109 protein-coding genes (2 of these 109 only partly in view) are annotated in these 111,990 nt (G+C 67.0%); 50 read left to right on the plus strand and 59 right to left on the minus strand.

Going from position 1 to position 111,990, the window contains the following annotated elements; translation table 11 throughout:
• The 4 genes from ACW170_RS14945 to ACW170_RS14960 all read left to right on the plus strand — a co-directional run.
• A protein-coding gene (locus ACW170_RS14945) for a helix-turn-helix domain-containing protein (RefSeq protein ID WP_492087415.1) crosses the window boundary here: on the plus strand, positions 1-410 show its 3' portion. Its footprint begins 250 nt before the window's first position; 410 of the gene's 660 nt are visible here — the last part of the coding sequence; the start codon falls outside the window, past its left edge; its stop codon occupies positions 408-410.
• 182 nt (positions 411-592) lie between these two features.
• Positions 593-2,035, plus strand: coding sequence for a PAS domain S-box protein (locus ACW170_RS14950; RefSeq protein WP_492087416.1), 1,443 nt, complete (start codon positions 593-595; stop codon positions 2,033-2,035).
• The gene (gene fixJ / locus ACW170_RS14955) at positions 2,025-2,627 is read left to right on the plus strand and encodes a response regulator FixJ (protein ID WP_492087417.1); all 603 of its coding nucleotides are present in this window, start codon (positions 2,025-2,027) and stop codon (positions 2,625-2,627) included. Before ACW170_RS14950 ends, fixJ begins: the two co-directional genes overlap by 11 nt.
• A gap of 74 nt (positions 2,628-2,701) precedes the next feature.
• A complete protein-coding gene (locus ACW170_RS14960; protein WP_492087418.1) occupies positions 2,702-3,106 on the plus strand; it encodes a response regulator in 405 nt (134 codons plus the stop codon).
• Between the two features lie 26 nt (positions 3,107-3,132).
• Here the strand turns inward: ACW170_RS14960 and ACW170_RS14965 are convergent, their stop codons facing one another.
• Together ACW170_RS14965 and ACW170_RS14970 are read right to left on the minus strand one after the other, a co-directional pair.
• Positions 3,133-3,762 carry an NAD(P)H-dependent oxidoreductase gene (locus tag ACW170_RS14965; protein WP_492087419.1) on the minus strand — a complete coding sequence of 210 codons (630 nt, stop codon included), beginning with the start codon at positions 3,760-3,762 and terminating at the stop codon, positions 3,133-3,135.
• A gap of 43 nt (positions 3,763-3,805) precedes the next feature.
• Positions 3,806-4,444: a hypothetical protein gene (locus tag ACW170_RS14970; protein WP_492087420.1), complete on the minus strand. Its 639-nt coding sequence runs from the start codon at positions 4,442-4,444 to the stop codon at positions 3,806-3,808.
• A 126-nt stretch (positions 4,445-4,570) separates the two neighbouring features.
• Here ACW170_RS14970 and ACW170_RS14975 point away from each other — a divergent pair, with 126 nt between their 5' ends.
• Together ACW170_RS14975 and ACW170_RS14980 are read left to right on the plus strand one after the other, a co-directional pair.
• On the plus strand, positions 4,571-4,987 hold the full coding sequence (locus ACW170_RS14975; RefSeq protein WP_492087421.1) for a c-type cytochrome: 417 nt from the start codon (positions 4,571-4,573) through the stop codon (positions 4,985-4,987).
• On the plus strand, positions 4,984-5,499 hold the full coding sequence (locus tag ACW170_RS14980; protein WP_492087422.1) for a pyridoxamine 5'-phosphate oxidase family protein: 516 nt from the start codon (positions 4,984-4,986) through the stop codon (positions 5,497-5,499). Before ACW170_RS14975 ends, ACW170_RS14980 begins: the two co-directional genes overlap by 4 nt.
• A 58-nt stretch (positions 5,500-5,557) precedes the next feature.
• Here ACW170_RS14980 and ACW170_RS14985 read toward each other — a convergent pair whose 3' ends face one another.
• The gene (locus ACW170_RS14985; RefSeq protein ID WP_492087423.1) at positions 5,558-5,848 is read right to left on the minus strand and encodes a hypothetical protein; all 291 of its coding nucleotides are present in this window, start codon (positions 5,846-5,848) and stop codon (positions 5,558-5,560) included.
• A gap of 142 nt (positions 5,849-5,990) precedes the next feature.
• On the opposite strand from ACW170_RS14985, the gene ACW170_RS14990 reads away from it, so the two are divergent.
• Both ACW170_RS14990 and ACW170_RS14995 read left to right on the plus strand, forming a co-directional pair.
• A complete protein-coding gene (locus tag ACW170_RS14990; RefSeq protein ID WP_492087424.1) occupies positions 5,991-6,641 on the plus strand; it encodes a BON domain-containing protein in 651 nt (216 codons plus the stop codon).
• Positions 6,642-6,815: 174 nt separating this feature from the next.
• A complete protein-coding gene (locus tag ACW170_RS14995) occupies positions 6,816-7,877 on the plus strand; it encodes a sensor histidine kinase (RefSeq protein WP_492087426.1) in 1,062 nt (353 codons plus the stop codon).
• 13 nt (positions 7,878-7,890) lie between these two features.
• Here the strand turns inward: ACW170_RS14995 and trhA are convergent, their stop codons facing one another.
• Positions 7,891-8,565 carry a PAQR family membrane homeostasis protein TrhA gene (trhA, locus tag ACW170_RS15000; RefSeq protein WP_492087427.1) on the minus strand — a complete coding sequence of 225 codons (675 nt, stop codon included), beginning with the start codon at positions 8,563-8,565 and terminating at the stop codon, positions 7,891-7,893.
• Between the two features lie 32 nt (positions 8,566-8,597).
• On the minus strand, positions 8,598-8,933 hold the full coding sequence (locus tag ACW170_RS15005) for a DUF1275 family protein (RefSeq protein ID WP_492087428.1): 336 nt from the start codon (positions 8,931-8,933) through the stop codon (positions 8,598-8,600).
• 232 nt (positions 8,934-9,165) lie between these two features.
• Between ACW170_RS15005 and ACW170_RS15010 the strand changes: the two genes are divergently transcribed.
• The 3 genes from ACW170_RS15010 to ACW170_RS15020 are packed head-to-tail and all read left to right on the plus strand — an operon-like array spanning position 9,166 to position 11,393.
• Entirely contained in the window at positions 9,166-9,954 is a 789-nt protein-coding gene (locus tag ACW170_RS15010; RefSeq protein WP_492087429.1) for an alcohol dehydrogenase catalytic domain-containing protein, read from the plus strand.
• Positions 9,951-10,328, plus strand: a complete 378-nt coding sequence (locus ACW170_RS15015; protein ID WP_492087430.1) for an NAD(P) transhydrogenase subunit alpha part 2 — start codon at positions 9,951-9,953, stop codon at positions 10,326-10,328. Before ACW170_RS15010 ends, ACW170_RS15015 begins: the two co-directional genes overlap by 4 nt.
• A 6-nt stretch (positions 10,329-10,334) precedes the next feature.
• Positions 10,335-11,393, plus strand: a complete 1,059-nt coding sequence (locus tag ACW170_RS15020; protein ID WP_492087431.1) for an NAD(P)(+) transhydrogenase (Re/Si-specific) subunit beta — start codon at positions 10,335-10,337, stop codon at positions 11,391-11,393.
• On the opposite strand, the gene ACW170_RS15025 is transcribed toward ACW170_RS15020, so the two are convergent.
• The 8 genes from ACW170_RS15025 to guaB form a co-directional block, all read right to left on the minus strand.
• Positions 11,377-12,387, minus strand: coding sequence for a nucleotidyl transferase AbiEii/AbiGii toxin family protein (locus ACW170_RS15025; RefSeq protein WP_492087432.1), 1,011 nt, complete (start codon positions 12,385-12,387; stop codon positions 11,377-11,379). The two genes, ACW170_RS15020 and ACW170_RS15025, sit on opposite strands and share 17 nt — an antisense overlap.
• Positions 12,380-12,973, minus strand: coding sequence for a DUF6088 family protein (locus ACW170_RS15030; protein WP_492087433.1), 594 nt, complete (start codon positions 12,971-12,973; stop codon positions 12,380-12,382). The genes ACW170_RS15025 and ACW170_RS15030 overlap by 8 nt, the downstream gene beginning before the upstream one ends.
• 42 nt (positions 12,974-13,015) lie before the next feature.
• Positions 13,016-14,281, minus strand: coding sequence for a tyrosine-type recombinase/integrase (locus ACW170_RS15035; protein WP_492087434.1), 1,266 nt, complete (start codon positions 14,279-14,281; stop codon positions 13,016-13,018).
• 290 nt (positions 14,282-14,571) lie between these two features.
• Entirely contained in the window at positions 14,572-16,134 is a 1,563-nt protein-coding gene (gene guaA / locus ACW170_RS15040; RefSeq protein WP_492087435.1) for a glutamine-hydrolyzing GMP synthase, read from the minus strand.
• On the minus strand, positions 16,131-16,835 hold the full coding sequence (locus ACW170_RS15045; protein ID WP_492087436.1) for a 5'-methylthioadenosine/S-adenosylhomocysteine nucleosidase: 705 nt from the start codon (positions 16,833-16,835) through the stop codon (positions 16,131-16,133). Before ACW170_RS15045 ends, guaA begins: the two co-directional genes overlap by 4 nt.
• Entirely contained in the window at positions 16,835-18,136 is a 1,302-nt protein-coding gene (locus ACW170_RS15050; RefSeq protein ID WP_492087437.1) for an RsmB/NOP family class I SAM-dependent RNA methyltransferase, read from the minus strand. Before ACW170_RS15050 ends, ACW170_RS15045 begins: the two co-directional genes overlap by 1 nt.
• Positions 18,137-18,152: 16 nt before the next feature.
• Positions 18,153-18,545 (minus strand): MAPEG family protein, encoded by a 393-nt coding sequence (locus ACW170_RS15055; protein ID WP_492087438.1) that lies wholly within the window; start codon positions 18,543-18,545, stop codon positions 18,153-18,155.
• Between the two features lie 4 nt (positions 18,546-18,549).
• Entirely contained in the window at positions 18,550-20,007 is a 1,458-nt protein-coding gene (gene guaB / locus ACW170_RS15060; protein ID WP_492087439.1) for an IMP dehydrogenase, read from the minus strand.
• A gap of 127 nt (positions 20,008-20,134) precedes the next feature.
• On the opposite strand from guaB, the gene ACW170_RS15065 reads away from it, so the two are divergent.
• Positions 20,135-20,683, plus strand: a complete 549-nt coding sequence (locus ACW170_RS15065; protein ID WP_492087440.1) for a DUF2061 domain-containing protein — start codon at positions 20,135-20,137, stop codon at positions 20,681-20,683.
• Positions 20,684-20,708: 25 nt separating this feature from the next.
• Here ACW170_RS15065 and ACW170_RS15070 read toward each other — a convergent pair whose 3' ends face one another.
• A complete protein-coding gene (locus ACW170_RS15070) occupies positions 20,709-21,419 on the minus strand; it encodes an RlmE family RNA methyltransferase (protein WP_492087441.1) in 711 nt (236 codons plus the stop codon).
• 73 nt (positions 21,420-21,492) lie between these two features.
• Here ACW170_RS15070 and ACW170_RS15075 point away from each other — a divergent pair, with 73 nt between their 5' ends.
• From ACW170_RS15075 to ACW170_RS15085, 3 genes are all read left to right on the plus strand, one after another.
• Positions 21,493-21,954 (plus strand): peptidylprolyl isomerase, encoded by a 462-nt coding sequence (locus tag ACW170_RS15075; protein ID WP_135193159.1) that lies wholly within the window; start codon positions 21,493-21,495, stop codon positions 21,952-21,954.
• Between the two features lie 69 nt (positions 21,955-22,023).
• Entirely contained in the window at positions 22,024-23,133 is a 1,110-nt protein-coding gene (locus ACW170_RS15080) for a glycosyltransferase family 4 protein (protein WP_492087442.1), read from the plus strand.
• Entirely contained in the window at positions 23,105-24,214 is a 1,110-nt protein-coding gene (locus ACW170_RS15085) for a glycosyltransferase family 4 protein (RefSeq protein WP_492087443.1), read from the plus strand. The genes ACW170_RS15080 and ACW170_RS15085 overlap by 29 nt, the downstream gene beginning before the upstream one ends.
• Here the strand turns inward: ACW170_RS15085 and ACW170_RS15090 are convergent.
• From ACW170_RS15090 to ACW170_RS15140, 11 genes are all read right to left on the minus strand, one after another.
• Positions 24,139-25,359, minus strand: a complete 1,221-nt coding sequence (locus ACW170_RS15090) for a glycosyltransferase (RefSeq protein ID WP_492087444.1) — start codon at positions 25,357-25,359, stop codon at positions 24,139-24,141. The two genes, ACW170_RS15085 and ACW170_RS15090, sit on opposite strands and share 76 nt — an antisense overlap.
• Entirely contained in the window at positions 25,356-26,588 is a 1,233-nt protein-coding gene (locus ACW170_RS15095; RefSeq protein ID WP_492089195.1) for an O-antigen ligase family protein, read from the minus strand. Before ACW170_RS15095 ends, ACW170_RS15090 begins: the two co-directional genes overlap by 4 nt.
• Positions 26,585-27,502, minus strand: coding sequence for a glycosyltransferase family 2 protein (locus ACW170_RS15100; RefSeq protein WP_492087445.1), 918 nt, complete (start codon positions 27,500-27,502; stop codon positions 26,585-26,587). Before ACW170_RS15100 ends, ACW170_RS15095 begins: the two co-directional genes overlap by 4 nt.
• Positions 27,499-28,647 (minus strand): UDP-galactopyranose mutase, encoded by a 1,149-nt coding sequence (glf, locus tag ACW170_RS15105; protein WP_492087446.1) that lies wholly within the window; start codon positions 28,645-28,647, stop codon positions 27,499-27,501. Before glf ends, ACW170_RS15100 begins: the two co-directional genes overlap by 4 nt.
• Entirely contained in the window at positions 28,631-29,866 is a 1,236-nt protein-coding gene (locus ACW170_RS15110) for a lipopolysaccharide biosynthesis protein (RefSeq protein WP_492087447.1), read from the minus strand. Before ACW170_RS15110 ends, glf begins: the two co-directional genes overlap by 17 nt.
• A 111-nt stretch (positions 29,867-29,977) precedes the next feature.
• Positions 29,978-30,436: a hypothetical protein gene (locus ACW170_RS15115; RefSeq protein ID WP_492087448.1), complete on the minus strand. Its 459-nt coding sequence runs from the start codon at positions 30,434-30,436 to the stop codon at positions 29,978-29,980.
• Positions 30,437-30,451: 15 nt separating this feature from the next.
• Positions 30,452-31,855 (minus strand): MBOAT family O-acyltransferase, encoded by a 1,404-nt coding sequence (locus ACW170_RS15120; RefSeq protein WP_492087449.1) that lies wholly within the window; start codon positions 31,853-31,855, stop codon positions 30,452-30,454.
• Complete coding sequence (locus tag ACW170_RS15125) at positions 31,855-33,114, minus strand: GDSL-type esterase/lipase family protein (RefSeq protein WP_492087450.1); 1,260 nt, start codon at positions 33,112-33,114, stop codon at positions 31,855-31,857. The genes ACW170_RS15120 and ACW170_RS15125 overlap by 1 nt, the downstream gene beginning before the upstream one ends.
• A 2-nt stretch (positions 33,115-33,116) precedes the next feature.
• Positions 33,117-34,001 (minus strand): SGNH/GDSL hydrolase family protein, encoded by an 885-nt coding sequence (locus ACW170_RS15130; RefSeq protein ID WP_492087451.1) that lies wholly within the window; start codon positions 33,999-34,001, stop codon positions 33,117-33,119.
• 100 nt (positions 34,002-34,101) lie between these two features.
• The gene (locus tag ACW170_RS15135) at positions 34,102-34,515 is read right to left on the minus strand and encodes a DUF2177 family protein (RefSeq protein WP_492087452.1); all 414 of its coding nucleotides are present in this window, start codon (positions 34,513-34,515) and stop codon (positions 34,102-34,104) included.
• A gap of 10 nt (positions 34,516-34,525) precedes the next feature.
• Positions 34,526-35,551: an SAM-dependent methyltransferase gene (locus ACW170_RS15140; protein ID WP_492087453.1), complete on the minus strand. Its 1,026-nt coding sequence runs from the start codon at positions 35,549-35,551 to the stop codon at positions 34,526-34,528.
• A gap of 236 nt (positions 35,552-35,787) precedes the next feature.
• Between ACW170_RS15140 and ACW170_RS15145 the strand changes: the two genes are divergently transcribed.
• The 3 genes from ACW170_RS15145 (at position 35,788) to ACW170_RS15155 (ending at position 38,266) form a co-directional block, all read left to right on the plus strand.
• Positions 35,788-36,492 (plus strand): CoA transferase subunit A, encoded by a 705-nt coding sequence (locus ACW170_RS15145; protein ID WP_492087454.1) that lies wholly within the window; start codon positions 35,788-35,790, stop codon positions 36,490-36,492.
• Complete coding sequence (locus tag ACW170_RS15150; RefSeq protein ID WP_492087455.1) at positions 36,492-37,148, plus strand: 3-oxoacid CoA-transferase subunit B; 657 nt, start codon at positions 36,492-36,494, stop codon at positions 37,146-37,148. Before ACW170_RS15145 ends, ACW170_RS15150 begins: the two co-directional genes overlap by 1 nt.
• A 161-nt stretch (positions 37,149-37,309) precedes the next feature.
• Positions 37,310-38,266 (plus strand): hypothetical protein, encoded by a 957-nt coding sequence (locus ACW170_RS15155; RefSeq protein ID WP_492087456.1) that lies wholly within the window; start codon positions 37,310-37,312, stop codon positions 38,264-38,266.
• Between the two features lie 4 nt (positions 38,267-38,270).
• Here the strand turns inward: ACW170_RS15155 and ACW170_RS15160 are convergent, their stop codons facing one another.
• From ACW170_RS15160 to flgK, 8 genes are all read right to left on the minus strand, one after another.
• Positions 38,271-38,921, minus strand: a complete 651-nt coding sequence (locus ACW170_RS15160) for an ABC-type transport auxiliary lipoprotein family protein (protein WP_492087457.1) — start codon at positions 38,919-38,921, stop codon at positions 38,271-38,273.
• Entirely contained in the window at positions 38,918-39,856 is a 939-nt protein-coding gene (locus ACW170_RS15165; RefSeq protein WP_492087458.1) for an MlaD family protein, read from the minus strand. Before ACW170_RS15165 ends, ACW170_RS15160 begins: the two co-directional genes overlap by 4 nt.
• A 12-nt stretch (positions 39,857-39,868) precedes the next feature.
• The gene (locus tag ACW170_RS15170; protein ID WP_492087459.1) at positions 39,869-40,672 is read right to left on the minus strand and encodes an ABC transporter ATP-binding protein; all 804 of its coding nucleotides are present in this window, start codon (positions 40,670-40,672) and stop codon (positions 39,869-39,871) included.
• A complete protein-coding gene (locus ACW170_RS15175) occupies positions 40,669-41,787 on the minus strand; it encodes an MlaE family ABC transporter permease (RefSeq protein ID WP_492087460.1) in 1,119 nt (372 codons plus the stop codon). Before ACW170_RS15175 ends, ACW170_RS15170 begins: the two co-directional genes overlap by 4 nt.
• Before the next feature lie 228 nt (positions 41,788-42,015).
• Positions 42,016-43,602 carry a UdgX family uracil-DNA binding protein gene (locus tag ACW170_RS15180; RefSeq protein ID WP_492087461.1) on the minus strand — a complete coding sequence of 529 codons (1,587 nt, stop codon included), beginning with the start codon at positions 43,600-43,602 and terminating at the stop codon, positions 42,016-42,018.
• Positions 43,602-44,840, minus strand: coding sequence for a putative DNA modification/repair radical SAM protein (locus ACW170_RS15185; RefSeq protein ID WP_492087462.1), 1,239 nt, complete (start codon positions 44,838-44,840; stop codon positions 43,602-43,604). Before ACW170_RS15185 ends, ACW170_RS15180 begins: the two co-directional genes overlap by 1 nt.
• A gap of 68 nt (positions 44,841-44,908) precedes the next feature.
• Positions 44,909-45,874: a flagellin gene (locus ACW170_RS15190; protein ID WP_492087463.1), complete on the minus strand. Its 966-nt coding sequence runs from the start codon at positions 45,872-45,874 to the stop codon at positions 44,909-44,911.
• Entirely contained in the window at positions 45,874-47,988 is a 2,115-nt protein-coding gene (flgK, locus tag ACW170_RS15195) for a flagellar hook-associated protein FlgK (protein WP_492087464.1), read from the minus strand. Before flgK ends, ACW170_RS15190 begins: the two co-directional genes overlap by 1 nt.
• A 405-nt stretch (positions 47,989-48,393) precedes the next feature.
• Here flgK and ACW170_RS15200 point away from each other — a divergent pair, with 405 nt between their 5' ends.
• The 5 genes from ACW170_RS15200 to mnmA all read left to right on the plus strand — a co-directional run bounded on the left by ACW170_RS15200 (position 48,394) and on the right by mnmA (position 54,635).
• Positions 48,394-50,325 (plus strand): flagellar hook-length control protein FliK, encoded by a 1,932-nt coding sequence (locus ACW170_RS15200; protein WP_492087465.1) that lies wholly within the window; start codon positions 48,394-48,396, stop codon positions 50,323-50,325.
• Positions 50,326-50,329: 4 nt separating this feature from the next.
• Positions 50,330-51,052, plus strand: a complete 723-nt coding sequence (locus tag ACW170_RS15205) for a flagellar hook assembly protein FlgD (RefSeq protein WP_492087466.1) — start codon at positions 50,330-50,332, stop codon at positions 51,050-51,052.
• Positions 51,053-51,098: 46 nt separating this feature from the next.
• Complete coding sequence (flgE, locus tag ACW170_RS15210; RefSeq protein ID WP_492087467.1) at positions 51,099-52,874, plus strand: flagellar hook protein FlgE; 1,776 nt, start codon at positions 51,099-51,101, stop codon at positions 52,872-52,874.
• Between the two features lie 172 nt (positions 52,875-53,046).
• Positions 53,047-53,331 (plus strand): CtrA inhibitor SciP, encoded by a 285-nt coding sequence (gene sciP, locus ACW170_RS15215; protein ID WP_026108337.1) that lies wholly within the window; start codon positions 53,047-53,049, stop codon positions 53,329-53,331.
• A 101-nt stretch (positions 53,332-53,432) separates the two neighbouring features.
• Positions 53,433-54,635, plus strand: coding sequence for a tRNA 2-thiouridine(34) synthase MnmA (gene mnmA / locus ACW170_RS15220; RefSeq protein ID WP_492087468.1), 1,203 nt, complete (start codon positions 53,433-53,435; stop codon positions 54,633-54,635).
• Here mnmA and ACW170_RS15225 read toward each other — a convergent pair.
• From ACW170_RS15225 to ACW170_RS15235, 3 genes are read right to left on the minus strand one after another with little or no spacing between them, the layout of a single operon-like run.
• Entirely contained in the window at positions 54,632-54,982 is a 351-nt protein-coding gene (locus ACW170_RS15225; RefSeq protein WP_492087469.1) for a VOC family protein, read from the minus strand. The genes mnmA and ACW170_RS15225 overlap by 4 nt on opposite strands.
• 56 nt (positions 54,983-55,038) lie before the next feature.
• Complete coding sequence (locus ACW170_RS15230; RefSeq protein ID WP_492087470.1) at positions 55,039-55,740, minus strand: helix-turn-helix transcriptional regulator; 702 nt, start codon at positions 55,738-55,740, stop codon at positions 55,039-55,041.
• A gap of 41 nt (positions 55,741-55,781) precedes the next feature.
• Entirely contained in the window at positions 55,782-56,273 is a 492-nt protein-coding gene (locus ACW170_RS15235; protein WP_492026040.1) for a winged helix-turn-helix transcriptional regulator, read from the minus strand.
• 179 nt (positions 56,274-56,452) lie between these two features.
• On the opposite strand from ACW170_RS15235, the gene ACW170_RS15240 reads away from it, so the two are divergent.
• The 5 genes from ACW170_RS15240 (at position 56,453) to ACW170_RS15260 (ending at position 60,782) form a co-directional block, all read left to right on the plus strand.
• Positions 56,453-57,310 carry an acyl-CoA thioesterase gene (locus ACW170_RS15240; RefSeq protein WP_492087471.1) on the plus strand — a complete coding sequence of 286 codons (858 nt, stop codon included), beginning with the start codon at positions 56,453-56,455 and terminating at the stop codon, positions 57,308-57,310.
• 67 nt (positions 57,311-57,377) lie between these two features.
• Entirely contained in the window at positions 57,378-57,653 is a 276-nt protein-coding gene (locus ACW170_RS15245; protein WP_492087472.1) for a hypothetical protein, read from the plus strand.
• A gap of 67 nt (positions 57,654-57,720) precedes the next feature.
• Positions 57,721-58,413 (plus strand): alpha/beta fold hydrolase, encoded by a 693-nt coding sequence (locus tag ACW170_RS15250; protein WP_492087474.1) that lies wholly within the window; start codon positions 57,721-57,723, stop codon positions 58,411-58,413.
• A 112-nt stretch (positions 58,414-58,525) separates the two neighbouring features.
• Complete coding sequence (locus ACW170_RS15255) at positions 58,526-59,692, plus strand: YjgN family protein (protein ID WP_492087475.1); 1,167 nt, start codon at positions 58,526-58,528, stop codon at positions 59,690-59,692.
• A 1-nt stretch (position 59,693) separates the two neighbouring features.
• On the plus strand, positions 59,694-60,782 hold the full coding sequence (locus ACW170_RS15260; RefSeq protein ID WP_492087476.1) for a M48 family metallopeptidase: 1,089 nt from the start codon (positions 59,694-59,696) through the stop codon (positions 60,780-60,782).
• Here ACW170_RS15260 and ACW170_RS15265 read toward each other — a convergent pair.
• From ACW170_RS15265 to queC, 3 genes are read right to left on the minus strand one after another with little or no spacing between them, the layout of a single operon-like run.
• Positions 60,777-61,145 carry a 6-pyruvoyl trahydropterin synthase family protein gene (locus tag ACW170_RS15265; protein WP_492087477.1) on the minus strand — a complete coding sequence of 123 codons (369 nt, stop codon included), beginning with the start codon at positions 61,143-61,145 and terminating at the stop codon, positions 60,777-60,779. The genes ACW170_RS15260 and ACW170_RS15265 overlap by 6 nt on opposite strands.
• On the minus strand, positions 61,145-61,780 hold the full coding sequence (gene queE / locus ACW170_RS15270) for a 7-carboxy-7-deazaguanine synthase (RefSeq protein WP_492087478.1): 636 nt from the start codon (positions 61,778-61,780) through the stop codon (positions 61,145-61,147). Before queE ends, ACW170_RS15265 begins: the two co-directional genes overlap by 1 nt.
• A complete protein-coding gene (gene queC / locus ACW170_RS15275) occupies positions 61,777-62,508 on the minus strand; it encodes a 7-cyano-7-deazaguanine synthase QueC (protein WP_492087479.1) in 732 nt (243 codons plus the stop codon). The genes queE and queC overlap by 4 nt, the downstream gene beginning before the upstream one ends.
• Before the next feature lie 210 nt (positions 62,509-62,718).
• On the opposite strand from queC, the gene ACW170_RS15280 reads away from it, so the two are divergent.
• Complete coding sequence (locus ACW170_RS15280; RefSeq protein WP_492087480.1) at positions 62,719-64,341, plus strand: response regulator; 1,623 nt, start codon at positions 62,719-62,721, stop codon at positions 64,339-64,341.
• Between the two features lie 7 nt (positions 64,342-64,348).
• Here ACW170_RS15280 and ACW170_RS15285 read toward each other — a convergent pair whose 3' ends face one another.
• Positions 64,349-65,380: a ligase-associated DNA damage response exonuclease gene (locus ACW170_RS15285; protein WP_492087481.1), complete on the minus strand. Its 1,032-nt coding sequence runs from the start codon at positions 65,378-65,380 to the stop codon at positions 64,349-64,351.
• A gap of 79 nt (positions 65,381-65,459) precedes the next feature.
• Here ACW170_RS15285 and ACW170_RS15290 point away from each other — a divergent pair, with 79 nt between their 5' ends.
• The 5 genes from ACW170_RS15290 (at position 65,460) to ACW170_RS15310 (ending at position 68,044) form a co-directional block, all read left to right on the plus strand.
• Complete coding sequence (locus ACW170_RS15290; RefSeq protein WP_492087482.1) at positions 65,460-65,912, plus strand: PaaI family thioesterase; 453 nt, start codon at positions 65,460-65,462, stop codon at positions 65,910-65,912.
• A complete protein-coding gene (locus ACW170_RS15295; RefSeq protein WP_271164131.1) occupies positions 65,909-66,301 on the plus strand; it encodes a PaaI family thioesterase in 393 nt (130 codons plus the stop codon). The genes ACW170_RS15290 and ACW170_RS15295 overlap by 4 nt, the downstream gene beginning before the upstream one ends.
• 167 nt (positions 66,302-66,468) lie before the next feature.
• On the plus strand, positions 66,469-66,819 hold the full coding sequence (locus ACW170_RS15300; protein WP_492087483.1) for a hypothetical protein: 351 nt from the start codon (positions 66,469-66,471) through the stop codon (positions 66,817-66,819).
• A gap of 89 nt (positions 66,820-66,908) precedes the next feature.
• Complete coding sequence (locus ACW170_RS15305) at positions 66,909-67,355, plus strand: hypothetical protein (protein ID WP_492087484.1); 447 nt, start codon at positions 66,909-66,911, stop codon at positions 67,353-67,355.
• Between the two features lie 53 nt (positions 67,356-67,408).
• Positions 67,409-68,044, plus strand: a complete 636-nt coding sequence (locus ACW170_RS15310) for a S24 family peptidase (RefSeq protein ID WP_492087485.1) — start codon at positions 67,409-67,411, stop codon at positions 68,042-68,044.
• A gap of 134 nt (positions 68,045-68,178) precedes the next feature.
• Here the strand turns inward: ACW170_RS15310 and ACW170_RS15315 are convergent, their stop codons facing one another.
• The 5 genes from ACW170_RS15315 to ACW170_RS15335 all read right to left on the minus strand — a co-directional run bounded on the left by ACW170_RS15315 (position 68,179) and on the right by ACW170_RS15335 (position 71,769).
• Positions 68,179-68,649: an SH3 domain-containing protein gene (locus ACW170_RS15315; RefSeq protein WP_271164135.1), complete on the minus strand. Its 471-nt coding sequence runs from the start codon at positions 68,647-68,649 to the stop codon at positions 68,179-68,181.
• 89 nt (positions 68,650-68,738) lie between these two features.
• A complete protein-coding gene (locus ACW170_RS15320) occupies positions 68,739-69,116 on the minus strand; it encodes a hypothetical protein (RefSeq protein WP_492087486.1) in 378 nt (125 codons plus the stop codon).
• Positions 69,117-69,176: 60 nt separating this feature from the next.
• The gene (locus ACW170_RS15325; RefSeq protein ID WP_492087487.1) at positions 69,177-70,850 is read right to left on the minus strand and encodes a lysine--tRNA ligase; all 1,674 of its coding nucleotides are present in this window, start codon (positions 70,848-70,850) and stop codon (positions 69,177-69,179) included.
• A 55-nt stretch (positions 70,851-70,905) separates the two neighbouring features.
• Positions 70,906-71,250 (minus strand): RidA family protein, encoded by a 345-nt coding sequence (locus ACW170_RS15330; RefSeq protein ID WP_267514057.1) that lies wholly within the window; start codon positions 71,248-71,250, stop codon positions 70,906-70,908.
• A 39-nt stretch (positions 71,251-71,289) separates the two neighbouring features.
• Positions 71,290-71,769 carry a hypothetical protein gene (locus ACW170_RS15335; RefSeq protein ID WP_492087488.1) on the minus strand — a complete coding sequence of 160 codons (480 nt, stop codon included), beginning with the start codon at positions 71,767-71,769 and terminating at the stop codon, positions 71,290-71,292.
• 81 nt (positions 71,770-71,850) lie between these two features.
• Here ACW170_RS15335 and queA point away from each other — a divergent pair, with 81 nt between their 5' ends.
• The 3 genes from queA (at position 71,851) to ACW170_RS15350 (ending at position 76,637) form a co-directional block, all read left to right on the plus strand.
• The gene (gene queA, locus ACW170_RS15340) at positions 71,851-72,918 is read left to right on the plus strand and encodes a tRNA preQ1(34) S-adenosylmethionine ribosyltransferase-isomerase QueA (RefSeq protein ID WP_492087489.1); all 1,068 of its coding nucleotides are present in this window, start codon (positions 71,851-71,853) and stop codon (positions 72,916-72,918) included.
• Positions 72,919-73,093: 175 nt separating this feature from the next.
• Positions 73,094-75,772 carry a pyruvate, phosphate dikinase gene (gene ppdK, locus ACW170_RS15345; RefSeq protein ID WP_492087490.1) on the plus strand — a complete coding sequence of 893 codons (2,679 nt, stop codon included), beginning with the start codon at positions 73,094-73,096 and terminating at the stop codon, positions 75,770-75,772.
• Positions 75,773-76,109: 337 nt separating this feature from the next.
• Positions 76,110-76,637 (plus strand): porin family protein, encoded by a 528-nt coding sequence (locus ACW170_RS15350; protein ID WP_035305382.1) that lies wholly within the window; start codon positions 76,110-76,112, stop codon positions 76,635-76,637.
• A gap of 64 nt (positions 76,638-76,701) precedes the next feature.
• Here ACW170_RS15350 and ACW170_RS15355 read toward each other — a convergent pair whose 3' ends face one another.
• On the minus strand, positions 76,702-76,962 hold the full coding sequence (locus ACW170_RS15355; RefSeq protein ID WP_492087491.1) for a hypothetical protein: 261 nt from the start codon (positions 76,960-76,962) through the stop codon (positions 76,702-76,704).
• A 290-nt stretch (positions 76,963-77,252) separates the two neighbouring features.
• Here ACW170_RS15355 and ACW170_RS15360 point away from each other — a divergent pair, with 290 nt between their 5' ends.
• A complete protein-coding gene (locus tag ACW170_RS15360; RefSeq protein WP_492087492.1) occupies positions 77,253-78,065 on the plus strand; it encodes a hypothetical protein in 813 nt (270 codons plus the stop codon).
• 15 nt (positions 78,066-78,080) lie between these two features.
• Here ACW170_RS15360 and ACW170_RS15365 read toward each other — a convergent pair whose 3' ends face one another.
• The 8 genes from ACW170_RS15365 to ACW170_RS15400 form a co-directional block, all read right to left on the minus strand.
• Positions 78,081-79,232, minus strand: a complete 1,152-nt coding sequence (locus tag ACW170_RS15365; protein WP_492087493.1) for a beta-ketoacyl-ACP synthase III — start codon at positions 79,230-79,232, stop codon at positions 78,081-78,083.
• 102 nt (positions 79,233-79,334) lie between these two features.
• The gene (locus ACW170_RS15370) at positions 79,335-81,389 is read right to left on the minus strand and encodes a capsule polysaccharide biogenesis protein (protein WP_492087494.1); all 2,055 of its coding nucleotides are present in this window, start codon (positions 81,387-81,389) and stop codon (positions 79,335-79,337) included.
• A gap of 225 nt (positions 81,390-81,614) precedes the next feature.
• On the minus strand, positions 81,615-83,690 hold the full coding sequence (glyS, locus tag ACW170_RS15375) for a glycine--tRNA ligase subunit beta (protein WP_492087495.1): 2,076 nt from the start codon (positions 83,688-83,690) through the stop codon (positions 81,615-81,617).
• Complete coding sequence (locus ACW170_RS15380) at positions 83,690-84,070, minus strand: hypothetical protein (protein ID WP_492087496.1); 381 nt, start codon at positions 84,068-84,070, stop codon at positions 83,690-83,692. Before ACW170_RS15380 ends, glyS begins: the two co-directional genes overlap by 1 nt.
• Positions 84,067-84,960 carry a glycine--tRNA ligase subunit alpha gene (locus ACW170_RS15385; protein WP_492087497.1) on the minus strand — a complete coding sequence of 298 codons (894 nt, stop codon included), beginning with the start codon at positions 84,958-84,960 and terminating at the stop codon, positions 84,067-84,069. Before ACW170_RS15385 ends, ACW170_RS15380 begins: the two co-directional genes overlap by 4 nt.
• Positions 84,961-85,045: 85 nt before the next feature.
• On the minus strand, positions 85,046-85,918 hold the full coding sequence (locus tag ACW170_RS15390; protein ID WP_492087498.1) for a 4-(cytidine 5'-diphospho)-2-C-methyl-D-erythritol kinase: 873 nt from the start codon (positions 85,916-85,918) through the stop codon (positions 85,046-85,048).
• Positions 85,919-85,933: 15 nt separating this feature from the next.
• The gene (locus tag ACW170_RS15395; RefSeq protein WP_492087499.1) at positions 85,934-87,841 is read right to left on the minus strand and encodes a tetratricopeptide repeat protein; all 1,908 of its coding nucleotides are present in this window, start codon (positions 87,839-87,841) and stop codon (positions 85,934-85,936) included.
• Positions 87,842-88,043: 202 nt separating this feature from the next.
• The gene (locus ACW170_RS15400; protein ID WP_492089196.1) at positions 88,044-89,699 is read right to left on the minus strand and encodes an electron transfer flavoprotein-ubiquinone oxidoreductase; all 1,656 of its coding nucleotides are present in this window, start codon (positions 89,697-89,699) and stop codon (positions 88,044-88,046) included.
• 195 nt (positions 89,700-89,894) lie between these two features.
• Here ACW170_RS15400 and ACW170_RS15405 point away from each other — a divergent pair, with 195 nt between their 5' ends.
• Together ACW170_RS15405 and ACW170_RS15410 are read left to right on the plus strand one after the other, a co-directional pair.
• Entirely contained in the window at positions 89,895-90,692 is a 798-nt protein-coding gene (locus ACW170_RS15405) for a uracil-DNA glycosylase (RefSeq protein ID WP_492087500.1), read from the plus strand.
• A 209-nt stretch (positions 90,693-90,901) separates the two neighbouring features.
• Positions 90,902-92,488 carry a lytic transglycosylase domain-containing protein gene (locus ACW170_RS15410; protein WP_492087501.1) on the plus strand — a complete coding sequence of 529 codons (1,587 nt, stop codon included), beginning with the start codon at positions 90,902-90,904 and terminating at the stop codon, positions 92,486-92,488.
• 2 nt (positions 92,489-92,490) lie between these two features.
• On the opposite strand, the gene ACW170_RS15415 is transcribed toward ACW170_RS15410, so the two are convergent.
• On the minus strand, positions 92,491-92,640 hold the full coding sequence (locus ACW170_RS15415) for a hypothetical protein (RefSeq protein WP_492087502.1): 150 nt from the start codon (positions 92,638-92,640) through the stop codon (positions 92,491-92,493).
• 109 nt (positions 92,641-92,749) lie between these two features.
• Positions 92,750-93,394, minus strand: a complete 645-nt coding sequence (locus ACW170_RS15420; protein WP_492087503.1) for a glutathione S-transferase N-terminal domain-containing protein — start codon at positions 93,392-93,394, stop codon at positions 92,750-92,752.
• Between the two features lie 336 nt (positions 93,395-93,730).
• On the opposite strand from ACW170_RS15420, the gene ACW170_RS15425 reads away from it, so the two are divergent.
• On the plus strand, positions 93,731-95,938 hold the full coding sequence (locus ACW170_RS15425) for a GumC family protein (protein WP_492087504.1): 2,208 nt from the start codon (positions 93,731-93,733) through the stop codon (positions 95,936-95,938).
• Positions 95,939-96,133: 195 nt separating this feature from the next.
• Complete coding sequence (locus ACW170_RS15430) at positions 96,134-97,108, plus strand: SDR family NAD(P)-dependent oxidoreductase (RefSeq protein ID WP_492087505.1); 975 nt, start codon at positions 96,134-96,136, stop codon at positions 97,106-97,108.
• A 21-nt stretch (positions 97,109-97,129) separates the two neighbouring features.
• Here the strand turns inward: ACW170_RS15430 and cysN are convergent, their stop codons facing one another.
• Positions 97,130-99,043 carry a sulfate adenylyltransferase subunit CysN gene (gene cysN / locus ACW170_RS15435; protein ID WP_492087506.1) on the minus strand — a complete coding sequence of 638 codons (1,914 nt, stop codon included), beginning with the start codon at positions 99,041-99,043 and terminating at the stop codon, positions 97,130-97,132.
• Positions 99,043-100,002: a sulfate adenylyltransferase subunit CysD gene (gene cysD / locus ACW170_RS15440; RefSeq protein WP_492087507.1), complete on the minus strand. Its 960-nt coding sequence runs from the start codon at positions 100,000-100,002 to the stop codon at positions 99,043-99,045. The genes cysN and cysD overlap by 1 nt, the downstream gene beginning before the upstream one ends.
• Before the next feature lie 170 nt (positions 100,003-100,172).
• Here cysD and ACW170_RS15445 point away from each other — a divergent pair, with 170 nt between their 5' ends.
• The 7 genes from ACW170_RS15445 to ACW170_RS15475 all read left to right on the plus strand — a co-directional run bounded on the left by ACW170_RS15445 (position 100,173) and on the right by ACW170_RS15475 (position 107,006).
• Positions 100,173-100,736 (plus strand): lipocalin family protein, encoded by a 564-nt coding sequence (locus ACW170_RS15445; protein ID WP_492087508.1) that lies wholly within the window; start codon positions 100,173-100,175, stop codon positions 100,734-100,736.
• Positions 100,737-100,966: 230 nt separating this feature from the next.
• Positions 100,967-102,766: a long-chain-acyl-CoA synthetase gene (locus tag ACW170_RS15450; protein ID WP_492087509.1), complete on the plus strand. Its 1,800-nt coding sequence runs from the start codon at positions 100,967-100,969 to the stop codon at positions 102,764-102,766.
• 87 nt (positions 102,767-102,853) lie between these two features.
• Entirely contained in the window at positions 102,854-103,720 is an 867-nt protein-coding gene (motA, locus tag ACW170_RS15455) for a flagellar motor stator protein MotA (protein ID WP_492087510.1), read from the plus strand.
• A gap of 49 nt (positions 103,721-103,769) precedes the next feature.
• A complete protein-coding gene (locus ACW170_RS15460; RefSeq protein ID WP_492087511.1) occupies positions 103,770-104,099 on the plus strand; it encodes a hypothetical protein in 330 nt (109 codons plus the stop codon).
• Between the two features lie 78 nt (positions 104,100-104,177).
• Complete coding sequence (gene mnmC1, locus ACW170_RS15465; RefSeq protein WP_492087512.1) at positions 104,178-105,959, plus strand: FAD-dependent 5-carboxymethylaminomethyl-2-thiouridine(34) oxidoreductase MnmC1; 1,782 nt, start codon at positions 104,178-104,180, stop codon at positions 105,957-105,959.
• A 66-nt stretch (positions 105,960-106,025) separates the two neighbouring features.
• On the plus strand, positions 106,026-106,442 hold the full coding sequence (locus ACW170_RS15470; protein WP_492087513.1) for a DUF6491 family protein: 417 nt from the start codon (positions 106,026-106,028) through the stop codon (positions 106,440-106,442).
• A 120-nt stretch (positions 106,443-106,562) separates the two neighbouring features.
• On the plus strand, positions 106,563-107,006 hold the full coding sequence (locus ACW170_RS15475; protein WP_492087514.1) for a hypothetical protein: 444 nt from the start codon (positions 106,563-106,565) through the stop codon (positions 107,004-107,006).
• Here the strand turns inward: ACW170_RS15475 and ACW170_RS15480 are convergent, their stop codons facing one another.
• Positions 107,007-109,022, minus strand: coding sequence for a phosphocholine-specific phospholipase C (locus ACW170_RS15480; RefSeq protein ID WP_492087515.1), 2,016 nt, complete (start codon positions 109,020-109,022; stop codon positions 107,007-107,009). It abuts the gene before it with no gap.
• 266 nt (positions 109,023-109,288) lie between these two features.
• On the opposite strand from ACW170_RS15480, the gene ACW170_RS15485 reads away from it, so the two are divergent.
• On the plus strand, positions 109,289-111,990 hold the 5' portion of the coding sequence (locus ACW170_RS15485; RefSeq protein WP_492087516.1) for a TonB-dependent receptor. Its footprint extends 199 nt past the window's final position; only the first 2,702 of its 2,901 coding nucleotides appear in the window; its start codon is at positions 109,289-109,291; its stop codon lies beyond the right edge, outside the window.

Consider the following 111,990-nt stretch of genomic DNA (forward strand, 5'->3'; position numbering starts at 1 on the left):
GGGCCACCCACAGGTTCTCCGCAGAGGGCCTGGGACACTGTCAGGTTCAGGTGCTCAAACGCGTCGCGCCTTCGCGTCAGGGCGAGGACCGTCTTCGCTTCGACCGGATGGTGGCGGGCGCGACTTCAAACGAGCTTGAACGCGCCCAGGCGCACATCCTGCTGCTGGCGCGAATGACGGCCTGCGAAAAGGTGGCGAGCTTCCTTCTCGGGCTCGCAGATCGTTTCAAGGCTGAACTTACGGCCCTGCCGATGAGCCGTCAGGATATGGCGGACTATCTCGGCCTGACGATCGAAACCATCTCGCGCACCCTGGGCAAGCTCCAGGCCGACGGCGTCGTGGAGTTCATGGGATGCCGACATTTCCGTATCCGACATCGCACAGCCCTGGATCAGCTGGCGGTGTCCTAGTCGGCCGTTTCGCGATGCAGCCGAGCCCGAGCGGGACCTGAGGACGCTCTCCCAACAGGACGGGAGCGCGAACCCTGCAACCGTGCCGCTTGCTAAAGCCGCAAGCCGAGCGCCTAGTCCGAATGGCGACCGACAAAAGTTCAGGTCACAGGCGTCAAAAGGACGTCATGACATTTTTGAGGATGGCCAGACCCAAGCCTTCCGCCCGAAACGCCTATTTCGCGGCGATCATCGGCTCGGCGATCATGCTGGGCGTCGGGCGGGTGCTGGAATCCTACATCCCGGACCTTGCGCTTTTCATCCTCTATATTCCCCTGCTGCTGGCTGTGGCGGGTCTTGGGGGACGCGGGCCGACGCTGCTGGCGACCGCCCTGTGTTTCATTGGCAGCGCCTTCTTTCTGGGCGACGCCATATGGGCCGACCACGCCAACCTATCCGGCGGCCTGATCTTCCTTTGTGTGGGGCCGATCGTCGCGCTGGCCGGCGACAGCCTGCGCCGTCAGGCGCAGGAGGCGCGGCGTCGCCAGGCGCACCTGCAATCCATTCTGGAGACCGTGCCCGAGGCGATGATCGTCATCAATGAGGCCGGACAGATGCAGTCCTTCAGCGCGACGGCCGAACGGCTGTTCGGCTGGGCCGCCGAAGAAGCGATCGGCCGCAACATAAGTCTATTGATGCCGTCGCCTTACCGCGAGGAGCACGATCGGCATCTGCAGCACTACAAGATCACGGGTGAGCGTCGCATCATCGGCATCGGCCGGATCGTCGTCGGCCAACGCAAGGACGGGTCGACCTTTCCGATGAGCTTGGCCGTCGGCGAGGCGAATGTCGCCCAGGAGCGGTTCTTCACCGGCTTCGTTCGGGATCTCACGGAGCACGACGATCAGGAACGCCGTCTGCAGGCGCTGCAGTCAGAACTCGTCCATGTCTCGAGGCTGAACGCGATGGGAGAGATGGCGTCGTCCCTGGCCCATGAACTGAACCAACCCCTGTCGGCCATAGCCAACTATATGAAGGGCTCCGTGACCCTGCTCGGCGCACCGGAGCCGGACATCCGTCGATTGCGCGACGCCCTCGGCGCCGCGGCGGACCAGGCGATCCGCGCCGGCGACATCATCAAACGCCTTCGCGAATTCGTCGCGCGCGGCGAGACCCAGCATACGCTGGAGGAGCCGGCCCGGCTGATGGAGGAGGCCAGCGCGCTCGCCCTGGTCGGGGTCAAGGAGAAGGATTTGAGGGTCGATCTTCGGTTCTCGCGCGGCCTCGGGGTGGTGATCGTCGACAAGATCCAAATTCAGCAGGTCGCCCTGAACCTGATCCGCAACGCCATCGATGCGATGCACGGCGCCGACCGGGGCGAACTGGAGGTGGCGGTGAAACGGGGCGAGAACGGCATGATCGTCATCTCGGTCGCCGACACGGGGCCCGGGCTCGATCCGAGCCTGGGCGAACGGCTGTTTCAGCCCTTCGTGACCACGAAGCCGCACGGTCTCGGCGTCGGCCTGTCGATCTGCAGAACCATCGTCGATGCTCACGGCGGTCAGATCTGGACCGAGCCCAATCCCAAGGGCGGCGCGATCTTCTCCTTCTCCCTGCCCGTGGCGGAGCCCTCGAATGGCGCATAGTCCGACCATCCATGTGATCGACGACGATGCGGCGATGCGCCAGTCGCTCTTGTTCCTGCTCGACGTTCATGGCTACGCGGTCCGCACCCATGCCTCCGCCACGGGATTTCTGCAGGGCCTGCCCGATGACGGCGACTGTATCCTGACAGACATCCGCATGCCGGAGATGACGGGGCTGGAGTTGGTGCGCCGTCTCAGGGCCGACGGGCACACTCATCCCGTGATCGTCATGACAGGCCACGGCGACATCGCCCTGGCCGTCGAAGCGATGAAGGCGGGCGTGACGGATTTCATCGAAAAGCCCTTCACCGACGACGTCCTGATCGCAGCGGTGACCGCCTGCGCGTCGGCCGGCCCACCTCCTAACCAGGAGGAGTCGGCGCGAGAAGCCGAACTCAAACTGTCCACCCTGTCGCCCAGAGAGCGCGATGTGCTGATCGGCGTGATCGCCGGCAAGCTGAACAAGGTCATCGCCTATGAGCTGGAGATCAGCCCGCGTACGGTCGAAATCTATCGCGCCCATCTCATGACCAAGACCGGGGCCCAGAACATGCCGGGCCTGATGCGGATCGCGCTCGCCGCCGGCCTCTGAGTTGCGCGAGATCAACAACCTTCTGCGTGGTCCGCCTAAGACTTCAGAGGCCATCTCGGCTCCGAGGATTCGCCTTGCCGTTTCCAGTCCCCGCCTCACCCGTCGTCTTCGTGATCGACAACGACCTGGCGGTCCTGAGCGCGCTCGCCTTCGCACTGGAGGCCGAGGGCTATCGGACGTGCGCCTTTCGAAGCCCGGCCCGCGCCAACCGGTCCCCTGACCTGAGGAGCGCCGCCTGCATCATCCTGGATCAGATCTTGCCCGAGGAGTCTGGTCTGGATTTCATCGCGCGTTTGCGCCGAGAGAATTTTCGCCCCCCGGCGGTCCTCATCCCCAGCGCGCCGCCCCTTCATGTGCGGCTCGCCGCATTGGACATGGGCATACCCATCATCGAAAAGCCGCTGCTGGATGACACGCTCTCCGAGGCCGTTCGCTCCCTTATCTACGCGCAAGTCGCCGAGCCCACGCTCACGGTGTGATCATCCGGCCGTCCTGCGGTTTGCGCTCAGGACGCCTCGCCATGAGCTTGAGCGAGACGCCAGCCGATGTCCGCGACTGCGGCGCGGCGCGCAGCGACGGCCTCCGCGCTCATGCCTGGCGTGACACCGCCTGTATTGTGGTGTCCGATCAGATCCAACCCGGCCACCCCGGCGAGATGCTCGTCGAAATGCTTGTTCATCGCGGTCCAGGCGCCGGACGTCTCGACCCAGGCCTGAGGCGCGCCGGACGACGTGAAGCTGAGGAGTTTGCGTCCTTTCAGGAGCGGCTGATTACCGCCCGCATGGATGGAGGAATAGGCGAACCCCATGCCGAAGACCCGGTCGACATAGCCCTTGAGAATTGCCGGCGTGGCGTTGAACCAGAGGGGATAGAAGAGGACGAACACATCCGCGTGGCCGATCAGACGGCGCTCCTCGACAACGTCGGGGCGCGGCTTGAACCCCGCGTGGTCGGGGATTTCTTCGGCGTGCAGCACCGGATCGAACGGGATGCGATAGAGATCGCGGATCACGGTCTGTCCGCCGGCCGCACTGAAGGCGTCGGCGAAGCCGGAGGCCATGGCGCCGGTGAAGCTCTCAGCGCGAGGATGGGCCAGCAGGATGGCGGCGGTGAAAGGTTTTACGGTCTGGGTCATGACCGCACCCTGCCTGCACAGACTGAGCGCAGCTTGACCTGGCTCAACTTTTGACCGGAACGGACGGTGTTTGTGGTTCGGACGACTCTTCGACGCCCTCGCCCGTTCTCAGCGCCTCCCGCAATCGATCCAGTCTAGCGCGATACCCGCCGGCGTCGCCGTAATCGACGAAGTCCTGGTAGCGTTTGTGCGGATGAGTGATCTTCAACGCATGTTTGATCGGGCACCAGTACTGCTCAGTCTGGCTGGCGATTTCGCGAACATAGGCGGCCACGCCGTTGGCGTATTCGCAGAACCAGCAGTTCAGCCCCTCGATCCAGTTGAGATAGGCGAGCGAACTTCGGTCAAAAACAAGATAGTCGCGCCTCTGGACGCGCGGCAGCCGATAGGCGCGAAAACAGATCGCCTGATACGCCGAGGCCCACAGGTCGATCAGCGCCAGAGGGAGGATCAGGGAATAGATCACCGGCGCCGTCAACACGGTGAGGATCGGCGCCCCCGCCAGAAAGGCCGCGACGCCCAGCCTCAGGCGTCGGTGCTCCATGGTCACCCCATGTTCGAACGCGACCAGATCCTTGTGCAACGCCCAGCCGAGCGCCTTTCGCCGTTTGAGGATCTCACGGTCCAGTTCGGACTGCAGCCGGACGATTTCCGAAGCGATCTCTTCGATGCGGCGCGTCATGGGCGTGTCTCCTAGCGCCCTATGGCCCCTCATCCTGCCGCTGTCCGCCGAACCGGTCGATGATCTGGATCAAGAAACTGATCTTGAAGACGGAGCATAGTCGCGCCTCAAACAAGGAATGCGCCCATGCGATCTATCGCTCTTGCGACGCTCGTTGTGCTGGCCGCCTGCGCGTCGGGACCCGCCGCCGTAGCGCCGCCTCTAGACCTGGCCAAAGCCGACGCAGAGCCTGCAAAGACGCCTAGCGGCCGCTGGGCGGGGTCGCCGGAGCGCGGTCAGGCCCTTGTCAAGACGCGGTGCGCCGGGTGTCACTCGGTCGGCCAGACCGATGAGAGCCCGCTTGCGGTCGCGCCGCCCTTCAGGGATCTGCAGCGCAGCTATCCGGTCGAGGACCTGGCCGAGGCTTTGGCCGAAGGCATCGACACCGCCCACCCCGCCATGCCGGAGTTCATCTTCGAGCCGGACCAGATTGTCGATCTGATCGCCTATCTCAAGACGCTGGAGGCGACACCCCGCGCTCGGACTCCTGGAAGCCATTCATGACAGCGGCAAAGATCCCCCCCATTCACGGCGGCGCCGTCACGGCGATCGTCGATCTCTTGTCCGCCGGTCGATTGATGGCGCTGGGGGTGAACCGCCCGGACGGATGGCCGCAGGTGACCACGGTGGGCTATATCAACGAGGGCCTGGATTTGTATTTCGTCGTCGCTCGAGACAGCCAGAAGCTGGCGAACCTTCAGGCCGATCCGAGGGTTTCAGTGGCCATCCGCAGGGAAGCGGGGCACGGCGACGCCGTGGGGGTCTCCATGGCCGGCCTGGCGATCGAAGTCACGGATCCGGCGACCATCGCACGGATCAACACCCTGGCCTGGGAACGCTACCCAGACTTTCATATCTATGGTCCCGGTTCGGATTCCGTCGCGGTGATCCATCTCACGCCGCAAATCATGTCGCCGGTCTCGATCACCGACGGCCGAAGCCATGCAGAGACCTTTTCGCTCGGTGCGGCGGCGGTAGACGCGACCCCGACCCTTCCCGTCACCGCGCTCATCTGACGCAAATCCTCTGGCCCGGCGCAAGACGCGCACCGGGCCTGAGCCTCAGAGTTGGACTCTAGCGGATCGCCAGCAGTCCGATGAGCGTCGCAGCGATGGCGACCAAAGCTGTTGTCGCAACGGGGCGATCCCGAACTTCTGCGACGGCCTGGGCGCCCATGTTGCGAGATGTATGACGAACATCCTCGCTCAGCCGATGGGCCGCCTTGGTCAGTGCGGCGGCCGACCGCTCCAGTGCGGCCTTGGCGTCGTCGCCGGTCTTGTCGGCGGCGTCTCGGAGATGTTGCGAAACCTCGGCGCTGAGGGACTGGATGTCGTCATTGAGACGGGAGGCAGCGGATTTAGACATGGGGCGTTCCTTTGGTTGCGCGCATTCCCTGCCCGGTTCCGTCTCTGCGGATTGTGATCTGGATCAAGGTCCGGCCGTTTCGATCTGCGCCTTTGAAGGCCACGGCGACCGGCGCTTCGCCACGCCGAAAAGGAATGTCCCCATGAAAGACCAAGCCCTCAAGTCGCGCGTCGAAACCGAGTTGGAATGGAACCCGAGCGTCGACGCCACACGTGTCGGGGTCGCGGTGAACAAGGCGGTCGTCACCCTCAGCGGCGTGGTCGGCTCCTACGCCGAAAAGACAGCGATCGAGCGCGCGGCGTTGAACATCCGCGGCGTGCACGGCCTGGCCGAAGGCGTAACCGTCAGGCCCTTCGGCGACACCGGCCTGGCCGACGACGAAATCGCCGAACGGGCGCTGCTGTCGCTGGAGTGGGACGTGATGGTTCCCGATGACCGGGTCCAGGTCCGCGTCGAGAACGGTCTGGTCAGCCTCTCGGGCGAACTGGACTGGCATTTTCAGCGCGATGCGGCCGAGCGCGCCGTCCGAAATCTGTACGGCGTCGTGGCCCTGAACAATCACATCACGCTGAAGACACGTGTCCAGGCCGCCGACATCCACAAGCGGATCGGCGACGCCCTCGATCGCCAGTCCAATATCGACGCCGGGGCGATCCATCTGACGATCGACGGCGGCACGGTCCATCTCGAAGGTCAGGTCAACGCCTGGGCCGATCGCCGCATCGTCGAGCGCGCGGCCTGGTCCGCCGCTGGGGTCACGTCCGTCGAGGACCGCATCACAGTCGCCGCCTGATACGAGACTTCAAGCCCGCCGTCAGGCCGCAGTCGCCTTATTCGCCGCCGCCTTTGCAATCTTTCTAGGCATAACGGGCGTTCGAATGATCGGAGCCTTCCGACCGTTCGAACGCCATGACCCACGGCTAGGCTTTCGCTTCGCGAGCCGCCCCGGCGTCAGGAAACACGTTCTATGGCTCCCCCCACAACGGATATCGCCGCCACCCTGGCCCTGGCCGTGGTGAACGCGACGGATACGCCGCTTCTGCTGCTCGACCGCGACCTGCATATCCTGGCGGCGAGCGCGGCCTTCTCGCTCGCCTTTGATCTCGACCCCATTGGCGTGACGGGCCGGTCGATCTTCGATCTGGGCAAGGGCGAATGGAATCTTCCGCGTCTGCGCTCGCTGCTGACGGCCGCCGCCTCCAGCAACGCCGAAATTCCGGCTTACGAACTGACGCTCGAACGGCCGGGCCGCCCGGCTTTGAGCCTGCTCCTGTCGGCGTCTCGGCTAACCCATGCCCAGGACATGGACGAACGGCTACTGCTCACGATCAGCGACGTCACCCAGAGGCGCGCGACCGAAGCGCTCAAGGACAAGTTGATCGGCGAGAAGGACGTCCTGCTGCGCGAGATGCAGCACAGGGTGGCCAACAGTCTTCAGATCATCGCCAGCGTCCTTCTGCAGAACGCCCGCAAGGTGCAGTCCGAGGAATCGCGTGGACATCTCCGCGACGCCCATCAGCGCGTCATGTCGGTCGCGGCGGTGCAGCGCCAATTGGAGGAATCCAACCTGAACAAGGTGACCATCCGTCCCTATCTCGCCCAGCTGTGCCAGAGCCTCGGCGCCTCTATGATCGCGGACCACGACCAACTGCGGCTGGTGGTCACGGGCGACGAGAGCGAGTCCACGGCTGAGATTTCCGTCAGCCTCGGCCTGATCGTCACCGAACTGGTCATCAATGCGCTGAAACACGCCTTCCCCGATGATCGAAAGGGTCTGATCACGGTCGACTATCGCGCCTCGCCCGAGGGGTGGACGCTTTCAGTCATCGATGACGGCATCGGGATGCGAAGCGCCGGGCAACCCCCTAAGCCCGGACTGGGAACCAGCATCGTCCAGGCGCTGGCCGCCCAGCTTGAGGCGACGATCACCATCGCCGACCTGCGGCCAGGCACGGGCGTCACGATCGTCCACGTCGACGCCAACAAGGTCGCGGGCGCGACGCCCTTGCCGGAGGTCATCGCAGTCTGAACCGGGCGACGCGCTAAGCGCGCGCGCCGTGACTGAGCACCGCCAGCAAGACAGCGACCCAGTGCACACAGGCCGCCGCGACGACATGGCCATGCCAGATCGCCCGCCGGAACCTCAGGGCCTTGTTGGCGTAAAATCCGACCCCGACCGTATAGAGCAGGCCGCCGACCGCGAGCAGGATCAGCGGGGCCAGCCCCAGGCTCTGCATCAGGGGTTGGATCGCGATGACCATCAACCAACCCAGCAATAGATAGACGCCGATCCAGAAGGCGCGCCCCAGGCCCGGCAGCAAAAGCTTGGCCAGGATGCCGAAGCCGGCGATCGTCCAGACCGCCAGGGTCATGCCCCAGGCCCAGCCCCCGCTCAGATGCTGGGTCGTGAAGGGCGTGTAGGACCCGGCGATCATCAGGAAGATGCCCGCGTGATCGAACCGGCGCAGCAGCGGCTGATATCGGGCAGGCGAAAAATTATAGGCCGTGGACAGGGCCAGCATGGTCACCAGCCCACACGCATAGACGGCTGCGGCGGTCAGACGTCCGGCCTGGCCGATACTGATGGCCAGCCCGATCAACATGCCCCCGCCGACCAGCGCCAGGGCCAGGCCTGCCAGATGGACGACAAGATCGGCGCGCCGTTCGACGCCATCGCCGTAATGCTGCGCCGGCGTCATCGGGGTGTCGTCGCTCATCTTCGGTATTCGCCTCTTGTCCGACCCAATCCTCAGCCGCCGCACGTGGCAGGGTCGGACGCCAATCCGGCCCGATCGCGATCGCCGCCACACCGGGCAACGTCCTGACCAGGACCGCGGTCTACTGCGCCCTGGTTCCGATCTCGCCAAACCCTGCCCCCCAAGACGGCGCCAGCCAGAAGGCCCGCCCATAGCATGAACAACGGCGTCCAGCCCGGTTTCGGACCGCCAAAGACGGCGGCCGTCAGCCGTTTGCCGAGCTTGACGAGGGCGCCGGTCATATAGGTCAGGGCCATGTGGACCTCGCCGTCTTCGGCGAAGATGGTGTTTTCGCCCCCCATGGCCAGGACGATCAAGTCGATGGTCACGGGCCGCACGCCAAGCGACGAATTCGCAGACCATCGGCGCAAGCGTTCGACCTTGATCCCAATCAATTTCCAGGACTCTCGAGCCGGGCCTCCGTCCCTACTGAAAAGGTTTCGATCCCCGGGCGCATTTTGATGTCGATCAACATCGACGGCCTCGGGAGGGCGGAGAGTGGCGACATCGGCTGCGGCGTTTCGCAGCCCGTTTCTATCCCGCGCTGGAGGCGCCCACCCCATGAAGGCCTTCGTTTACAACGGTCCCGGCAAGAAGGCGCTGGAAGACCGGCCCAAGCCGGAACTCCAGGCGTCCGGCGACGCCATCGTCAGGATCGTCAAGACGACCATCTGCGGCACGGACCTTCACATTCTGAAGGGCGACGTGGCGACCTGCGCGCCCGGCCGAATTCTGGGCCATGAGGGCGTCGGCGTCATCGAAACCGTCGGCGTCGGAGTGACAACCTTCAAGGCCGGCGACCGGGTCCTGATCTCGTGCATCTCGTCGTGCGGCAAATGCGACTACTGCCGCCGCGGCATGTATGCGCGCGCCCTGACGCCGGAGGAACAGGCCAAGGTCGCCGAAGCCCTGACCCAGCATATCCAACAGGCGGACATGGTCATCACCACCGCCGCCATTCCCGGTCGACCCTCGCCCAAAACGATCAGCAAGGCCCAGGTGGCCGGGATGAAGGCGGGGGCGGTGATCGTCGATCTGTCGGCCGAGGGCGGCGGCAACTGCGAGGACACCGTTCCGGGCGAGACGATCCGGATCGGGGCGGTCACGATCGTCGCGCCGCTGAACGTGACGTCGATGCTCAACGAGGACGCCAGCGCCCTCTATTCGAAGAACCTGTTCAATCTTCTGGCCCTGATGCTGAAGGACAATGTCGTCACCCTGGACTGGGATGACGCCATCCTCGCCGGGGCGGTCCTGACCCATGACGGCGAGCGCAGGGATACGCCCGCGCCCCCCACGCCAGCCCCCGCGGCGAAGGCCGCCACCCCCGCACCGGCGCCCCAGTCATGATCATCACCGGCCTTGTCGCCCTCTACATCTTCATGCTGGCCGGTTTCGCGGGCTGGATCATCATCGGGCGCGTCCCGGCGATCCTGCACACGCCGCTGATGTCAGGCTCCAACTTCATCCACGGGATCGTGGTGGTGGGCGGCGTCTACGCCCTGATCAATGCCGCCACCCTGACCGAACAGATCATCGGCTTCTTCGCCGTTCTGCTCGGCGCGGGCAATGCGGCCGGGGGCTATGCTGTGACCGATCGGATGCTGGCCATGTTCCAGCCCAGCACGCCGCCCGCGGCCGTCCGGCGCGGTCATCACGCCGCAAAGAGTCACGTCGCCGCCAAACATCCTTCGCCCCGGGCTCACCCGGCCAAGTCCGTCTGAGGACCGATGATGCTCACCCTTGTGCCCGCCTTTCTGATCGGCGCTGTCGATCTCATCGCCGCCTTCCTGTTCCTGTTCGGGCTGAAGCGCATGTCCTCGCCGGTCACGGCCCGGTCAGGCATCTTCGTCGCCGGCCTCGGCATGGTCGCCGCCATACTGGTCAGCTTCCTCTATGTCTTCAGCGTCGATGCGGCGGCGCGTCCGCATCTTGCGGTCAATATCGGGCTGGCGCTCGCGGCGCTCGTTCTGGGCGGCGACGGCGCCTGGTGGGTCGGGCGAAGGGCGAAGCTGACGTCGATGCCGCAGCTGGTCGCCCTGTTCAACGGCATGGGCGGCGGGACGGCCGGCGCCATCGCAGCGGTCGAACTGTTCCGCGGATCGACGCAAGGCGTGACCTGGATGGTCGCCACCCTGTTGGGGGCCCTGATCGGGGCAGTGTCGCTCTCGGGGTCCCTGATCGCCTGGGCCAAGCTGGATGAGGTGCTGAAGAATCCGCTGCGCTTCAAGGGGCAGAAGATCGTCAACGCCGCCGTCCTGATCGCCGCCCTGGCCGTGGGCGGATACCGGCCGCGCGAGCGGGATCGTCAGGCGGCCGGCGAAGGGCGTGGCGCGCTGTCAAAAACGCCCCAGGGTCTCGACGGACGCGTAGTGGAAGATCGGCTTCGAGCTGCGGCCATTGTGGTAAAGCGCTTGATCGAAGAAGCGCCTGAACCGGAGGAAGCGGGAGCCGCCCTGTCGGATCGATTGGTCATCGATCTGACGGCTCACAAGACCATGGGGCTGCGCGACGCCGTGCAGGCCGATGCCGAGGCGGCGCTCGCGACCATGGTCCATGCCCTCGCCCTGCAGGTCTTCTATCCGCCCTACGGCGTCTGGACGCCCCTGCAACTGCGCCTGACCGTCACCGGTCTGGAACGACTGGCGCCGGGGGTGGACGACGGTCCTGCGGGCCGCAGGGTCTGTGACCGTTGCGAGACGTGGGGGGCGCGCCTGTGCACCTTCGTCGCTCGCGGCCCGTGGGGCGCGGCCGACCTGAACGACGCCCTTTCTAGGCTGCAGCATTGATCCGCTCGGTCAGTTCGGCGCAACTCGCCATCAGCACATCGAACGTCGGGGCATCGCGCTCCAGAAGGCCGTCCTCGAGCATGCGCCTGTAGTCGTCCGCCAACGCGGCCTGGACGGCCGCTTCCGGCACGAGGCGGAGGCCACCACAGATGGCGCGGTGATAGTCGATCGCCGCGCCGTTCGCCGTCTCGCGGAAGAAGAGGGATTTGTGCCGAGCGACCGCGTCCGCCAACGCCCGGTCGGCTGCCGCGAGACCAGCCACTCCGGCACCGTCCAGCCTCACGAGATCGTACCAGTGGCGGGAAAATCGCTCCCCTCTCATCCGGCCCTGTTCGCAGTAGACGTGAGCGGCCGTGGCCTTCTCCCAGAAAGTCCGCTCGGCCTTCATCACGCGGGGCCGCGCGGTCGGGAAGACGACGTCGGGCAAGACCGCTGCAGCGTCGCAGACCACGTCGCGCGCCTCGGCGGGCTCGCCCGTCGCGCGAGCGCCGAACTCCAGGAGCACCGAGGGCGGCGCATAGCCCGTGCCCTGAGCCAGCGGCCCGTAGGCGACGGTCAGCTTCTCGCTGTCTTCGACCAAATCAGCACGCAAACCCTCGCCCGCCACCGCAGCCGCGACAAAGGGGGACACCGTATCGGACACCCAAGACGGCAGGCGTTCCCGCACGATCCGGCTCCACCGCCTTGCCTCGGCTATGGCCGTCGGCAGGCCATCGCCGTGCGGGTCCGCAAGGTCCGGCGCGAGGGTGCGGATGTCGTAGGTGAGGTCGAGGTCTTCGGAGAAGCGGTCGATCAGGCCGAAGGCTTTCGAGAGCGACGTTCCGCCCTTGAAGACCAGGTGCTCCCCAAAGGGCGCGCGGAACAGAACGTCGAGAAGCCAGACGACCCAGACATCCTTCTCCAGCAGATGCACAGGCCGTCCCGACGCCGCCGCGGCGACCTGGAGCGCCTCGCGGCGGTCGGCGTCATCGAGCTCGAGAAAGACGTCAGCCATGCGCCGCCAGGCTCACCGAGCGGGCGAGCCAGGTCGGCAGGCGTGCGCCCACCCCGACCAGTTGCTCGAACACGCTCCGAGGCAAGCGGCGGCGCAACGCTTTGAGGGCGCTTCCCGCCTGCTCCGGGCCCAGCCACGCCAATGCGCGGACCGCCTCGCCCGCAGCGCTGTGGGGCAGGACGAGTTGCCAAGGCGGAGCGTGCCGCAGTTCAACCGATTGCTTGCCGAGCTGCAGCCGGCGGGTTCGGCCACTGGTCAAATAGACTGGACGAATAGGCGTCTGGGTGGTGAGGCCCAGGTGATTGGCTGCGGCCGCGCCGCTGCGCACGACCGTCTCGCCGCCTTGGGCCGAGAGCCGCTCGACGAGGGCTTCTATGGTCGGGGGACGCTCGCCATAGCGGCCTTGGACGGGCAGGACGTAGAGCCCCCGCCCTACCCGCAAGAGGCGTCCGCGCTTGACGAGCCGTGACAGCGCTTGATCCACGGCGGCGCGCTCGCCCAGGTGCAGCAGCCCCTTCGCGGCCAAGGGCTGGCCTTCCGGCAAAGTCGCGGCATGCGCGAGGATGTGTTCGGCGAGGGTCTGCATCGGTTCACTCCTGTCAGAAATATAGTTCATTTTCTGACACCTTCAAGTCAATGCCGAGAAGGCGGGGCTGAAGCGTGGAGCGCCCGTCTCCGGCGGGGTCAGCACGGGCGAGAACGAACGCCCCTGCTCCCACGCCTCAACGGCGTCCGACCACTGCTGCGCCATGTGCCGCCGTTGCATCTCGAACTCCGCCTTGTTGTAGACCCCGCGCGACGAACGCTCCTCATGGGCGAGGCATTTCTCGATCCAATCCGAGTTGAAGCCCATCTCGTGCAGGAGGGTCGACGCTGTTCGGCGCAGGTCGTGCACGGTGAACGGCTCGAGCGGCAGATCCTGTTCGCGAGCGCGCTCGGCAATGGCCATGGTCACCCGATTGAAGGTGGCCCGGGACATGGGCGCGTCGGCGTCGTAGCGCGACGGAAGGAGGTATTTTGAGTTCCCTGCGCAGGTCTTCAGGGCGATCAGGATGTCCACCATCTGGGTCGAGAGATAGACGTTGTGCGGTCGCGACCGCTTCATGCGCGCCTTGGGAATGGACCAGACGGCGTTCTCAAAATCCACCTCGTCCCAGGTCCCGTCCTGCAGCTCGCTCTTGCGCACCATGCTGAGCAGGATGAACTTCAGGCCGAGCCGGATGGTCGGCAAGGTGGCGACGTCGCCCAGCAAGCTGAGCATGATCCGGATTTCGCTGGGCGAAAGACTACGATCCCGGGGCCGGAAGGTGGCGATTGACGCCGGGCCGACGCCGTCCGCCGGATTGTCGATCTTCTCGCCATGCAAGATGGCCCAGCCGTAGATTTGCTTGACGATGTCCCGCACGTGAATGGCGGTCGCGGGCGCCCCGCGATCGACGATCGACTTGCAATGCGCCCTGAGGTCGTCGGGCGTGATCTCGCTAAGCAGCCGCGTGCGCCATTGCGGCAGAACCTCCCGGTTGAAGATCGACCGCCGCATGTTGCGGGTGCTCTCCGCCATGGGCGCGGTGTCCATCCACTTCTGCGCCACATGCGCAAAGTCCCGCGCCTCCTTCAGGCGACGTTTGGCACGCTGCTTTTCAAGTGCAGGCGAGACGCCTTCGGCGATCATCCGTTTCGCATCGATGAGTTTCTCGCGGGCCTTGGCGAGCGACAGGCCAGATGGCCCATAGGAGCCCAAGGTCACGGATTCCCGCCGTCCGTTGAAGCGGTAGTCGTACTTGAACGCGATCCCGCCTTTCGGCGAAATCAGCAGGTAAAGACCGTCCCTGTCGGTCATTTTGTATGATGTTGATTTTGGACGTAAATTCTTGATCGCGGCGTCGGTTAGCATGGCATTTTGACTCCAAAAGACCGTCAGGCGCTTTCGAGGTCTTTCAGGATCATTTTTCTAAAGCAATCCAGAGACTTGCTTCAAAAAAAAGACCGTCAGGACTCTCTGAGCCAGGTGACGGTATGGAGCCGATGATGCGGAGGCAACGACCGCAGGAGCGTCAAAAAAGACGTCATCACGAAAGCGAGACCCTCCGAAAGGCTTCGAAGGGTCTCGTCAGAATTCACTTTTTTGTCAGGGACTTACCCGCCATTTCGGAAGCGTTCTCAAAAGCTCCCGAAAGGCCTGAATTATTCCCACTCGATCGTCCCTGGCGGCTTCGACGTCACGTCATAGACCACCCGATTCACACCACGCACTTCGTTGATGATGCGGGTCGCGGTCTTGGCCAGGACGTCCCAGGGGAATTGGTAGAAGTCGGCGGTCATGCCGTCGGTCGAGGAGACGGCGCGGAGGGCCAGGACTTTTTCGTAGGTGCGGGCGTCGCCCATGACGCCGACCGTCTTGACCGGCAGAAGCACGGCGAAGGCCTGCCAGATCTGATCGTACAGGCCCGCCTTGCGGATCTCGTCCAGATAGATGGCGTCGGCCTGTTGCAGGGTCTCGACGGCCTCGGGCGTGATCTCGCCGGGGATGCGGATGGCCAGGCCCGGTCCGGGGAAGGGATGGCGGCCCACGAAGGCGTCGGTCAGGCCCAGTTCACGGCCCAGGGCGCGGACCTCGTCCTTGAACAGTTCGCGCAAGGGTTCGACCAGTTTCAGCTTCATATAGTCGGGCAGGCCGCCGACATTGTGGTGGCTCTTGATCACATGGGCCTTGCCGCTGGACGAGGAGACGCTCTCGATCACATCGGGATAGAGGGTGCCCTGGGCCAAGAATTCGGCGCCTTCGATCTTGGCGGACTCGCGGTCGAACACCTCGATGAACAGGCGGCCGATGGTCTTGCGCTTGGTCTCCGGATCCGAGATTCCGGCCAGCTCGCCCAGGAAGTCCTGCGAGGCGTCCACATGGATCAGCGGGATATTGTAGTGTTCGCGGAACAGGGTGGTGACCTGTTTCGCCTCGTCCTTGCGCAGCAGGCCGGTGTCGACGAAGACGCAGGTCAGCTGGTCGCCGATGGCCTCATGGATCAGCACGGCTGCGACAGAACTGTCGACGCCGCCGGACAGGCCGCAGATCACCTTTGCGTCGCCGACCTGTTCGCGGATCTGGGCGATCTTCTCATCGCGATAGGCGGCCATGGTCCAGTCGCCCTTCAGCCCGGCGATGCCGTGCGTGAAGTTCTTCAGCATCTGGTGGCCGCGCGGGGTGTGCATCACCTCGGGGTGGAACTGGACGCCGTAGAAACGACGGGCCTCGTCGGCGATCACCGCATAGGGCGAGCCTTCCGAGGAGGCGACGACGTCGAAGCCCTCGGGGATGGCGACGATCTTGTCGCCATGGCTCATCCAGACTTCCTCGTCCTCGCCGACCGGGGCGAGGCCCGCCAGCAGGGGCGAGTCCTTCTGAACCGTGATGGCGGCGCGGCCGAACTCGCGCGTATGGCCGCCCTCGACCTTGCCGCCCAGCTGTTCGCACAGGGTCATCTCGCCGTAGCAGATGCCCAGCACCGGCACTCCGGCCTCAAACACGGCCTGGGGCGCGCGGGGGCTGCCCTCTTCGTGGACGCTCTCAGGACCGCCCGACAGGATGATCGCCGCCGGGTTCATCCCCGCCAGAGCGGCCTCGGCCTTCTGAAACGGATGGATCTCGCAATAGACGCTGGCCTCGCGCAGCCGGCGCGCGATCAGCTGCGTCACCTGGCTGCCGAAGTCGACGATGAGGACCTTCTGGTGGTCGTGCGGCGTGGTCATGGCGTGATCGAATCCGGGGCGGAAGGTTGCGCGGGGTCTTGGCCTTGTGAGGCCGGAATTTCAAGCTCGGCGAGGCCCTTGGCCTCCAGCACGGCGGTCAGACGGTCCAGGGCGGCGGCCAGGTTCTCGTCCACATGATGCAGGGTGGAGGTCCAGTCCTCCAGCGCCTTCAGTTCTGTCCGGCCGTCCGACACGCCGCGCAGGGCGATCAGGGGCAGGCCGAAGGTCTGGGCCGACCGGACCAGGGCCCAGGTCTCCATATCCACCATCTCGGCGTCTATAGCGTCATAGGCGGCGCCGGAGACGACATTGGCCCCGGTCGACAGGGTCGCGGTCGGCACGCCGGAGATGGGGCACGGAAGGGACAGGACCGCAGGCTGGTCCAGCAGCGGGGTCACCCCCTTGGGGAAGCCCAGGGCGCTGGCGTCCATGTCGCGATAGGCGACCGACGAGGCCTGATAGACGGCAGCGTGCTCCAGCACCCGCGAGCCGCACGACCCCAGCGACACGATTAGGTCCGGCAGGTCGCCCGCCGCCTCCAGCCGGGCCAGAGCGGCGGTCAAGGCGACGGCGGCTTCTACCGGGCCGACGCCGGTCATCAGGGGCTGGATGCGGGCGCGCAGATGGTCGCCGTATTCGGCGGGCGCAGCCATGACGTAGAGGACCGAAACCTCGCCATGCCGCGCCAGCCCAGACCCCATCAGGCGGCCCGTTGATAGACGGCGGCGAAGAAGCCGTCGGTGTCTGCGGTCGCCGGCGACAGGCGCAGACGCGCGCCGGTCGCCAGTTCGGCGAACCTGGCGCGGGCCGCTTCGGTCAGTTGCGGCGCCGCCAGGAGGTCGGCGACCGCGACCGGCCGGAAGTCGGGATTGGCGGCTTCGAAGGCGTCGGCGCTGGCCTCGTTCTCGCGCGCCAGCATCGAACAGGTGACATAGACCAAACGGCCGCCCGGCTTCACCAGCTTGGTCGCCTGGCTCAGGATACGGACCTGAAGCGCGTGCAACTTCTCGACCTCTTCGGCCGTCAGACGCCAGGCGTCCTCAGGCCGACGCCGCCAGGTGCCCGAACCCGAACAGGGGGCGTCGACGAAGACCAGATCGGCCTGGCCGTTGACCGCCTCCAGCCCGCCGCCGTTCTGGCCGATCAGCACCAGCTCAGCCTCGACGGCCGCGCGTTGCAGGCGGGGCCGGATGTTCTCAAGCCGCTTGTTGACGACGTCGGAGGCGATCAGCTTACCCTGCCCCGTCATGGCCTGGGCCAAGCCCAGGGTCTTGCCGCCGCCGCCGGCGCAGTAATCCACCACCGTCGTGCCCGGCTCGGCCTCGGCCAGCCAGCAAACGGCCTGGCTGCCTTCGTCCTGGATCTCGAACTTGCCGGCCTTGAACCCGTCCAGGGCCTGGATATTGGGCGGCGGCTCCGACGGCACGCGCAGGCCCCAGGTCGACCAGGGGGTGCGCGAGACCTCCAGACCGGCGGCCCGCAGTTCGGCCTCGACCTCGTCCACCGTCGCCGCCGCGCCATTGACCCGCAGGTCGATAGGCGCGCGCGGCGCCATCAGGGCGTGGGCCTCTTCGGCCCAGCGGTCGCCGAAGGTGGCCTTGAAATCCTCGACCACGAACTCGGGCAGGCCCGCCGCGACCCAGCCGGGCAGTTCACCCGGCGCGGCGGTGATGCGGCTGCGTTCCTGTTTCGACAGCGGACGCGGACCGTAGCCGTCGCCCGAGTGCAGCGCCTCGATCTCTTCCACCGACAGGCCGTCGATGGCGTGCAGCGAACCGATCACCAGAGCCCGGCCGTCCTCGCGCCCGCCCATGATCCACGACAGGCGGCCGCGCGCGCGCAGCACCTTGTAGACATGATCGGCGATGGCCCGCCGATCCTTGGACCCGGCATAGCGGTTGGCGGTCCCCCAGGCTTTCAGGACGGTTTCCGCCGGTTGGTTGCCCTGGGCGATGGAGTCCAGGACGGCGGCGGCGGCGGCGAGACGGGCGGCTGGGGTCAATGCTAACTTTCAGAGATCAAAGGAACAGGGAGGCCAGGACCATGACCAGTCCCGCAAGCGAGACCAGCCAGACCAGCGACCGGATATAGGGAACGCCGAGGGCGTAGAGCGGCACATAGACGACGCGCGCCCAGAAATAGAGGGCCGCGCCCCACACGGTCAGGGCGCTGGACGCCCCGATCACATGGGCGATCAGCACCGCGCCGATGAACAACGGCAGGGTTTCATACAGATTGGCCTGGGCCCGCTCGAGACGACCGGTCAGCGGCTTCTTCGCCGCCGGCGTCTCGTCGCGCGGACCCGCATTCCACTTGGAGCCGAACTCGACCGTCCGCGCCCCGGCCGGCAGGAAGATCTGCACCAGGGCCAGGATCAAGGTCAGGGCCAGATAGGTCAGTTCGGTCGTCATGGCCTTATCCCTGTCTGTAGTTCGGCGCCTCGCGCGTGATCATCACGTCGTGGACGTGGCTCTCCCGCAGGCCCGCGCCGGTGATGCGCACAAAGCGGGCGCGTTCCTGGAAGTCGGCGATGGTGCCGGCGCCCACATAGCCCATCGAGGCGCGCAGCCCCCCGACCAGCTGGTGCAGGACCGGCGAGATCGGCCCCTTGTACGGCGTTTGGCCCTCGATGCCCTCGGGCACCAGCTTCTCGGACGAGACCTCCTTCTGGAAGTAGCGATCCGCCGAGCCGCGCGCCATGGCGCCGACCGAACCCATGCCGCGGTACGACTTGTAGGACCGGCCCTGGTACAGGAAGACCTCACCGGGGCTTTCGTCGGTGCCGGCGAACATCGAGCCCATCATGGCCACGTTCGCGCCGGCCGCGATGGCCTTGGCCAGGTCGCCCGAGTATTTGATCCCGCCGTCGGCGATGACCGAGGCGCCCGTGCCCTTGGCGGCCCGCGCCGAGTCCATCACGGCCGTCAGCTGCGGCACGCCCACGCCCGCGACGATCCGGGTGGTGCAGATGGAGCCGGGACCAATGCCGACCTTGACCGCATCCGCGCCCGCGTCGATCAGGGCCCGCGTCGCGTCATAGGTGGCGACATTGCCCGCGATGATCTGCAGCCGGTTGTTCTCGCGTTTGATCCGCTCGACCACCGCTGCGACCGAGGCCGAATGGCCGTGGGCGGTGTCGATCACCACCACGTCCACGCCGGCGTCGGCCAGAGCCATGGCCCGCTCGTATCCGGCGTCCCCGACGGTCGAAGCGGCGCCGACCAGCAGACGACCCTGGTCGTCCTTGGCCGCATGGGGGAAGGCCTGGGCCTTCTCGATGTCCTTCATGGTGATCAGGCCCACGGCCCGATAATCCTCGTCCACCACGATGACCCGTTCGATCTTGCGGGTCTTCAGCAGGTCGCGCGCCTCTTCACGGCCGGCGCCCTCGCGCACCGTGATCAGGTCGCCGGTGGTCATCAGTGAAGCGGCTGTCAGGTTCAGGTCGTTCTCGAACCGCATGTCCCGGTGGGTCAGCATGCCGACCAGCTTCCCGGTCGCCGGATCGACGACGGGGAAGCCGGTGATCTTCTTGCGCGCCACAATCTCGCGAACCTCGCCCAGGGTCGTCTGCGGCCCGACCGTCACCGGATTGACCACCATCCCGCTTTCATAGCGTTTGACGGCGCGGACCTCGTCGGCCTGCTCCTCGATGGTCATGTTGCGGTGAAGCACGCCCAGGCCGCCGGACTGGGCCATGGCGATGGCCAGGCGGCTTTCCGTCACTGTGTCCATCGCGGACGACAGCAGCGGGATGTTCAGTTTGATGTCGCGTGTCAGCTGGGTCGAGACATCGACCATCGCCGGCATGAACTCGGACGGGCCGGGTTCGAGCAAAACATCGTCGAAGGTCAGTCCTTCGCGTATCTCCATAGGGAGTCTCCGTTTTGCGGGCCGCGTATAACGGGGTGCAGGGGGCTACGGCAAGGGTCTTGCGGCTTATGGCCCCGATAGATTTTATTGGTTTGCAACCGAGGCGGCCAATGACCATTCTTGCAACATGGTCGGCGTCATCCTCAGCACCGCGCGCAAACTGGCTCTGAAGATCGCCAGCTATGGCGTCATGCACCTTGTCGTGGCCGTCCTGGTGGCCTTCGCCATCACCCGCGACTGGCGTATCGCCCTCGCGGTCGGCATGGTCGAGCCCTTCTTCCAGACCATCGCCTATTCGATCCACGACCGCGTCTGGCACCGGATCGAACGCCGCCGCATGGCGTCGAACATCGAAGAGGCGGCCGAGGCCTTCACCGCGCGGCTCGACATCATGTCGCCGGACGAGCAGACCCGCGTCCACGATCACCATGGGCACGGCCATAGCCACGCCCTGCCCCGCTCGTTCAAACAGGTGGCGGTCAAGACCGTCACCTACGGCGTCATGCACTTCACCGTCGCGGTGGCCGTCGCCTTCGCCCTGACCCAGGACATCCGCACAGCCCTGGCCATTGGCATGATCGAACCCCTGGTCCAGACGGTCTTTTTCACCGTCCACGACCGCATCTGGACGCGGATAGAACAGCGCCGCGCCAGCCGGCAGCCGGCGACGGCTTAAGCCTCGGCGGCGCATCTGGCGCCGCCTATCGCTTGTTCAGCGCCACCAGAAACACCTCGGCGCTGTCCTTCCGGCTCGATTCCGGCTTGACGTATTTGACCGTCTCGAACTCTTCGCGCAGCCGCGCCAGAACCCCGCCCGCGTCGCCGCCCTGGAAGTTCTTGGACACGAAATTTCCGCCCGGCCGCAGGGTGCGGATGGCGAAGTCGGCGGCGATCTCGATCAGGGCGATGATCTTCAGGTGGTCGGTCTGGCGGTGGCCGACCGTATTGTGCGCCATGTCCGACAGCACCAGATCGGGCGCCCCGCCGATGGCGTCGATCAGTTGCTTGTCCACGCCGGGATGGGTGAAGTCGGCCTGCAACAGGGTCGAACCGGGGATCGGCTCGATCATCAGCAGGTCCACGCCCGCCACCGCCCCGGCCCCGCGATTGACCGCCACCTGAATCCAGCCGCCCGGCGCCGCGCCCAGGTCGATGACCTTGCTGCCGCGCTTGATCAGGTGGAACCGGTCGTCGATCTCGATCAGCTTGAAGGCCGCGCGCGAACGCCAGCCCTCGGCCCGCGCCTTCTCGGACCATTTGTCGGACAGCTGACGCTTGATCCACTGCTGGCTCGACATTGACTTGGTGTCGGCCGTCTTCATTTTGGTGCCCATGCCGCGCCCGGCGGCGGTTCCGCCCGTGGGCGGCCTCACCATTCGGCGACGTTCCTGCGGCTTTTCATCTTCACTCATCGTTCCCACATAGCCCCGACCGGCGTTGCGGGCTATGTCCCGCCTCAAATCAACCCCCAAGAGGACGACCGAAATGGCCGAAACCCTGACCTTCACCCTGGACACCGGCGACGGCGAAGCCCGCGACGTGGTCATCAAGCTGCGCTCCGACCTGGCTCCCGGCCACGTCGAACGCATCACCGAACTGGCCTCGGAAGGCTTCTACGACGGCGTCGTCTTCCACCGCGTGATCGCCGGCTTCATGGCCCAGGGCGGCGACCCGACCGGCACCGGCACCTCGGGCTCCAAGAAGCCGAACCTGAAGGCCGAGTTCTCGGCCGAGCCGCACAAGCGCGGCGTCTGCTCCATGGCACGCACCTCGGATCCCAACAGCGCCAACTCGCAGTTTTTCATCTGCCTGGACGACGCCACCTTCCTGGACCGCCAGTACACGGTCTGGGGCGAAGTCGAATCCGGCATGGAACACGTCGACGCCCTGCCCAAGGGCGAGCCGCCGCGCGCGCCGGGCAAGATCGTCAAGGCGACCGTCAACTAACCAAACAACCTTGACGTTTCTCGTAGATCGTGTCGGTTGCATACCGATACGATCCGCGGGGGACGTGGGGTGCGCATACTGCTGGTGATCGAGCCGTCAGGCGGCGGCTCCGGGCGTCATGTCGTCGATCTCGCCCAGGGCCTGATCGACGATGGCCACACCGTCTCCCTGATCTATTCGCCCACCCGGGCTGAGCCGCGTTTCGAAGCCGAAGCGGCCGCCCTTCCCCTCCGACACCTCGAACGCCTGCCCCTGCGCCGCGCCGTCGGCCCTTGGGACATCGGCGCCCTGATCGGCCTGCGCCGTTTGATCGCGCGCCTGGGCCCATTCGAGATCATCCACGGCCACAGCGCCAAGGCCGGGGCCCTGGTTCGACTTGCGGCGCCCCTGTCCGCCGCCCGGATCTACACCCCCCACGCCCTGGCCACGCAGAGCCCGCTCAAGGTCGGCGCGACGCCCTACGGCCTGATCGAGACCCTGCTGGCGCGGCTGGCCAGCGAGGCTGTCATCGCCGTGTCGGACGAGGAGGCGCTTCACGCCGCCCGCCGGGGTTTCCCGATCGAACGTCTGCACACGATTCCCAACGGTGTGGCGGCTTGCCAAACCGCAGACCGTCTCGCCGCCCGCCGGATCATGGGCCTAGCCGAAGACGCCTGGGTCGTGGGTTTCGTCGGCCGGCTCTGTCCCCAGAAGGACCCGGTCCGTTTCGCCCAAGCGCTCTGCCTGGCCCAGGCGCGCGATCCCCGCATCATCGGCGCCATGATCGGCGAAGGCCCGCTGTCCAATGATGCTCGCGCCGCCGGAGGCGACGCGGTCCGGCTGTTGGGCGCCCTCGACGCCCGCCGCTTGATGGCCGGGTTCGATCTGTTCGCCATGACCAGCCGCTACGAAGGCTTCTCCTACGCCATGGTCGAGGCGGCGGCGGCCGGCCTGCCAGTTCTAACCACGGCCGTAGGCGGGGTCTCGACCGTGGCGCAGGCGGGCGCGCGCATCTCGTCCCTGCCCCTGTCCGCCACGGCCGGGCAATGGGCCGACGCCATTGTCGCGGCGTTCCAGCACCCGACCCCGCTCTCGGTCAAACCCGCCCTGCTCGAACGCTTCTCGGCCGCGCGCATGACCGCCGACACAATCGCCGTCTACCGGATGGCCCATGCGCGCCGCTGGGCCGCCCGTGGCTGAGCCGACCGTCTTCATCAACGGCCGGTTCCTGACCCAGTCGCTCAGCGGCGTCCAGCGCTATGCGCGCGAGATGGTCCGCGCCCTGGATCGAAGGCCCGGCGCAGGCGCCCGCTATGTGCTGCTGACGCCCCAAGGCGCCGACGCATCGGACCTGGACCTGCAATCCATCCCCGTTCGTCCCGTCAGGGGCGGGCGCGGTCACCTGTGGGAGCAGACCGCCCTGGCCTGGGCGGCGCGCCATGGACAGTTGCTGTCTCTAGGCGGCGCGGGCCCGATCCTTCATCCGCGCCAGCAGGTCGTCATCCACGACGCCGCCGTCTTCCGCCACCCGGGCCATTTCCGCCGGGGCTACGCCGCTTTTCATCGGGGGATGGGGCGCCTCCTCGCCCTCCGCGCCCGGCTGACGACCGTCTCGCAGTTTTCCCGCGACGAACTGGCGTCGGTGCTGAACAGGCCCGCATCCGCGATCACGGTCGTCCCGAACGGCGCGGACCATCTGGCGCGCTCCGCGCCCGACGACCGCGTCCGCTCAACGCTCGGCCTGTCCGGCCGCCCCTATTTCGTCGCCCTGGGCAATCTGGCCCCGAACAAGAATATCGCCGCCATGATCCGCGCCCTGCGCCGCCTGCCCGATCCAGCCCTGCGGCTGATCCTGATCGGCGCCGACGCTCCCGCCGTCTTTGACCGGTCCGCTCCCGCCTCCGATCCCCGCATCCTCTTCGCCGGCCGCCGCACCGACGCCGAAGTCGCAGTTCTGCTGCGCGGCGCCCGCGCCCTGATCTTCGCAAGCCTCTATGAAGGTTTCGGCATCCCCCCGCTGGAGGCCTTCGCCCAGGACTGCCCCGTCATCGCCTCCGACATTCCGGCAGTGCGCGAGGTCTGCGGCGACGCCCCCGACTATTTCGATCCGCACGACGATGCGGCCCTGGCCGACCGCATGGCCGCCCTGCTGCGCGCAGGCCCTACTCCGCAGCGTCTCGCACAGGGCCGCGCCCGTCTGGCCCGCTACACCTGGGACGGATCGGCGCGGCGACTCGAAACCCTGCTGGCCGAGGACCGCCCGGCCAACACCTCCAGATAGACGGCGAGATGGGCCTGAGCGACCGAAGCCTCGGTCCATACCGGCTTGAACAGGGGTCCAGGATTTCGCCAGAAGGAGGGATCTCGAATCACCGCCCGCATCGCCGCCGCCAAGGCCCCTGCGTCGCCGGCCTCGAGCAGCGTCACCCGTTCCCCGCCCGCCGCCGCTTCCGGCAGGCCGCCGATGCGTGAGGCGATCACGCCCCGCCCCCGCGTCAGGGCCTCGACCACCGTCCGCCCGAAAGGCTCGGCCCAGATGGCCGGCGCCACGACCACGTCTATGCTCCGATAAAGGACCCCGGCCTCCACCTGCCCCAGCCAGTCGATCCGGGGGTCGCGAAAAGCCCGACGCAGCCGGGTGACATAGGCCGCCTCCCCCCGCCCCGCGATCCTCAACCGCCAGTCGCCGTCCAAGTTCGTCGTCGCCTTCAGCAGGACCTCGATCCCCTTTTCCGGCTCGATCCGCCCGATGAAGCCGAAGCAGGCGCCGCCGTCGCGAACCGCCTCGAGGCCCCGCCTGACCGATCCGGCGGCATTGCCGATGACCGTCGCAGGCGTGTCGCGAAAACAGCCCGCCGCCCGATGCCGCTCCAGCACCGCCCGACTGACTCCCACCACATGATCCACGCCCGCCGTCGCCCGCCGCCGCGGCTCGCCCAGCAGCACGCAGTCCCCGCATCGCCGTTCGCAAAGCCTTCCCCGCCGAAACAGGGCGGCCCGACTGCACAGGGTCGAATAGTCCCTCAGGCTCTGCACCAGCGGCAGTCCCGCCCGCCGCGCCGCGCGATGCACCGCCCCCGCGAACCCGGTCGTCACATGGGCATGGATCAGGTCCGGCCGCTCGATCTGCGCCACCCGCGCCACCGCCCGGTCCATCAGCGGACTGACCGCCTCCAGCCCATGCCACAGGGCGCGTAGGACGCCCGCCCGTCGCCGCCCGCCATAGGGCCAATAGACATGTCGCAACGGCAGCCGATGGACCCGCGCCCCGTCGCGCGTTTCGACGTCCCCACCGGTCTCCACCAGCGTCGCCACCGACACCGTCACGCCGGCCGCGACCAGTCCCCGCGCCAGCTGTTCGACGCTGCGTTCCGCCCCGCCCACATCCTGCGGCGGGTACAGGCTGTTGACCAGCAACACTCTCATGGCGCGACCGGCCGGCGCCAGGCCAGGGCTGCGACCAGGCAGATCAGGAAGACGAACCCCGCCCCCTGAGCCAGATCCTCGCTGAACATCATCGTCAGCAGATAGACCGACAGGGGCGTATACGCGTCCAGCCGGGCCGCCGACCACAGGTGCAAGGCAAGTGCCACGACCGCCGCCAGAACCCCCACCGTACGCGCCATGAACAGATAGCCGTTGTGGCTGACGGTCAGCGCCCGAAACGTCCCCAGTTCATCCGCCGTCGACCAGCCGACGCCCAGAGGCCTATCCGCCACGAAATCCAGGGTGCGGGTCCAGGTCGCGATCCGCCCGCGCAGGTTCTCGTCGATCTGCTCCCGATCCAGACGCGCGGCCAACCGGCTGACATCCACCTCGACCCGCGTCACCTGGATAGCAACCAGACCACCGGCCAACAGGCAGACGGCCAGCAACAGCCCCAGCGGATTGCCCGTCTCTCGCCACCGCCGCCCCACGACGGCCCGCGCCAGCCAGGCCGCCGCCGCCGCGATGAGTCCGCCTCTCGACAAAGTGCACAGGAAACCGAGCGCCGCCGCGCCCGCAGCCGACAGCGCCACCGTCCGGCGCGACCACCGCCGGCTCAGCACATCAAAGGCCGCGGGCACGGCAAGGCCGATCATCCCCATGGCGGCGTTCGGATGTTCGGCCACGGTCGTGATCCGCACCTGGGCCACGACCGAGGTATAGGCCGCGCGCGGCGACGCCAGCCCCACGGCCTGAAGCCCGTCCCGCCCGAACAGCGACAACAGCCCATAGGTCGCCAGATGACAGACTGCGCCGCCCAGAACGGCGGCGAAGAACAGCCGACGCCGCGCCGCATCCTCGACGATCAGGACGACGACCGCCGGTGCGATCATCGCCGCCGCCAACCAGCGGAACCAGAAGGCGACGTCCGAGACGTTCAACGTCTGCCCGATACTGGACACCTGGATCAGCATCGTCGCCAGCAGCACAAAGCCCGCCGCCGGTCCCGCCGCCCGCGCCACCGGCCCCATCCACCGCCATTGAAGGACCGTCAGCGGCAGCGCCGCCGCCAGGGCCAGATCACCCAGACGCGGCGCGCTGACCCATCCCGGCACGAGAAACACCGGCAGGGTCACCCCCACGCCGAGCAGCACCAGCACCCACGCCTCATAGGCCGCCCGGACATCCGACAGGCGAACACCTCGCCACGGCGTCGTGCGCGGGATCATGACGCGCAATATTCGACCTCCGGATCGAACCGCGCGCCATCCAGAACTCCCGCGACAAGAACCCCCGCCTTGCGCCACTGCCCCTTCGCCGCCAGCCTCAGCGCGATCCGCCCCCGTGACGCCGCATAGCGCAGGGCCGACCCCATCCCCTCATGGCGGCGCTTGGCCAGGAGGACGTTGCGCGTCAGCAGCCGGTGCAGCCGCTCGCGGCGCGGGTCGGTCTCGGTCTCCAGGCTCAGCCCGCCCGGCGCGGCCCGGACATGTTCGACCCGACTGGTGCCGACCAGAAATCCCGGCCGCTCCGCCGACAGCCGCAGCGTATATTCGGTGTCGTCGCCCCAGATGAACATGGGCGCCAGCGGCAGCCCGCATCTCTGCACCGTCGACCGTGCGACCAGCAGGGACACGAAGGTCGCCTGCCGCACCGGCGCCAGCCCACGCTCGAGCCGCTCGCCCCAGGCCGCATAGCCCAGGGCGTTGGTCCGCAGATCGATCTCGGCTGTATTGGTCAGCAGCCCCTCAGGCGTCCGCACGGTCGAACACAGGAAGGCCGGCTCCACCCCCTCCCCCGCCAGTTCGGCCTCGGCCTGCAAAAGCAGCTCCAAGGCGTCGGGCGCCGGCAGGACGTCGTCGTCCATCAGCCATAGCCGCGTCGCCCCGACCTCCATCGCCGCTCGTATTCCGGCGTTGAAGCCGCCCGCCCCACCCGTATTGACCGACAGCCTCAGCCGGTCGATCCGACCCGCCCAGACCTGATCCAGCCATTCCGCCGTGCCGTCGTCGCTGGCGTTGTCCACCACCAGAATCCGGTCGCAGGGCCGCGTCTGGGCGGCCAAATGGTCCAGGCACCGCTCCAGCAGATCCCGCCGGTTCCAGGTCACCACCACGGCCCAGACCCTCGAGGCCGCGCTCACGCCGCCGCCTTCAGGATCGCCGGCGCCAGGGCCTTCTCGACCAGGCTCAGCCCCCGTCCCGCCGCCTGATCCATATTGTAGTAGCGGTAGTCGGCCAGTCGCCCGGCGAACCAGACCCGTCCCTCCAGCGCCCGCGCCATGGCCCGGTACAGATCCGCCAGCGCCTGCGAGGCCTCGGTCGGGATCGGATAGAAGGGCTCGGTCAGCCCCGGCTCATGCGGGATCGGATATTCGGTCAGCAGACAGGTGGTCTCGCCCCGCTCGCCGGTCAGGTGGCGAAAATCGGTGACGCGGGTGAAGTCGAACTCGTTGGGATAGTTGACCGTCCCGACCGGCAGCCCGTCCTCCGCCCCCACGACCTGGTGTTCGAACCTCAGGCTCCGATACGGCAGCGCCCCGGCCACCCGGCCGAAATAGTCGTCCAGCGCCCCGCAATAGACCATCCGGTCGAACCGCCCCGGCGCGACCTGCGCCAGATCGGTGTTCAGGGAGACATGGATGTTCGGGTGATCCAGCATCCGCTGGAACAGGGCCGCGTAGCCGTCGCGCGGCATGGCCTGATAGCGGTCGGTGAAATACCGGTCGTCGCGGCTGACCGCCACCGGCACCCGGGCCGTGACGGACGGGTCCAGCGCCTCGGGCTCCATGCCCCACTGTTTGCGACTGTATTGGGCGAAGACCTTGTCGAAGACATAGTCGCCCAGGAACCGCAGATCCGCATCCTCCCCCGCCTGCCGCAGATCCGCGATAGTCGGCCGCGCCCCGAAGCCGAAGGCGCCGATCAGCCGTTCCGACAGCCGTTCCGCCATCCCCGCCGGAAACAGCATCCGCATCGAATCCAGGTTGAACGGGATCGGGACCAGTTGTCCGTCCACATGCCCCCGCACCCGATGGAAATAGGGCCGCCATTCGGTGAACTGGCCCAGATGATCGAAGATGCGCCGGCTGTTGGTGTGAAAGATGTGCGGCCCATAGGGATGGACCGTCCGCCCGCCCTCGTCGCGCCGGTCATGGGCGTTGCCGCCGACATGGTCGCGCCGGTCGATGACCAGCACCGTCTGATCCAGCCCGCGCGCGAGCCGCTCGGCCACCGTCGCCCCGGTGAAGCCCGCCCCGACGATCAGCCAGTCATACCGCCGGGACATGACGCCCCCGCACCGTCGTGAACAGCGCCCGCCAGTGGGGCCGCAGACAGGCCAGGCAGGTCAGCACCACCACCGCCTCCCCGATCAGCCGCGCCCAAGCCATGCCCTCCGCGCCCCCTGCCGGCGCCAGCGCGGCCGCCGGTCCCAGGGTGGCGACGCAGCCCACCCCCACCATCAGCGCGAACCGCCCATCCATCCGCAGCGCCGTCATCAGTTGCAGCCCCAACACCTGGCTGGCCGCCACCAGCGGCAGGACGAAGGCCAAGGTCCTCAACACCCCGACCGCGTCCTCGAACCCTTCCCCGACCAACAGCCCCACCACCACCGGCGCCGCCAGCCACAGCCCCGCCGCCACGCCCAGAAACAGCCCCGGCGTGACGATCAGGCTCCACCGCGCGGTGCGAAAGGCGGCCGGCGCATCCTCGGCCAACAGGCCGGCGATCCGGGGCCCCACCAGTCCCGCCAAGGGCCGCATCAGCGAACTGGCCGCCACCGCGACCTTGTCCGCCACGGCGTAGATAGCCGCCTGCCCCGGTCCCGCCAGGGCCGCCACGACAAATCCCACCGCGCCGGTATAGGCGACCACCCCCGCCCGACTGGCGAACAGGGCGCCGCCCTCGACCAGTCCGCGTCGGACAAACCCCCGCCCCGGTCGTTCCAGCCGCAACCGGCGCAGCATCAGCCCCGCCCCGACGCCGACGCCCAGCCAAAGACCCGCCGCCTGCACGGCGAGGGCCCCGGCCACGCCCAGCCCCGGCGAAAGCACCACTACGACCGCCGCCGCCAGCGTCCCCCCGACCTCGGCCAAGGCCGCCGGCGCCGGGTCGCGCAGCCCCTGAAACACCCAGACAAGGCTCGCCCCCTGCCCGACGCCCAGAGCGATCCCTGCGCCGACGACCGCCCAGGCGTCGTCCAGCACCGGATTGATCCACCCCAGCCAAAGCCCCAGGACCACGGCCGGCAGAACCAGCACCGCCCGCAGCGCGAGCGCCCGTCCGATGATCGCCCCCGCCGCCTGTCTCGCCGCCGCGATATCGCGCGGCCCCGATAGCGACGCACCGTAATCAACGACCACCGCCGTCATGGCTGCCAGCGAGACCGCCGCCACATACAGGCCGAACCCCTCGACCCCGAACCGGCGTGTCAGCACCGGATAGAGCAGCAGGGGCGCCAGGAACCGCAGGCCGTGTGCTCCATAGACCAGCCCGGCGTCGATCACGCCCCTGGCCGACAACAATGACCGCCCGCCCCCGTCCAATATCGCCCCCGCGACAGCAACCTGTGCGAGCAGCTAATACACTTTGAAGTCAGAACCACAAGCCGTAGGGGCTCAGGCCGGCTCTTCCTCGCGCCCGTCGAACCGCACCGCCTGAAGCTCGCGCCACGCTTGGCGCATCCCTTCCACCGGCAGGTTCGCTCCCAGCAGGTTCAACTGCTCCACCCAGACCGTGGCCAGTCGATCAACCGTTGACTGACCCCAACCCGGCGGCTGCTGGCGCGCCCAGTTCTGCACCGACCCTGCGTTGAAGATCATCAGGAAGGCGCAGACGACGAACAGGGTCTGGCTGGTCCACCGCCGCGCCCGCGACGCCTCGCCCTCCTCATCCAGAGCCGGCGCAGGCGGAAAGGCGAACCGGCCGAGCGCCACCAGTGCGTTCTCCCCCGTCGGCAGATCGTGGGCGTTCGCCGTATCGATCCAGTCGCTGGGCGGGTCCAGCGGCGGGAACGGCGACACTGGCGGCTGCGCCTGTGTCGGGAAGGGATCGACCGGGTCCTTGGGATCGCTCATCGTCGGATCAACGCCTCAGAACTGGAAATAAATGAAGGGCGCCACGCCCTCGGGCCGCATCGCCTCGATCAGCAATATCGCCGCCCCGATCAGCACCCCCAGGGTCGGCGACGGCGCCGTTTTCAGCCGCTCCGCCAGCCCCTCGACCGCGCGCGGCGGCAGCCCATGCATGGCCAGCCCGCCGACGATCAGCGCCAGCACGAAGGGCGTCACCAGGCTGAACGTCTCGAACCGCCCCAGCCCGACCAGCATCTGCATCGCCAGGTCAAAGGTCTCGGCCCGGAACAGGACCCATCCCAGGCAGACGACATGGAAGGTGATCAGAATCCCCAGCCAGGTCGGGATGACCTTGCGGTCCTTCACCACCGCCCGGCCCAGCCGTTCCACCACCTGCGCCCCGCCGTGCAGCGCGCCCCAGGCCACGAAGGTCCAGGCCGCCCCGTGCCACAGCCCGCCCAGCAGCATGGTGATCATCACATTGAGGCACGACGACCACAGCCCCTTCCGTCCCCCGCCCAACGGCACATACAGATAGTCGCGCAGCCAGCTGGACAGGCTGATATGCCACCGCCGCCAGAAGGCCTGCATCGAGGCCGCCCGATACGGCTGGTCGAAGTTGCGCGGGAAGGAATAGCCCAGCAGGGCCGCAATCCCGATGGCCATGTCGGAATAGGCCGAGAAGTCGCAATAGATCTGAACCGCATAGGCATAGACCGCCGCCGCTATGTCGATCGCCCCATAGGCCGAGGGATCGAAGAAGACCGGATCCACCAGCCGCGTCGCCAGCTCGGACGCGATCACCGTCTTCTTGAACAGGCCCCAGACGATCAGCAGCAGCCCATGGGTCGCCATCTCGCGCGTCAGCCTGGGCACCCGCGCGAACTGCGGCAACAGGTCCGACGCCCTCACGATGGGCCCCGCCACCAGGTGCGGGAAGAAGCTCATCAGCAGCATGACGTCCAGCAGGCTCTCGGCCGGCGCGGTCTTGCCGCGATAGACGTCGACCACATAGCTGATGCCCTGGAAGGTGAAGAAGCTGATCCCCACCGGCAGCACCACCTGCAACAGGGGCAGGTCCCGCTCCCAACCGAATTGGGCAAGCAGATCAACAGCCTGCTCGACGAAGAAGCCGTAATACTTGAAGAAGCCCAGGATGATCAGATTGGCCGCCACGCCCAGGCCGACCCACAGTTTGCGCCGCTTCTCCCGGTCGCTGCGCACGATCAAGGCCGCCACGCCCCAGTTCAGCACGGCCGAGGCGATCAGCAGGCCCACAAACCGCCAGTCCCACTGGGCGTAGAAGAACCAGCTGGCCAGCAGCAGGAACAGTTTGCGCCGCCCGTTCTCGCGATCCAGGCTCCAGCTGACCAGATAGACGAACAGGAAGAAGACCGCGAAGGCCAGGGTCGGAAACAGCATCAGTCCGCCTCCCCCTTCGCCGCCGCCCAACGGTCATAGGCCCCCATCAGATCGTCGCTCAGCACCCCGCCGATCCACTCCGCCCCTTGGGAGGTGAAATGCACCCGGTCGGGCCGCATATAGGGGTCAGGGCTAGTCGCCAGCCGCTCCGCCGAACAGTCGCCCCCCATCCGTCCCTGCCAATCCCAGAAGGCGACGCCCGCCTCGCCCGCGACCCGGCGCTGCACATCCCGCACCACCGCCAGCGACGCCGGGGCCGCGCGTGATCCGTCCGCCCCGCATCCGCCCGCCTGCCCCGACTTCAATCCATCCGGCGCGCCCAGAACCAGCAGCGACGCGCCCGGCGCCAGACCGCGCAGCCGGTCGATCTGCCCCCGCAACAGGGCGGCGTAGGCGCCGGCGTCCACCCCGCCCTCAAATCCATCATTGACGCCATAGGCCAGAACGATCAGCGACGGCCGCCACGCCGCCAACTCCACCGCTACGACCGCCTGATCCAGCCCCGCTAGATCCCGCAACGTCGCGCCGATCACCCCCAGGTTGGACACCACCACGCCCGGCCCCCGCCGATCGATCCGCACATCGTGCAGGGGCACACCCCCCTGCGGACGCAGCGTCACCGTCTGCGTCGGCGCCGCCAACCGCCAGGTGCCGCACAGCGGTCCACCCTCGGGCGTCCGGAAATCCGCCTCCAGCGTCTCTTTCGGCGTCGTCAGCATCAGCCGGCCCGCCTCGGGTCCGCCGTCCCCACACAGGCCGACCTGGTCGAACGCCGCGCCCGGCTCGGCGGTCAGGGTCAGGGCCGACCCTTCTCCCGCCTCGGACCGGGCTCCGGTCAATCCGGCGCGCAGGGTCGGCGCACCGTCCGGCCCGGTCAGGGGCGCGACAGAGATCGGCCAGTCGCTCGCCGTCACCTCGACCTGCATCGGCCCATAACCGGCATAGGGCACGCCTGGCGGCAGCACCCCGCGCCCGGCGGCTCCGAACCGCGCCTGCAACCGCGCCCGCAGAGCGCCCGTGATCCGGTCCCCCGCCGTATGACTGTCGCCGATCTGGACGATATGAACCGGCCGTTCGCCCTCTCCCGCTTCGGTCGCCGCTAAGGCCTCGAACACGCTCTCCAGCGCCTCGACGCCGCAGACGCCCTCGGGACAGACCGACGCCCCCGGCGCCGGCGCGGGCAAGGGGGCATACGGGACCTCGGTCCCGCTCTGCATCCCCAGCATCAGCAACGCCGCCCCCACGGCCCCCAGGCTCATGGTCAGCCGGTCGTCTGCGGTTGAGCCGCCGCCGCATCCAGGCCCGCGTCGCGCTTCAGCCGCTCCGCCACCGGCGCGCCGATGCGGCGATAGCCGGCCATGGTCATGTGAATTCCGTCATTGGCCCGCATCAGCTGCGGCCGCCCGCTGGCGCCGGGCAGATAGGCCGCGTACTCGCCCGCCGTATCGGCGGTGACGCCGGTCGTCTCGATCAGGGGCACGTCCAGCGCCGTCATCCGCTCGCGCACCACGGCGTTGATGACCGTCATCTTGGCGTCGAAGCCGGTCCGCTTCATCTTGGGCAGACCGACCCAATAGACGGCGACGTCATTGGCCCGCAGCAGGCCGACCAGATCGTCGATCCGCTTCCCATAGGCCGCCTTCCAGCCGGGTGTGCCGAAATCATGGATCACCCCGTCCAGGCTGATGCCCTGGGCGTCATTGGTCCCGAACATCACAACCGCCGCATCGACCGGCGTCTCGCTCAACTGCCGCGCCGTCTTGGCCTGGATGTCCACATAGTCATAGCGCGACAGGCCGGTGGAGACCGCGCTGAACTGGGTCACAGCGACCCCCTTCTCGCCATGCAGGTCACGGTACAGGGCGGCCCACAGACCGTCCGCCATCGAATCGCCGAACACCCCGATTCTCAGCTCGCCTCGCGCCGCGCGCGCCTTCAGCGGCGTAACCATTGCCTTCGCGACCGGGGCGGGCGTCAGGCTCTCGACCGGAGCGATCAGCGTCGGCGGACTGGCCGAGGCGTTGGCCGAACCGCCCAGAATCAGGGTCGGATGGCGCAGCCAGTCACGCCCGTCCGGCGTCAGCATCAGGCCGATCACGACCCCGACGACCAAGGCCGCCGTCAATCCGTTGATGCCTGCGCGCAAGACCGCCCCCATCGAAAACAGGGTTAGCTATAGCTTAACGACCCCGGCCTGCGCCATGCCGGTCCCGTGTCAGGCGAAAGACAGCCCGACGACAGCGACCTCAACCAAAACGCCCCTCGGCCCAGCGGGCTGCGAAATAGCCGCCGGTCGCCGACACTGTGGTCAGCACCGTCCCCCAGATCAGATCGACGACAGTCAACTTGGTCTGCCAAATCTCCAGCGTCGCTTGGTTGGTCAGGTCGTATGTGGCGTAGGCGACGAAGCCCAGCGCCGCCCCATTGATCGCCGCACGCGTCCAGCTTCCATCCTTCAGGGCCGGGGCGATGGCCAGGAAGACCGTCCCGGCGATGGAGATCAGATAGAACAGAATCGCCGCCCTCATGTCCGGCTTGTCCGCCAGGATCGGCCCCAGCACCGGCTTGTAGAACCGATTGGTCATGGTGGTCAGCCAGACGGCATCGATCACCGCGAAGGTGATCCCGGCTCCCAGATAGGCGAAGACATATTTGATCACGACAGACTCCTCAGGCGGGTTTCAGGCGATAATGGCTGACCGCCCAGGTGCGGCCTTCGTCGTTGCCGAACAGACCGGCGGTCGCCAGGTAGAAGCGCCGCCAGCGCCGGGTCCACAGCTTGGCGTCCGCCCCATAGGTCTCGCGCATCAGCAGCGCGATCCGGGGCGCATTGCGATCCATATTGGTCAGCCAGTCATTAGCGGTGCGCGCGTAATGGCCGCCGTTCCAGGTCCATTCCTGCGCGACCGCGAACAGGTCGGGGAACTGCCGGATCAGTCCGTGGCTGGGCATGATCCCGCCGGTGAAGAAATGCTGGGCGATGAAGTCGCCGCTGTCGGTGTGGTCGAACCGATAGGGGGCGTCGCGGTGGGTGAAGACATGGATGAACAGCCGCCCCTCCGGCTTAAGCCAGGACCGGGCCTTGGTCAGCAGGGCGCGCCAGTTGGCCATATGCTCGAACATCTCGACTGAGACGATCCGGTCGAACCTCTGGTCGGTGTCGAACAGGTTCATGTCCTGGGTCACGACCGTCAGATTGCTCAGCCCCCGCGCCCTGGCCTGGGCCTCGATATGGCCCCGCTGGCCGTGGCTGTTCGACACCGCCGTGATCCGCGCCCGGGGATAGGTCTCGGCCATCCACAGAGACAGCGAGCCCCAGCCGCAGCCCATTTCCAGAATGGTCTGACCGTCCGCCAGATCGGCATGGGCGCAGGTCTCCAGCAGGGCCGCGACCTCAGCCTGGTCCAGCGTCTCCGTTCCCGTCGGATAGAGGCAGCAGGAGTATTTCAACCGCTCGCCCAGGCACAGGCGGAAGAACTCGGGCGGCAGTTCGTAATGCTGCCGGTTCGCCACATCCGCATGTTCGGCGATGGCCCGCTCGGCCATCTCCCGCGCAAACGCCGCCTGATCGTGGGGACCGTCGCGGTCCAGCCGCTTGCGCGCCTCCGTGACCAGGCTGTCGATCGCCGGGCGGGTCACGAAGTCGGGAAAGGGCGCATCCTGCAACTGGCGAATGGCGACATTGGTCAGGCTCATGGGGCGTCCGTGGTCAGGCTTGTTCTCTCAATACGCCCGACCATCATTTACGGATGCACGCACTTCCGTCCCGGATTCGCACGTCGGAAAATACACGAAAAGAGACTCAAAAATTATCGAGTGGATTCCGTGTAAAATGCAGCGCCTCCCCCGCCTCCCGACTTGCCCCCCGCCCCCCTCCGCGTTACGCGTGGTCAAACGCGCCGATATTCATCAGGCAGTGAAAAGGGAGAGCGATGGGTAAGATCTACGCTGACGTCACATCCGCGCTGGAGGGCCTGACCTTCGACGGCATGACCGTCATGTCCGGCGGCTTCGGCCTGTGCGGCATCCCCGAAAACCTGATCGCCGCCCTGCGCGACAGCGGCGTCAAGGGCCTGACGGTCATCTCCAACAACGCCGGAGTCGACGGCTTCGGGCTGGGCCAGCTGCTCGCCACCCGCCAGATCGCCAAGATGATCTCGTCCTATGTCGGCGAGAACAAGGAGTTCGAGCGCCAGTACCTGGCCGGCGAGCTGGAGCTGGAGTTCAACCCCCAGGGCACCCTGGCCGAGCGCATCCGCGCCGGCGGCGCCGGCATTCCCGCCTTCTTCACCGCCACCGGCGTCGGCACCCTGGTCGCCGAGGGCAAGGAGGTCCGCAACTTCAACGGCCGCGACTACGTCATGGAGACCGGCCTGATCGCCGACCTGTCCATCGTCAAGGCCTGGAAGGCCGACGAACGGGGCAACCTCGTCTTCCGCAAGACCGCCCGCAACTTCAACCCGATGATGGCCACCGCCGGCAAGGTCACGGTCGTCGAGGTCGAGGAGATCGTCCCCGTCGGCTCGCTCGACCCCGACCACATCCACACGCCGGGCGTCTACGTCGACCGCCTGGTCCAGACCGTGTCCGAGAAGCGCATCGAACAGCGCACCGTCCGCAGCCGGGAGACCGCATAATGCCCCGTAGTCGCGAACAACTGGCCGAACGCGCCGCTCAAGAGCTGCAGGACGGCTTCTATGTGAACCTCGGCATCGGCATCCCGACCCTGGTCGCCAACTACATCCCCGCCGGCATGACCGTGACCCTCCAGTCCGAGAACGGGATGCTGGGCATGGGCCCCTTCCCCTATGAGGGCGACGAGGATCCCGACCTGATCAACGCCGGCAAACAGACGATCACCGAGATCCCCGAGTCGTCCTATTTCAGCAGCGCCGACAGCTTCGCCATGATCCGCGGCGGCCATATCAACCTGTCGATCCTGGGCGCGATGGAGGTGGCCCAGAACGGCGACATCGCCAACTGGATGATCCCAGGCAAGCTGGTGAAGGGCATGGGCGGCGCGATGGATCTGGTCGCGGGCGTCAAACGCGTGGTCGTGGTCATGGAGCACGCCAACAAGCATGGCCAGTCCAAGGTCTTGAAATCCTGCACCCTTCCCCTGACGGGCACGAGCGTGGTCAGCCGCATCATCACCGACCTGGCCACCTTCGACGTCAAACCGGACGGGTCGGGCCTTGAACTGATCGAACTCGCCGACGGCGTCACCCTGGACGAGGTGGCCGCCAAGACCGAGGCCGCCTACACGGTTTCGCAGGGACTGAAGGCGGCCTGATCTTCGGCCGTTCCGGGGTCGCCCAATCGAACCTTGTTGGGCGATGACGCGCCCGCTAGTGTCGATGACCCGCAGGTCCTTCGTGACCTCCGGGTGCGACCCCGGGTGCCCGCTCCCGGCACTCGACGCCTCCAGGGGCGAGAACAGGCGACCTTCGTCCCATGGCGACTTCGCTCCAGGCTCGGCCCGCAGAGACCAACGGCGACGCCTCGCCGGAAGCCCCGCTCGATCTCGGCGCCCGTCTGATGGCGCGCCAGCCCGGCGACCGCCGCTTCGGCGCCCCGATCCACGCCTGGTATCCCGTGCGCGCCGCACGGACCCGGACCGCCACGTGGGCTCAGCTTCACGGCGAATGGATCGACCTGCCGGCCCAGGTCGCCCCGGACGCCGTCCAGACGACGGCCTGCGGCGGCTGGCGACTGATCAACCGCCTGGGGCTGATCTGGGCCTGCCCCGCCGGCTCCATCGCCCCCCCAGACCTGCCTCCGCCGCCCGAGGCGCCCCTGGCCCTGATCGCCTACTCCAAGGCTCCCGCGCGCGCCGACTACGACCAGGCGGTCCTGGGTCTGCTGGACCCGGCCCATGTGCCGATGATCCATAACGCCTGGTGGTGGCGCAGCCAGGCGCGACGCACCAAGACCAAGAGCTACAGCCCCTCGCCCTTCGGCTTCACCGCCGTCGCGGCCGATGCCTTCGCCTCCACCCCCGCCTATGATCTGGTGTCCGAGGACCGCAAGGTCAGTATCGAGTTCCGCCTGCCGTCGATCCGGCTGGAGCGCGTCACCGCGCGCGGGTTCGAACTGATCAACCTGACCACCGTCACCCCCCAGGCGGAAGGCGACGTCGTGATCCGCAACCTGATCCTCTGCTCGGTCGCCGCCCTGCGGTTCGGCAGCCCGCTGCTGTCGGCCTGGGGTCGGACCTTCCTGCGTCAGGACGTGGCCATACTGGAGCGGCTCGAAGGCCGCAGCCCGCATCTGCCGCTGGTCTTCGCCGGCGACCCGGATCGCCCGTCCGCCTTCTACTTCGCCTCAAAGGCCGCCCTGCTCCGCGCCCAACGCGACGACGCCCCCTACAGGAACCCGGTCGAAGCCGAGTCCCTTCAGTGGGTCACCTGAACCCTCACTTCGCCGACTGAATGGTCCAGTCGGCGATCTGGGTGTTGATGTCGCGCGTCGCCGTATCGAACGCGGCGACGATGGCCGAGACCCGGTTTTCGCTCGCCGGCTGGGTCACCGTAAACACCCGTTCGACCGATCGCGCCTGTTCGGGGCGAATGGCCGCCTCTCCTCCGGCGCGACGCTCGGGCGTTGATCGCAACTGGGCGCGGGCGGTGATCACCACATCCGGCGTCGCCCCCGGCGCGGCATAGCGCGCCTCGAACGTCGTCACCGACACCTGAAGCACCAGCGGCGGCGTGCCGGGCTCGCGCCGGCCTAGGACGCGGATCTGGTCCGCACGATTGGCGAAGGCCGCCTTCAGGCTGTCGTCGAACAATGTCGAGGCCGGCGAAACCCAGCGCGCGCCGCCGATATAGGCGGTCTCGGTCCCGGTCACGCCCAGGATCCGGTCGTCGCCGGTCGCTTCCGGGAACTCGATCCGGCGGATCGACACCGACAACGGCGCGGGCGTGTCGCCCTCGGCCGAGGGCGCGTCCAGCGGCAGGCCGAACCGGTAGTTCTGCACCGGATCCGGCGTGGACAGCAGCGAACAGCCGCCAAGCGACACGACGACGCCGGCGATGGCGCCCAGTTGAACCAGGGAACGGATCACGGCTGCACCTCCAACTCTTTCGATTGCGGTTTCCCGATGAAGTCGCGCGGGCTGGCGCGGACGTCGTCGATCAGGCCCTGTAGAGAGCGCGTCGCCTCCTGCAGTTCCTCAATGGTGCCGCTCAGTTGCGGCAGGCTGGAGGTCGCGAAGTCGCCCAGCGGCTTCTCCAATCCGTTGATCGAGCGGTTGGCCGAGGCGATAGCCGTGCGGGCCTCTGCCGTCGCCTGATTGATGTTGGCGATGGCTTCACGGCCGTCGGTATTGACGACCACGCGCATGTCGGCCGCAAGCCCCTGATACTCAAGAATGGTGGCGTTGGCGTTCTTCACCGCTGCTTCCAGCTCGGCGAAGATGGCCTTGCGGGCCTCCAGCTCGGTCGTCAGAGCCTCGACGTTCTTCACGCTGGTCGAGAAGCTGCGGATGTTATCGTCGGACATGACCCGGTTGATCCGGTTCAGCGCATCCACCGTTTGGGCCAGCACCGTGCCCGACCCGCTCAGCAGTTCGGCGATCGGCGACGGCTGGCTTTGCAGCACCGGCACCACATTGTCCGGATACTGGTCCTTCAACAGGGCGCTGTTGGGCGAGCCGGCGGTGATCTGGATATAGTTCAGGCCCGTGATGCCCTGCGGCTCCAGCTGGGCGCGCGAGGTCACGCGGACGGGCGTCGTGCCGTCCACCCGCACCCGGGCGATGACCTGGTCGCCGCGCTGGGTGTCGATGTTCAGGTCGGTCACCTCGCCGACGCGGATGCCGTTGAAATGCACCTCGCCGCCTTCCGACAGTCCGTTGACCGGCCCGTAGAAGACGATGTCGTACAGGTCATAGTCGCTGTTGAACTGTAACCGGGCCAGCCAGATCGTGAACACCGCCAGGGCCGCCAGCAAGGCGACGGTGGCGATGCCGACGGCGGCGTAATGTGCGTCTCTTTCCATACCTGGCTCTCCTCAAGCCGCCTTGGTTGCCGCGCGACCGCGCGGCCCCAGGAAGTATTCCTTGATCCACGGATGATCGGAGCGTTCCAGTTCCTGCACCGTGGCTTTTTCGACGACCCGCTTGTCCGCCAGCACCGCTACCTTGTCACAGATGGCGTACAGGCTATCGAGGTCGTGTGTGATCATGAAGACGGACAGACCCAGATCGTCCGACAACTGGCGGATCAACTCGTCGAAGGCTGCGGCGCCAATCGGGTCCAGCCCTGCCGTCGGTTCGTCCAGAAACACCAGTTCGGGGTCCAACGCCAAGGCCCGCGCCAGGCCAGCCCGCTTCTTCATCCCGCCCGACAGTTCGGCGGGCTTCAGGTGATGGTGCTCGGGCTTCAGACCGACCATGGCGATCTTCAGCTCGGCCAGTTCATACATGACCGACTTCGGCAGCTTGGTGTGTTCCACCAGCGGCGAGGCCACATTCTCGAGCACGGTCAGCGATGAGAACAGCGCCCCCTGCTGAAACAGGATGCCCGTCCTCTGTTCGATATCCGCCGCCTCGTCGCCGGTCAGGGTGGCCCGGTCATAGCCCAGCACCTTCACCGCCCCTCCCTCGGGCTCCTTCAGGCCGATGATGGTGTTCAACAGCACCGTCTTGCCCGCGCCCGACCCGCCGACCACGCCCATGACCTCGCCCCTCTTGAGGTCGATATCCAGGTTCTCGTGGATGGTCCGTTCGCCGAACTGGCTCAACAGGCCGCGCACCTCGATCAGGTTCTCGACCTTGTCTTCCGGCGCGGCGGCCGACATCGTCGCGTCGGTCATATGTCCAGCTCCAGGAAGACCAGGGCGAAGACGGCGTCCAGCAGGATGATGGCGAAGATCGCTTGCACCACCGCCGCGGTCACCCGCCGCCCCAGGCTTTCCACATCGCCCGCCACCGACATGCCCTGACGGCAGCCGATGGCCGCGATCACCAGGGCGAACACCGGCGCCTTCACCAGCCCCACCATCATGTGCTGCGCCATGGTTCCATCCTCGACCAGCCGCTGGAAGAAGAAGGCCGGCCCCAGGTTCAGCGAGGTCCAGCAGACGATCAGCCCGCCCATCAGCCCGCCGATCATCCCCATGAAGGTCAGCAGCGGCAGCATCAACACCAGGGCCGCCAGACGCGGCACCACCAGCGCCTGGAACGGATTGACGCCCATCACCTGCATGGCGTCCACCTCCTGGTTCATCCGCATCGAGCCGATCTCGGCCGCGAAGGCAGAGGCCGACCGCCCAGCCAGCAGGACCGAGGCGATCACCACCGCGAACTCGCGGAACATGGCCACGCCGATCAGCTGCACCGCGAACACCTGGGCGCCGAAGTCGGTCAGCAGGTCCACCCCAATGAAGGCCACCACTGCACCGATGAAGAAGTTCGTCACCATCACGATCGGAATGGCGTCCAGCCCGGCCCGCTCGCCCTGGCTGACCCAGGCCGGCCAACGGATGCCGCCGGGATGTTTGGCTGCCTCGACCACGGCCTCCATCAGGCGTCCCAGGAAAGCCAGGGACAGCATCGCCTCTGCCCCGAAATCATAAACCCCGCGCCCAATCTTTGCGAAGCTTCGGGTAAAGGCGTCCGGCTGCTTGGGCGGAGGCGAACTCTTGCGCTCCAGCGTCTCGATCATCGTGTAGATGCGGCCGGCCTCGGGCCGATCCGTCCACGCCGACTTGGGCAGGCCGCAATGCGACGCTTGCACCAGGGCCAGTGCGCCGGCCGTGTCGAACCGGCCCAGGTCGCGGGTGTCTACGCTCGCGATCTTGCGGCCGTCCAAATCCTTGTCCAGTCGCTGAGGCAGCCTCCCCAGGGCGGTCGTCGTCCAGTCGCCGACAAGACGCAGCTTCGCCGCGCCGTCGCCTGCGTCCGTGATTTCGTAGTCGGTCTGGCTCATCACGCCCCGGAAGTCAGAACGGGCATCGGACGATCCCAACCCACGCAAGGAACAGCCGAAATCCTGATCCGCCTAATGGTCAAGGCTCCAGTTGAAGTCAACGTGCGATGACATTTGTTCGGCGCTTTCCTTTCGCACTGTGTCGAACCTGCGCGCCTCATCTGATCTCCCCTAACCGCCACGCTGGCGACCTATGCAAACGCCGCCGACCGTCTTTCGTTCGAGCCTTCAGCTTACAAGACGCCGCGCAGCGACCAGATCATCAATAAATCCACGACGCGCCTGGGCCTTCGCCGCCGCATCCGGCAGCCGCAGCAGATAGGACGGGTGAACCGTGACCATCCCGGCCGTACCGTCGTCCATCGCCAGGGCCTGGCCTCTTTCCTTCGTCACCGCCGGCTTGCGCCCCAGGATCGCAAGACCCGCCGTCACCCCCAGGGCCAGCACCACCTTGGGCTGGATCAGCCGCCGCTCGGCGTCCAGCCACCAGCGGCAGGCCTGGACCTCCCCCGCATTCGGCGTCTTGTGCAGCCGCCGCTTGCCGCGCGGCTCGTGCTTGAAATGCTTCACGGCGTTGGTGACATAGACATCCGATCGATCGATCCCGGCCTCTTCCAGCGCGGCCTCCAGCACCTGGCCCGCCGGTCCGACGAACGGTCGCCCCGCCAAGTCTTCCTGATCGCCCGGCTGTTCGCCCACGATCATCAGTCGCGCCTTCTTCGGTCCTTCCCCGCAAACCCCTTGCGTCGCGTCGCGGTACAGGGGGCAGCGCCGACAGGCCTGAACCCCGCGCTTGACATCGGCCAGGCTGTCGGGAACCGCCTCGGCGTCCGGTCGGGCCGCGTGCAGGTCGCGCGCCAGGGCGCGGACGAAACGGGCGTTGGGTTCCGGGGCGGGCGTGGCGACCATGACATCGGTCCGAACCGACGAAGCGGCCACCAGTTCCGGGATCAGCGCCGCCTCCGGCAGGTTCTTCCAATAGCGTTTGGCCATCTCGCCCTGCATCGTCTTCACCTTCAACCGAGCAGGATTGAAGGTCGAAGCGTAGTAGGTCTTCCAGAACTCCTCGATCTCGTCCTCGGCCGGCGCCATGTCGCGTGTCGCCGGCGGGCCGAAGCTCAACGCCTCTCCATCCCAATGGGCCGACCCGTCCGGCGTCAGGATCGACCACCGCATCGTCGTGAACCGTCGCTGGAAGAAGGGCGCCGTCTTCTCCAGCACCCGGTGCGGCGGTTCGAACCAGGCGACCCAGGCTTCGCCCTGCGCATCCTCGACCTGCCGAAACCGGACGAAGGCCTTCATCTTGTGCGACGCCCGACTGACGTTCTTGGCCCGTTCCATCGCCTCGGCCACGTCCCGGTCCGAGATCACCTTCATCAGGTCCGGCTCATCCCTAAGCCGCCACAGCAGCCGATAAAGCAGATCGAACCGATCGGTGGACCGATGCAGGATCACCTCGCGCGCCAGATCGACGAAGGCGGCGGGCGCCGAGAATCCCTTCTCCTTCCGTTCGCCCTTCCCCTGATCCGTCATCCTCGGGCTTGTCCCGAGGATCCATACTCCCGGTGCTTCCGCCATGCCCCCCGCCTTCGTCACGGCGTATGGATCCTCGCAACAGGGGCGAGGATGACGAGGTGTGGCGGGCGGGTGAGCAGACATAGCCGGCTCTTCAAACAGCCCGCCCTGCACAGAAGATGGCGCTCCCTCGACCACGAACCGCGCCGTCGCAGGCTCCACCCCCGCCAGCCGCATCTCGCGCGCCGCGACCCTCCACCCGTCGAAATCCGTCTCCGACGCCAGCACAGCCGTCCGCATCAGAATAGGCTCAACTGTTCCGGAGCCCGCGTCGTCACCCGGGCTTTCAGATCGGTCGCGTCGGTCAGCCCGCCCGGCGTCCAGTCCAGCGCCGTGATCCACGGCCTCAGCTTCTCCACAGACCGCGTCAGCCGTCCGACGTCTTCCAGCCTCAGCGTTCGGTACCGGCGCACCGATATGATCCGGTCCACCGCCTTCACCCCCAGCCCCGGCACCCGCAACAGCATCTCGCGCGGCGCCCGATTCACATCGACGGGAAACAGGGCGCGCTTGTTCAGCGCCCAAGCCAGCTTCGGATCGACCGCCAGGTCCAGCATACCCTCGGCCGTCCCCTCCCCAATCTCGGGCGCGGAAAAGCCATAGAACCGCATCAGCCAGTCCGCCTGATACAGCCGGTGCTCGCGCATCAGCGGCGGCTTGGACAGCGGCAGGGCTGAACTGGAGTCCGGGATAGGACTGAAGGCCGAATAATAGACCCGCCTCAACCCATAGCCGCCGTACAGGGAGGCGCTTCGGTCCAGGATCTCGGTGTCCGGCGCCCCGTCCGCTCCAACGATCAACTGCGTGCTCTGTCCGCCCGGCGCGAATTTGGGCGGCTTGATCTTGTCGCGCTTGCCGGGCTTGGCCGCCTCGACACCCAGCCGCACCTGGCTCATCGCCCTCTTGATGACCCCGACGTCCTTCTGCGGCGCCAGCCGCGCAAGGGCCTCGTCGCGCGGCAGTTCGATATTGGCCGACAGTCGATCCGCGTAGAGGCCCGCCATCTCGACCAGTTTCGGGTCGGCCTCTGGGATCAGCTTCAAATGGATATAACCGCGGAAGTCGTGGATCTCCCTCAGCGTCTTGGCCACCAGGACCAGTTGCTCCATCGTATAGTCGCTGGTGCGGATCACTCCCGACGACAGGAACAGCCCCTCGATATAGTTCCGGCGGTAGAAGTTCAGCGTCAGGTCCACCACCTCGTCCACATCAAACCGCGCCCGCGCCACGTTCGACGACGCCCGGTTGATGCAATAGGCGCAGTCGTAAATGCAGAAATTGGTCAGCAGGATCTTCAGCAGGCTGACGCACCGCCCGTCCGGCGTATAGGCGTGGCAGATGCCCATCCCCTCGGTCGAGCCGATCCCCTTGCCCCCGACCGAGTCCCGCTTCGACGTCCCCGACGATGAGCAGGAGGCGTCGTATTTGGCCGCATCCGCCAGGATTGAGAGCTTTTTCCGTAGATCGAGACGCGCCATATGTTCATGATATGTTCCAATCGCGTCATCGTCCAGCTGAGCTGTATTTTTCCTTCCAGACCGACCGCTTAGCGCAGAAGATCGAGCAGCGAGGTGTTCCGCAGCGAGTTGATCACCTGGGCCGAAGCCTCGATCGCCACCTGCGCGGCCTGCAGGTCGGTGATCGCCTGCGCGGGATCATAGCCGGCCTTGTCGGTCATCAGCTTGTCGAGGGCCAGCTTCTGGGACTCGTGCGCATCCAGCGCCGTTTCCACCTGGTTCTGAACCAGTCCGTTCTTGGCGGTCTGGTTCGTCACACCCAAGTTCGCCTTGTCAAACTCTCCCATCTGGGCGGTCAGGAAGGCGACGACGTTCGCGCCCGGCTTGCCGGTCAGGGTGCCCGCCCCGGTGGGCGTATAGGTGACGCCGCCGATGATGACCGGGTTCCCGTTCTGATAGGCCTGCATATTGCGGAACACCTCGGTCAGGGGCCCGCCGATCTCATCGGCCAGAAATCCCGTCTCGACCATGGTGTTCTCGTCGATGCGTGACTTTTGCTTCAGGTCGTCGTTGGCGAAGGTCGACGCCGTCGAGGGTGCGGCGGCCAGATCCGCCATCGTCTTGGCCGTCGCCGGCGCCGCGTCGCCGCGCCCGCCGCCGAACAGATAGGCCCCCTGATGCTCAGCGTTCAGCCCGCTCTGAACGGTCTGATACTGAAGCCCCAGCTCGGTCATCATATTGGTGATGTTGCCCGCCGCTATGCCATTGGCGACCGCCTCCCGCGCCGCCGCGCCGGCGTCGTAGATCCGGTTCATCGCTAGGTCCTGCGCGCTCAGCCGCGCGGCCGCGCTCTCTCCCGCGCCGATAAACCCGTCCAGTCGCGCCTGGGTCGAGGTCAGACTGGTCAGCTGCTCAGCGCCTCGACCATAACCGGACATGTCGGTGGCGATGGTCCCGCTGTCGATCCGTTCCTGGGCCTGCTCAGCGCGGGTCTGGGCGCTCATCAGATTGAGCAAGGCGGACTGATAATTTCCGAAGGTGGCGACACGCGTCATTATAGGATCCCGATCAGCACGTCGTACATGTCCTTGCTCGCCTGGATCAGGCGAGCGGAGGCGTTGTAGGCTTGTTGGAAGGTGGTCATGTTGACCAACTCCTCGTCCATATTGACCCCTTCGGCGGAGTTGCGACGATTGTCGGCTTCCTGCGCGATGGCCGTGGCGGTTTCGCTGGCGGTCTTGGCCGCCGAGGCCTTGCCGCCGATGTCGCCGGCGAAGTCCGACGCATAGGCGGACAGGCTCTTAGTGCCGCCGCTGTTGCCGCCCGCTGCGGCGAAGTTGACGTTCTTGCGTCCCGCATCAGCCAGCAGAAGACCGCCACGACCATCGTTCTTGCTCAAGGCCGAGGTTCCAGCGGCCGCCGACAGGTTCAACTGGGCCAGGGCCAGCTTGTTAGGATCTTTCTGGATGTCGCTACGGACCGAATAGGCGCCCGCGCGTGTCGCACCCGTCTCGCCCAGGCCGAACAGTTGCGACATGGTCACGCCCGAGGGGTTCTGCGTCGTGTTGTCCTTCGCCACGCTCAGGGTCGTGGAGGCGGAGTCATAGGCTTTGAAGCTCAGCGTCCCCGACGAGTCCAGGCTGAAGGCGCCGTACCGCCCCACGCCCGCGACCGGATCGTTCAGCGCGGTCAGCAGTTCGCCCATCGTGCCCGTTCCCGTCGGCACGGGAATGGTGATGTCTCGCAGCCGGGCGCCCGAGGTGCTGCCGATACGGAAGGTCAGGCTTTCACCGGCGTCGAAGCCATGCTGCGACGTCAGCGTCAGGCCAGTGTCGTAAAAGGTGGGAGTCGTCGTGCTGACCAGGTCATTCAGCCCGAACCAGTGGGAGAAGCCGCGTCCGCCCTTGCTGCTGGGCGTGGTCGCGTCATCCGCCACGGCGACGCCGTTGCCGCCCTGGCCCTCAATCCGCAGTTGCCCGTCAAAGAACCCAACCGTCGCCTGGCCGCCAAGTTGAGCGTTGACCGTGGCCAGGAAGGTGGTCGGATCGGCAGCCACGCCGTTGACGGTCATGGTGGCGCCCGAAAAGACGATCTCGGCCGAGGCTTGGATCACGCCTGAACTGTCAACCGCCGTGATCGTGGTCGTACCGGTGAAGCCGGTCAGGGCGGTCGTCAGCGACTGACCGGTGTTTCGACCACTCAGCAGGGTCGGGGCCGGCACGCTGCTGTTGGCGTTGTGCGCCCGGTTCAACTCGTCCGCCAGCTTGGCCGTCAGCTCGCCCAGGCGGGCCGCCGCCGCCGGGGCGTCGGTGTCGCGCAGTTCGATAAGGCCGCGGATCTCGCCTGATGACACGCCGTCCAGCAGAGGCCAGCGCGTCCCGTTGGGCTCTGTGACCATGATGTCCGAGAAGGCCGTCATGGAATCTACGGTCCCTGCGGCCTTGTAGGACAGCACCGCATGCCCGTCGCCGACCAAGGTCATCCCCGTCCCGGTCCGCAGCGTCACCCCGCCGTTCGCCCGCGGCTCGATCTTGACGTCCATGTACTGGGACAGTTCGTTGATCAGCGTCTGCTGGGCGTTCTGGGCCCCGGTCACATCCTGGTTGATGATCGAGCCGGCGGCGATCGTCTTGTTCAGCTTGTCGATCTGCTCCAGCAGCGGATTGACCGCATCGACGGCGCTCAGCAGACGACTGTCCGCCTCCTGCCGCGCCGTCTGGATCTGCGCCGCAATGTTCGCCGCTTCGTTGAACATCGCCTGGGTCTTGTAGACCGTGTCCTGCCGCGCCGCCGACGATGTCGGGCTTTCCCCCAGGGTCGCATAGCTGGCGAACAGCTTGTCAATCTTGGCGAAGAAGCCGCCGTCGCCGCTGGGATCGCCGAACTGGGTCTGGATCTGGTCGTAAAGTTCGTACCGCACATTCTGGCGGGCGGCGTCCGCGTTCGCGCCCATGCCTGCGGCTTGGAGGAAGCGATTGGTGGCCAGACGAACGCGCGAGACATCCACGCCCGCGCCATAACCCTCGGTGACCGCTGCAGTCTGATCGGCGACCTTGCGGACATAGCCGGCCGTGTTGACGTTGGCGATATTGTCCGAAGTCACGCGCAACTGGGTCTGCGCGGCCTGCAGACCCGTGGTGGCGATGTTCATGATGGACGTCAGCGACATGGAACCATCTTCCTCGCCTTACCCGGCAGGCCCTGCCCTGCAGCGCGCAAATCTTGCCCGGCCACGCGCCACCCCCGCTCAAACAGAGCGTTGTTTTCACGTGACATTGCGGATCGCGCAGTCTTCATGACCCGTGAGGTGCGCAAACCTCGGGCCAAATGTGTCGATAGCGAAATCGAAGACTCCGCTTCCTGACGAACTCGATACAGGCCCGTTGCATTCGCTGCCGGGCAAAAAGTAGCGAAGGACGGCAAGAAACGCCTCTCCGACCGCCCAGCCCTTCCGCCATGGTCGATTTTCTCCCGCAATATCAACGTCCACGAAACTGGCCCGCCCCTTGCGAAAGGCGGTTCGAATAATCAGGCGCAGCAGGCGCCGCCCAGACCTGAAAGTCGCCTGCGCCCCATGTCGTCCGCATTCGCCCTGTTCGCCTCAGCGCCTCCGGCCTCCGCCGGAACGCCCGCTGCTCCGCCCAGCGGTCAGGGCGGCCAGACCGCGAATCTGTTCTCTTCCAAGCTCGTCGAGGCCTTCCAAGCCCTGGATCAGGCCGGCGCCACAAAGGCCGAGCCGCCGCAACGCGCGCCTGGCCGTCTCGCTTTGCAGGCAATCTCGACCACCGACTTGGCGGCAGTGGAAGCAGAAGACTCCGCGAACCTGACCGCCGACCTCGCCGCCGAACCTGCGGCCGAAGCCGTGCGGGAGGCGGCGCACGACCTCCCGCCGTCGGACCAAGATGCGGAACCGGCAGAAGCCGCCGTAGAGGCCGCTGACGTCGCGCCCCCCCCTCAACCAGTGGCTCCACAGATCGTCGTCCCTGTGGCCATTCAGGCCCCGTCATTCGAGGGCGCCGCCACAGACGGCGTGACCGAAACGACCGGGCCGACCCCGGCGCCAGCTACTCAGGTCGGCCAAGAACCCCCCGCCGCCGATCTGGCCTTAGATCTTGCGGCCGACGGCGCCGTCACGACGGCCAAGCCTAGTCAAACGACGCGGGAACCCGCCCCGGCGCTGCAAGCGGTCTCCGAAGACCAGGCGCAGGTCGTGGACGCCACGCCGATCTCCACGATCATAGTTGAGCCCGCGCTGACGCCAAACACCGCTCCCGCGTCGCAGCCTGCCGCGACTGAAATGGCGGCGGCCCAGCCCCAGTCTCCAGGGTCTGCTCTAACCAAGGCAGAACCTCTCGTCGCTGCAGCGCCCACCATTTCCAACCCATCCCACCAAACGACGGCTGAAACCGCCGCAGCCTCCCAGTTGGTCGCGCCCGAAAAGCCGGCGGAGACGCCTGGCTCCAACACCGCCAAGACCAAGGTCGCCGAGGCGGTTCGCCTGACCGAGCCGTCGTCGCCCAAGGCTGACGTGAAGATCACCGCCCAGCCCGCAACCGCCGCCCCCCAGACCGTCACGCCGATCCAGACCGCCGCCGTCGTTTCCAACCTTGCCGTCGCCGAAGCGGTCAAAGCGATCGAAACCCAGGCCGAAGCGCCTCAGCAAAATGTTTCCGACACCGATCTTCCCTTGGCCGAGGCCACTCAGTCGTCGCAGGCCGCGCCGACCAAGGGCGCAGCGACCACACCTGCACCCTCGACGCCCTTGCGCTCCGCCTCCGACAACACCGCGCCCACCAGTGGCGCTCGGCCGCCGCTGGGCGGATCAGACACCCTCGCTACCGATCACGTCGCCATGGCCGACGCCGCCTCGAGCATGAGCCAGACCCGACAGGCCAGCCTGGGTCAGGTCGCACCGGCGACTGACGGCGTCACACCCGCCGCCGCTCCGCTCATCGACGCCGCAGTGGCGCCTCTCGACCCGACCACGCCCGTCGACACGCCGGCTGAAGTCCGCGCGCTCGACGGCGCGACCACCACGACCCAGACCGCCGCCTCGTCCCTGTCCCGCGCCACCATCGAGACGACGGCCCATCTCGCCGCACAGATCGCCCGCAAGCTGGAAGGCCGCTCGACCCGATTCGACATGGTCCTGACGCCCGAGGATCTGGGCCGCGTCGATGTCAGCCTGGAAATCGGCGCCGACGGTCAGCTGGCCGCACGCCTCGCCTTCGACAATCCTGCGGCGGCTGCAGAGCTGCGCGGACGGGCCGACGAACTGCGCCGTCAGCTTCAGGACGCCGGCTTCCAGGTCGCCAGCGACTCGCTCGACTTCACCCAGCGCGACACGTCATCCGGCGGCGGTTTCGACCGCCAGCAGCAACAACGTCAATCCCTGTTCGCCGGCGCCGCGCGTCTGACAAACCAGGCCGATCTTTCCGTCACGCCGCCTCCGGGCGCCTGGACCAACCATTCCCAGGCGCGCGACCGCGTCGATGTGAGGGTCTGACCCCATGGCCACCGCCGTTTCATCCGTCGACGCCTCCGGCCGCCTGAACAGCGGCACGACAATGCTGGCCTCGAATTTCGAGACCTTCCTGACCCTGCTGACCACGCAAATGAAGAACCAGGACCCGTTGTCGCCGCTCGATTCCAACGAGTTCACCGCCCAACTGACCCAGATGGCCGGGGTGGAGCAGCAGCTGCTGACCAACGACCTGCTGACCAGCCTGGTCGCCGCCCAGTCGGCCGGCGGCCTGGACAACGCCTCCAACTATATCGGCAAGCAGGTGACCGCCGCCTGGACCGCCACCTCGCTGGAAGACGGCAAGGCGACCTGGAGCTACGAACTGGGCGCAAACGCCGACAAGGTGAAGCTGCAGGTGGTCGACAGCACCGGCAAAGTGGTCTGGGAAGGCGACGCCCCCGAAAAGACCATCGGGCTGCACGACTTCACCTGGGACGGCAAGATGACCGGCGGCGACACGGCCGAAGACGGCGGCGTCTATACGCTGAAGGTCGCGGCCACCGACGCCAAGAACGCCAAGATCGACAGCCAGGCCCTGATCCGCGGCCGCGTCACCGGCGTCGAGATGTACGACGGCGCCCCCTATCTGGTGATCGGCGATTCCATACTCCCGCTTTCGACGGTCATCTCGCTGAACGAGAAGGCCGCCGACGCAGACAATGACGATACGGAGAATCCGGACGTCCCGACCGAGCAGGCGGCCGCATGATGCGCTCCGCCGCCTTCCCGATGACTTCCATTCAAGGAGCGTATTCATGAGCTTGAACAGCGCAATGCTGGCCGGCGTGTCCGGCCTGGCCGCCAACTCCGCCGCCCTGGCGGCGATTTCCCAGAACATCGCCAACGTCAACACCGTGGGCTACAAGCGCTCACAGGGCGAGTTCCAGACCCTGGTCAACAGCCAGACCCGCGCGGGCGGTTCCTTCTCCGCCGGCGGCGTCATGTCCGCCACCCGGTCGTACATCAGCCAGGAAGGCCAGCTGCAGCGCACGACCGAGAACACCGATCTCGCCGTCAGCGGCCAGGGCTTCTTCGTCACCACCACCCAGGCCGAAAACGTCGGCGCCACCGATACGCGCCTGTTCACTCGCGCCGGCGCCTTCCGCGTCGATAACCTGGGTTATCTGAAGAACAGCGCCGGTCTGTACCTGCAAGGCTGGCCTGTTGATTCCAACGGAGACATCTCGACCGATCCGTCCGACCTGTCGCGCCTGCGCTCGATCAATATCGGCCAGGTCGGCGGTACGGCTGAACCCACGACCCGCGTCCAGGTCAACGCCAACCTGCGTTCGACCCAGGTCGTCTCGACTGCCGCCGCGCCGAACCGCTACAACGGAGTCGAAGACGCCGCCCTGCCTCCGGTCGAGCATGATATCGACGTTTCCTATGTCCGTACCGGCGCCAACACCTATGAAGTGACGATCAAGACCGGCATCACCAGGATCACCGGTACGGCGACCTACGCGGCCGGCGCCCTGACCGGCTTTGTCCCCTCGGCTGGAACCAATGGTTCAGCCACGGCGACGGCCACCGCCATCACCATTACCCCCACCAGCGGCACGCCGCCGGTTGCGGGCACGCCGTTCGCGATCGACTTCGCCGACATCGGCATGGGCACGGACGGCATCGCCCAGACCAAATACGACCCTTCGGTCAACTCGATGGCGATGTACAATGCCGACGACGACAACCCGGTCGGCGTTAAGCCGGATTTCAAGATGAACATCCCGGTGTCGGACTCCAAAGGTGGCCAGCGCAATCTGGAAATCCGCTTCCTGAAGAGCGCGGAACCGAACCAATGGTATGCCGAAATCGTGGCGGTGCCGGCCGAGGATGTGGTCACCGGCGCCCCCTATAGCAACGGCCAGATCAAGACGGGCCTGATCGCCTTCACCCCGGCTGGCCGTCTCGACGTCGAGACGATGCAGACCTGGCCATCCGGAATGGGCCTGTTCGATGATCCCGAACAGGCGACCCTGTCCTTCCTGGAATCCGATCCGGACAACACCATCGACCCCGCCGACCCGCTCGATAACGGCAAGGTCAAATGGGCCGACGGCCTGGGTATCGCGGCCCAGACGGTGACCCTGGACCTAAACACCTCGGCGGGCGGCCTAAGCCAATTGAACACTGCCTCGGTGGTGCAGTCGACGGTCACCAACGGCACGGCCTTCGGCAACCTCAGCGAAATCACCATCGACGAAGGCGGCTTCGTTACCGCCATATTCGATAACGGCGTCATGCGTCGCATCGCCCAGGTCGCCATCGCTACCTTCCCCAGCCCCGACAGCCTGAAAGAGGTGTCCGGCAACGCCTACGCCGTCAGCCTGGAAAGCGGCACCTTCAACCTGAAAGCGGCCGGCACCGGCGGCGCCGGCGTCGTGGCGGCCCAGCAACTGGAGAGCTCGACCGTTGATCTGTCGGCCGAGTTCACCGGCCTGATCACGACCCAGCGGGCCTATTCCGCCTCGTCCAAAATCATCACCACGGCCGACGAAATGCTGGCCGAGCTGATCAACATCAAACGCTGATCGGCGAGTAAGTAAGCGTTAGTTTCAATGAATCGTCGCTCAAGGAAGGTTTACAGAGTCGTTCGGGCAGGGAGGGATTTTATTCGTTCCTTCACCACGACGCTTAAACCGACCTTAGCGGGCCGCGCCTACATTCATGACACTACGGTGTTGGTGAAAGAGGCATAAGCCCATGTTGCAAGAGCGACGCCTGAATAGCAAAGGCGAACAATACGTGGTCGGACCGACTGGCACGCCCCTGACCCTGAACGATCTGCCGCCGTCCAATACGGATCGGTGGGTGATCCGCCGCAAGGCCGAGGTCGTCGCCGCCGTTCGCGGCGGTCTGCTAAGCTTGGACGACGCCTTGGCGAAGTATCGCCTAACGGCGGAAGAATTCCTCGCCTGGCAGAAGGCCATCGACAAATGGGGCATGCAGGGTCTGCGCACGACGCGGATCCAGAGCTACCGCTCCTAAGGCTTCTCCCCGACGACGAAGAGGGCCGCATCCGGAAACGGGTGCGGCCCTTTTCGTTGACCGGCCTCGAAATCGCGCCGGTTCCACACTAAATGGCGGCGATGACCCTGGTCGAAGACATTTGCCCTGTTCCGGACATTCGCCGCACCGACATGGATGCGGCGGTCGAGAGCGCGCGGGCGGCGGTTGGTTTGCCGGTCGGGGCGCGCATCGTCGCGGCCATGTCGGGGGGGGTGGACTCCACCGTCGTCGCCGCCCTGCTGCACAAGGCGGGATATGACGTCGTCGGCGTGACCCTGCAGCTCTACGACCACGGCGCGGCCCTGAAGAAGAAGGGCGCCTGCTGCGCGGGCCAGGACATTCACGACGCGCGCCTCGCGGCCGAGATGATCGGCATCCCCCACTATGTCCTGGACTATGAGAGCCGGTTCAAGGACGCGGTGATCGATCAGTTCGCCGACTCCTATCTAAAGGGCCAGACCCCGGTTCCCTGCATCCGCTGCAATCAGACGGTCAAGTTCCGCGATCTGCTGGACGTCGCCCGCGACCTGGGCGCCGAGGCCATGGCCACGGGCCACTACGTCCGCCGCGCCGCCGTCGGCAATCGCTCGCAGATGCGCAAGGCCATCGACCATTCGCGCGACCAGTCCTATTTCCTGTTCGCCACCACCCAGGATCAGCTCGACTATCTGCGCTTCCCCCTGGCCGATCTGGAAAAACCCCAGGTGCGCGGCGTCGCCGCCGAACTGGGGCTGAAGATCGCCGCCAAGCCTGACAGCCAGGACATCTGTTTCGTTCCGTCCGGCGACTATCGCACCCTGATCGACCGGCTGCGTCCGCAGGGGCGCGAGGCCGGCGAGATCGTGCATATGGACGGCCGGGTGCTGGGAAGCCACGCCGGCATCACCGACTACACCATCGGCCAGCGCCGGGGCCTGAACGTCGCCGTGGGCGAGCCCCTGTTCGTCGTCAAGCTGGAGCCGGAAACCCGCCGCGTCATCGTCGGCCCGCGCGAGGCCCTGCTGACCGCCAGCCTGACGCTGGAAGAGACCAACTGGCTCGGCGACGAAGCCACCATCGTCGAGGCCGCCGAAGCTGGCCTTCCCGTCCTGGCCCGCGTCCGGTCGACCCGCCAACCTTCCCCCGCCCGCCTGGCCCTGATCGACGGCGACGTCCGCATCGTCTTCGACGAGGGCGAGGAAGGCGTCGCCCCTGGTCAGGCCTGCGCCCTGTACGACCCGACCGACCCCGACCGCGTCCTGGGCGGCGGCTTCATCCGCGACACGACGGCGGTCGCGGTCTAGGTCGTCGAATAGACCCGCAATCGGTGGCCGTCCGGGTCCTGTGCGACAAAGCCGCGTCCGCGCGCGGTGTCGGCGGGCGGTATCACGATACTGGCGCCACGGTCCCACCAGTCGATGTGCAGATCGTCCACAGCCTTGGGCCGTTCGACGCGAAACCCGACCTCGCTCATTGGCGCGGCATGGCCCTCGGTTCGTCGCCAAAGACTCAGCATCCGGCCAGACTCCAGCACGAACAGGGCGCGGTCCGCGCTCACCTGAACAGGCCGGTTGGCCAGCAGTCTGGCGTAGAAGCGCGCGCTGACCTCCGGATCGGTCACGTCCAGCAGGATGTCGTCGGTGTCAGTCATGTTCGCCCTCCGCCTTCTACGGGAACAAACCTAGACCGGACTACTGCCAGTTCCTGTCAGCATGATGCGGAGCGGTCGGCGTTTTCCTGCGCCTCGCGCCAGGTCTTCAGCAGGGCCTGACGGCGGGCCGGATAGCGCGCCTCCGTCACCTCGGCCTCGACGATCCGGTCGGTGCGGAAACTGCGAAAATCCTGCCGCAGCTCGCACCAGGCCAGCAGCAGCCGCACCCGGTCGAAGAAGACCAGGGCAAAGGGCCAGACCACCCGTTCCGAGGCCGCCCCCGCCTCGTCGCGATAACACAGCCTCAGCCGCCGCTCGGTGCGGATCGCCTTTCTCAGCAGGGCCGGATCGACCAGATCGACCGGGAACGGCGCCCCCGGCACGACCAGCAGGGCCGAGGTCTCCATCACCTCTCTCAAATCCGGCGGCGCCACCGCCGCGATCCGCGCCAGCGCCCCCAGCGCCGCCTCGCGCATCCGCGCATCGGCCCGGTCGGCCACCCAGCGGGACCCCAGCACCAGGGCCTCCACCTCCTCCGGCGTGAACATCAGCGGCGGCAGCAGAAAGCCCGGCTTCAGCACATAGCCGACCCCCGGCTCCCCCTCGATCGTCGCCCCCTGGGCCTGCAGGCTGGCGATGTCGCGATACAGGGTGCGAAGACTGACCCCCATCTCCTCGGCCAGCTCACGACCGCTGACCGGCCGGCGACGCCGCCGCAGGGCGTTCAGAAGATCAAGAAGGCGTTCGGACCGGGACACGACGCGATCCTAGCAGACCTGCTGCCAGAAAGCGGCAGCGGCTAAGCCGCCTCGTCCTTCGGCATCACATCCCCCACCGTCGGCCGGTTCTCGGCTCGCGTCAGCAGGATCTCCCTCGGCTTGACGATCTCGCCGCAGCAGCCGCACGCGATACGCGGCGTCAGGGTCTGGCCGCAGGTCGAGTGAACCATGTCGATGCCGCAGTCGGTCTCGCCATAGACGTGTTTGGCGCCCCAGCCGTGCAGGGTCACCAGCACCCCGTACAGATCCTTGCCCTTGGGGGTCAGCACATATTCGTTGCGCGGCGGACGCTCGGAATAGGGGCGCGGTTCCAGCACCCCGTGCTGGACCAGGCTTTTCAGACGCGCGGCCAGAACGTTGCGCGCCACGCCCAGATTGTCCTGCCATTGCTCGAATCGGCGCACCCCGTTGAAGGCGTCGCGGATGACCAGCAGGGTCCACGGATCGCCGATCACCTCCAGCGTGGCGGCGATGGAGCAGCTTTGGCGGCTGTAGTCTGCGGTGCGTCCCATGCGACAAAAGTGACCCCGCGTCAGCCGCTTGGCAAGAGGGTTGCCAAACCGAACCCGCTAGGTCAGTCTTATTTCGCAACGGACTCACGAACCTCCCGGTTCGCCGCCCTTGTTCCCGACTCGCGGAAGGCTCTCTTTTAGCCTTCCGCCTCTTCTTCGCCTGACGCAGGATCGCGCCCATGGCCCACATGACGACTCCCATTTCCCTCGACGCCGCCCTGGCCTTCCATACCCTGGACGACGGCGGTCTATCAGCCCCCGTGCCCGGTCATTTCTCCAACGGCCCCTCGGGCCTGGCGCCGGAAAAGGGCTTCCCCTTCGGCGGCCTGCTGGCGGCCCTGTGCGCCCAGGCGATGCGTCAGGGCCTGTCCCTGACCGCGCCGCTGCGCACCTTGTCTGTCCAGTATTTGTCGGCGGCCAGGTTCGGCGATCAGGTCGTCTTTCGTCCGCGCCTGCTGCGCGGCGGCCGCAATGTGATCTATGCGGCGGTCGAGGCGGAACAGGACGGCCGCATGACCCATCACGCCACCGGAACCTATGGGCCGGACGGCGGCAACCCGCCGCTCGCCCCGCTTCATCTGCCGCCGCCCCCGCTGGACAGCCTGAACCCCGCCGCCACGATCCAGGGGCCGATGTCGCCCCACTTCGCCCAGCATGTCGAATACCGGTTCGACGGCGGGCCCAACATCCTGGGCGGCAATGCGGGCAAGCCGGTGATCGAGCGCACCTGGATGCGGATGGCCGACCGTCGGCCGCTGGACGAGGTCGGGCTCTGCTATCTGCTGGACGCCCTCTACCCCCCGGCCTGGACGGCCTCGTCCACGTTCACGCCCATGACCACCGTCGATCTGCGCATCGACATCCTGACCGACCCGACGCCGCAGACGGCGCCCGAGGGCTGGGCCTTCTTCGAGTTCCGGATGCTGGACCTGGGCCTGGGCTGGACGGTGGACGAGGCGACCGCCTGGGGCGCCGACGGAACCCCGCTGGCGATCGCGCGACAACGCCGGAAACTGCTCCCGCAACGGGGCGCGTGAGCCCGGCGGCGGTCAGGCCCCGTTCACCATTGGGCTGTATCCTCGACATCTCACGAGAGAACCTCCGATGACCGACCGCCGTCCCCTGCGCGCCGCCGCCCTCCCCGTCCTGCTCGGCGCCGCGCTGATGCTCCAGGGCTGCGTCGTCGGCGCCGTGGTCGGCGGGACCGCCGCCGTCGTGGGCGGCGCGGCCAAGGCCGGGGGCGCCGTCGTCGGCGCCGGCTTCGACGCCGTCACCACCTCCGACGAGGAGACCCGCGCCCGCCGCGAACGCGAACAGCGCGACCACGAACGCGAGCAACGCCGCTGCGAACAGCGCCAGAGGCAGGGCAAGACCTGCTGAACGGGCCGCCACGCTGCCTTTCGTCCCCTTGCAGAGGCGTCGGCGGTTTCGTGCTACGGTCTTGGACATGACCCCGACCGTCCTGATCCCCGGCCTCGCCTGCACGGCCGAAATGTTCGCGCGCCAGACCGTCGCCCTGTGGCCTCACGGCCCGGTGACCGTCGCCTCGACGCTTGAGGGCGACAGCATCGCCGCCATGGCGGCGGCCATCCTGCGCGACGCCCCGGCCCGTTTCGCGCTCGGGGGCATTTCCATGGGGGGCTATATCGCCCTGGAGATCCTGCGCCAGGCGTCGGAGCGCGTGGTGAAGCTGGCCCTGCTCGACACCTCGGCCCGCGCCGACACGCCCGAGCAGATCGAGGCGCGCCGCCTGCTGATAAAACGGGTCGGGAACGGCGAACTGGAGGCGGTCCTCGCCCAGGTCACGCCCAATCTGCTTCATCCCGCCCATCGCGACCGTCAGGATCTGATCGACATCCAGATCCGCATGGGCCGCGACGTCGGCCCGGACGGTTTCATCCGCCAGGAGGCGGCGATCACCAGGCGGATCGACTCGCGTCCACACCTGGCGGACATCCGGGTTCCGACCCTGGTCCTGGTCGGCGACCGCGACCCCTTGACCCCGCCGGAGCGCGCACAGGAAATCGCCGAGGCCGTCCCCGGCGCCCGCCTCGTCGTCATCCCCGACTGCGGCCACGCCTCCACCCTGGAACAGCCCGAGGCGGTCAGCGCCGCCCTGGTGGAGTGGCTCTCCGCTTGAGGCGCACCATCGGCCGCTGCCCCGGCGATGACACCCGCTTTCGATTTAATCGATTGCACCCTCGCGTTGTCTGCGGATATCCAGAACAGGGGACGGTGTAGGGGGATGCGTTTTGACCGACAGTACCGATGACGCGCCGACGCCGGCGCGCCCGCTTGCCGACGCCTTGGGTCCGATTTCCGATCCGGACGAAGGCGCCGAGACCCTGGTGTTCACCACCACGCTCCAACCGTCGAAATTCCTGGGCCTCAGCCTGAAGAACGGCCTGCTGAACCTCGTGACCCTGACCCTCTGGCGGTTCTGGGGCAAGACCGAGGTGCGGCGCCGGATCTGGCGGGGCGTGCGCCTGAATGACGAGGCCTTCGAATACACCGGGCGCGGCGTCGAACTGTTCGTCGGATTCCTGCTGGCCCTCGTCGTGCTCGGCCTTCCCTTCCTGCTGATCGTCTTTGCGGTTCAGTTCAACCAACCGGGCTTGGCGGCCGTCATCATCTTCCCCTTCTATCTGTTCCTCTACTGGCTGTGGGGCTTCGGCGTCTTCAGCGCCTTCCGCTACATGGCCAGCCGCACGACCTGGCGCGGCATCCGCTTCCGGCTGACCGGCTCGGCCAGCGGCTACGGCCTCCGCTTCCTCGGCTATCTTTGGCTCTCGGGCTTTACCCTTGGTTGGTTCTGGCCTGCGGCGGAACGCAAGTTGGCGGCGTATCTGTGGGAGGGGCTGCGCTTCGGCGACCGCAAACTGACCTTCCGTGTGGGTCGCGCGGAGAGCGAGAGCGTCTATGGCCCTTACGCCATCGGCTGGTTCGGCACCATCGTTGGCTATATTCTGCTGATTGTCATCATCGGCGGAGTGATCGCCGGTTTCAGTCACGCCGGCCTGCTGCCGGAGCCGGACTCCGGCGGAGCCCCTCCGGACATAATGATCATCGTCGGCGTCTACGGCGTCATGGCGCTGCTCGCTCCGATCTTTCTGCTAATCTGGGCCCCCTATCAGGCGGCCATGCTGCGCTCGATCGCCAAGGGGGTGTCGATGGACGGCGCGGACTTGACCCTGGACGTCAAGGCTCTGCCTCTGTGGTGGCTGACGGTCAGCAACCTGTTCGTGATCATCGTCACCCTGGGCTTCCTCATGCCCTGGGCCCAGGCGCGGACGGCACGTTTCCTGATCCAGCGGCTGAAGTCGACCGGTAAGGCCAAGGTCGGGCTGGCGCATCAGACCGGCCGCGGCCCCGGATCGGGCGAGGGCCTGGCCGACGCCTTCGGCTTCTCGGCGATCTGAAGTGGACGGCCGCTTCTACGACGGCAAGAGCGCCCGGTCTCATCCGGTCGTCGTCTCCGTAGACGCGGAGGCCGTTATCCTGTCGATCGACGGCCAGGAGCGTCGCTGGCCGTCGAAGGGCCTTTCGGTGACCTTCGAGGCGAACGAGGCCCGCCTGTCGCACAGCGCCGAGCCGGACGCCCGGCTGGTGGTGTTCCGATCCGACTGGACCCTAGCGGGCGGTCTGCTGGCCAAACAGACCGCCCGCCGCGACCGCTCGCGTGAGCGGCGCCTGGCCGTGGCCCTCGCCGTCGTGGCGGCGGCCGTGACCGGCTTCGTCTTCATCGGCATACCGGCCCTGTCGGGTCCGCTCGCCCGGGCGACACCGGTCGAATACGAGCGCAACATGGGTCGGAACTTCGACCTGCAGATGAACGCCCTCTTCCCCCGCTGCGACGGCGAGGACGGCCAAGTCGCCCTCCAGGCCATGACCGACCGTCTGGCCTCCAACGCCGACACCGTGTTCGACATCCGCATCCGCGCCGTCCAGGCGCCGATGATCAACGCCTTCGCCCTGCCCGGCGGGTCGATCATCGTCACCGACGACCTGATCCGCTCGGCCGAAACCCCCGATGAGGTCGCGGCCGTGGTCGCGCACGAAATCGCTCACGTCGAAAAGCGCCACGTCATGCAGGCGGTGTGGCGCAGCCTTGGGTTCGGCCTGATCCTCGACGCCGTCGTCGGCGGCGGCTCCGGCGCGGGCCAGCAGGCGGTGATCCTGGCCGGTCAGGCGACCGACCTCAGCTACGGCCGCGCGGCCGAACACGAAGCCGACGAACGGGGCCGCGCCCTGCTGCACGAAGCGGGTTTAAGCTCGAAGGGCATGGCCGCCTTCTTCGACCGCCTGTCGAAGATGGAGGATCAGAAGCTGGCCGAGGCGGCCGAGTTCGCCGCCACCCACCCGGCCTCCGGCCGTCGCGCCCGCGAGGCCCGCGCCGCCGAACGCACCGGCGCGCCCGCCCTGTCCGCCGAGGACTGGCGCCTCGTCAAATCGGCCTGCAAGGCCGAAGACCCGACGCTGCGCGTGATCCGCCGCAAGCTAGGCCTATAGGCTCAACACGCATCGCTCGTTGATCGTCGGCCGCGCCACCTGCACCCGGCACAGCCCCGGCCAGTCCGGCTTCAGCGTCTTGACGAACCACAGGCACAGATTCTCCAGGCTGGGCAGTTCCAGCCCCTCGTGCTCGTTCAGCATGCCGTGGTCCAGCTGTTCCGCCGCGGCCCTCAGCGCCCGGTCCAGCGCGCCCAGGTCCGCGACCCAGTTATGCTCGGCGTCCAGGGTCTCGGAGCGGATCGTCGCCTCGACCGTAAAAGAGTGGCCGTGGACGCGACGATAGATGCTGCCCTCGGGTTCGTTGGGGAAGTGGTGGGCCGCGTCGAAGGTGGCCTGTTTGGTGATCTCGAAGACGGGCATTAGCGGACGCCGATGTACTTGTGGGTCTGGACGCTCAGGCGCCACTGGGGATGGGTCAGGCAGTATTCGATGGCGGCGGCGGTGTTGGCCGCCTGGTCGGGGCCGTCCATGGGCTGGAGCCAGAACCGCTCGAACGCCAGGTGTTCGAACCGCTCAGGCAAGGCCTTGGCCTGCGGGTAGACCAGCTTCAGCTCCTGCCCCTTGATCTGGATCACCGCCGCGTCCGCCTTGGGACTGACGCAGATCCAGTCGATCCCGTCCGGCGCCGCCAGGGTGCCGTTGGACTCGATGGCGATCTCGAAGCCCCGCGCGTGCAAGGCTCGGATCAGCGGCGCATCCAGCTGCAACAGGGGCTCGCCGCCGGTGCAGACCACCAGTTTGGGGGCCCCCGCCCGCCCCCGCCACATCGCCGCGACATGATCGGCCAGCCGGTCCGCCGTCGCGAACTTGCCCCCGCCGTCCCCGTCCACGCCGACGAAATCCGTATCGCAGAAGCTGCAGACGGCGCTCGCCCGATCCTGCTCGCGCCCGCTCCACAGATTGCAGCCGGCGAAGCGCAGAAAGACCGCCGGCCGTCCCGCCTGTCCGCCCTCGCCCTGCACCGTCAGAAAGACTTCATTGGCCGAATAGGTCACGTCTGAGCGCCTCGGGACGCGACCCAGTCTTCATACCCCGCCGCACGCAGTTCGCAGGCCGGGCATTCGCCGCAGCCATAGCCCCAGGCGTGCCGATGCGTCCGGTCGCCCAGATAACAGGTGTGGCTGTCCTCGACGATCAACTCGACCAGCGGCGCCCCGCCGATCGTATCCGCCAGCGCCCAGGTCTGCCCCTTGGTCAGCCACATCAGCGGGGTGTCGATCACCACCGGCTTGTCCAGCCCCAGCGACAGGGCCCGCGCCATGGCCTCCATCGTCTCGTGGCGACAGTCGGGATAGCCGGAATAGTCGGTCTCGCACATGCCGCCGACCAGCACCTCCAGCCCGCGCCGATCCGCCAGGGCCGCCGCCGCCACCAGGAAGATCAGGTTCCGACCGGGGACAAAGGTCGTCGGCAGGCCGCGTGCGTCCATCTCGATCTTGCGGTCGGCGGTCAGGGCGCTCTCGGCGATCCGGCCATAGCCGGTCAGGTCCACCACATGGTCGTCGCCCAACCGGTCGGCGTATCGCGGCAAGGCCTTGACCATGCCCGCCCGCACCGCCTGACGCGCCTCCATCTCGACCACGTGACGCTGGCCATAGTCGAAGCCGACCGTCTCCACCCGCTCGAACCGCTCCAGCGCCCAGGCCAGGCAAGTCGCGCTGTCCTGCCCGCCGGAGAACAGAACCAGAGCCGATGTGGGAGACTTTTCCAGGGTGACGCTCATGACGAATCTGCGGTCGGCCGGTCGGCCGCGCGCATGCACAAAGGGATGAGGACCCTAGATGGGTCGGGCCGGCCTTCTACACCAGACCCGCCTCGGGCGCAAAACCCGCCTATGACACCGCTTGTAACGGACGAAACTTTTTGATCCGGCTTAACTAATCCGCAAGCGCTACCGGTGCATATGGAGCTCGAGTAAGGAGTTCCAGGCAGTATGCCGATTATCGAGACCCTTTCAGAGCAGACACAGCCGGTCGCGCCGTCGACCCTCGGCTGCCAGGTCCTCGCCCGGTTCGAGCGCGAACCGGACACGCTGGTCATTCCGGTTGTCGAGAATGACCGCCCCGTCGGCCTCGTCGAACGCACCGCCTTTCTGCAGAAGATCGCCGGCCGTTTCGGCCACGCGCTCTACGACGGCCGCCCCATCAGCTTCGCCATGGACGCCGAGCCGGCGGTGGTCGAAGGCGATGTCGAGATGGACGCTTTTTGCGACATCATTCTGAAGGGCGGCCCCGCCGCCCTGCTGCGTGGCTTCATCGTCACCAAGAATGGGCGTTACCAAGGGGTCGGCACCGCAGCCACCCTGCTCAAGGTCGCGACCGACCGCCAGCGCGCGCATGACGCCCTGATGGCGGACCAAGCCGCTATCCTCAACGACACCCGCGCCCAGGCCCTCGCCGCCGCCCGCGCCAAGAGCCAGTTCCTGGCCATCATGAGCCACGAGTTGCGCACCCCGATGAACGGCGTGCTCGCCGTCGCCGAACTGCTGCGCCGCCAACCTCTGAACGCGGCGGCTCAGGCCCACGTCCAGACCATCGTGGATTCTTCCGAAAGCCTGCTGCGCATTCTTCAGGACGCCGTGGACCTGTCCAAGGCCGAGGCCGGCGAGCTGGAACTGAGCCCCGCCCCCACGCCGCTGCGCGCCGTCATGGACGACATCCAGGCCCTGTGGGAGCCGCGCGCATCCCAAGACGGCGTGACCCTGATGGTCGGTTATGAAGGCGACACCGAACTGGCGGCCGTCATCGACGGCATGCGGCTGAAACAGGTGTTCAGCAACCTGATCGGCAACGCCCTCAAATTCGCTCGCAACGGTCTGGTCGAGGCGCGGCTCAAGGCCTGGGTCGAGGGCGATCAGGTCCATATGGAGGCCCGCGTCCGCGACGACGGCCCCGGCGTGGACGGCGACCGCGTCGATTCCATCTTCGAACCCTTCGTCCATGGATCCGGCCCCGACGGCGCCGGCCTGGGCCTGTCCATCTGCCGCCAGGTGATCGACCGGATGGGCGGCCGCATCTGGGCCGAGAACAACAAGGGGCAAGGCGCCACCTTCGCCTTCGACCTGGCCGCGCGACGCGCCGTCGCCGCAGTCGAGACCCCGTCGAACGTGTCGGACCTGTCCGAGCTGAACCTGCAGTCCACGCCCCACATCCTGATCGTCGATGACAACGCCACCAACCGCGTCGTGGCCCAGGCCCTGTGCGAGATGTTCGGCTGCAGCTCGGAACTGGCCGAGGACGGGCTCGAGGCGCTCCAGGCCGTTCAGGAAAACCGCTACGACCTGATCCTGATGGACATCAAGATGCCGCGCATGGACGGCGTCCAGGCCACCCAGGCCATTCGCGCCCTGGACGGCCCCGTCAGCTGCGTCCCCATCGTGGCCCTGACCGCCAATGCCGATCCGGAAGACGCCAAACACTATCTGTCCGTCGGCATGGCCGCCGTGGTCGAAAAGCCGATCAAGCCAGAACGTCTGCGCATGGCCATGAACGCCGCCCTGGCCAGCGCTGAACGGATCGAGCACCGCCAATCCACGTCCAGGCGCAAGGCGGGCTGACCCGCCGTCAGTCCGGCCGGACCTCCAGCGTCTCTTCGTCCTCCTCGTCATAGCCGACCAGACGCAGCGCCCGCGCCTTCTGGCCGTTCAGCTCCGCCCAGCGCAGCAGCCCTTCTTCGCGGCCGTGGGTGATCCACACCTCGTCCGGCTTCAGCTCCTCGAAGGTGGCGATCAACTCGCCCCAGTCGGCGTGGTCGGAGATCACCAGTGGCAGTTCCACCCCCTTCTGACGCGCCCGCGCCCTCACCCCCATCCAGCCGGAAGCGAAGGCCGTCACCGGATCGGCGAAGCTGCGCGCCCATCGGTCCTGTATCGCCGACGGCGGGGCGATCACCACCTCGCCGCCCAAGGCCCCTTTTCCCAGACCGCGCGCCGGCAGGATCGGCCCCAAGGCGACGCCCTCGCGTTCATACAGGGCGTTCAGGCGCTCCATCGCCCCGTGGATATAGATCGGCCGCTCCCACCCCGCCTCGCGCAGGCTCATGATGATCCGCTGCGCCTTGCCCAGGGCGTAGGCGCCGACCAGATGGGCCCGCTCGGGAAATTGTTCCAGCGAGCGCACCAACCGACCGATCTCCTCCTCGGCCCGCGGGTGGCGGAACACCGGCAGGCCGAAGGTCGCCTCCGAAATAAAGACATGGCAGGGCGTCGGCTCGAAGGCCGGACAGGTCGGGTCGCGCCGGCGCTTGTAGTCGCCCGACACCACCATGGTCAGCCCCTTCCACTTCGCCTCGACCTGGGCCGAACCCAGTACATGACCGGCCGGGACCAGCCTCAGGTCCACGCCGTTGATCGCAGAATCCTCGCCGTATTCGACCGCCTGCTGTCGCCCGGCGAACTCGGCGCCGTATCGTTCCGCCATGATGGCCAGGGTCTGTCGCGTGGCCAGGACCACGCCATGCCCGGCCCGTGCATGGTCTGAATGGCCATGGGTTATCACCGCCCGGTCCACAGGCCGCACCGGATCGACGTAGAAGTCGCCCGGCGGGCAATACAGGCCGGCGGGCGTGGGGTGCAGCAGGTCTTCGGGGCGGATCATGGGACCGTAACGCTCTCGACGCCGTCGGGTCCCCCCTCCATACAGGAGACGATCATCGGCTTCACGGACATCCGTTCGCATGCACGACAGTTTCGTCGACACCATCCTGCCCCAGCTCGCGGCGGGCTCCGCCCATACCGGGGCCCTGGGCTTCGTCTTCGACGGCCTGCACGACGGCGATCCCCGCATTCGCGTCCCCTGGCGCGAAGACCTTGTCGGAGATCCCGACACGGGGGTCCTGGCCGGCGGCCTCGTCACCACCCTGCTGGATCATATCGGCGGCCTGGCCGTGTGGACCGCCATGGACGAGTTCCAGCCCATCGCCACCCTGGACCTGAGGGTGGACTATATGCGCGCCGCCCATCCGCGCATGGACCTGCTGGCCCAGGCGAAATGCTTCCGCCTGACGCCCACCATCGCCTTCGTCCGCGCCTGGGCTTTCGAGGTCGATCCGTCGGACCCCGTCGCCGCCGCCCAGTCCGCCTATGTCCTGAACCGCACGCGCGCCGCACGAGACGAGGTTGCAGCATGAGCGACCTTCTCGACCGCATCCCCTACGCCCGCTTCCTGAACCTCCAGACCCTGGTCAGCGGGGACGAGGTCACCGTCATTCTGCCCTTCGCCGACCGGCTGATCGGCAATCCCATGCTGCCCGCCCTTCACGGCGGCTCGACGGCGGCCCTGCTCGAGATGACGGCCATGGCCCAGGTCGCCCTGGCCTTCCCCAGCCCGCGCCTGCCCCGCCCGATCAATGTCACCGTCGCCTATCTGCGCACCGGCCGACCGGTCGACGTCTTCGCCCGCGCGAGCATCAGCCGCGCCGGCCGCCGCGTCGCCCATGTCCAGGCCGAGGCCTGGCAGGAGGCCCGCAGCCAGCCCATCGCCTCCCTCACCGCCCATTTCCTGCTGGACAATCCCTAGGGATTTCCAGCGCCCCCGCCCCTCCCCCAAAGCTTTACAAGACAAGGATCGACGAACGTCGCGCCTTGTGTGCGCGATTGCTTAAAAGGTTAACAAGACTCTATCGGATATGGTTAAGCCGTGTTAAGATTCATCCATTGTAAACCTTAGTTTGAGGGGCTTTTCTAATGGAACGGACTGAAGTCATCGCCAGCGTCGCTGGCGATCTGCATGCGACTGAACACGCCATCGACGCCGCCATCACCCAGGCGACCGTTCTGGTGCAATCCTTCATCGGCGCCCGCGCCGCCCTCTCGCTTTCGCCCGTCGCCGCCACGGCGTCGCAAGCCAAGGCCATGGAAACCATCGCCGCCCTCGCCGCCGCTCGCGACTCCATCGTCGCCTGCCACGCTGAACTCCAAAAAGACCACCGCCGCATGGGCTTCGGAACCTACGCCGCCGGCCCGATCGCCAAGCCGGACGATTGGCTCGACCCGAAGGACGCTCGCCCGCTCAACCGCCTCCGCGCCGTCGGGTGAATTCTTGGTAAGCTTAGCGGACTGACATTTCCGCTTAACCAGAATTGGGTCATTATCGCCCTCGTGCACACAGCGCGGGGGCGATTTGCATGCTGAATATAGGTTATGCGATCGCCGGTGGCGTCTTCATGGTTGGAATGGCGCTGTTCGCTTTCCTAAAAGGCGGCACACGCGAGAAGATTGGAGCCGGCGTCTACATAGCTGCTTGGTTCGCGTCGCTGATTGCCCAAGAAAACCTCGGTTTCCGCGATTGGCCCTACGGTCTATTCGCAATCGATACTGCTACGCTTCTGGCGCTCGTCGCCATCGCGTGGCGATACCCGCACTCTTGGCCGACCTGGGCGGCCGGCCTTCAGTTGATCGCCGTCATGGGCCACATCATGATCGTGACCACGAACCAGGCGCCGCTGACGTCGATCTATACTGCGATGAACCTGATCGGCTATCTGATCATACTCTGCATCGGTGTCGGCACCTTCTTCGTCTGGCAGGACCGCAAAGCGGCCGACGAGTATGAGCAACGTATAGCTAGGTAGATATTCCTACCCCCATCCCCTAAGCTGCCCCCGACTCACTGTCGGGACCCCCCATGCCCCTGTCGCACGCCAAACTGTGGAAGGCCGTGGACGCCCTGGCGCGGCGCGAGGGACTGTCCCCGTCGGGGCTGGCGCGGCGGGCGGGGCTGGATGCGACCAGTTTCAATCCGTCCAAACGGTTCGGCGCCGGGGATCCGCCGCGTCCCCGCTGGCCCTCGACCGAAAGCATGACCCTGATCCTTCAGGCGACCGGGGTTTCCCTGGCCGAGTTCGCGGCCCTGGCCGAGGACGCGCCGCCGAGCCGGGCGACCGTGCCTCTGCTGGGTCTGGCCCGGGCCGGTCTGGACGGCTTCTTCGACGATGCCGGCCTGCCGACCGGCGACGGCTGGGACCAGACCGACCTGCCGCAGGTCACCCCCACCACTTTCAGCCTGCGCATCACCGGGGATTCTATGGCGCCCCTGTACCGCGAGGGCGACCGGGTCATCGTCGACCGCGGCGACCCCGCCGTGCGGCGTGGCGACCGGGTCGTGGTCCGCCTGACCTCGGGCGAGGTGGTGGCTAAGGAGGTGACTGGACTGACGGCCCGCGCCGCCACCCTGTCTTCGATCAATCCCGACTATCCGCCCCGCGTCGTGCCCCGGCGCGAGATCGAATGGATGGCCCGCATCCTGTGGGTCAGTCAGTAAAAGGCCCCGCCCGGCGAACCGGACGGGGCCAGGCTCCAACGGCGAACCGCGAGCCTTGCGACTGTTCCGGCGGCGGGAACAGGACGGGGCGTGAACGGCCCCGCCGCCGAAACGGTCTTTCCGAAAGGCGACCCTTAGCGGGTCACATAGTTGGCGTTGACCCAACCGCCGCCGGCGATCTGGATCCAGTCGCCTTGCGAGGCGACGGCCGTGAACTGCTGGCCGGCCGACAGGCTGCCCGCCTGGCGGAAGCCGGTGCCGGGGCCGCTGCGGATGCGCAGGTTCGTGCCGGCGCGATAGGTGTTGGCGTTGGCCTGGGCCGCCGCGCGGGTGCGTTGCTGGTTGCAGCCGATATAGGACCCGGCCGCTGCGCCGGCGCCGGCGCCAACCACGGTCCCGGCCGTGCGCTCATTGCGCGCCAGGTTCGAGCCGACCACGCCGCCGACAACGGCGCCGATCAGGGCGCCCGCGCGCTGGCGACCGCCGGGGGCGTCGCAGTTGGTCACGCCATTGGCCTGGGCCTGGGCGGCCATGGGGGCGGCGGTCACCAAGGCGGCCAGAGCCGCAGCCGTGGCCAGACCCGTCTTCAGAAACTTGCTCGACATCACTGTATCTCCTGTCATCGGGTTTGCCGATGAGGACACAATGCCCGGCCGAACCTGAAGGCTCCCGGAGCTTCGCCGTTATTTTCGGTTCATCTTAGGGGCCGCAGGGCGCGTCGGCGGTCGATCAATCGGCGCGCGGCCTCGACGTCGCGCTCGACCAGGTGCTTGCGGCGCACGAACTGGAAATCCATTACCCGGGCCCACAGGTGCAACAGCCGATCCTGGGTGACGAAGACCGTGACCGCCTCCACCTCCGGCGGCGGCCCCCAAGCCTCGGACAACTGGGCCAGATGCTGGGTCCCGGCGTCGTCGGGCACGGGCTCGCATTCGACGATCCAATCCCAGCCGCACAGCTCGGGCCGCGCCGTAATCAGCGCCACCGTCGCCGTCAGCACCTTGTCGGCTGACCCGGCCGAGACCAGGTCCATCCACAGGATCCGAGCCTGTTCGTCGATCTCGTAACGCACGTCGCCTCCCCGGCCACGCCCACATAGCATCGCGTTACAGTTAAGAAATATTACCTTACGTCAAGCTTGCGCCAATTCGCCGCGCGCGCCCGCCTCGATCAGCGCGATTGTCTGCGAAAGGCCGTAGATGGCCGCGAAAGACCCGAAGCGCGGCCCCTGCGACGCGCCCAGCAGCACTTCGTACAACGCCCCGAACCAAGCCCGCAGCGGCTCGAACGCGTGCGCCTTGCCCACCGCATAGACCTCGTTCTGGATCAGTTCGCCGTCCGTGGTGTCCGCCGGCAGGGCCTTCAGCCGTTCCGCCAGATCCAGCAGCGCCGCCTTCTCCTTGTCATCCGGCAGTCGGTACGACTTCGAAGGCTTCACGAAGTCCTCGTAATAGTTCAGCGCCCGGTCCATGAGCTGGTCCAGCAGCGGCTCGTTCTGCGGCGTCGCCTCCGGCAGATATTTGGCGAAATAGGCCCACAGCTGGTCCTTGGTCGAGGCGTTGGCCACCCCCACCAGGTTCAGCAGCAGGGCGAAGGACACCGGCGACGTATGGGTCGGCGGCTCGCCCGCATGGATCGACCAGACCGCATTGTCGATCCGCTTGGCCGGCTCTTGCGTCTTGTAGCTTTCGATGAAGGCCAGATAGTCGTCGATGGCGCGCGGAATGACGTTGAAGTGCAGGCTCTTGGCCGACTTCGGCGACTGGAACATGTACCAGCTCAGGCTCTCCGGCGTGCCGTAGCGCAGCCATTCCTCCATCGTCAGGCCGTTGCCCTTCGACTTCGAAATCTTCTTGCCCTCGATGTCCAGGAAGAGCTCGTAGTTGAACCCTTCCGGCGGCGTCCCGCCCAGGGCGCGACAGATCTTGCCGCTCTCGCGCACGCTCTCGATCAGGTCCTTGCCCGACATCTCGTAGTCGACGTCCAGCGCGACCCAGCGCATGGCCCAGTCCGGCTTCCACTGCAGCTTCACATGGCCGCCCGTGACCGGCAGCTCTGTGCGTCCGCCGGCTGGATCGTCGAAGACGATGGTCCCCTTCTCGACATTCCGTTCAAGCGTCGGAACCTGCAACACATGGCCCGTGATCGGGCTGACCGGCAGGAAGGGCGAATAGGTCGCCCGCCGCTCTTCCCCCAGGGTCGGCAGCATGATGGCCATGACCGCGTCGAACCGCTCCAGCAGGGTCAGCAGCGTCGCGTCGAAGGCGCCGGACCTGTAGGTCTCGGTCGAACTCATGAACTCATAGTCGAAGCCGAACGAGTCAAGGAACGCCCGCAGCCGCGCATTATTGTGCGCCCCGAAACTGTTGTGCGTGCCGAACGGATCGCGCACCCGCGTCAGCGACAGGTTCAGGTCCTCGCGCAGCATCTCCGGGTTCGGCACCCCTTCCGGCACCTTCCTGAGGCCGTCCATGTCGTCGCTGAAGGCGATCAGTCGCGTGGCCCAGTGGTCGCCCGTCAGCGCCCGGAAGGCGTTCCTCACCATGGTGGTCCGCGCCACCTCGCCGAAGGTGCCCATGTGCGGCAGGCCCGACGGCCCGTATCCAGTCTCCAGGACCACCGGCCGGCGCAGGGCCTCGAACTTGGCCAGAGCCTCGTCGGCCTTGCCCGCATCGATCAGCGCCCGCGCCTCGGCCCGCTCGCTCTCGCCCAGCCGCTTTTTCAGAACATGGGCCAGCAGATTGCGGGCTTGTTCGAACGGCCAGGACTTGGCCTCACGGGCGAGGATTTCGAGGTTCTGAAGCATGGCGGCGGTTTGCAGTCTGCAACCCGCTGGGTCAACCGCCTTATCCCCCGCCCCGTCAGCCTCTGGCGGCGATGACGATCACCTCGACCTTGTAGTCCGGCGAGGCCAGCCGGCTCTCGCCCGTGGCGCGGGCCGGCGGATTGGCCGTATCGACCCAGGCGTCCCAGACGCTGTTCATCGCGTCGAAATCGGCGATATCGGCCAGCCAGATCTGGGCCATCAGGATCTTCGACTTGTCGCTGCCCGCCTGGGCCAGCAGGGCGTCCACCTCGGCCAGCGCCGTCTTCGTCTGGGCGATCACATCATCGCCCGGCTCTCCGACCTGACCGGCCAGATAGACGGTGTCGCCGTGAACCACGGCTTCGCTCATACGGGCGCCGGGCTGGATGCGGGTGATCATGGGGAGGGCTCCTGATTATTTGGCCCCTATCATACCCGTTCAGCGCGGTCGGTCGAACGCTCCGACCGCCCAGCTCACCACCGCCGCCCCCGCCGCCACGATGATCGCATCCTCGATCAGACCGCTCTTCGTCTGCCCGATCCGCACCATCGCCTTCTTGCGTCCCGCCAGCCCCAGATAAGCCAACGGCACGGCCGTCCCAACCGCCAGGGCCGCGCCCAGTTTCTCACGCCCGCGCGGCGCCAGCGCCGACCCGGCGATCCCCGCGCTCATCACCCGCGCCAGCAGGCCCAGGAATACCGTCCGGTCCGGCGCCGACTTCATCTTGTCGCCGAACAGCTCGCCAACCCCCATGGCCAGACCGCCGAACCTGAACAGCGGATGATCCAGCAGCACCAGCCGCCCCGGCGTCTCCCGGTGCGCCAGCCGCGCCCCAGCAAGTGCCGCCATGGGCGTCATGGACCGGGCGCTGGCGACGGCGCCGATGAGGACGGAGGGGAGGAGTGCGAGGGTTTTCATGCCCCATCAACACCGCAGCGGAGCGGAGGTTCATCGCCTGCTCTTGACCCCCCGCCCCGCCCATGGCCTTTGCCCCGCCTGATGAAGACCGCCGATTTCGACTTCGACCTGCCCGAGGACCGCATCGCCCTGCGTCCCGCCGATCCGCGCGATTCCGCTCGGCTGCTGGTCGTGAAGGACGGCGCGCTGGACGACCGCATCATCCGCGATCTTCCCGACTTCCTGCGCCCCGGCGACGCCCTGGTCTTCAACGACACCCGCGTCATCCCCGCCCGCCTGTCGGGCGTCCGCACCCGCCCCGGCCCCGAGGGCGAGACTCTGACCGTCGCCGTCGAGGCCACGCTTCACCACCGCGACGCCCCCGACGTCTGGTCCGCCTTCATGAAGCCGGGCAAGCGGATCAAGCCCGGTGACAGGATCGCTTTCCAGACGCTGGAAGCCACCGTGGCCGACAAGGGCGACGACGGCCTGATCACCCTGAAGTTCGACCTGTCCGGCCCCGCCCTGGACGACGCCATCCGCGCCGTCGGGGTCATGCCCCTGCCCCCCTATATCGCCGCCAAACGGCCCGAGGACGACCGCGACCGGTCCGACTATCAGACGGTCTTCGCCGAACACGACGGCTCGGTCGCCGCCCCCACGGCGGGCCTGCATTTCACCCCCGCTCTGCTCGAAGCCATCCGGGCCAGGGGCGTCTCCACCCACGCCGTCACCCTGCACGTCGGCGCCGGCACCTTCCTGCCGGTCAAGGCCGACGACCTGGCCGACCACAAGATGCACAGCGAATGGGGCGAGGTCTCGCCCGAGACCGCCGCCGCCCTGAACGCCGTCCACGCCGCCGGCGGCCGCATCGTCTGCGTCGGCACCACCTCGCTGCGCCTGCTGGAATCCGCCACGACCGAGACCGGCGAGATCCGCCCCTTCCACGGCGACACCGCCATCTTCATCACCCCCGGCTACCGTTTCCGCGCCGTGGACGTGCTGATGACCAACTTCCACCTGCCCAAATCCACCCTCTTCATGCTGGTCAGCGCCTTCGCCGGCCAGGCTGCGATGAAGAGCGCCTACGCCCACGCCGTCGCCGACGGCTACCGCTTCTATTCCTACGGCGACGGGTCTTTGCTGTTCCGGGTCGGCGAAAGCCGATGACCTCGCATCCCGTTCGCGAAGGCGAACGGGGATGTGACGCCTGAGCATGGGAAACCGGTTTCCCGCTCACGCATTGTTACATCCGCCATGGCCAAGCCGGTTTCGCCGCGCTAGATCATGTTGCATCTGCGAGCGGGCCAACCCGCCGAACCTTCTCCTAGCTCAGGGGCTATAGATGACTCAGTGGGTTTACGGCTTCGGCGGCGGGTCCGCCGACGGCGACGCGTCGATGAAGAATCTTCTCGGCGGCAAGGGCGCGAACCTGGCGGAAATGTCTTCGCTGGGGCTGCCCGTCCCGCCCGGCTTCACCATCACGACCGAGGTCTGCACCTATTTCTACACCAACGGCGAGACCTATCCCGCCGATCTGGAAGACCAGGTGAAGGCCGCCCTGGCCAAGGTCGAGGCCATCGTCGGCAAGACCTTCGGCGACGTCGAGAACCCGCTGCTGGTCTCGGTGCGCTCTGGCGCGCGGGCGTCGATGCCCGGCATGATGGACACGGTGCTGAACCTGGGCCTGAACGACCAGACGGTCGAGGGTCTGGCCAAACTGTCGGGCGACCGACGCTTCGCCTTCGATTCCTACCGCCGCTTCATCACCATGTACTCGAACGTGGTGCTGGGCCTCAGCCACGACGACTTCGAAGAGGTTCTGGACGCGCACAAGGATCGGCTGGGCGTCAGCGTCGACACCGACCTGAAGGCCGAGGACTGGGAACGGATCGTCGTCGACTACAAGGCCGTGGTCGAACGCGAACTGGGCCACCCCTTCCCGCAGGATCCGCGCGACCAGATGTGGGGCGCGGTCGGCGCCGTCTTTGCCAGCTGGATGAACGACCGGGCGAAATTCTATCGCCGCATGCACGACATCCCCGAAAGCTGGGGCACGGCCGTCAGCGTCCAGTCGATGGTGTTCGGCAATATGGGCGAGACCTCGGCCACCGGTGTGGCCTTTACTCGCAACCCCTCGACCGGCGAGGCGCGGCTCTATGGCGAGTTCCTGATCAACGCCCAGGGCGAAGACGTGGTCGCGGGCATCCGCACGCCGCAGTCCCTGACCAAGATCGGCCGCGAGGAGATGGGCGAGACCGCCCCCTCGATGGAAGAGGCCATGCCCGAGGTGTTCGGCCAGTTCGTCACGGTGGTGAACACGCTCGAGAGCCATTACCGCGACATGCAGGACATCGAGTTCACGGTCGAACAGGGCCGGCTCTGGATGCTGCAGACCCGCAACGGCAAGCGCACCGCCAAGTCGGCGCTGAAGGTCGCCGTGGATCTGGCCGCCGAGGGGGTGATCACCCAGGAAGAGGCGATCAGCCGGGTGGAGCCGTCCGCGCTCGACCAGCTGCTGCACCCCACCCTGGACCCGGAGGCGGCCCGCACAGTGGTCGCCGCCGGCCTGCCCGCCTCGCCCGGGGCGGCGACCGGCAAGATCGTGTTCGACGCCGACGAGGCCGAACGGATGTCCGGCCTGGGCGAAGCCGTCATCCTGGTGCGCGAGGAGACCTCGCCCGAGGACATCCACGGCATGCACGCCGCGCGCGGCATCGTCACGGCGCGGGGCGGCATGACCAGCCACGCGGCCGTGGTGGCGCGCGGCATGGGCCGGGCCTGCGTCTCAGGCGCCGGCGAGATCCATATCGACGAGGCCAAGGGCGTCTTCACCGCGCGCGGCCGCAGCTTCAAGGCCGGCGAGATCATCACCATCGACGGGTCGAAGGGCGAGGTGCTGGACGGCGCCGTGCCGATGATCGAGCCGGAACTGACCGGCGACTTCCAGACCCTGATGGCCTGGGCCGACAAGGTGCGTCGCCTGAAGGTGCGCGCCAACGCCGAGACCCCGCTGGACGCCAAGACCGCGCGTGGCTTCGGCGCCGAGGGCATCGGCCTGTGCCGGACCGAGCATATGTTCTTCGACGACACCCGGATCGCCGCCGTGCGCGAAATGATCCTGGCCGACGACGAAGCCGGGCGCCGCACGGCCCTGGCCAAGATCGCGCCGTTCCAGAAGTCGGACTTCGTCGAACTGTTCGAGATCATGGCCGGGTTGCCCGTCACCGTTCGCCTGCTGGACCCGCCGCTGCACGAGTTCATCCCGCACACGGACGAGGACATCGACGCCCTGGCCGCCTCGTCGGGCATCGACGCCGAGAAGCTGAAGCGTCGCGCCAAAGAGCTGCACGAGACCAACCCCATGCTGGGCCACCGCGGCTGTCGCCTGGGCGTGGCCTATCCCGAGATCTACGAGATGCAGGTGCGGGCCGTGCTGGAGGCCGCGCTGAAGGTGAAGAAGACCTCGGGCGTGGCGCCGATCCCGGAGATCATGCACCCGCTGGTCGCCATGGGTCTGGAGATGAAATATCTGCGCGAACTGACCGACCGCACGGCCCAGGCCGTGTTCGCCGACGCCGGCGACAGCGTCGAATACCTGGTCGGCACCATGATCGAACTGCCCCGCGCCGCCATCCGCGCCGGGGACCTGGCCGAATACGCCCAGTTCTTCAGCTTCGGTACCAATGACCTGACCCAGACGACCTTCGGCATCAGCCGCGACGATTCGGGGCGGTTCCTGCAGGCCTATCTGGACAAGGGCATCTTCGAGACCGATCCCTTCGTGCGTCTGGACCAGGACGGCGTCGGCGGCCTGATCGAGATCGCGGCCGAGCGGGGTCGCGCGGTGCGGCCCGAGGTGAAACTGGGCATCTGCGGCGAGCACGGCGGCGATCCGTCGTCGATCGCCTTCTGCGAGAAGGCCGGTTTGGACTACGTCTCCTGCTCGCCCTACCGCGTGCCCATCGCGCGACTGGCGGCGGCCCAGGCGGCGCTGAACGTGGAACGCGAAAAGGACCGCTAGGCCCACACCGTCATCCTCGGGCTTGACCCGAGGATCGGATGATCCGCCGCTGGTGAGATGCCGTTGACGCACAGCTGTCCAACGCTCGATCCTCGGGTCGAGCCCAAGGATGACGGAGTGAAATGAAATCAGGGGCGGCGCCGCGAGGCGCCGCCCCTTTTCGTTGCGCGTCGCATTTCTGTCGTACTTGGCGGAACGCAGTGTGTGTCTCGCCGCGCACAGACGGTGTCATGTGACGCCAGCCTATGGAACAGACGAAGGCATAACTTATTTAAGCACTCGCTGGATGGGGCTGATGATCCAACCGGTCATCACATCTAGGAGTTAATAAGAAACAATGCGTAACATTCTTCTCGCCGCTGTCGCCGTCTCTGCAATCGCTGCTCCGGCATTCGCCCAAACCAATCCCGAGCCGCGCGGATACGGCTCCTTGGGCTACACTCATCTTGAAGGCGACAATGCAACCACGGGCGCCGTCACCGGTCGTCTGGGCGTGAACCTGAACCGTTACCTGGCCGTCGAGACCGAAGCCTCGGTCGGCGTGAAGGACGACGACTTCACCGTCGCCGGCGTCGACGGCTCGATCAAGCACGAGTGGGACGCCGCCGGTTATGTGGTCGGCAAATACCCGGTGTCGGACAAGCTGGAGCTGTTCGCGCGCGGCGGCTACGGCCATACCGAACTGAAGCAGGAGTTCCCGGGCGCCAACACGGACGTCGGCGGCGACAGCTGGAACTATGGCGCCGGCGCCAACTACTACCTCGACGGCGTGAACGGCGTGCGGGCCGACTGGACCCGTCGCGACTACCGCGACGATGCGGGCGAAGCCGACGCCTATTCGGTCAGCTATATCCGCCGCTTCTGATCCACACGGTCAGGCGAAATGAAGAGGGCGCGCTCCTTGCGGAGCGCGCCCTCTTCTTTTTGAGTTAGGCGAAATCGCCGGCTAGGGCCCAACGCTGCGAGCCTTCGCCGAACGGACGCACGAACCAGTCGCGGTACTGTTCGAAGGTCTCGATGATCTTTTGGCGCAGGTCGGGCGTGTTCACCGCCTCGCCGCGCTGACGTCTGAGCGCCGCGACGCAGTCCACGACCAGATTCTGATGGGCCGAACCGCCCATGCTCTTGAGCACGGCGGCGATATCCTGGGCCAGGCTTTCCAGCACCGTCTTCGGTGTCGTCTGAGCCATCTGGGAACTCCCCTGTTCTCGACAATCAAAGGCCTCGCAAAATCCGAAGCTGGATTCAAGCTTGGCCTAAGCGATTATCTTCTCAGATCAGGATTAACCTGCCGTAACGGCGGTCAAACTTTTTGGTTCTCCGGCCCTGGACCCGTTTCGGCCCCAACACCGTCAGATCGAACGCCGATGATGAATAGCGGCCTGCGGCGACCCGGTATCGAGCAAAAAACCAATCATAGGTTGCATGGATTAAAATTTTAGATATCGTTGTTCTCAACAATTACAGGGAGGACATCACTATGCGTCGTTTCGGACTACTGGCGCTCGCCGCAGGCCTGATCAGCCTCGGCGGATGCGGAACCATGGGGATGCAAGGCCGGGCAGCCTCGCCTTATGACAGTCTTCCGGCCGTAACCTCGATGACGGAAGCCCACCATTTCGGACAGCAGCTGATCGGCTATTATGCGCAAGGGTTCGAGAGGGCGAACGGCCAGCGCCGGATGTTCAATATCGGCATATGGGCCGCCACGACCTATACGACCGGAGCGGCAGGGCTGGGCGCCCACGCCGACAACATCTTCCTCGGCGCCCTGACCGGCACTTCGCTAGGGGCATTAGAGCCCTTGGTGAACGAGGGCGGTCCCGAGGCCTGGGTCAACGCCCTGGGCAAGACGGCCTGCCTCAGCCGGGCCGCCATGACGGGGATGGACGCCAAGACCCTTCAGGCCATCGCCTTGATCGAGCAGCGCGTGGCGGGCGGGATCGCCACGGACAAGGAGCGCACCGCCCTCGCCGTCTATCGCGGCGCCTATATGAGCGTGGGGAACGGCTATGACACGGTCTATTCCGAGTTCCTGACCCGCCGGACCGGTCGAGCGATCTCGAAAGAGGGGATCGAGGCCTTCATGAACAATGCGAGGGGCGAGGCGTCCCGGCTAAGACAAGGCGCAGCCCCGCCGCCGCCCCCGCCGCCCCCGCCGCCGGGAGCCGTTGGGGTCCTGGCCGTGGATAAGGCGCTGGCCGACGCCGCGGCGAACAACGCCGCAGAGCGCCTGGACGCCATGAACACCGCAGCAATCCAGCAGATCGACACCTGCCTGAAAGCCGCCTGACCGCGACCCGCTTGCCTAGCCGCGTTTGCGCACGAACACCGTCCCGGCGGAATAGCCGGCGCCGAAGCTGCAGATCAGGCCGGTCTCGCCGGGGGCGAAGCCGTCGTTGTGCAGGTGGAAGGCGATGATCGAGCCGGCCGAGGAGGTGTTGGCGTAGTCGTCCAGGATGATGACATTCTCGTCCGACGACGGCTCGCGACCCAGCACCTTCTTGCCGATCAGGGTGTTCATGTTGATGTTGGCCTGGTGCAGCCACAACCGCTTCAATTCGTGCGGATTCAGGCCCAGTTCGCCGGCGTGGTCGACGATCATGTCCGAGACCATCGGCACCACGTCGCGGAAGACCTTGCGGCCCTGCTGGATGAACAGCTTGTCGTTCTGGACACTGTCGTCGGCGACCGGCGAATCCAGATGGTCGGTGTCGCGGGCGTTGCGGTTCAGGAAGCCGAAATTATTGCGGATATTGTTCGAGAAGACCGTCTTCAGCCGCGTGCCCAGCACGTCCCAGCCGCCCGGCCCGGCCGTCTCGGCCGATTCCACGATCACGGCCGTGGCCACGTCGCCGAAGATGAAATGGCTGTCGCGGTCGGTGAAGTTCAGGTGGGCCGAGCAGACCTCCGGGTTGACCATCAGCACGGCCTTGACCGAACCGCCGGCGATGAAGTCCGCCGCCGTCTTGACGCCAAAGGTGGCCGAGCTGCACGCCACATTCATGTCGAAGGCGAAGCCCTCGATCCCTAGGGCCTGTTGCACCTCGATGGCCATGGCCGGATAGGGGCGTTGCATGTTGGAGGCGGCGCAGAGCACCGCGCCGATCTCGCTGACCGGCTTGCCCCAGGCCTCGATGGCCTGACGCGCAGCCTTGACCGCCATCTCGGCCAGGATCGACAGTTCCTCGTTGCTGCGTTCCGGCAGGTTGGGGGCCATCCGTTCAGGGTCGATCACCCCGGCCTTATCCAGCACGAACCGCTGTTTGATGCCCGAGGCCTTTTCGATGAACTCGGGCGAGGAGTGCGACTTCGCCTCCAGTTCCCCGGCCTCGATCTGGGCCGCGTGGCGGGCGTTCCAGCCGTCGGCCCAGGCGTTGTAGCTGTCGACCAATTCGGCGTTGGAGACCGATTGTTCGGGGGTGAAAAGGCCGGTTGCGGCGATGACGGCGTGTTGCACGTTCTTGTTTTTCCTAACGCTCGGCGCGCGGCGCCTCGCTGCTTGAGGAAACGCTCGTCCTGTCGTTGCGCGACCGGAAGAGGGTTTCCTTTACGAACGCCTTCAATAGGACGGCGGCGGCCTGCGGTCGAGAGAGGCGATGATCCCGGCGGCCCAACGCTGGATCTGACCACGCGGCGCCTTGGGCGGGGGCTGGTCGCGGGCGGCGATCAGGGCCTGGACCAGATCCTCGGCCTCGCAGGGCCAGCCCGTCGGCGTGACATAGATCGGATAGTGGATCAGGGCGGCCAGGATCAGGTGATCGACGGTCGCGCGGCGGGTCCGGCGCTCAAAGCCCAGCCGGTCATCGGTCAGGCCCCATCCCGCGTAGAAGGGCCGGCCATAGACCGACACCGCCTTGCCCCGCATCAGGGCCTCGAACCCGGTCAGGGAGGTCAGGGTCGCCACCCGCGCGCAGGCGTTCAGGCAGTCGATGATGTCCAGCCCGTCCGCGCTGGCGTCCACCGAGGCCAGGGCCGAGGCCTCCAGCCGCCCCGGCCGGTTGCCGGCCAGGACGTCGGGATGGTTGCGATAGACCAGGAAGGCGTCGGGATGATCGGCCCGCGCGGCCTCGACCAGGGCGGAGTTGGTGGCCAGATCGGGTTCGCAGCCCAGCAGGATCGACTTGTCGTTCTCGACCTGACCGACGACCAGCAGGATATCCCGATCCGCGGGCCAGTCGGCCGGCGCCTGGCCTTTCAGATTATATTTCGACAGGCCCGCCTCGACGATGCGCGCGCCCAGGGCGGCGGCGCGGGCCAGTTGCGCGGGCGTCGCGTCCGTCGTCTCGATCAGGGTCTCCAGCCGCGATGGACGCGACGGGTCGTAATAGACGCCCTGGTCGTCCAGGGCGACCGACAGGGCGCCGACGAAGTCCGACCCCAGGCCGCGCGAACGGATGAAGCCGTCCTCCATGCGGACGGTCGGACCGCTAAAGTCGGCGGCGGCCTGACGCACAGCCTCGCTCTCCTTGCCAGCCCACCAGATCAGCCGGCCATTGGTGGCGGCGGCGTGGGCGGCGGCCCGCGACGGCGACATGAAATATCGCATCCGCGCCTTGGGCGAGTTCAGCAGGCGGCGCACCGGCGGGCGTTTGGCCGGGGCGAAGCCGACGGCGGACCAGGCTCCAGCCAGACGGTCGGCGCGGTCCCGCAGGGCGATCAACCGCTCCAGCGCCTGTTCGGCCTCGCACCGCTCGCCGGTGACGGGATCGACATAGCGGCTGTAGCCGATGAGCGCGGCGGCGGCGACCTGCTCCACCGAGCGCGCCACGCCGCGACGCCCCGTGTCCACCGCGTCGGTCGTGAGGCCCCAGCCGGAATAGAAGGGCGCCCCGAAACAGCGCACCGGCAGGCCCCGCAACAGGGCCTCGAACCCCAGGGCCGAGGTGACGCAATAGACGGCGTCCACCGCCGCCAGCAGGTCGGCGGGCCGCACGTCGGCGTCCACCAGGGTGACGCCGGACAGGTCGGTGACGCAGCCCCGCTTCCTGCCCGCCGCCACGGCCGGATGGCGTTTGACGATCAGCTGGGCCTCGGGCTCGTCGCGTCGGGCGGCGGCGACCATGGCGTCGAAACTGGCTTGCGTCGCCAGCCCATAGCCGATGGAGGCGTCGCCGAAGGTCTGGTCCACGATCAGGACGCGGCGACCGGGCCGCAGCAGGCCGGGGTCCAGCGGCCCGCCCATGTTGGTCTTGGACACGCCCGAGGCGATGATCCGGTCGATTAGGGCGCGGGCGCGGGCGGTCATGGCGGCGTCGCACCAGGTGTCGGCGGTCTGGATCAGGTGTTCGAGCCGGCTGGGCCGGGTGGCGTCATAATAGACGCCGAGGTCATCGACGATCAGGCTGAGACTGGCGGCCCCCGCCTCCCCTATCCCGACCGAGCGCAGGAAACCGTCTTCCAGCGCGACATAGGGCCGGTCATTCTGTTTCGCCCAACGACGACCGGCGGCGGCCGTCGGCTTCATGCCCCAGCCCAGAACGGCCTGGACGTCAGCGCCCGGCAGGCGCTGCAGGTCGTAGTCGTTCAGGAAGACGTCGAGGAAGGGGACCTTCAGCACGCCGGGGGCGCAGACCCAGGCGGGAGTTTTGGCGGCGATGTCCGAAACTGGGGTCAAGGCGGGTCCGACGGAGTAAGCGCGAGGTTTAGGGCGGTTGGGGACGTCGGGCTAGAGTGCGAGGATCTTCCCCCGCTTGCGGGGGAAGTGTCAGGCCGTGGCGCGAAGCGACACGCCTGACGATGGGGGAAGTCTTGCTTCTTGTAAAAAGACTCCCCTCTCCGACCCTGGTCCGCTGCGCGGACGCCGGGCCACCTCTCCCGCAAGCGGGAGAGGGTCTTGCTCCTACCCTGCGATGTGACCGAAGTCCGCCACCTGCCCCATCACATCCCGCACCTGACCCAGCAGCTTCAGCCGGTTGTCGCGTTCCTCGGCCACGTCGGAGTTGACCAGCACGTCCTCGAAGAACCGGTCCACCGGCGCGCGCAGGCCGGCCAGGGCCGTCATGGCGGCGGCGAAATCCTCGGCCTCCAGCGCGGTCTCGACGGCGGTGCGGGCGGCGGCGACGGCGAAGGCCAGGACGGTCTCGGGCTCGGGCTGGTTCGGCAGGCCGGTCTGGACCATGCCGGTCGGGACAACATTCCCCGTTTCTTTGGCCTTCTTCTCCTCGGCGCGCAGGATGTTGGAGGCGCGCTTGTAGCCGGCCAGCAGATTGGCCCCGTCGTCGGTGGCGAGGAAGGCGGCCAGGGCCTCGACCCGGCGCACGATGCGGACGAGATCGTCGTCGCCCAGGGCGAAGACGGCGGCGACGAGGTCGTGGCGTTGGCCCTGGTCGCGGAGGAGGACGGTCAGGCGGTCGGCGAAGAAGGAGGTCAGGTCTTGCGCCTTGAAGGTGCCCAATGCCCCTGCCGGCTGTTCAGCGCTAATGAAATCCGCTCTCTCGCCCACGTCGACCATCGAAAGACGAACCCCATTCTCCAGCACCAACCGGATCACCCCCAACGCCGCTCTCCGCAGCGCGAACGGATCCTTCGACCCCGTGGGCTTTTCGTCGATGGCGAAGAAGCCGACCAGGGTGTCCAGCTTGTCGGCCAGGGCCACGGCGACCGTGACGGGCGCGGTCGGGACGGTGTCGGCGGGGCCTTGCGGCTTGTAGTGGTCGCGGACGGCGTCGGCGACGGCGTCAGAGTGACCGGCCAGGCGGGCGTAATAGCCGCCCATGATCCCCTGCAGTTCCGGGAATTCGCTGACCATGCCTGACAGCAGGTCGGCCTTGGACAGGCGAGCGGCGGTCTCGGCCTCGTCCACGTTGGCGCCGACCAGGGGCGCGATCTCGCGGGCCAGGGCGGCGATGCGCTCGACCCGCTCGGCCAGGGTGCCCAGTTTGGCGTGGAAGGTGACGCCGGACAGTTTGGCGTTCCAGGCGTCGAAGCCGACCTTCTGGTCCTCGTCCCAGAAGAAGCGGGCGTCGTTCAGGCGGGCGGACAGGACGCGGCTGTTGCCGGCGGCCAGGGCCTTACCGCCGTCGGTCGCCTCGACATTGGCGACGACCAGGAAGTTGGGGGCCAGGCCTTCTTTCGCCGGGTCACCGACGGCGAAATATTTCTGGTGCACCTTCATCGACAGGCGCACGACCTCGGGCGGCAGGGCCAGGAACTGCGGGTCCATGTCGCCCAGGATCGGGGTCGGCCATTCGGCCAAGCCCGCCACCTCGTCCAGCAGGCCGTCGTCGTCGACCAGCACCAGGCCGCGCGCGGCGCAGGCGGCCTTGGCCTGTTCCAGGATGCGCAGCTTGCGGTCGGCCACGTCCAGCAGGACGAACTCCCGCTCCAGCTGGGTGCGGTAGTCGACGAAGTCGCTGACCTTCAGCAACTGGCCCGAACCGAGGAAGCGGTGGCCCTCGGTGATGGCGTCGCTCTGGATGCCGTCGATTTCGAACGGGACCACCTTGCCGTCGAACAGGCACAGGATGCGCTTGATCGGGCGGACCCAGCGCAGGGTTCCGGAACCCCAGCGCATCGACTTCGGCCAGGGGAAGGTGCGGATGACCTGATCCACCGTCTCGGCGACCAGATCGGTCGTGGCCCGGCCCTTGGACGACAGGACGGCGAACAGGACGCCGTCACGCTCGGTCAGTTGATCGCGGGTCAGGCCGGTCTTGCGCAGGAAGCCTTCCAGCGCCTGTTCCGGGGCCGAGGCGCGCGGGCCCTTGACCTCTTCCTCGCGGTCGGGCGTGGCGGCGGGCAGGCCGTCGATCACCAGGGTCAGACGGCGCGGACCGGCGTAGGTCGTCAGCGCATCCCAGGTCAAGCCGGCGGCCTTCAGCCGGTCGGAGACCATGCGCTCCAGGTCGCGCGCGGCGCCCTGCTGCATGCGGGCGGGGATTTCTTCGGAGAAGATTTCGAGAAGAAGTTGGGGCATCAGGCGGCGGACTCTTCGGTCGTGGCGGCAGACCGCATCAGGGTAAGGGCGACGTCCTGCAAGGCCAGCGGCGCGTCAGCCGCACCCGGCTCTGCGCTGAAGGCGATGTTCAGCAGGAAGGGCCGCGGGGCCAGGAAGGCGTTCTGCAGGATGCCGAACCACTCTTCGCTGACCACCACCACGCCGCGCCAGCCGCCGGGCTGCGAGGCCAGGTGGCTGCTCAGGTCAGCGGCCTGACGGAGGATGCGAACCTCGGCCCACGACTCCTGGCCTTCGATTTCCACGCGGCCGCTCGAAAACAGCGAGATCGGCTCGCCGGGATGCTGCTCCAGATTGATGTCGGCCAGATCGAAGGAGAGGATTCCAGACACAGTGCTCACGACGCGGCCTTCTCATGTTCGACATAGGCCAGGGCGCAGGCTTTGCAGAGTTCGCGGATGCGGCCGATGTAGCTCTGGCGTTCGGCGACGGCGATGGCGCCGCGGGCGTCCATCAGGTTGAATAGGTGGCTGGCCTTCAGCACCTGATCATAGGCCGGCAAGACCAGGGGCTGGCCTTGCGGGCCGGTCATGGCCAGAAGGCGCGAGACCTCGGCCACCATGTCCTCGAACCGGCGCTTCAGCCCGTCCACATCATAGCCGTGGAAGTTGGCTTCCGACTGCTGGCGCTCGTTCTCGAGGAAGACCTCGCCATAGGTCAGCCCCTCCTTGGTGAACTTGAGGTCATAGACGTTGTCCACGCCCTGGACATACATGGCCAGACGCTCCAGCCCGTAGGTCAGCTCGCCCGAGACCACGTCCACCTCGATGCCGCCGACGCCCTGGAAATAGGTGAACTGCGTCACCTCCATCCCGTCGCACCAGACCTCCCAGCCCAGGCCCCAGGCCCCCACGGTCGGGTTCTCCCAGTCGTCCTCGACAAAGCGGATATCGTGCAGCTTCGGATCGATCCCGATCGCCGCCAGCGAGCCCAGGTACAGCTCCTGAAGATTGTCCGGGTTGGGTTTCAGGATGACCTGGTATTGGTAATAGTGTTGGAGGCGGTTCGGGTTTTCGCCATAGCGGCCGTCGCCGGGGCGGCGGCTGGGCTGGACATAGGCGGCCTTCCACGGCTTGGAGCCGAGCGCGCGCAGGACGGTGGCGGGGTGGAGCGTGCCGGCCCCGACCTCGATGTCATAGGGCTGGAGGATGGCGCAGCCCTGCTCGCCCCAATAGCGGTGCAGGGTCAGGATCAGATCCTGGAAGGCGAGCGGCTCGGTCGAGGTGGTCAAATCGGGCTCGGGAGGGGCTGGAAAAAGGACGGCGGACCATAGGGCCCGGCGCCGCGCGCTTCAACACGCGCTGGGGATTTATGGCTCAGGCGGCGGCGAGGCGGGTCGCGACGACCCAGGCGGCCGGATGGGCGGCCGACAGAGCGGCGGCGGCGGCGGCCGCGTCCGCGCTGGACCGGCACAGGCCGAAGACGGTGGCGCCCGAGCCGGACATGCGCGCCAGGGCCACGCCGGGCGTCGCCGCCACTGCCGAAACCGCGCCGGCTATGGCGGGGGTCAGGACCTCGGCGGGCGGCTGAAGATCGTTGCGCAGGCCCGCAAGCCATTCGATGACGGCCGCCGGGCTCCAGTCGATTAGCGGCGCGGGCCGGCCGGCGGCGCGGGGCGGCCCGGCGTCATAGGCCCGGTAGACGGCGCCGGTGGGCGAAGGCACGCCCGGATTGAACAGCACGGCCCACAGCGGCGGCAGGCGCGGTTCGTCGGTCAGGACATCGCCCCGGCCCTCGGCCCAGGCGGTGCGCATGCGCAGGCACATGGGGCCGTCGGCGCCGATGACGCCGGCCACAGCCTCAAGCGCCGCATCGTCGAGGTCCAGCCCCAGAGCCTGACGCGCCAGCTTCAACGCCGCCCCGGCGTCGGACGAGCCCCCGCCCAAGCCGGCGGCGATGGGCAGGCGCTTGTCCAGCGTGACCTTCAGCGGCGGTTCGCCTGCGCCGGTCGCCTCGCCCAGGGCGCGAAGGGCGCGCAGAATCAGGTTGTCGGGCTCGGCCGCCAGACCCGCGCCGAACGGGCCGGTCACGCTCAGCGACAGGCGATCGGCCGGTTCGACCGTGACCCGGTCGCCGACATCGGCGAAGGCGACCAGGCTGGACAGCGGATGATAGCCGTCGGCGTCCACCGGGCCGACGTGCAGGAACAGATTGATCTTGGCCGGAGCCAGGGCCGAAAGCGCGGACATCGGACGTACGAGGACCTATTGCGACACGCCGGTCGCGGGCGTGGCGTCGTCCAGGCCATTGGCGATCTTGCGCTCGACCTCGACCTTGCGCTCGGGCTCCGGGTCCAGGCTCAGGACGCGGTTCCACAGCCAGACCGCCTCGCGGCGGCGGCCGACCCGCCAATAGGCGTCGCCCAGGTGGTCGTTGATTTCGGCGTTGGCGGGCTCCTTGTCGGCCGCCTCCTCCAGGGTGACGACGGCGGTGTCGAAATAGCCCTGTTTGAACTGGGCCCAGCCCAGGGAGTCCTGAATATTGCCGTTCTCAGGATCGGCGGCGTGAGCCTGGGCCAGCAGGCCGGCGCCCTGATCGACGCGCAGCCCCCGATCCACCCACAGATAGCCCAGGTAGTTCAGAGTGTCCGCGTTGTTCGGATCCGCCTGATGCGCCGCCCACAGCTCGGCCTCGGCCTCGGGGATGCGCTCCAGGGATTCCAGCGCCACGCCGCGCAGGAAGTGGATCTGAGCGCCCTGGTTGGCCGTGTTCAGCAGCGGGCCGTTCAGCAGGTCCAGCGCTTCCTGATGCTGTTCCAGTTGCAGCAACTGGCCGGCCATCACTAGGGCGATACGGGGATCGTTCGGCTGGGCCGCAGCGGCGGCGCGCAGCTCCGTCAGAGCGGCGTCGAGCTGTTCGTCCTCGGCCAGATTCAGGGCCAGCTGGGCTCGGGCGTTGGCGTAGAGGACCGGGTCCTCGGGCCCGACGCGCGACAGGGTGGTGCGAGCCGCAGCCTTCAGCCCGACCCGGTCCAGCACCTGGGCCAGTTGGATCTGGGTGGCGGAATCCTCGTGCAGGTTCAGGGCGAGGCGCAGATAGACCACCGCGAACTCGTTGCCGCGCTCGGCCACGGCCTGGGCGGCGGCCGTGGTCAGGGCCTGAGCCGCGCCCTGGCGGAAGTCCGGCGCGGCAGGGGGACGACCGCCGGATCTCGCCCGTGCCAGGGCGCGGGTGGTGGCCAGGTCGACCGCCTGGCCCTGAACAGCAGCAATATAGACGGCCAAGGCCTCGTCCCGCTTGCCGCGTCGTTCCAGGAATTCGCCATAGGCGCGGTGGAACAGGGCGCCTATGGTCGGCATGTCGGACAGGGCCTTCAGCTCGGCTTCGGCCTCGGCGTAGTTGCGGCGCTTCTCCAGCAGCAGGGCGCGGTTCTGGCGGGCGAAAGCCAGGGTCAGGGCGTCGCCCTGGGTCGGAGGGGCGGCCAGGGCGCGGGTCCAGTCGCCGGCGGCGGCCGCGATCCACGGCGCGACCATCAGGCCGGCGCGGCTGTGGGGGGCGGCGATGGGCCGGGCGACCAGGGCGGCGTTGGCGGCGCGGGGGTCGCCGTGGACAAAGGTTTGAAGAGCTGAGATCAGCCGGCCGCCCTCGGTGAAGGCGGGCGAGGCGTCGGCGGTCGGGGCCAGGCGCGCCGCGACATCCAGATCGCCGCTCAGCAGGGCCGAGGTGAAGGCCTGTTCGCGCACCCGCGGCTGTTCCGGCGTCAGGGCGTTGGCTTGCGCCAGCCAGTCGGCGCCCTTCTCCCCTTCCCCCGTCATAAGGGCCAGTTTGCCGGCGAGATAGAGGCCGTAGGCGCTGCGGCCCTGGGCGTCGGTCGGGATCGGCGACCAGATTTCGGGGATGGGCGGGGCGGCCGGTTCATCGTTGATGACGACGTCGATGGCGACGTTGTCGTCGGGTGTTTCGGTTTGCGGCTCGCCGTCTTCCGGTTCGTCCTCGGCGGGCGCCACGTAGGGCGTTTGGCCCGGCTCCAGAATGATGGCGGGCGGATGGGCGTCGGACGGATTGACGGGCGCAGAGGCCGGTCCTGTTTGCTGCGCCACAGCCCCTTGGGCCAGGGCCAGAGCGAGGACGGTCAGGGAGGCGGCGAACAGGCGCGAACGGGAGGCGATCATGCGCCGACCCTTCACGCTTTCATCGGCCCCCGCAAGAGGGCGAACGGTTGCTTCTCCAACTCCGCTCATCCCGGCGAAAGCCGGGACCCAGCTTTCGCATCCCCGGTGCGTCGGATGACCACGGACCTTCAACCTCAACTGCCTTGCGCCCAAAGATCTGGGTCCCGGCTTTCGCCGGGATGAGCGGGTTAGAGACGTTGCCTCACATGTTCGGATAGTTCGGACCGCCGCCGCCCTCGGGCGTGGTCCAGACGATGTTCTGCGACGGATCCTTGATGTCGCAGGTTTTGCAGTGGACGCAGTTCTGGGCGTTGATGACGAAGCGCGGGTCGGTCTTGGCGACCTCATCGGCATAGACGACCTCGTACACGCCCGCCGGGCAATACAGCCGCGCCGGTTCGCCGTATTTGGGCAGGTTGACCTGGATCGGCTTGGACGGGTCCAGCAGCTTCAGGTGGGCCGGCTGGTCCTCGGCGTGGTTGGTGTTGGAGATGAACACCGACGACAGCTTGTCGAACGACAGCTTGCCGTCCGGCTTGGGGTAGACGATCGGCTGATAGTCGCAGGCCAGGCCGGTCGAGGCGGCGTCGGTCTTGTCGTGTTGCAGCGTCGGGATCGGCGACCAGCCGCCCAGCAGGGTGCGGCACCACATGTCGACCATGCCCAGCGCCCCGCCCAGGGTGGTGCCGAACTTCGACAGCAGGGGCTTGGCGTTCCGGACGACCGACAGTTCCTTGTGGACCCAGCTCTTTTCGAAGGCGGTCTGGTATTCGACTAGTTCGTCGCCGCCGCGTCCGGCCTGGACCGCCTCATAGGCGGCGTCGGCGGCCAGCATGCCGGTCTTCATCGCATTATGGGTGCCTTTGATCCGAGGCACGTTCACGAAGCCGGCCGAGCAGCCGATCAGGACGCCGCCAGGGAAGCTGAGCTTCGGAATCGACTGCAACCCGCCCTCGGTGATCGCCCGGGCGCCGTACGAGATGCGCGTGCCGCCTTCCAGATGCGGGGCGATGGACGGGTGGTGCTTGAAGCGCTGAAACTCGTCGAACGGCGACAGGAACGGGTTCTTGTAGTTCAGGTGGACGACGTAGCCGATAGCCACGTAGCGGTCGCCGAAATGGTACATGAAACTGCCGCCGCCGGTGTGCTCGTCCAGCGGCCAGCCGGTGGTGTGCTGGGCCAGGCCCGGCTGATGCTGTTCGGCGGGCACCTGCCACAGCTCCTTCAGGCCGATGCCGTACTTCTGAGGCGACTTGCCGTCCTGGAGCTTGTGTTTGGCGATGATGGTCTTGGCCAGGGAGCCGCGCACGCCCTCGGCGATGAAGACATATTTGCCGTGCAGTTCGATGCCGGGTTGGAAGTCTCCGGTCGGCTTGCCCTCACGGTCGATGCCGAAGACGCCGGCGACGACGCCCTTGACCCGGCCCGTGCCCTCTTCCCAGACCACATGGCTGGCGGCCATGCCGGGATAGACCTCGACGCCCAGGGCCTCGGCCTGTTCACCCAGCCAGCGCGAGACATTGCCCAGAGAGGCGATGTAGCAGCCGTGATTGTGCATGAAGGGCGGCAGCAGGGGCATGGGCAGGGACGCCTCGCCCTGCGGACCCAGCAGCAGGAATTTGTCCTTGGTGACCGGGGTCTCCAGGGGGGCGCCGCGTTCCTTCCAGTCTGGGAAGAGTTCGTTCAGCGCCTTGGGATCGATCACGGCGCCCGACAGGATATGGCCGCCGACCTCGGCGCCTTTTTCCAGCACGGCGACAGTGATCTCATTGCCGTCCTTTTCCGCCCGCTGCTTCAGGCGGATGGCCGCCGACAGGCCGGCGGGGCCGCCGCCGACGATGACGACGTCGTATTCCATCACCTCGCGCTCGACGCCGGCCAGGGCCTCCAGCGGCGGCAGATTGTCGATGATCGCTTCCTGGCGGGCGTTCTCTGCGCCGCCCTCGATGGCTTCTTCGGCCATGTCTTCCCCTGAAATCCAGCTTGTTCGTGTGGTTATGCCGCTTATCGGAAGGTGACGCGAGGGCGGTCAAGGCCTATCGGTACCTTAGACATGAACGCACAACCCCATGACATCGCTGCAGTCGAAAGCCTGCTCGCCTTCTGGCGGGATGCGGGGGTGGACGCCTGTTATGGCGATGCCCCGGTCGATCACACCCATCTGGCCCCGCCCCCGGCCCTAAAGGCGGTGCAGAAGGCCACAGCTTCGGTGGTCGTCCGCTCGGGCGGATACACCCCTGAAGAGGCCGTGTCAGAGGCGCGGCGTCTGGCCGCAGGCGCCGCGACGCTGCAGGATCTGGCGGCGGCGGTGGCGGCGTTCGAGGGCTGCTCCCTGCGCGGCATGGGGGCGACCCAGTCGGTGTTCGGGCGCGGTGATCCGAACGCCCAGGTGCTGGTGATCGGCGAAGGCCCCGGCGCGGACGAGGACCGGATCGGCCAGCCCTTCGTCGGCACGGCCGGCAAACTGCTGGACCGGATGCTGGCGGCGGCGGGCCTGACCGGCAAGGTCTTCATCACCAACACCGTCTTCTGGCGCCCGCCCGGCAACCGGACCCCGACCCCGCAGGAACAGGCCGTCTGCGCCCCGTTCGTCGAGAGAACCTTCGCCCTGCTGCAGCCAAAGGCGGTGCTGCTGCTAGGGGCGGCTTCGGCCAAGTCGGTGCTGCAGACCGAAGACGGGATCATGAAGATGCGCGGCCAGTGGCGCGAGTGGCGGCTGGCGGAAGGGGGGCTGTCGGCCCCCGCCCTGCCGACCCTGCACCCGGCCTTCCTGCTGCGACAGCCCCAAGCCAAACGGCAAGTCTGGGCCGATCTGCTGGCGCTTTCGGCGCGGCTGGACGGCGCAGGTTGAGGTTACCGCCGGTTTAAGGCATGCTGGTCGCTTGACGACCAACGCCAAACGATCCCCGCCTGACGAGAATGGGCAGGGCGACGCCAACGGGGCCGCCGCGTATGAATATATTCCGCCGGGCAAGTCTAGCCTCGACGCTGATCTTTGCGCTTGCCGCTTCAGGCTGGGCAGCCGCCGGTTCGGCGATAGCGGAGACGCCTTTTGACGGAATGTCCGGCGCCGCTTCCGGTTCCACCCGTCCCACGGCCCTGAGCTCAGCCGACCGCCTGTCCTACACCACCGCCTTCGACGCGCTGCGGCGGGGGGATATCGAGGCGGCCCGCGCCTCGGCCCGCCAGGCCCAGGATCGGGTCCTGCTGGGTCAGGTCGAGTTCGAAAGCCTGTTTCATCCCGACCACGTCGCCACCTATGAGGAGCTGACGGCCTGGCTGGAGACCTATTCCGACCTGCCCTGCGCCGGCCGTGTCTACGCCCTGGCCCTGCGTCGCCGTCCTGACGGCGCTCCCGAGCCGGTCAAACCCGGCGGCCTGCTGGGCCGGACCTGGAACAGCGTCGTCTCCGCCGTGTCGGGCGAACCCGCCGTCGACCCGATGAAGACCGCGCGCATCGCCTATAACAACGACGATCTGACCGGCGCCTCTGCCCTGGGGCGCGAGATCGGCGACTGGTGGACGGTTGGGCTGGCGGAATGGCGGCTGGGTCAGTTCCACGAATCCTTTACGGCCTTCGAACGGGTCGCCAATGATCCGACAGAGGACCCGTGGGTGCGCGCCGGCGCCGCCTTCTGGACCGCCCGCGCCGCCGCCCAGTCGGGCCGGCAGGACCGGGTGGAAGACTATCTGCGCCTGTCGGCCCAATGGCCGGCGACCTTCTATGGCCAGATCGCCTTGCGTCAGCTGGGCGAAGAGCCGGTGATCGAGAACCTGGGGCCCCGCCCCTATCAGGCGGCGCCCCGTCTGCGACGCGCCGTCTATGTGCCCCAGGGCGCGGGCGTCGAGGCCACCGAGTTGGAGGCCTTCGTCCGCAACGACGCGCGGGCCAAACGCACCGTCGCCTATTATGAAGTCGGTCGCCGCAGCGAAGGCGAAAACGAGCTGCGCTCGGGCCTGCGCACCGCCGTGGGGGACGCCGCGCGGATGTGGACCGCCCTGGCGCGCGTGATGATGTCGGGGAACGGCGGCGATGCGACACGGATCGACGCGACCCGCTTTCCCATGCCGGTGCTTGAGCCGGAGGGCGGCTTCGTCATCGAGAAGGCTCTGGTCTACGCCCTTGCCCGCAAGGAGACCGACTTCAACCCCGACGCCCGTTCCAGCGCCGGCGCCTATGGGATGATGCAGGTGATGCCGACGACGGCGGCGGAAATGACCGGCGACCGGACCTTCGTCACCGATCCGGCCAAGCTTCTGGTTCCCGCCACCAACATGCGGCTGGGCCAGGCCTATATCAATCGGATGCTTGAGCTGCCGGCCTTCCAGGGCGACCTGCTGCGGGCAGTCGCCTCCTACAACGCCGGACCGGGGCCGATGCTGACGGCGGTGCGTAAACTGGGGCCGGACGCCGATCCCCTGCTGCTGATCGAGACGATCGATGTGCCCCAGGCGCGTGACTATGTGGAAAAGGTCGTGGCCGGCTACTGGGTCTACCAGCGGATGTTCGGCGGGCCGCTGAACACCCTGGACGCCGTGGCTTCGGGCGCGAAGCTGGTGCCGGTGTCGCTGGACTATGTTCCGCCCGCGCCGACGGCCGAACCGATCCTGGTCGCCCAGGAGCCCAGCGTGGCCGGTAGCCGCTAGGCTTAGAAGACGGCCGTGAGCAGCATCGCCCAGAAGGCGGCGCTGACGACGGCCGCCAGGGCGTAACCCGTAACCGGATTGATCAGTCGCGATGCGACAACCTGAACCCGGGCCTTTTCGCCCTGGGTCGTTTCGATGGCCGGAGCCCGCATTGGTCTTCCTCCCGGCGGAACAGTCGGTTCCGTGTGTGATCCACGGATAACGCCGTCAGCTTAATGCAGGGTGCGCGGGACTGGTTTCCGGGCCGTTAAACCTCGGACGCTAGGCTTGGGCTTCGGCCTCCCACAGACGAAAGTCGGGCTGGGCCAGCAGGGTTTCGGCGTAGGCCCCGGCGGTCCCCTCGTCGCCGTAGTCGGCGAGGTCGATCCGGAAATGCCGAAGCCGCGCCGCCACGGGCGTATAGAAGGCGTCCGCGATCGACCATTCGCCGAAGAGCCAGGGTCCGTCCGCGCCGAACCGGCGACGCATCTGGCCGAACAGGGTCACCAGCCGCGACAGATCGCGGTCCAGCGCCGGGTCGGAGGGCGTCTCGGACCGAGCATCGCCGACCATGGGCCGCTCGGAACTGGTCCCACAGATGTTTCTCAGAGCCGAGTAGCCGGCATGCATCTCGGCCGCCGCAGAACGCGCCAGGGCGCGCGCAATCGGATCGGCGGGCCACATGCGCGCCTTGGGATAGTGTTCGGCCGCCCATTCGGCGATGGCCAGCGTGTCCCATATGAGCTCGTCGTCGACCTTGAGCACCGGCACGAAGCCGGACGGCGACACCTCCCGCAGCGCCGCCTTCTGAGCCTCGGTCTCATAGCGGGCGTCGACCACGGTGAAGTCCGCGCCCGTGCGCTTCATCACCAGCCAGCCGCGCAAGGACCAGGTCGAATAGGTCCGGGGGCCTATAAGCAATTCCATCTCGCTTCCTTCCTCAGCCCGATCCATCAATCAGCACATAGTCCTACCGCACCGCCAAATTTTGTTCGTCTTGCGTGGGCTGCCGACTGACCAGGCAAGCTATAGCAACGTCCGCCCCGACGACATCAGCCTCGCGCCTTAATCCATTCGTGCATGGCGAACCGGCATGCTAACTGCAGGGCGAACGGCACTATTCCGGTTATTGGATCGATTTCGACCACCTTTTTCATCGCCGCTAGGCTGTTCTTGTGCAGTGCGGTATAAGAAGGTGTCGCTCGCTTCCCGACCGGAACGATCCTTGAAATCCGGCCCTGGCCGAGCCCTGATGATGGTGCGATGACTGATACGAACGAATACTCACCATCCCCTAGCGAAGCTGGTGGGGAGACGATCGACCTGCATCGCCTGATTGCGGTATTCCGTCGGCGGCTGAAGCTGTTCGCGGCCGTTGCGGCGGGGGTTTTCCTGATTGTCGCCCTCGTCACGCTGAGCGAAACGCCGAAATACACAGCCACCGCCAACCTTCAGATTAACACCCGCACCCAGGAGGTGGTGGATTCAAAAGCCGTCCTTTCTGGACTGACGCCTGAGACCAGCGTGGTCGACACCGAAGTCGAGGCGCTGAAGTCACCGGAGCTGGCGGCGGCGGTCGTCGATGAACTGCGCCTGATCGAAGATCCAGAGTTCAACGGTCGTCTTCAGACCCCAGGTCTGCTCGGAACCGTCAAAGGCTGGTTCGGTCTGGCCCCCGACCGCAGCGCGCCGACGACTGAGGCGGGCCGCGAGGCTGAACGCCAGAGGGTCATCAGCGGTATCAGCCAGCGGCTCAGCGCCCGCCGCGTCGGCCTGACCTATTCGATGAACCTGTCGTTCACGTCGGAAAGCCCCGCCAAGGCGGCTCGCATCGCCAATCTGCTCGCCGACAAATATCTTGAATCGCAGCTGAACCGGAAGCTGGACGCCACGGGCGACGCCAACAGCTTCCTGGGTTCGCGCCTGAACGAACTGCGTCAACAGATGCAGGCTGCGGATGCTGCGGTCTCCAACTATCGGATCGCCAACAACCTGCTCAGCTCCGAAGGCTTCACCCTGACGGAGCAGGAAATCTCGGCCTATAATCAGCAGCTGGCTTCGGTCCGGGCTCAAGAGGCCGAGCAGGTCGCCCGCCTTCGCACCGCGCGCGCCCAACTGGCCTCAGGCTCCAGCGGCGACGACGTCGGCGAAGCCCTGACGTCCCAGGTCGTCCAGAATCTGAGGGCGCAACGCGCCGCCATCAGCGCACGCGTCGCCGACATGAGCAGCCGTTACGGCCCGCTGCACCCAGACATGGTGCGCTCGCAACGCGAACTGGCCGATATCGACGCCCAGATCCAGGCCGAAATCCGCCGCATCATCTCGAACCTGGAAGCCCAGGTCCGGGTGGCCCAGGAACGCACAGCCTCGGTCCAGTCCAGCCTGTCGGCGGCGCGCGGCGCCCTGGCCAGCAACAGCGGCGCCTCCGTTCAACTACGTGAACTGGAAGGCAATGCCGAAGCGGCGCGCGCGGTCTATCAAAGCTTCCTGGACCGCTATCGCCAGACCAGCGCTCAGGCGGGCACCGAACAGGCGGACGCCACCCTGGTGTCGCGCGCCTCCATCCCGACCTCGCAAAGCGCGCCCAATGTGATGCTGAACCTGGCGCTCAGCCTGGTCCTGGGTCTCGGCGCGGGCCTCGCTGCTGTCGTGCTGCTGGAGATGATGGAGGCCGGCGTCGGCACGACCGACGAGGTCGAGCGCAAACTGGGTCTGCCGTCCGTCGGCTCCATTCCGCTGGTCTCGTCGATCGCGGAATCGGCGGATCGCGGGATCAGCCCCATCGACTTCGCCGTCAAAAAGCCGTTGTCAGTCTTCGCCGAATCCTTCCGGTCGCTGCGGACCTCGATCAACTATGCCGCCGGCAGCCAGGGCAGCAAGCTGGTGGTCATCACCTCGGCGCTTCCCGGCGAAGGCAAGACGACGACGGCTGTGGGCCTGGCTCAGGTGTCCGCCATCGCCGGCAGCCGGGTTCTGTTGCTGGACTGCGACCTGCGTCGCCGCGCCGTCACCCGCGCCATGGGCCTGAACACCGACGTGGGCCTGGTCGAACTACTTCATGGCTCTGCCACGCTTGAGGCCGTGCTGAAACGTGACGAGGCGTCGGGCGCCTATATCCTGCCGCTGTCCAACGTGGTGGCGACCCAGGATGTCTTCGGAACCCAGGCCATGGATGATCTGCTGGCCAAGCTGCGCGGATCCTTCGACCTGATCCTGATGGACACGGCTCCGGTTCTGGCCCTGGCCGACACCCGGATCCTGGCCGCAAAAGCCGATATGACCATCCTGCTGGTGCGTTGGCGCAAGACCCCGGCCCGCGCCACCAATGCGGCGGTCAAGATGCTGCAACAGTCCGGCGCCTATATCCTGGGCGCCGCGATGACCCAGGTCGACGTCAACGCCCAGGCCAAGCAAGGTTATGGCGACGCCGGCTACTACTACAGCGAATACAAGAAATACTACTCGGCCTGAGGCAGGCCAGGACGGACGAACCGGGCGCCGTATCGCGCTGGTTCGTCCGTGCCCGCGACGAGCCACAGGATCGACGCTCGGATTTCGATGAAGCGGTCCATCGCCTCACGGCAGGATTGGCGCTAGACGCCATCCCAGTTTTCGAGAGGGATGTTCAATGCGCGTCGTAATGATCGGTACAGTCGGGCGGGCAGGATGAAGACCCCGATCCTCGTCACCGGCGCCGCCGGCTTCATCGGCATGCACACGGCCGAACGGCTGCTGGATCGCGGCGAGACCGTGATCGGGGTCGATAATTTCAACGACTACTACGACCCGGCGCTGAAGGAAGCCCGCGCCGCGCGGCTGGAAGCGCGCGAGGGCTTCACCCTGGTGCGGGCCGACATTGCCGACCACGAACAGATGCTGGCCCTGGTGCGCGACACCGGCGTGGAGCGGATCGTCCATCTGGCCGCCCAGGCCGGGGTTCGCTATTCGATCGAGAACCCCTTCGCCTATGAGCGGTCCAACCTGGCGGGCCACCTGTCGATGCTGGAGGCCGCGCGCCATAACGGCGTGACCCATCTGGTCTATGCGTCGTCCAGCTCGGTCTATGGCGACCGGCCGCTGGAGGGGGCGGGCTTCCGCGAGGACGATCCGACCGTGGAGCCGGTGTCGCTGTACGCCGCGACCAAACGGTCCTGCGAACTGCTGAGCCAGAGCTACGCCAAACTGTACGGCTTTCCCCAGTCGGGCCTGCGCTTCTTCACCGTCTATGGCCCCTGGGGCCGGCCCGACATGGCCTATTTCAGCTTCACGCGGAAGATCGCGCGCGGCGAGGCGATCGAGGTCTATGGCGAAGGCAAGATGGCGCGCGACTTCACCTATATCGACGACATCGTCGACGGGATCGTGGGCGTGCTGGACCATCCGCCGGCGCAGGGCGGGCACGAGGTCTACAACATCGGCGACAGCTCGCCCGTCGGCCTGATGGAGATGATCACCACCCTGGAAGACGCCCTGGGCGCCGAGGCGGAGAAGATCATGCGGCCCATGCAGCCCGGCGACGTCACCGCCACCTATGCCGATATCTCCAAGCTGAACGCCCTGACCGGGTACAAGCCCAAGGTCACCCTGGCGGAGGGCCTGCCGCGCTTCGTCAAATGGTGGCGGGGATACGAGAACGGCTGACCGCCGCCCTCCCCCACCGGATCAGATGCTGAAATCTTCCGTCGAGAACCGGCCGTCCAGCCAGGCGACGATGCGTTCGGCGGCGTCTTCGGGGGACATGGTGGTGGTGTCCACGACGATCTCAGGCGTTTCAGGGGCTTCGTAGGGACTGTCGATGCCGGTGAAATTCTTCAGTTCGCCGGCGCGGGCCTTCTTGTAGAGGCCCTTGACGTCGCGCTGCTCGGCGACGGCCAGGGGCGTGTCGACGTGAACCTCGACAAACTCGCCCGGCCCCAGCAGGTCGCGCGCCAGGCGACGTTCGGCGCGGAAGGGGGAGATGAAGCTGACCAGGACGATCAGCCCGGCGTCCACCATCAGTTTCGACACCTCGGCGACGCGGCGGATGTTCTCGACCCGGTCCTCCTCGGTGAAGCCCAGGTCGCGGTTCAGGCCATGTCGGACATTGTCGCCGTCCAGCAGATAGGTGTGGCGGCCGTCGGCGTAGAGGCGCTTTTCGACCAGGTCGGCGATGGTCGACTTGCCGGCGCCCGACAGGCCGGTCAGCCAGACCACGCGACCCCTTTGGTTCTTGATCGTGGCGCGCGCCGCCTTGTCAACCGACAGGGCCTGCCAGTGGATGTTGTGCGCGCGGCGCAGGGCGAAGTTCAGCAGGCCCGCCCCGACCGTCCGATTGGAGATCCGGTCGATCAGGATGAAGCCGCCCAGGTCCTTGTTCTCGAAATAGGGGGCGAAGGCGACGGGGGCGTCCAGCGACAGGTTGCAGACGCCTATCTCGTTCAGCTCCAGCCGCTTGGCCGGCTGCTGCTCCAGGGTGTTGACGTTCACCTTGTGCTTGGGCTCGGTGATGGTGGCGCCGACCAGCTTGGCGCCGATCTTCAGCAGATAGGGACGGCCCGGCAGCAGGGGTTCGTCGTCCATCCAGACGACTGTGGCCTCGAACTGGTCGGCGGCCTCGGGCGGGGCGTCGGCGCTGGCCAGGACGTCGCCGCGTGAGACGTCGATCTCATCGGCCAGGGTCAGGGTGATCGACTGGCCGGCGACGGCCTGGGCCAGGTCGCCGTCGGCGGTGACGATGCGGGCGACGGTCGAGGTCTTGCCCGACGGCAGGACGCGGACGGGATCGCCGGGGCGCACGGTCCCGGCGGCGATCTGGCCGGAGAAGCCGCGGAAGTCGAGATTGGGCCGATTGACCCACTGAACCGGCAGGCGGAACGGATCGGCCTGGAGGTCGTCCCCTACCTCCAGCGTCTCAAGCAGGCTCATCAGCGACGGACCGGCGTACCAGGGCGAATGGGCGCTGGCCTCGGTGATATTGTCGCCGCGCAGGGCCGACATCGGGATGGCGTCGAAGGCCTGAAGCCCGATCTGGCCGGCGAAGGCGGTAAAGTCGGCGACGATGGTGTCGAAGACGGTCTGGGACCAGCCCATCAGGTCCATCTTGTTGACCGCCAGGATGACATGGCGGATGCCCAGCAGGCTGACCAGATAGGCGTGACGCCGCGTCTGGGTCAGGACGCCGCGCCGGGCGTCGATCAGGATGACGGCGGCGTCGGCGGTCGAGGCGCCGGTGACCATATTGCGGGTATATTGTTCGTGGCCCGGCGTGTCGGCGACGATAAATTTGCGCTTTTCGGTCGAGAAGAAGCGATAGGCCACGTCGATGGTGATGCCCTGCTCACGCTCGGCGGCTAGGCCGTCGACCAGAAGGGCGAAATCGATGTCGCCGCCTTGGGTGCCGACGCGGCGGCTGTCCGCCTCCAGCGCCGCCATCTGATCCTCGAAGATCATTTTGGAGTCGTACAGCAGCCGACCGATCAGGGTGGACTTGCCGTCGTCGACGCTGCCGCAGGTGATGAAACGCAGCAGGCTCTTGTGCTGGTGGGCGTCGAGGTAGGCCCCGATATCAGCGGCGATGAGGTCGGACTGGTGAGCCATCAGAAATAGCCCTCCTGCTTCTTCTTCTCCATCGAGGCGGACTGGTCGTGGTCGATCATCCGCCCCTGACGTTCGGAGGTGGTGGTCAGCAGCATTTCCTGAATGATCTCAGGTAGGGTCGCGGCCGTGCTCTCGACCGCCCCGGTCAGGGGGTAGCAGCCCAGGGTGCGAAACCGGACCGACTTCATCTGCGGCGTCTCGCCGGGCCGCAGCCGGAAGCGGTCGTCATCGACCATGATCAGGGCGCCGTCGCGCTCGACCACCGGCCGCTGCGCCGCCAGATACAGGGGCACGATGGGGATCTGCTCCAGATGGATGTATTGCCAGACGTCCAGCTCGGTCCAGTTGGAGATCGGGAAGACGCGGATGCTTTCGCCCGGCCGTTTGCGGGTGTTGTAGAGCCGCCAAAGCTCGGGCCGCTGGTTCTTGGGATCCCAGCGGTGTTCAGCGGTGCGGAAGGAGAAGATCCGCTCCTTGGCCCGCGACTTCTCCTCGTCGCGCCGGGCGCCGCCGAAGGCTGCGTCGAAGCCGTGCAAGGTCAGGGCCTGTTTCAGCCCCTCGGTCTTCCAAAGGTCGGTATGGAGGGCCGAGCCGTGATCGAAGGGATTGATCCCCCGAGCGACGGCCTCGGGGTTCTGATGGACCAACAGTTCGACGCCCAGATCGGCGGCGGCCTGTTCGCGCATCGCGTACATGGCGCGGAACTTCCACGTCGTATCGACGTGCAGCAGGGGGAACGGCGGCCTGGACGGATAGAAGGCCTTCTTCGCCAGGTGCAGCATCACCGCCGAATCCTTGCCGATCGAATACAGCATGACCGGGCGCTCTGCCTCGGCCGCCACCTCGCGCATGATGTGGATGCTCTCGGCCTCCAGGCGCTGAAGATGGGTCAGCCGCGAGGGATCGGGCTGGGTCAGGCTGGATGTGTTCAGGACTTCGGTCAGGATAGCGGCGTCCACTAGGTCAGGCCTCCATAGAGGGCCGACGTAAAACGATACTGTGCAATGGGTCGCAAGCGATTGATACTGGCGGTCGCTGTGAGATTTTGGAGATGGTCGTCATCGTGCCGCACCTCGGTGACGGAACCTTGACCGCGTGTTGCGCCTTGATGGCGAGAACAGAAAGCCCGATGTCCGCGATGAAAACCTTGACCGCCGCCCTGGCGCTGTCCGCCGGCCTTCTCACCTCGCTTGCGGGCTGCGTCACCGCGCCCTCCCCGTCCGAATATCGAGCGCCGCAGCCGACCAAGGCCATCGATCTGAATCGGCTGTGGTCCGGACGGTGGCACGAAGTCGCCCGCCTGCCGGACCGGTTGACGGACGGCTGCGTGGCGGGAGCGTCGATCTACACCCCGGTCGGCGGCGACCGCATCGACGTGCGCGACACCTGCCAGGTCGGTTCGCCGCAAGGCAAGGAGAAGGCTATCGAGGGCGGCGGGCGCATCCTGGATCCGGGCGTGAACGCCAAGCTGCGGGTCCGCTATCTGCACGGACTGGTGACCTGGGACTACTGGGTGCTGGACCGAGCGGACGACTACAGCTGGTTCATATCGGCGGACCCGACGTTCGAGCGGCTGTTCATCTATACGCGGGAAGTTCCCAGCGAGGCCGAGGTGCGGGCCCTGACGGATCGGGCGCGAGCGCTGGGCTATGACGTCAGCCGGCTGGAGTTTCCGGAACTGCCGTCACGCTAGGTCCATTCGGGGGCAAGGTCGGATCTTTCCCGGCCGAAAAGACCGAGCAAATGGGAAAATCCGCAGGCCCGCTCTGGATTTCCCCGACGTCACCGGAACAAATGGGACACGGCCCTGTAATGATCGCGACAGTTTCCAAGGCGTTTATTCGCCGCGCGGTTGACCGGACGGGCCGCCTTCGTTCATCACGAGGGCGGGTGGAACACGCATAGACCGGAGTAACGGCGAGCATGGGTTTGGTAGCGAATATCGGTAGGGACGTGCGGTTCGCAAGCGGCCTGTTCCGTCTGCTCAAGCGCATCAAGCCGATCGAGCTGGATAGCGACGTCCTGCTGTGTGACGACATTGAAGAAGCCGTCGACAAGTTCCCCGACAACGTGGCCCTGGAAGACGAGCGCCGCAGCCTGACCTATCGTGACCTGGACGCCATGGCGAATCGCTATGGGCACTGGGCCAAGGGTCGGGGCCTGAACCGTGGCGACACCATCGCCCTGATGATGACCAACCGGGTCGAATATCTGGCGGCCTGGATCGGGTTCTCCAAGGTCGGCATCGCCACCGCCCTGATCAACACCAACCTCAGCGGGCCCGGCCTGGCCCACTGCCTGACCATTTCCAACGCCTTCCAGGTGGTGGCGGACGAGGACTGCTGGCGCCAGATCGAGGCGACCCGCCCCCTGGTCGGCCACAGCCTGATGCTGTGGGTGCTGGGTCTGGGCGACGAGGACGAGACCAGCGACCGGCGCGGCCTGGACAAGCCCGTGCGCGGCGCCTCGTCTGTGCGCCCGGCCCGTTCGGTCCGCGAGGGCCTGACCAACCGCGACACCGCCCTTTATATCTACACCTCGGGCACCACGGGCCTGCCCAAGGCCGCCCGCATCCCCCATTCGCGCGCCCGGACCTATATGCGCGCCTTCGCCGGCGCCACGCGTTCGACGCCGAAGGACCGGATCTTCAACGTCCTGCCGCTGTATCACTCGACCGGCGGCCTTGTCGGGGTCGGGGCGGCCCTGTTGAACGGCGCCCGGCTGGTCATCCGCAAACGCTTCTCCGCCTCCAGCTTCTGGCCTGACGTGGTGGCGTCCGGGGCGACCATGTTCGTCTATATCGGCGAGCTGTGCCGTTACCTGGTGAACTGTCCGCCCCAGGCCTATGAGCAGAAGCACAAGCTGCGGCTGGCCTTCGGCAATGGCCTGCGCGCCGACGTCTGGCCCGAGTTCCAGAGCCGGTTCGCCATTCCCGACGTGCTCGAATTCTACGGCTCGACCGAGGGCAACGTGTCCCTGTTCAACTTTGACGGCAAACAGGGCGCCATCGGTCGCGTGCCCAGCTATCTGAAGAAGCAGATCAATATCCGGCTGGTCCAGTTCGATGTTGACAGCGAACAGCCGATCCGCGGCCCGGACGGCCTGTGCCGACTGGCCAAGGTCGGTGAGATCGGGGAAGCGATCGGCGAGATCGGCAACGACATCCGCCACGACTTCTCGGGCTATGCCGACAAGGCCGCCTCGCAGAAGAAGATCCTGACCGACGTCTTCAAGAAGGGCGACCGCTGGTTCCGCACCGGGGACCTGATGAAACAGGACACCGAGGGCTATTTCTACTTCGTCGACCGCCTGGGCGACACCTTCCGCTGGAAGGGCGAGAACGTATCGACCTCCGAGGTCGAACAGGCCCTGATGGAGGCGCCGGGCGTGTCGGAGGCCATCGTCTATGGCGTCCCCGTGCCCGGTCAGGACGGTAAGGCCGGCATGGCCGCCCTGGTGACCGACGCCAAATTCGACCCCAAGGCCTTCGCCGCCCATGTCGAGGAACGCCTGCCCGCCTACGCTCAGCCTGTGTTCGTGCGCCTGATCGAGGCGGCTGAGACGACCGGCACCTTCAAATACCGCAAGTCCGACCTGGTCGCGGACGGGTTCGACCCGGAAAAGACCGGGGCTGGGCTTTATATTCGCGGCGGCAAGACCGGCTATCAGAAGCTGACGCCGGCGGCGCGCACCGCCATCCTGAACGGAGAAGGCCGCCTTTGAAGCGAGATAAGACGGCGTTCGCGAAACGCCGTCTTAATCATTAAAGGCCCATCCTTGAGCTCTTCTAGGCTTGGGTTACCGCTTCACATGTTCCAGATCATCGGCATTGTCCTTCTGTTCGGCATGGTGTTCGGCGGCTACACCATCGCCGGCGGCAAGATGGGGGTGATCATTCACTCCCTGCCCTACGAGATGATGATGATCGGCGGCGCCGCCGTGGCAGCCCTCGTCATGTCCAACTCTCCGGCGACGCTCAAAGGCGTGGTGGGCAGTTTCGGGCTCATGTTCGGCGGGAACAAGTGGAAGAAGCAGGACTACAAGGACCTGCTGAGCCTGCTGTTCCAACTGACCAAGACGATGAAGTCCAAGGGCGTCGTCGCCCTGGAAACCCACATCGAAAAGCCCAAAGAATCCACGATCTTCCAGAAGTACCCCAAGGTGCTGAAGGACCATTTCGCGGTCGATTTCATCTGCGACACCCTGCGGATGATGACGATGAACATGGAAGATCCGCATCAGGTCGAGGATGCGATGGAAAAACAGTTGGAGAAGCACCACCACGAGGCCTTGGGCCCGTCGCATGCTCTGCAGAACATGGCCGACGCCCTGCCCGCGCTCGGTATCGTCGCGGCCGTCCTGGGCGTGATCAAGACCATGGCGGCGATCACCGAACCGCCTGAAGTTCTGGGCGGCATGATCGGCGGCGCCCTGGTCGGCACCTTCCTTGGCGTGTTTCTCGCCTACGGGCTGGTGGGGCCGCTCGCAGCGCGCCTGAAAGAGGTCGTCGACGGCGACAGCGCCTATTACAAGATCATTCAGTCGGTCCTGGTCGCGCACCTTCATGGCAACGCCGCCCAGATCTCGGTCGAGCTCGGCCGGGTCGACATCCCGTCCACCGCACAGCCTTCGTTCGCAGAAATGGAAGAAGTGCTGAACAATGTCGGCAGCGACTGAGGTTAAGGCGGGGCTTCAGACCTCGCGGATAGATATCTGAGGATTTCCCATGCGAATCAAAGCCGTTATTGCCGCTTCGGTCGCGGCTCTCGTCATCGCCGGATGCCAGAAGGCGCCGGAACCCGAGCCGCATGACGCCCCGAGCGACGCCGCCGAGGCGGCGGGCGCAGCCGCCGAGGAAGTCCTGACTGCGGACCAGGCCGCAGCGGAAGCCGCCATCGCTGCAAACGCGCCCGCCCCGGAAGCCGACGCGGCCACAGCCGAGACCGCCGACGCTCCAACAGATGGGCACGCCACGCCGAACACGACGCACGCCGCCGCTGCGCCGGCCGCCGCCCCAACGGCCGATCACGGAGAAGCCCATAGCGAAGGGCACTGAAGCCGATTTCATAAATAGGCCGCCACCGCAGGGAGGCGGCCTTTTTCGTAATGGGGTCGAAGGTGCTAGAGCCGCGCCATGACGCGCGACGACACCTCCCCCCACCTGACCTGGACCGATGAAGACGAACCCCGCTCGGGACGGTTCGGCGATGTCTATTTCTCGCGCGATGACGGGCTTGCGGAGACCCAGGCGGTCTTCCTGCAAGGCTGTGGACTGCCCGAAGCCTGGGCCGGGCGGCGCCGGTTCACAGTGGCGGAGCTGGGGTTCGGCACCGGTCTGAACATCGTCGCGCTGCTGGACCTGTGGCGGCGGACGCGTCCGGAAGGCGGACGGCTGCACATCTTCTCCATCGAAGGCTTCCCCCTGACCGCCGAGGAGGCAGGGCGCGCCCTGTCGAACTGGCCCGAGTTGGCGCAGGCCGCCCATGCCCTGACCGCGGCCTGGCCGGACCGAACGCCGGGCTTCCACCGCGTGAACCTGCCGGCGTACAACGCCGTCCTCGACCTGGCTGTTGGCGATGTCGCCTGGGCGCTGGACCAATGGTCGGGTCAGGCGGACGCGTGGTTCCTGGACGGGTTCTCACCCGCCTTGAACCCCGGCATGTGGTCGCCAGAAGTGATGAATGGGATCGCAGCCCGCTCGGCGCCCGGCGCGCGCCTGGCGACCTTCACAGTCGCAGGGTCCGTGCGACGCGGGTTGGCGGAGCGCGGCTTCGTCGTCGAAAAGAAGCCCGGCCACGGTCGCAAGCGCGAACGACTGGAGGCGCGTCGAACGGATGATGCCGGAGACGCATCTGCCGCCGCCCTTGCTCGCGTCGCCGTCGTCGGCGCTGGAATAGCCGGAGCCGCTGTCGTACGCGCCCTGACCGACGCAGGGATCGCCTCCGTCGTCATCGAAGGCGACCGTCCTGGCGCGGGGGGATCGGGCTTTCCCGCCGGTCTGGCGACGCCGCGGCTGGACGCCGGCGATCAGGCCATCGCGGGCCTTTACGCCCAGGCGCTGGAGCGGGCGCGACATCTCTATGAGGCCACGCCCGGCGCCGTGCTGGACCGGGGCGTCCTGCAATTGCCACAGGCGCCGCGCGACGCCGCACGCTTCGCCAAGATCGCCGCCCAGCCGATCTGGCGCGAGGGCGCCATGACCGTCATCGACGCCGAGACAGCGGGCGCGCGGTTGGGCGAACCGACGGCCGAGGGCGGCCTGCTGATGGCCGACGCCCGCGTGATCCAGCCCGCCGCCGCCCTGAACGCCTGGCTGGCTGGAGCGGAAGTCGTGAAGGACTTCGCCGCCCGGATCACACAGGACGCCGACGGCTGGATCATTCATGACGCCGAGGGGCGGGTTCTGGCCCTGGCCGACGCCGTCGTCGTGACGGCCGGCTGGGGGTCGGCCGAACTGTCGCCGACGAACAGCCTGACGCCCGTCCGGGGCCAGGCCGACTGGTGCGAGGGGCCGTCCGCGCCGGCGGCGGCCTGGGGCGGCTACATCGCCCCGACGCAGACGGGCGTCCTGTTCGGCGCGAGCCATGGGCGGGGCGATGTCTCGCTCGAACCCCGAGACGCCGAAACCGCGAAAAACCTTGAAATCCTGCGCGACCGCCTGCCCCGGCTCGCCGATCAGGCGGAGACGGCCGACCTTCATCGCCGCGTGGCCATTCGCGCCACCACGCGCGACCGCCTGCCCTTGGCCGGACGGCGGGCGGACGGAGTCTATGTCTTGACCGGTCTGGGGTCGCGCGGGCTATGCGTCGCTCCCTTGCTGGGCGAGCATGTCGCGGCGCTGATTTCAGGCGCCCCCTCGCCGCTTCCGGCAGCGCTGGCGGCGCGGATCGACCCGAACCGGCCCTCGACGGCCTGATCGCGGTTCAGCCTGTGTTCATCGGCAGCGGGGTTTGCTGATCCCGCCTTAGCAAGGGGATGTTCGATGCGTATTCTGTCTTTGACCTTGGCCGCCTCGACAGCCGCCGCTCTCAGTCTTTCGGCTTGCGCGCCCGCTGCGACCACTGCGGCCGTCGCCGAGGGTGAAAGCGCGACGGCCCGCTGTTTCCGCACCGACAATATCCGCAACTTCCGTGTCGACCGGCAGTCGGACCTCTATATCCGCTCGCTGCGTGACGATGTCTTCCTGATCAACACCGCCGGCGGGTGTCACGATCTCGATTCCGCCATCTCGATCGCCGTGACGCCGACGGCCGGCGGTTCGGACAATGTCTGCGTCGGCGATTCCGTCCACGTCCTCGTACCGGGCTCTTCGTCGGGATCGGGTACATGCCGGGCCTTCGTGACCAAGTCGCTGAACGCCGAAGAGGTCGCCGCCCTGCCGAGCCGCGCCCGTCCCTGACCCAGGCCCAGGCCCAGGCTCAGGCCCTGACCCTGTCGGGGCGCCTCAGCTCGTATGTGGAACCGGCTTGAAATTGGGCGATCACGGGTATCAAATCCTTCCCCCAACGGGAGGATCACCATGCGCGGAATCGCCACACTGACAGTCTTAAGCCTCGGCATCCTGGCCGCAGCCTCGCCTGTAGCGGCTGAGACCTGGACCCGATTTTCAGCCAGCGACAAGACGGTCTACCTCGTGGATCAGGACACGCTTGCAGCCACGGACGGCGTCGTCATCGTCCGCTTCGCCCGCGTCCCGGCCCAGGGCGATGCGACCGATCTGAATCATGAGGTCGAGGAGGTGGCGATCCGCTGTTCGGACGGTCAGTCCCGTACGGTCGCGACGGTGACCCATGGTCCCGACGGCGAGGAAACGGATCGTTATGCCGAGGAGAGCCCCTGGGACGCCACCCCGTCGGGCGGGATTTATGGTGGATTGAAGTCCTTCGCTTGCGAGGACATGCGCCCGCAAGACAAGTCCTTCCCGACGATCAGCGCCTTTGTCATGGATGGCCGGGGCGGCTGATCAGCCCTTGAAACGCGCGGCCGGGGCCCGGCCGGCGAATTCGCTTCGCCAGCCGCCGGCTTCGACAGACAGGTCATAGGTCTGATTGGCGTCCATCCCCTCGATCCGAACCCTGTGTTCGCCATCGAGGGCGACACCCTGTTCGCCTTGGCCGAGATCGACCTGCGCCGCGCCCTTGCCGGTCAGCACCAGGACAGGCGCTCCGCCGGACCAGTCCAGCCGCGCGGACACCCTCTGCGCCGCACCAGATCCGACGAAGCGGCGATGGAAGCCCTCCGGGCCCATGACCTGGACATCGACGCCGCCCGACGCCGCCCAGACGTCCTGAAGCCGTTTGCCGCCCTCGACCGTATAGCGCCGGGGGCCGGCCTCCAGGTCGAGACGGTCATAGACGTGGAACACCGCCGCCCGAGCGCCGGTGTTGATGAAGGACAGACGCACGCCGCCGTCGGCCAGAACTTCGCGCTCGCACTCCAGCGCATAGATGCTGGGGCAGGCCGGTCTGAAACCCGCGACCTGTTCGGGCCGAGCCGGGGTCGCCGGGATCGGCGGGGTGGCGCGTCCGCCCAGGGCGGCGGCGCGCACGGCGTCGTCCTGGGTCGCGGGCAGTGCAACCACCCGGGCGTCCGAGCCGCTGAAATCCAGGCAGGAGGTCAGGTCGCCGCAGACAGCCCGGCGCCAGGGCGAGATATTGGGCTCCATGACGCCGAACCGGGCCTCCAGGAAGCGGATTACCGAAGTGTGGTCGAACACCTCGGAATTGACCTTCCCGCCGCGGCTCCAGGGCGACAGCACATACATGGGCACGCGTGGGCCCAGGCCGTAGGGGCGGCCGCGATACTGTGGCAGGTCCAGCTGTTTGTCGGCGCGGGCGGCCTGCAGGTGGTATTCACCCGTCAGATCGACGGTGGATCCGCCCCGCAGGCCGCCCGGGGCGTCGCGCGACGGCGGCGCCGGCGGAGGCACATGGTCGAAGAAGCCGTCGTTCTCGTCGAAATTGACCAGCAGGACCGTGCGCGCCCAAACGTCCGGGTCAGCGGTCAGGGCGTCGATCACCTGGGCCGTATAGTCGGCGCCCTGGGCCGGGCTGGACGGGCCGGGGTGTTCCGATCCGCTGGCGGTGGCGATGACATAGGAGACCTGGGGCAGTCGTCCGGCGAGGACGTCGGCCTTCAATCCGTCCAGCGCCCGCGTGGTCAGGCCCCGTTCGACCAGGGCCGGATCGGATCCCGGCGCGCCGGCCACGGCTTTCTGGAAGGCCTCGAACCCGACCAGGGGATTGTCGGTGAAATTGTCGGCCATGTCCTGATAGACGCGCCAGTCGATCCCCGCCGCCTGCAACCGCTCCACATAGGTGGTCCAGCGATAGGGCTCCATGGCCTCGCCCTCGCCCGGCAGGCTGTCGTGCGAATTGCCGATACAGGGCCCGCCCCGCTCGCCCGACCCGTCATTCGTCCCCGACCACAGCATCACCCGGTTCGGATTGGTGCCGGTCTGAAGCGAGCAGAAATAGGCGTCGCACAGGGTGAAGGCGTCGGCCATGGCGTACTGGAAGGGGATGTCCGCCCGCTCATAATAGCCCATGGAATGGGCGTGCTTGGCCTCGGGCCAACGCCCCATCCGCCCCTCGTCCCAGGCCGCCTGGGCGTCCGACCAGCTGTGCGGCGTCCCCTCGACCCGCATATGAGCGAAGGTCTGGCGGGTGTTTAGCGGGAAGGGCGAAAGCCAGGCCGGGCCTTCGCCGCGTCCGTCATGCTGAAGCAGCACGTCGCGGGCGCGGCCGTCGACACCCGGCGCCGGCGCCGGATGGGGGTCCGAAAAGCCCCGGACCCCGTTCATCGTGCCGAAGTAGTGATCGAAGGACCGGTTCTCCTGCATCAGGATGACCACATGATCGACGTCCTGGATCGTCCCCGTCCGCACCCTTGGCGCAATGCTCAGGGCCCGCGCAAGCGAGGGAAAGGCGGTGGCGGCGGCGAGGCCGGCCAATAGGCCGCGGCGGTCGATCTGGGGCATGGCGGGTCCGTGCTGAGGCGGGCGGCCACGGGGCCGACACAGGCGACGACGGCCTAGGTTCGCTTCGGCCTCGATGGGCCAGTCTCATAGAAGTCGGTTGTGACAGAAAGACTTCAGCGCCGCGCCGTCGCGCGAATTTCCACGTCGGCCGCGTCCGAAATCTGCGGATCAGCGACAGGGGGATGAAATCTTGATGACGGCTGTCAGGTCGGGCTAACCAGCCCGTCTCTCCCCGGTCTGCGCCAAAGCAGATCACGGGGGATCACATGCTCAAGACCAAATCTCGCTATATGGCCGCCGCCGGCGGCCTGGCGCTCGTCGCCGCATTTCCACACTGGACCCTGGCCCAGACGCAGTCGGGCGCGACGCCCGCAGAGGCCGCCGCGCCGGTGCTCGATGAAGTCGTCGTCACCGGCTATCTTCAGGGCCTGCGCCGCTCGATCGACGAGAAGCGCAACAACGACATGATCTCGGACAGCGTCAGCGCCGACGACATGGGCAAGCTGCCCTCGTCCAACCTGACCGAGGCCGCATCGCGCATTCCCGGCGTGTCGGCGGTCCGCAACCACTTCACCGGCGAAGGCGACCGGGTGGTGATCCGGGGCATGGCGACCGAATACAACGCCTACGCCGTCAACGGCGTGCGCATGGGCGGCACCGGATCGCCGGGCGACAACTTCTTCCGCGGCGTGCGCCTCAGCTTCCTGCCGACGTCGGGCGTCGATGCGATCACGGTCTACAAGAGCCTGCTGCCCTATATGGACGGCGACGCCATCGGCGGCACCATCGACATCAAGACGCCGACAGCCTTCGACTATGACCCGACCCACGTCGCCGGTTCGATCGAGGGCACCCTGCTGCAACAGCGCGACGACCGGACTTCGTGGGCGGCCGACGTCGCCTTCGGCAAGCAGTTCTCGGAGCGGCTGGGCCTGTTCGTGACCGGCAACTATTCGGAGCGCGCCTCGCAGTTCGAGCAGGTCGGCAACTCCGGGGACAATATGCCCCGCACCTGGTACAGCACGACCCAGAGCCTGGACTTCGATCCTCAGACCTTCGTGACCCGCGGTCTGGAAATGTCCACTGGCGACACCGACGTGACGCGCTGGGGCTTCAACGGCTCGCTGGACTGGCGTGGCGACCACCACGACTTCCACCTGCGCGGCCAGTACAATGAGTACGAAGAGACCCAGTTCAGAAACCGCCTGAACTTCCGCAACGAGGGCGGCACCAGCGCCTCGGCGCGTCTGGAGCAGGTCGACAAGTCGCGCGGCGACCTGACCCAGCCCGCGAACGCCGTCATCGGCTATGGCCCCAAGGGCGCCATCTACAACTACACCACCGCCCAAATCGTGGACCGCGACAAGGACGGGGTAATCACCGACGCGGACAAGGGCTCCACCGGCTATTACAGCCTGAACGGCTCGTCGGGCTCCTGGGATCCCAAAGGCTTCCGCCTGCGCCGCTACTGGGAAGGCGGCACGACCGAGGGCGTGCTGCAGATGGTCAACTTCGGGGGCGAGAGCCGCCTCGGCCAGTTCACCCTCGACTACGATCTGTCCCACTCGGAGTCCGAGGACAATATCGTCGACAGCTACGAGATGTATTTCGGTCGCAACGCCTACCTCTGGAAGGGCAACGAAGGCGTCGAGATCGTCAGCCAGGGGGATCCGCAGTACCTGAAATGGGTGCTGAACCCCGCCGGCATGGCGGGCGTCCAAGACCTGACCCAGTACACCGCCTCCAGCCTGAGCGGCAGCTACGGCGGCGCTAAGGAAACCCTGAACCAGGCCCAGTTCAACCTGCGCTACGAGCCGACCGGCTCCTGGCTGCAGGAGGTCCGCGCCGGCGCCAAATACTACAAGTCCGAGCGTGAACGCCTGGAAGGGTCGCTGATCGACCTGGAGCCGCAGGGCACCATGGCCGACTATTCCGCCCTGTTCGGCGAGGCGGTCACCGACATGTTCGACGGCCAGTACACCGGCCAGCACCAACTCGGCGCCGTCATCGACACCGGCAAGATGATGGCCGAGATCGAACGCGCCAAGGCGGGGAACTCGACCCTGCTGACGTTGAACGAGGCGGACTCGATCGACTACGCCTCGACCTGGTTCTACGACGAACAGGTGGTGTCGGCCTATGTCATGGGCACCGCTCGTTTCGGCGCGGCCGAAGTGATCGCCGGGGTGCGGGTCGAAGACACCAGCAACGACATCCGCGCCTGGACCGAAGACCCGGTGCGGGGCGAGGACTACACCACCGACACCTCGGGCTTCACCAACTGGCTGCCTTCCATCCACGTCAACTACGACGTCAGCCGGAACGCCAAGCTGCGGGCGGCGATCTGGACCAGCGTGTCGCGTCCGGACATCAACCGGATGACCTCGGTCAAGGAATACAGCTACGAGAGCGATCCCGACGGCGACGGCGTGACCAATCCGACCAACGAATGGGTGCTGGCTGGCATCGTTCAGGGCAATCCCGACCTGGAGCCGATGACCTCGGTCAACTACGACCTGTCGGCGGAATATTACAACGGACGCACCGGCGCCTATTCGGTCGCCCTGTTCTACAAGGACCTGGACAAGTTCCTGTTCCGCTCATCGTCGTCGGTCATCCAGAACGGCACGGAGGGCGAGTTCGAAGATCCGTCGGGCGTGCCCGTCTCCATGCCGATGAACGGCCGCAAGGCAGAGATCCGCGGCGTCGAGATCAACGCCCGCCAGCAGCTTCATTGGTTGCCGGCGCCGTTCGACGGCCTGGGCGTGGCGGTGAACGCCACCATCCAGCGCTCGGAAGCCGAGACCGGCCTGTCCTGGCACCCGGAAGGCTACACCCTGCCCTTCATGGAAACCCCTGACCACATCGTGAACCTGGAACTGTTCTGGGAGCGCAACGGCTGGGAGGCCTATGTCGCCTACAACTATCAGGACGTGTCGCTGGAAGACATCGAGGACTACGGCAACGA

This window comes from Brevundimonas sp. FV2ps16 (assembly GCF_058681075.1).

Excerpts from the sequence above, each read along its gene's own strand:
- ACW170_RS14950 (WP_492087416.1), top strand. The coding sequence starts at position 593 with ATGGCCAGACCCAAGCCTTCCGCCCGAAACGCCTATTTCGCGGCGATC.
- fixJ (WP_492087417.1), top strand. The coding sequence starts at position 2,025 with ATGGCGCATAGTCCGACCATCCATGTGATCGACGACGATGCGGCGATG.
- ACW170_RS14965 (WP_492087419.1), bottom strand. The coding sequence starts at position 3,762 with ATGACCCAGACCGTAAAACCTTTCACCGCCGCCATCCTGCTGGCCCAT.
- ACW170_RS14970 (WP_492087420.1), bottom strand. The coding sequence starts at position 4,444 with ATGACGCGCCGCATCGAAGAGATCGCTTCGGAAATCGTCCGGCTGCAG.
- ACW170_RS14975 (WP_492087421.1), top strand. The coding sequence starts at position 4,571 with ATGCGATCTATCGCTCTTGCGACGCTCGTTGTGCTGGCCGCCTGCGCG.
- ACW170_RS14980 (WP_492087422.1), top strand. The coding sequence starts at position 4,984 with ATGACAGCGGCAAAGATCCCCCCCATTCACGGCGGCGCCGTCACGGCG.
- ACW170_RS14985 (WP_492087423.1), bottom strand. The coding sequence starts at position 5,848 with ATGTCTAAATCCGCTGCCTCCCGTCTCAATGACGACATCCAGTCCCTC.
- ACW170_RS14990 (WP_492087424.1), top strand. The coding sequence starts at position 5,991 with ATGAAAGACCAAGCCCTCAAGTCGCGCGTCGAAACCGAGTTGGAATGG.
- ACW170_RS14995 (WP_492087426.1), top strand. The coding sequence starts at position 6,816 with ATGGCTCCCCCCACAACGGATATCGCCGCCACCCTGGCCCTGGCCGTG.
- trhA (WP_492087427.1), bottom strand. The coding sequence starts at position 8,565 with ATGAGCGACGACACCCCGATGACGCCGGCGCAGCATTACGGCGATGGC.
- ACW170_RS15010 (WP_492087429.1), top strand. The coding sequence starts at position 9,166 with ATGAAGGCCTTCGTTTACAACGGTCCCGGCAAGAAGGCGCTGGAAGAC.
- ACW170_RS15015 (WP_492087430.1), top strand. The coding sequence starts at position 9,951 with ATGATCATCACCGGCCTTGTCGCCCTCTACATCTTCATGCTGGCCGGT.
- ACW170_RS15020 (WP_492087431.1), top strand. The coding sequence starts at position 10,335 with ATGATGCTCACCCTTGTGCCCGCCTTTCTGATCGGCGCTGTCGATCTC.
- ACW170_RS15025 (WP_492087432.1), bottom strand. The coding sequence starts at position 12,387 with ATGGCTGACGTCTTTCTCGAGCTCGATGACGCCGACCGCCGCGAGGCG.
- ACW170_RS15030 (WP_492087433.1), bottom strand. The coding sequence starts at position 12,973 with ATGCAGACCCTCGCCGAACACATCCTCGCGCATGCCGCGACTTTGCCG.
- ACW170_RS15035 (WP_492087434.1), bottom strand. The coding sequence starts at position 14,281 with ATGCTAACCGACGCCGCGATCAAGAATTTACGTCCAAAATCAACATCA.
- guaA (WP_492087435.1), bottom strand. The coding sequence starts at position 16,134 with ATGACCACGCCGCACGACCACCAGAAGGTCCTCATCGTCGACTTCGGC.
- ACW170_RS15045 (WP_492087436.1), bottom strand. The coding sequence starts at position 16,835 with ATGGGGTCTGGGCTGGCGCGGCATGGCGAGGTTTCGGTCCTCTACGTC.
- ACW170_RS15055 (WP_492087438.1), bottom strand. The coding sequence starts at position 18,545 with ATGACGACCGAACTGACCTATCTGGCCCTGACCTTGATCCTGGCCCTG.
- guaB (WP_492087439.1), bottom strand. The coding sequence starts at position 20,007 with ATGGAGATACGCGAAGGACTGACCTTCGACGATGTTTTGCTCGAACCC.
- ACW170_RS15065 (WP_492087440.1), top strand. The coding sequence starts at position 20,135 with ATGGTCGGCGTCATCCTCAGCACCGCGCGCAAACTGGCTCTGAAGATC.
- ACW170_RS15070 (WP_492087441.1), bottom strand. The coding sequence starts at position 21,419 with ATGAGTGAAGATGAAAAGCCGCAGGAACGTCGCCGAATGGTGAGGCCG.
- ACW170_RS15075 (WP_135193159.1), top strand. The coding sequence starts at position 21,493 with ATGGCCGAAACCCTGACCTTCACCCTGGACACCGGCGACGGCGAAGCC.
- ACW170_RS15085 (WP_492087443.1), top strand. The coding sequence starts at position 23,105 with ATGCGCGCCGCTGGGCCGCCCGTGGCTGAGCCGACCGTCTTCATCAAC.
- ACW170_RS15090 (WP_492087444.1), bottom strand. The coding sequence starts at position 25,359 with ATGAGAGTGTTGCTGGTCAACAGCCTGTACCCGCCGCAGGATGTGGGC.
- ACW170_RS15095 (WP_492089195.1), bottom strand. The coding sequence starts at position 26,588 with ATGATCCCGCGCACGACGCCGTGGCGAGGTGTTCGCCTGTCGGATGTC.
- glf (WP_492087446.1), bottom strand. The coding sequence starts at position 28,647 with ATGTCCCGGCGGTATGACTGGCTGATCGTCGGGGCGGGCTTCACCGGG.
- ACW170_RS15115 (WP_492087448.1), bottom strand. The coding sequence starts at position 30,436 with ATGAGCGATCCCAAGGACCCGGTCGATCCCTTCCCGACACAGGCGCAG.
- ACW170_RS15120 (WP_492087449.1), bottom strand. The coding sequence starts at position 31,855 with ATGCTGTTTCCGACCCTGGCCTTCGCGGTCTTCTTCCTGTTCGTCTAT.
- ACW170_RS15125 (WP_492087450.1), bottom strand. The coding sequence starts at position 33,114 with ATGAGCCTGGGGGCCGTGGGGGCGGCGTTGCTGATGCTGGGGATGCAG.
- ACW170_RS15140 (WP_492087453.1), bottom strand. The coding sequence starts at position 35,551 with ATGAGCCTGACCAATGTCGCCATTCGCCAGTTGCAGGATGCGCCCTTT.
- ACW170_RS15145 (WP_492087454.1), top strand. The coding sequence starts at position 35,788 with ATGGGTAAGATCTACGCTGACGTCACATCCGCGCTGGAGGGCCTGACC.
- ACW170_RS15150 (WP_492087455.1), top strand. The coding sequence starts at position 36,492 with ATGCCCCGTAGTCGCGAACAACTGGCCGAACGCGCCGCTCAAGAGCTG.
- ACW170_RS15155 (WP_492087456.1), top strand. The coding sequence starts at position 37,310 with ATGGCGACTTCGCTCCAGGCTCGGCCCGCAGAGACCAACGGCGACGCC.
- ACW170_RS15165 (WP_492087458.1), bottom strand. The coding sequence starts at position 39,856 with ATGGAAAGAGACGCACATTACGCCGCCGTCGGCATCGCCACCGTCGCC.
- ACW170_RS15170 (WP_492087459.1), bottom strand. The coding sequence starts at position 40,672 with ATGACCGACGCGACGATGTCGGCCGCCGCGCCGGAAGACAAGGTCGAG.
- ACW170_RS15175 (WP_492087460.1), bottom strand. The coding sequence starts at position 41,787 with ATGAGCCAGACCGACTACGAAATCACGGACGCAGGCGACGGCGCGGCG.
- ACW170_RS15180 (WP_492087461.1), bottom strand. The coding sequence starts at position 43,602 with ATGCGGACGGCTGTGCTGGCGTCGGAGACGGATTTCGACGGGTGGAGG.
- ACW170_RS15185 (WP_492087462.1), bottom strand. The coding sequence starts at position 44,840 with ATGGCGCGTCTCGATCTACGGAAAAAGCTCTCAATCCTGGCGGATGCG.
- ACW170_RS15190 (WP_492087463.1), bottom strand. The coding sequence starts at position 45,874 with ATGACGCGTGTCGCCACCTTCGGAAATTATCAGTCCGCCTTGCTCAAT.
- flgK (WP_492087464.1), bottom strand. The coding sequence starts at position 47,988 with ATGTCGCTGACGTCCATCATGAACATCGCCACCACGGGTCTGCAGGCC.
- ACW170_RS15200 (WP_492087465.1), top strand. The coding sequence starts at position 48,394 with ATGTCGTCCGCATTCGCCCTGTTCGCCTCAGCGCCTCCGGCCTCCGCC.
- ACW170_RS15205 (WP_492087466.1), top strand. The coding sequence starts at position 50,330 with ATGGCCACCGCCGTTTCATCCGTCGACGCCTCCGGCCGCCTGAACAGC.
- flgE (WP_492087467.1), top strand. The coding sequence starts at position 51,099 with ATGAGCTTGAACAGCGCAATGCTGGCCGGCGTGTCCGGCCTGGCCGCC.
- sciP (WP_026108337.1), top strand. The coding sequence starts at position 53,047 with ATGTTGCAAGAGCGACGCCTGAATAGCAAAGGCGAACAATACGTGGTC.
- mnmA (WP_492087468.1), top strand. The coding sequence starts at position 53,433 with ATGACCCTGGTCGAAGACATTTGCCCTGTTCCGGACATTCGCCGCACC.
- ACW170_RS15225 (WP_492087469.1), bottom strand. The coding sequence starts at position 54,982 with ATGACTGACACCGACGACATCCTGCTGGACGTGACCGATCCGGAGGTC.
- ACW170_RS15235 (WP_492026040.1), bottom strand. The coding sequence starts at position 56,273 with ATGGGACGCACCGCAGACTACAGCCGCCAAAGCTGCTCCATCGCCGCC.
- ACW170_RS15240 (WP_492087471.1), top strand. The coding sequence starts at position 56,453 with ATGGCCCACATGACGACTCCCATTTCCCTCGACGCCGCCCTGGCCTTC.
- ACW170_RS15245 (WP_492087472.1), top strand. The coding sequence starts at position 57,378 with ATGACCGACCGCCGTCCCCTGCGCGCCGCCGCCCTCCCCGTCCTGCTC.
- ACW170_RS15250 (WP_492087474.1), top strand. The coding sequence starts at position 57,721 with ATGACCCCGACCGTCCTGATCCCCGGCCTCGCCTGCACGGCCGAAATG.
- ACW170_RS15265 (WP_492087477.1), bottom strand. The coding sequence starts at position 61,145 with ATGCCCGTCTTCGAGATCACCAAACAGGCCACCTTCGACGCGGCCCAC.
- queC (WP_492087479.1), bottom strand. The coding sequence starts at position 62,508 with ATGAGCGTCACCCTGGAAAAGTCTCCCACATCGGCTCTGGTTCTGTTC.
- ACW170_RS15280 (WP_492087480.1), top strand. The coding sequence starts at position 62,719 with ATGCCGATTATCGAGACCCTTTCAGAGCAGACACAGCCGGTCGCGCCG.
- ACW170_RS15285 (WP_492087481.1), bottom strand. The coding sequence starts at position 65,380 with ATGATCCGCCCCGAAGACCTGCTGCACCCCACGCCCGCCGGCCTGTAT.
- ACW170_RS15290 (WP_492087482.1), top strand. The coding sequence starts at position 65,460 with ATGCACGACAGTTTCGTCGACACCATCCTGCCCCAGCTCGCGGCGGGC.
- ACW170_RS15295 (WP_271164131.1), top strand. The coding sequence starts at position 65,909 with ATGAGCGACCTTCTCGACCGCATCCCCTACGCCCGCTTCCTGAACCTC.
- ACW170_RS15300 (WP_492087483.1), top strand. The coding sequence starts at position 66,469 with ATGGAACGGACTGAAGTCATCGCCAGCGTCGCTGGCGATCTGCATGCG.
- ACW170_RS15305 (WP_492087484.1), top strand. The coding sequence starts at position 66,909 with ATGCTGAATATAGGTTATGCGATCGCCGGTGGCGTCTTCATGGTTGGA.
- ACW170_RS15310 (WP_492087485.1), top strand. The coding sequence starts at position 67,409 with ATGCCCCTGTCGCACGCCAAACTGTGGAAGGCCGTGGACGCCCTGGCG.
- ACW170_RS15315 (WP_271164135.1), bottom strand. The coding sequence starts at position 68,649 with ATGTCGAGCAAGTTTCTGAAGACGGGTCTGGCCACGGCTGCGGCTCTG.
- ACW170_RS15325 (WP_492087487.1), bottom strand. The coding sequence starts at position 70,850 with ATGCTTCAGAACCTCGAAATCCTCGCCCGTGAGGCCAAGTCCTGGCCG.
- ACW170_RS15330 (WP_267514057.1), bottom strand. The coding sequence starts at position 71,250 with ATGATCACCCGCATCCAGCCCGGCGCCCGTATGAGCGAAGCCGTGGTT.
- ACW170_RS15335 (WP_492087488.1), bottom strand. The coding sequence starts at position 71,769 with ATGAAAACCCTCGCACTCCTCCCCTCCGTCCTCATCGGCGCCGTCGCC.
- queA (WP_492087489.1), top strand. The coding sequence starts at position 71,851 with ATGAAGACCGCCGATTTCGACTTCGACCTGCCCGAGGACCGCATCGCC.
- ppdK (WP_492087490.1), top strand. The coding sequence starts at position 73,094 with ATGACTCAGTGGGTTTACGGCTTCGGCGGCGGGTCCGCCGACGGCGAC.
- ACW170_RS15350 (WP_035305382.1), top strand. The coding sequence starts at position 76,110 with ATGCGTAACATTCTTCTCGCCGCTGTCGCCGTCTCTGCAATCGCTGCT.
- ACW170_RS15355 (WP_492087491.1), bottom strand. The coding sequence starts at position 76,962 with ATGGCTCAGACGACACCGAAGACGGTGCTGGAAAGCCTGGCCCAGGAT.
- ACW170_RS15360 (WP_492087492.1), top strand. The coding sequence starts at position 77,253 with ATGCGTCGTTTCGGACTACTGGCGCTCGCCGCAGGCCTGATCAGCCTC.
- glyS (WP_492087495.1), bottom strand. The coding sequence starts at position 83,690 with ATGCCCCAACTTCTTCTCGAAATCTTCTCCGAAGAAATCCCCGCCCGC.
- ACW170_RS15390 (WP_492087498.1), bottom strand. The coding sequence starts at position 85,918 with ATGTCCGCGCTTTCGGCCCTGGCTCCGGCCAAGATCAATCTGTTCCTG.
- ACW170_RS15395 (WP_492087499.1), bottom strand. The coding sequence starts at position 87,841 with ATGATCGCCTCCCGTTCGCGCCTGTTCGCCGCCTCCCTGACCGTCCTC.
- ACW170_RS15400 (WP_492089196.1), bottom strand. The coding sequence starts at position 89,699 with ATGGAATACGACGTCGTCATCGTCGGCGGCGGCCCCGCCGGCCTGTCG.
- ACW170_RS15405 (WP_492087500.1), top strand. The coding sequence starts at position 89,895 with ATGAACGCACAACCCCATGACATCGCTGCAGTCGAAAGCCTGCTCGCC.
- ACW170_RS15410 (WP_492087501.1), top strand. The coding sequence starts at position 90,902 with ATGTCCGGCGCCGCTTCCGGTTCCACCCGTCCCACGGCCCTGAGCTCA.
- ACW170_RS15415 (WP_492087502.1), bottom strand. The coding sequence starts at position 92,640 with ATGCGGGCTCCGGCCATCGAAACGACCCAGGGCGAAAAGGCCCGGGTT.
- ACW170_RS15420 (WP_492087503.1), bottom strand. The coding sequence starts at position 93,394 with ATGGAATTGCTTATAGGCCCCCGGACCTATTCGACCTGGTCCTTGCGC.
- ACW170_RS15425 (WP_492087504.1), top strand. The coding sequence starts at position 93,731 with ATGACTGATACGAACGAATACTCACCATCCCCTAGCGAAGCTGGTGGG.
- ACW170_RS15430 (WP_492087505.1), top strand. The coding sequence starts at position 96,134 with ATGAAGACCCCGATCCTCGTCACCGGCGCCGCCGGCTTCATCGGCATG.
- cysN (WP_492087506.1), bottom strand. The coding sequence starts at position 99,043 with ATGGCTCACCAGTCCGACCTCATCGCCGCTGATATCGGGGCCTACCTC.
- ACW170_RS15445 (WP_492087508.1), top strand. The coding sequence starts at position 100,173 with ATGTCCGCGATGAAAACCTTGACCGCCGCCCTGGCGCTGTCCGCCGGC.
- ACW170_RS15450 (WP_492087509.1), top strand. The coding sequence starts at position 100,967 with ATGGGTTTGGTAGCGAATATCGGTAGGGACGTGCGGTTCGCAAGCGGC.
- motA (WP_492087510.1), top strand. The coding sequence starts at position 102,854 with ATGTTCCAGATCATCGGCATTGTCCTTCTGTTCGGCATGGTGTTCGGC.
- ACW170_RS15460 (WP_492087511.1), top strand. The coding sequence starts at position 103,770 with ATGCGAATCAAAGCCGTTATTGCCGCTTCGGTCGCGGCTCTCGTCATC.
- mnmC1 (WP_492087512.1), top strand. The coding sequence starts at position 104,178 with ATGACGCGCGACGACACCTCCCCCCACCTGACCTGGACCGATGAAGAC.
- ACW170_RS15470 (WP_492087513.1), top strand. The coding sequence starts at position 106,026 with ATGCGTATTCTGTCTTTGACCTTGGCCGCCTCGACAGCCGCCGCTCTC.
- ACW170_RS15475 (WP_492087514.1), top strand. The coding sequence starts at position 106,563 with ATGCGCGGAATCGCCACACTGACAGTCTTAAGCCTCGGCATCCTGGCC.
- ACW170_RS15480 (WP_492087515.1), bottom strand. The coding sequence starts at position 109,022 with ATGCCCCAGATCGACCGCCGCGGCCTATTGGCCGGCCTCGCCGCCGCC.